A 115,343-nucleotide genomic window follows, 5' to 3' on the forward strand; every position below is an offset into this window, starting at 1 on the left:
AATTGGTTAGAAAATCAGACAATGCCGTTGTGGACATTTCCCAATTAACGGGTTCAGTCGCGTTCTTTATTAGCAGTATCATTAATTAGTCTTGATTATATTCATACCCCTTGGGTAATCTCTTGCTCACTTCTCTGTAATGAACTAAACGCTCACGAAAGTACTCGCGCAAGTATTCGGGTTGTTGATTTTCAATTTCGATATCAATAACCGGCTTGCCGAGTCTTTCTTTATATGCGACTCCACTTGCAGCTAAATCGACATTTACTTTGTCTTTATCTTCTTTTGAGAGTTCTGCGAGATTTTGCATGATGGTTTTCTATGGGGTGGAATGATCGGAGTATAGCATGGAGGGAAAATCACTGTGACGAACTGTGCCGAAATTGTGACACAAAAATGAGAGGGGTGATGGGACGTGGTTGGGACGTTCAAGTTTAAATGTGATTGAACGACTTTAAACAACTTTGAATTACTTTATCTTCTTTGTGGCTTGTGAACACTGAAAGAGACTGTAATTAACTGATTATAAAGTATTAATTCTACGCTCTTCTAAGCCGTAGGCCGCAGGTTCGAATCCTGCAGGGCGCACCATTCAAAATCAATCACTTATCTAATCTTCAAAAAAATCCATAAGTTAGTATTATTATTTCATTCCTAACCCACTCTTCATAAGCATTTTCTGTGCAACTTGAAAACATATCGTCTTTTGTTTTTCCTCTCTTAGAAAATTCATTTTTTATGATATAAGCCAATGATTAGAATAGCATTTAAGACTACTACTCATATTACTTTTGATAATACGGCTAACAACTTTATTATTTTTTTAGTTATTGATAACTTTAATAGTCTAGATAACTGCAATCACATCAATTTAGCTGATTTTTTCATTGGTTCCTTTAAGTTTGCGGTTAATTTTATTTTTATTTTTGGGTGGGTAATATCTATTTTATAAGGTCGGCACTTGAGTGCTAACGAACTGAAAATATTGTACTATTTCTTATGGTGTTAATTTTTGTTCTTATATTATGACTTATTGCCGTTTTAATTTAATTAACTATTCATGGATGTGAAATATCAAAAATATAGTTTTTTTATATTTTGTGAGCGTAAACTAAAAGGATAGTAAGCCTATAATTAAGATGGAGCTAAGACATGAATTTAATGATGAATGAACACGAGCATTTTGGATCATTACTTGGATATGCCCCAGGGGGCGTACCAATATACTCATCAGATTATGATTCGCTATCTAAACTTGATAATAAGGAAGATATTTCTTTTCGAAGTTATATAGGCAATGAATACATGGGGTATAAATGGCAATGTGTTGAGTTTGCGCGTCGTTTTTTATATCTCAATTATGGTGTTGTTTTTACTGATGTAGGAATGGCATATGAAATATTTTCTTTACGCTTTTTGCGACGTGTAGTTGATGATGAACTTTTACCACTGAAAGCGTTTGTTAACGGTAGCCAAGTTAAACCTGTTGTAGGCGGATTATTGATTTGGGCGGAGGGTGGGGAATTTCATAAAACAGGGCATATAGCCGTTATAACTCAAGTTTATGATGATAGAATTCGCATTGCAGAGCAAAATGTTATTCATCATAAATTACCTATTGGGCAACAATGGACCCGAGAGTTACCTTTAGAAAATGATAAGGGTAGGTATACAGTTGTAGATACTTTTTCAGATACGAATATTTTGGGTTGGATGATACAAACCGATAATGAAGAATATGCTTATACTGAGCCTTGCATTAATCCTGAACTGTTAAAACTTCATTTTGCTCAAATAGATAATAGAATAGATTTTGGTCAAAAATGGTTGGATGAGTCCGATCCTATAGAAAGTAAATATATTCAAGCAAGGCATGGAAGTATACTTAACGGTGCTCTTCATGAATATTTTACAATTTCGAATACCGCTGAAAGCAAATTGATACAAGCCACGAATGAAGTCCATCTTATGTATTTGCATGCAACAGAGAAAGTACTAAAGAGTGATGATTTACTTCAATTGTTTAATATTCCAAAGATACTTTGGCCGCGTATACGTCTATCTTGGAAGAATAGACGCCATGATATGATTACTGGCCGATTAGATTTTTGTATGGATGAGCGAGGATTGAAGGTTTATGAATATAATGCGGATTCAGCTTCCTGCCATACTGAAGCTGGCCTAATAATTGATAAATGGGCAAAAGTCGCTGAGCTCAATGAAGGTTGGGATCCAAGTGCTTATTTAACTGAATTACTTTCTAGTACATGGAAACATTCTTCTGCTAAGCCCTTTATTCACATTATGCAGGATGTTGATAGCGAAGAAGATTATCATTCTCAATATATGGCATATGCCATTACTGAAGCAGGTTTTGATTATAAAATTATTCATGGTTTGGATGAGTTAACTTGGAATGAGATAGGCCAAGTTGTTGATGGTGATGGTCGAGTATTGCAATGTGTATGGAAAACATGGGCATGGGAAACGGCTTTAGAGCAAATTCGACAAGAATATGAGGATGAGCACGAATATTCAATGTTGAAAATCCGTACTGGGCATTTAGAGCATAATGACGTTAGATTAGTTGATGTGCTATTAAAACCAGAAATTTGTGTTTTTGAGCCTTTATGGACAGTTATTCCAAGTAATAAAGCGATTTTACCTATTCTTTGGTCATTATTTCCTCATCACCCTTATCTTTTAGAAACAAGTGTTGAAATTAGTGATGAACTACGTTCGAGTGGTTATGCAATAAAACCAATAGCTGGTCGTTGTGGGGATAATATAGATTTGGTTGGTGAAAGTGACAAAGTTTTAGATAAGACATCTGGGAATTTTGATAATCAAGAAAATATTTACCAACAATTATGGTGCTTGCCTAATGTGGCTGGTCGTTATATTCAGGTTTGCACATTTACTGTTGGTGGTCATTATGGTGGAGCATGTTTACGGTCTGACCCATCATTAGTAATCAAAAAAGATAGTAATATGGAACCATTGTGGATATTGGATGATAATGATTTTTTAAAATAGCAATAATATTAGAAATAAAAACAGAACTATGAGTAATATTAATAAATATTAACTATTTCATTTTTTTTAGGCCATCAGAGTTTACTGGTGGCTTTTTCATCTTTAGGTTGTAGTCAATTGAGTTGGATTTGTAAGATTCACTATTAAATTTTTATTTGCATTTATTCTTGGTTATTAGTTTATTTATCTACATTTAACTAACCCAAAAGTTTCTCTAAAGCGACCATATCCTCATGTTTATTTCTTCATCATTCACCTTGTGTTACTCTTCACAATACAGAGTATGTTGTATTAACTTACATTCTGCTTATTAATAATTTTATAACAGGATAAAATAAGCAATGAACATTAGTCAGCTTAAAAGTTTTGTTGAGGTGGTCAGGAGTGATTTTAATATTACAAATGCCGCTGAAAAATTGTATACCTCTCAGCCAACAGTAAGTAAACAGCTTAAAATCCTAGAAGATGAACTAAACGTTTCTTTATTCAATAGAAAAAACAATAACTTATTATCACTTAGTCCGATTGGTGAACAAGTTCATCATGTTGCATGTGATATTCTAGCGCAGTTTGATAAAATCAAAAGTCTGGTTTCACATGATGACAGCACCATAAAACAAAATCTTCATATCGCGACTACACATACGCAAATCCGTTATAAATTACCTAAAGTCATTGAGCGCTTTAATGCTCGCTACCCAAATGTTTCATTACATTTTCACCAAGGGGCTCCTGCTCAGTTGGCTGAAATGATTAATAATGGTGATGTGGATTTTGCGATCGCAACGGAATCGTTGCATCTCTATGATGATTTACTGACAATGCCTTGTTATCAGTGGTCTCGTAGTGCACTTGTTCCTCATGATCATCCGCTGGCACAGCATGAGCAGTTAACTATTGAAGAATTGGCGAATTATCCCTTGATTACTTATGTATTTGGCTTTACGGGACGCTCGAAGCTGGATCAAGTATTTTATCAAAATAATCTGACCCCAAATGTGGTATTAACTGCAGTTGATACAGAAATCATTAAGTTTTATGTGAAACGGGGACTTGGTGTCGGTATTATTTCATCGGTTGCGTTTGATTCGCAAGAAGATAGTGATACGCTTCGCTGCATTAATATCAGTAATTTGGTCAAGCCAAGTTATACGCATATTTGCATCAATCGGCATATGCATCTGAAAGATTACATGCTTGATTTTATTTCTTGTTATGCCCCTCATCTTGATTTGAATTATATTCACCAGCCAGCTCAGTGGTTACCTGCAGATCAAAAATCGCGTGATCGGCTTTATTCTGCATTGCCTGAACTTTGATAGCGTCTTGTTGTAGTCACTAAATAATATTCAATAGAATATATTACATAAACAATATTGTAAAAAAACCCAGTAAGAATTGATTACTGGGCTTTGGTTTTGCTGTGTGTTTTATTTTTAACGTGTGGCGATGTTGATAAAAATTTGAGCGCCAATTAATAGGCAGTCATCATCGACAAAATAGGGATTAGCGTGCAAATAGTTATTAATTCCTTTTGCTTTATTACCACTACCTAAAAAGTACATTGCGCCTAATTTATCTTTAGTGGCATTAATCATATAGCTAAAGTCTTCACTTCCTGTCATTGGCTTACAGTTTGGCTCGATATTTTCAGTTGGTAAGAATGAAGCCGCTGCATTATAAATTACCTTTACTGCTTGTGGATGGTTAATAACTGCGGGATAGCCGGAGGCTTCAAGTGTCGTTTTGAATCCGCCAGCTTCGCTACGAGCGACTATTTCGTTAAAACTTTCTTTTAAAACTTTATTCGTTTCTTCATCCATTGAGCGAATGGTTCCACGAGCTTGAACGTGGTCGGCCAATGCATTTGGGATGGTTCCGCCATTGATCATACCGCAGCCGAATACCGCAGGGCTAAATGGGTCCGTTTTTTTAGCGACGATATAATCCATGTAATCAATAATGCGGGTCGTTTCACGGATAGCATCTAGCCCTTTATGTGGCGTGGAGCCATGGGCAGAAACACCGTGAACATCTAGCGTCCAGGCCGAGCCGTAAGAGGACATCACACCCGCATTAAAGCGAATGTATCCCGTATCAACGGCAGCATCATTGTGTAATCCATAGACTTCACTAACACCATCCATGCAGCCCATTTCGACCATTTTGTCCGCGCCCGGTATTCGCATATCTTCTTCTGCCATTTGGAAGATAAAGCGGACGTTATGAGTGAGTTCAGTGGCATTTTGGCTGAGGTAGTTTGCCGCCGTTAGCGCTATAGTCATGTGGGTATCGTGACCACAATTGTGAGCACAACCTTCGTGTATTGAGCTGTGCTCATTGCCGGTGAGATCTGGCATTTCAAGGCCGTCTATATCGGTACGGTAAGCAATTAGCGGTTTTGCAGGGTCAACAACTAAGTCTGCGGTAAAACCGGTGTATCCTTCAAACTGGCGAATGGTATAACCAAAACTATTCATCAGTTCACGGCAATATTCTGAGGTTTTATACTCTTGACCGGAGGGCTCAGGGATTTTATGTAAATCCTGACGTGTTTTTTTACTGAACGCTTCAAGCGCAAAAAGCTTGTCACTGATGTTATATTTATTTGTCATTACATTATACCTTGTGTACGGAAACCGGTTTGCATGTTGATAAAAATATCCCTGATATAAGCGTGAGTATTAGCAAAGATAATGAATAGTTTTTGCGTAAACTCAATTTGCGCGCATTTTATTCTTACTAAAATATTTTGGCTTCCGAAATCTAGAGGTTTCGGTAAGCGATAATTATATATTCTTATCTATAGGTAATAAATTATAGATAACATTGTAACTTTAAATTCAAAAAAGTGAGCGTGATGAAGATCTTGTTTGTATCATATCAGTATTGCATGGTGCATGAATAATTGTGATGTTCTGTTGAAAATAAATTAAGAAAACAGTTATGGGTTTAAATTTTAATTATTTCAAATGGTTGCGTTTGTTTTGTTTCTTTTTATATCCTAAATGAATAATTTCATTATAGCTCTCATTAATATAGCTAAATAATATTGACTTTATTAAATGCTATTTTGAAATAATTTTTAGATATATTTCCTATCACTTTTTTAGATTATCTAATGAATTTTTTACTTTAATTTTGATTAAAGTAAAATTAATTCTAGCTATGATCATCTATTTATTACAAATTAAAATAGTGACCGAAGCGATTGATTAATCAATACGCCACCATTTAAGGTGACGTATTCGGTGATATGCGTTGTACTCAATTCTTAAATGAGCTGATAAAAGAGAGATATTCCTCTTTGCTCATGAGTGGGTTGTAGTCAGCAAGAAGCTCTTCTGCACCCGAAGCATCATCAAACAGTAGATCAATAATAGACATTGCCATCATTTGAGCTGGGCGGATGTAGGCCATATCATCATCAAAGACCACATAATCTTTGCCGTGTAAACCGCCACGAATTGCGCCAATCCATGGGTGGCTAACAGGCATGATATGAGAAAGGTCTCCAGTATCTGTGCTGCCAGTCATGTGTTTTGCAATCCAGACGTTTTCGTTACCAATCAGATTATTTGCATTTTGCTGTAACAGGTCATTCAGAATGGCATTGTTATACAGTGGCAGATAGCCCGGTAAATCCTTGACTTCTACCTCAGCTCCGACAGACATTGCCCCAGCTACTAACGCACGCGTAATACGCTCGTTGGCATCTATCATTGCAGGGACATTTGAGGCGCGGACATAACTTTCCATACGCACATCACTGGGAACGACATTAACGAGGTCGCCGCCCTGAGTAATGATAGGATGAAAACGAATGTAATCTTTTTCCTGAAAGGTTTCACGGATAGCATTCACACCCATGATACCCATCATTGCGGCATTTAAAGCATTCACACCGATATGGGGCGCAGCGGCTGCGTGTGCTGGCTTACCTTTATAGTTGATTAGCTTGCCGATAAAGCCATTAGTCGTGGTAGACATTTCGATAAAGCCGTTATCACGTTCCGGTTTGACGCTGGTTAAGTGAATTTGCATTGCCATATCGATATCATCAAACTCCCCCAGAGAAATCAGCTCCGGCTTACCGCCGATATAAGTGATTTTTCCTTGTTCGATGAGCTTGCTACGATAAGCCAGTTCTACATATTCTTCAGCAGGCACGGCGAAAGGGACGACATCACCTGCCAGATATTCCATTGCACCAGAATTCACCAGCCCAATAGTCACCGCCATCATATTTGCAATTTGAGCATTATGACCACAGCAATGCGCAGCACCCGTTAGGTCATCTGCATCTGGGTGCTCAGCACAGAGAATGGCATCCAATTCACCGATCACGGCAATACTACGTTTACTGCCTTTGCCACCTTTAAGGCGCGCTTTGACACCTGTGAGTGCGAGTTGATTACGGTAACTAACACCTAAGGAATCAAATGCAGCTTCAACTTTTTTTGCTGTTTTCGTTTCTTTATAACCGAGTTCTGGCTCTGCCCAAATATCTTCTGCAAGTTTTTTAATGTCGACTTTATGGCTTGCAATTACTTCACAGACTTTGGCTTTCAGTTGGTCTTTAGTCATTTTCATGTTAAATGTTCCCCGTAATTAGATAACGCCACTCCATGAGAGCGTTATCTGACCAATAAGTGCGGCGAATATGAATGTCCCAGAGAACACAGCTAGTGATACCGGAATAATTCTCCAAGAGATGGCTTTGAACTTTTCAATATCTTTACCTAGAGAAAGACCCGCAAATGCCAGTACTGTCGTACTGATCACGGCAATAGAGACTTTACCCGTCATCGCAATCATTTCTTTATCATACGGAAATAGTGGTGAACATAGTCCAGCGGCAATCAGGGAAACCCAAAAAATAACCGGCAATTTACCTAACGGCGGAATTAGCGCAATGAGATAGGCCACAAAGGACATCGCACTTAACAACGCCATTGCGAGTAATGTATCGCTGAAAACTTGTCCGAATGTACCGCGACCATAGAGGGATCCACCGATAGCATCACCCAGAGCTGTGAATATAGCGACTAAAACTAGGATTACGGCAATTTCTGTCATCTTTTTCATTATTAACTTTCCTTATTGGTATTCGTAGCAGCCATTGCACTTTTTCTTTTAAATTTGTTGTATAGGAAAGAAGCAAATGGTAAGGAAAAGAATATGTAGACGTACAGACCTAATACCGAGGACATCAGGTTAGCTGAAGAGGAAAATGCCTGAATTTCTGAAGCTTGATTAGGATAAAGTTCGAGTAGTGGTGCTACTGCTGCGGCTAACATTGATCCACTTCCGACACCGGCACCCATTGCTAAAGCGAGCGGGCTGAGGATATCAAGACCGGCAATTACACTAGCCAAGATTCCCATCCAGACAGCACCAAATAATGTACCGCAGATATACATTGCCATCACACCTCGGCCTTCTGGCGAATCTAATCCATACTTAGCTTCAATAATGGCGATATTCGGTTCACGGCCAACAGAGTATGTGGCTCCGACAGCCTCGCGGCCCATGCCAAGCATAATTGCAAGTGGCAGACCCATAATAATGGTACCGATAAAGTGACCGACTTCTTGCAAAATTAATGCGCCGCCAGCTTGAATGATTTTTTCCCAAGAAGCCCCAACAGAAGTACTTAATTTAGCGATCAAGATAACCAATGCAACACTCATTATTGAGGTTGCATGTGCCATATTTTTTTCGTTGAGGATTTTAAATTTTGGAAAGCTAATAATACCACCCATCAGCATGGAATAAAGCATCGGGAAAAACATAACTAAACCGAGTTTAATTTGCCCTATAGCTTCTGCAAGGAGAATGATAAATAAGCCAACCAAAAGCAACTTACTATCTTTTAATATACCCATAGTGTTACCTTTTATTATAGAAATTGTTATTAGGAATTATTCGTATTTATTTATATAAAATGTATCCTGTCCGCATTCATACTATCTATGAAACCGTTTTCCTGACAATATTCCGAAAATTCCTCAAGCATGCCTAAAAGGAATGGCTAAAACCAATTAATGAGTGTTTATTGATTAATATTAATATAATTGCTTGGCTTTAATTAATTCATATAAAATATTTACCTTGTTTTTCATGTGGATACTGGTGTGGTAATATTATGGTGAATATTATTTGATAAGTTGAATTGCTTATTTATTAAAATAATAAGAAGAAGGCTTAAATAAACTTAAAATGTGAACTAGAGCCTGTTTTTTTATTAATTCGACATGGTGTATTTTTTTTCGATTAATTTAACTAATTATAACTATAGAGCCTTTATAAGGGGTAATTATATATCTTTGGATGTATTTACCTAACTTTAGCAATACTTTTAGAGTATTTAACTAGTGTCAGAAAATGCGTTATCCCTATAAAGAAATGTCTAAATTAGACATTGATCACACTATGTTGTAAATATAGATACAGATCACAATATGGAATATTTTTTTATTGGAGTATAAAAATAACGAATTTAATACTCTTATGAGTATCGTTTTTGTGAATATTGACTGGATTCTATCGTTTACTCTTATTTTGTGAAATTTTACATCAAAAGCGGCTGCCGGTTAGTATCTAAAGCTAATCCCGTTTTATGATGATTTTTGTTATAGAAATAGTGTATCTGCTTGTCTGATTTTTTTGGTGCTATTTCTATCATGAATAATTTAATTCAATTTTAGTCGGCATTAGTGTGATTTTATGGGCTATAATCTATTTAATCTTAGGCAATCAATGAGAGAATCCCCCCACTGTGGGGAGATTAAAAACAACTGAGAAAATTAGTTATTTCATTCTCATTGATTACTTAAGGTAGCACCCTAATCACATTTAGCGTTACAGTAAAATGAGTTAGGATCTCTACTTGTATATTGAGTTATTGATACAAAAAAACAAAATATCAATGAGCGAGTTGCAGGGTATAAATTGATTGATCTTTATCTATTTATGAGGTTCCAAACATTCATTTTAATAATTTTCCAATGCATTAAATGATAGATGAAATAAGTATTGCATAAAAAAAACTAATGTTTTTTAAAAATATTAAATATAGCAGTACTTATTAGACCAAAATAAATTTTGGGTCAGTGTATAAACAATCCTTTATATTTTTTTCATTATCTTTAATATCATTCTCTATTTCTTTTAATAAATAGATGAAAAAGCTCTCAACACTTAAGTCTAATTTATCTAAAAATAGTAAAACAAGGTCTAGTGATATTGTATTTACGCCATTTTCATAGCGAGAGACTTGTTGTTGGCTAACATGCAATAACTTACCTACTTCAGCTCCAGTCATCCCATATTCAATACGTTTACTTTTTAAATAGTTCCCAACTAAAGTGTTAACAATAGTATTCATAATAAAGAATTCCCATACTAACTATTTTTATAGATATTATTTGTTAGAACCAAAAATATACAATTAATTAATTTAAGTAAAGATGTTTAAATCATTCAATTAATACCATTGCAATAGATAAAACCTATCAATTCAAAGTTAATCAATTGTTTAAAGCGATCATTTTATTGGGTTTTTAATGAGATAAACTAGTTCAACGTATTGATTTTAAGTAATTTAATTGTTTATTTTTCTTGTGGCTCATTTTTTTGCCAATAATGCGATAAATATCCATTTTACTCATAATGAGAGTAATGATAAAGGGTTTGCCTTTATGAATATAAATGAAAGGATGGCATTGTCTTATAATGAAATAAATTGTTATTTTATATAATTAATGACGATTCGTTATCGCTATTCAATTAAATTGATTTTTTGTAAATTAATTTGCTATTAATTTAAAATTAATAATTTGTTAATGACGAGGATAATTAAAATAAAAATGAGACTTATTTGAAAATTGTCGGTATTTATATTGATTATTTGTTAATTTTGAAGGGAAGATGCATGGTGCCCCCTATCAAGAACATAGGATAATATTAATACTAGCATGTTTGATTTGTAAAATGATTTAGTATTTTTATATCAATTATGATTCTCTGCGTTAACTTTGCATAAATGGGAGGAAAGATAAACTTTAATAAATTGAAGATGTTTTGTATACCACATAAATTTGTTTCTGTGGTATACAAAATAAGCAAAGTAATGGCTAAGTAAGCGATAGACTGATAAAGCGAATTTCGTCAAGCCATTGTATGAATCATGACATCATTTACTGGATGGTTTGATATCCGGCCTTGTATGCAGCAATGATTGATTCAGACATTATTTTTTTCTCAATATTTGATTTGTTAGCACCACTTACCGTTTCAACATGTACTTTTTCTGAAATGTATTGCTCTTTCGCATTTATACTGTTTAGGAACTCTGGAGTTGAAAAATAGGCAATTTTTTTCACATAATCTTCATTGGATATGTTGTCGTGTTTATCTTTTATTCCCATATCATAGAATTGCTTAAAAAAGGGGATGTTGAGCTTAATTGAAGTATGAATGTTGGTTTGAAAATTGGGATCAGATTCATAGCTTGCTAACTGATAAACATAATGTTTACTTATTTCCTCGTAGGGTAAGGTGGGGGTACTACAGGCAAATAGCAATAATACAGAGGGTAATAATAACGTTACACTCAGTTTTGACATATTTTGTGTCCTTATTTTAGATAGTTTCTTTTCCACTATAGTAATTCATATATCTAGTAATGAAAATATTACATTAAAAAAATTTATAGATTAATGCGATAGTGTTTCAATACGATATGTGGAACTGAATAAATTATTTTTTATTCATCATGTTAGCTATCACTCTTCCAATTTGTCATCATTTTAACCAAGTTACTGCAACCCTGATGTATCTGCTCTATTGTTATAACCTAATTAATTTTAAGCCAAAGGAACATGGCGATTGTTTATGCTATTCTAGTTTTAGTAGTCTTGAATGTTTAACTATAAGATATTTCAATGTAATTAAGGAGATATTATGATTCAGTCATATGAACTACAGGATGGCTTTCAAATTCCTCAAATTGGATTTGGCACATACTCGCTTAATGGTTCGCAGGGTACTCGAATAATTGAAAGTGCGTTGTTAAACGGGTACCGTTTAATTGACACTGCATTTAATTATGAAAATGAAGGTATTGTTGGGAAAGCGATAAAAAATAGTTCAGTTCCTAGAGATAAAATAACCGTCACATCAAAATTACCAGGGCGTCATCAGCAATATAAAAATGCGCTGCAAACTGTCCAAGAATCTATATCCCGTATGGGCTTAGACTATATCGATATTTATTTAATTCATTGGCCAAATCCCAAGCAGGGTAAGTTTATTGAAGCATGGCAGGCTTTGATTGATGCACAAAAATCTGGACTAATTAGAAGTATCGGTGTCTGTAATTTCCTACCTGAGCATATAGATGCTCTTGAATTAGAAACGGGTATTCTGCCTGTGATTAATCAGATTGAATTGCATCCAAACTTTAATCAGTTAGATCAACGCAAGTATGATCAATCAAAAAATATTATTACTCAGTCATGGAGCCCGCTAGGACGCGCAGGTGATCTGTTAACGCATAATGCATTGCTTGAACTCGCTCATAAACATAAAAAGTCTGTGTCCCAAATTATTATTCGTTGGCATTTGCAGTTAGGGGCATTACCAATACCTAAATCATCAAATGCATCGCGGCAAATTGAAAATATCGATGTTTATGATTTCTCATTATCTATTGAGGATATGCAGGTCATCGATATGCTGTCTTCATTAAAGGGTAGACTAAAAAATCAAGACCCTTCTTTTTATGAAGAGTTTTAATATTGAATACAGAAATATTGTGATTTATCACTTATGTTTAAATTGTTTTTGATATTGACTTAAAATGGGCAGTGTTAGAGTTAGCCATATTGCCCATTATTTATTTAACATTATTTAAAGAATACCTACTGATTAAATGGATGATGAAGGATGTAAGGTATCAATTAAGCGTCCATAATCGTTGTGTCTACATTCCCTTAAATGAAATATTGTCATTAAGCTAAATTTTATTTTAGCTCATTATTCATTGATCCGTTAATATAATTATAATTAACTTAAATTTATTTTTTTGTTTTAATTATAAAAAAATAAATTTAACCAAATTATATAACAATTGAGTATATCTAATAACATTGCATAGTGGCGCTATCGTCAAAAACTGCGTTCAATTTGTAATTAAATTTTGTGTGAATGTAAGTAAATATCTACATAAACTCCTATGGTGAGTATATGTAGATTTTTAGTCTACATGCAGCGTCTAACTTTGCTGTTTTGTTTATTTTTGATTGATTTGTATTTTTATCTATTTATTTGTAAATTTACAGAATTAAATTCTGAGTTTGTTGTGCTTTTCGCTGTTAATAGGATAAAGATGAGTCTTTTAATTATGCATTTATTAGCAGTTCAACTGAATATATTTGGTTACACTCTACGAGTCAAATACACAACTTGGGTGTATTTATATTTAATATTAGCCAGTATCATTCATCTCGTTCCCAATAATAGAAAACACTTTCAAAAATCATTAATTAATAAGGTATATAAAATGAATAAAACTTTAATCGCAATTTGCTTAGCTTTAACGACAACTTCAATTTCTGCTATTGCTGCTGATGCGGGTTCTGGAAAAATAACATTCAAAGGTGTTGTAAATAGCGGTGCATGTACTATTTCTCCTTCTGATATTAATAAAGAAGTTGAATTAGGAAGTATTTCAGCAGCAAGCTTATCGGCAGATGGTAAAGTAGGTCCATTAAATACATTTGAATTAAAATTACAAGACTGCCAATTAGACCCAGCAGCAACAGGTTCAGATTATTCTAAAGTTAAAATTGCATTTAATGGTCTATCTGATTCAAGTAAAGCAACTTTATGGGCGAATGCGGGTAGCGCAGATAACGTCGCGGTAGCTTTCTTTGATAATACAGGTAAAGCAATTAAACCAGGTGATACTTTAGAACAAGGTATGAAAACACCAGAAACAACAATTATTTTATCTGCTCAAGCTCAAGCGACTGGTGTAGCAACTGCCGGTACTATCAGCTCTGTTGCAAACTATGTATTAAGCTACGAATAATAAATTTATAGTAAATCAATACTTTTTTAATTAATTGTCTTACGCCATTTCGGCGTAAGACGTTTAATTATATTTTCCACTATTATAATAAGAGTGAGCTTATGTATTTTAAGAAAAAAAGCATTTACTATGCTATTTCACTTCTTATTAGTGGTGGATATTCTAATGCTGAAACATTTAATATCAATGCACTTAACTTATCCGCAGATGATAACGTTGACTTAAGTTATTTTGAAAAAAACGATTTAAGTGAAGGTTTGTACGAAACAGATATTGTATTTAACGATAAACGAATTATTCGTAATGAAAAAATTAAATTTATTGATAATAATGGGGTAATTGAGCCCTGTATTACTCCTGAATTACTTAAACGCCTTCCGCTAACAAATGAAGCAAAAGATAAATTAATTGCTACTCAAGAAGATAACTGTATTAACTTAAATTCTCTTGATCCTAATGTAGTGGTGGCTTTTAATGACAGTGAACAAATTCTGACTATTTCAATGCCGCAAAAGTATACCAATTTGGTTTATTCTTCTTGGGTTAGCCCTGAGATGAGAGATAGCGGTATTGCAGGGTTAATTTTTGATTATACTGTAAATAATAGTCATTATTATAGAAAAAATAGCGGTAGAAGTAATAGCGTTAGTGCCTTTGGTAATATTGGTGCCAATGTTGCGCAGTGGCGTTTTCGTGCAAATTATCAGTATGAAAATAAACTTGTTGATCCTAATGGCGATAAGCAAAGTCGCTTCGATTGGGAGCAAGTATATGCATTTAGGGATGTAGCGAGTTTGTCTGCAAAGCTATTTGTGGGTGAAGTTTTTATTAGATCTGATTTATTTGATAGCGTGCGTTTTAAAGGTGTGAGTTTCTTTACTGATGAAAGCATGATGCCTCAGAATTTGCGAGGTTATGCGCCGCAAATTACCGGTGTTGCAGCTTCAAATGCAACGGTGACTTTGTCTCAAAATGGTAGAATTATCAATCAGGTGAAAGTACCTGCGGGTCCTTTTGTCATTAAAGATCTGAATCAGTCGGTAATAGGAACTGTGGATGTTACTGTCACTGAAGATAATGGGCAAGAAACTACTTTTCAATTTACGACAACAAATATTCCATTCTTAACTCGTAAAGGGCAAGTGCGTTATAAGTTAAACGCAGGTCAATTAGCACCTAAATACAGTCATCATACCGATGATAATTTTATTACGTTAGAAACTTCTCTTGGCGTTTTTAATAATACCTCACTATTTGGTGGGCTTGTTGCAACTCAAGGAAACAAATATCAAGCTATAAACGTTGGCATAGGGCAAAACCTCGGTTTTTTAGGGGCACTCTCTGTTGATATAACACAATCCTATGCAGATGTTTTAACCGGAAGAGAGCAAGGAAAAAGCTATCGTATTAACTACGCAAAAGATTTACCGAGTATCGATGGCCAATTGACTTTAACGGGATATCGTTTTGCTGATCAAACGTTTAATTCTTTGACTAACTTTGTTGATCGGAATTTTAGTGATAATAATTTTGAAGACATCAACAAAGATAAACATGTTTTCTCACTTTCGTATGCGCAGCAATTACGTTTTATTAATGCAAGTGCCAATATAACGGCATCTCGTAAAACATATTGGAATGGTAAGCAAAATAACTACTTTAGCGTTGGGCTGAATAAATATTTTGATGAAGGCATAATGAAAGGAGGTAACATTTCGTTATCTTTAAATCAGATACGTAATGGCTATGATAAAACAGATAATCAGGTTTATCTTTCAATCAGCAAGCCATTAAATTCAGATAATGGAAATGCATCAGTGTCATATTTTGCTTCTTATAGTGATAAAGATAAGCGCTATGCGAACAATGCAAACTATAGTCGTTATGTGGATAAAAATACCAATTACAGTGTGACTGCTTCAACGCAAGATAGTTTATCTGATGCCATGGTGAGCACTTATATTTCACATAGTGGCGATTTGGGCCAAGTACAAGTGAGCGGTTCGTTGTCTGATTCAATGAATTCCGCCAGTGTGGCAATGAGTGGTTCAGTAACCGCGACACAACATGGTATTTCTGCACATCGTCTAACATATCGTGATCAATCTCGTTTAATTGTTGAGGTACCTAAAACTAAGGGACTTGTGATTGAAAATGGGAATACAACGACAAATAGTTTTGGCATAGCGACAATCAGTAACGTACCAACCTACTATAATATGGAATATAAGGTTGATATGAATAAGTTACCAGACGATGTAAACATTGAAGAAAATATTCTTGAATCTACACTTACTGATGGTGCTATCGGTTATGTGAAAATGGATGCAAATATTGGGAAGTCATTAATAACGCGTATAAAGCTTATTGATGGAAAATATCCTCCATTAGGCGCGATTGTGACTAATGGAGCAAATGATAAAGTTTCAGGAATTATTGCTGAATCTGGCATTGTTTACTTAACTGGGCTGAATATGGGCGATCAGCTGAGTGTGAATTGGGGAGATGGTCAATCTTGTTCTTTCTCCGCAGATAGTATTCTTGCTGGAAGCCGCGATATTACTTTATGTAATCACTAAGGTGGTTAAAAAATGTTGGTGAAAAAAATGACTCTATTTAAAAAAGTAATTTTTGTTGTTTTGTTATCTGGCGTAATGAGTCAAGCATATGCTGTGCTGGGCTTAGATAGAACTCGTATTATTTTTAATGAAGAAGATGGAGGAGTCAGTGTTGTTATTGAAAATCAAGACAGCGCATCCTCATTTTTAGCGCAAACTTGGATTGAAAAACCAAATGGTGAGAAATTAAATAACTCTTTGGTTGCGCTGCCATTTTTACAAAAATTAAGTCCGAAACAGAAAAAACAAATAAAAATCACTTATATGGAAGGGCAGAACCTGTTGCCACAAGATAGAGAAAGTTTACTTTATTTCAATTTATTAGGTATTCCACCTCAAGGAAAAGAATCAAGTGTGGTTCAATTTACGATTCAATCACGATTAAAACTATTTTATCGTCCAAAAGGTATTGAATATAAAATGCCTGCGGGTAACGACTTTCGACGTGATCTTTTAGTCACCAAGCAGGGTGGGAATATCAAACTAACGAATCCAACGCCATTTAATATTATTATTACGAACCTGAATGTGGATCAGCGTAAAGATAGTGATTTTCCTGAAACCATTGTTGCGCCTTTTAGTGATTCAGTTGTAAAACTAAAAAATCCGGCTTGGAATAGTTTTCATATTGGTTATATCGATGATTTTGGTGGATTACAATTTAGTCAATATCAATGTGATGCGTCACAGTCTTGTCAATTGTCATCTCATGCGAAAAGCAAATGACACTATTTTATCGAAATAGCGCAAAAATAAAAAAGCGAATCAAACAAAGTACACTTTGTTTGTTGCTAATAGCTTCAGGTAATGTTGCTTATGCAGCTGGGGCAGAATGTACTCCGAATGGTGGGCATATGTGGAATCCTGTGCCTGAAATTAATATTGATATGAATACTACTTTAGGTGAAATCTCCGCGGGAACTGAATTAGGTAAAGGATATACTGGTTTTTTTCATGGCATTGTAATTTTTCAGGGTCTAATGCAGATAGAACTATTTATTTTTATAATCAAACACCCGCAACAACGAAAGCTCTTTTATTATCGAGTGGTGTTAGACTTTATCAAAATATTTATAGTCATGAAGTTGTCGAGATTACAGCAAATAATACACCAAAGTTAACGGTCGGTTATTGGAGTCAATCCGTTGCTGATATTGCTTTCATGTATATTTACACTCTTAAACGAGGAGTAGGACCATTAAAATCATTCGATACAGGTACTTTTGTTGTGGGGTATCATGCTGATGGTACTGGACGTCGTTTAGGTGACCTTTATCATGCTCGGATAACTGGAACATTAGTTAACTATTGCCCTACGCCTATTGTTACTATGAGTGATAAGATCGTTGATTTTAAAGAGTTAACGCCAGACCAATTTAATAGTGGTAAAACGGTTAAAGAAAATTTCAATATCACTTTAACACCTGTTTCAAGCTGTCAAGCTGCGCTGGAAGTGAGTGTTAAATTCCAAAGTAATAGTGGTGTCGTGAACAGTAAATATTTGGTTTTTGAGAACGGGTTGCAAGCGACTATTACAGATAAAAGTTTAGGGCAAGAAGTTATGTTTGACCGAGACTATTATAAAGGCGCTATTTCTCAACAAGCTCCGGGTAATTATCAATACAGCGCTGAACTATCAAATAGAAATAATGAGTCGATTAAACAAGGTCCGTTTAGTAATACAGTGAATGTGTTATTTTCATATCGTTAATCATTTTACCATCTAAATGCAGCGGAAATATGAGTTAATTATTTCCACTGTATTATTATCGTAATATTAATCTTCCACTAATCTTTCAATAAATTAAACTATGCGGGATCTGCGGGATATCCGGCTGTATTTAATGCCGTACGGAAAATACTCTCTTCGAGGTTACTGTGAATTTTAACAGTTCTTGTTTCCGGCTCAGTGATTATTTGTGCATGGGCATCAATATCTAATAATGCTTTTGTGACTGATTTAGCGCAACCGCCGCAAGTCATATTGGGTATCGTTAAATTAATCATTTTGCTCTCCTAATTATTGTGGTTTCCTGAGTAATGTAAGGCTTACCAGCGTAGCAAGGTCAATGCATTTTTAGTAAATAATGTGTATTTATTTCAATAGTATTAAATATTGATTTTATATTTAATACTTTAATGATTAAGACGAAATCCGCTTATTTGATGGCAGTGATGCGTAAGCTCCAAATCGAGAGGTTTTAGTCGCGTTTTTTTCTGTATTAATTGTCGGTTCAGTTAAACTGGCAATAATCGGGCAATCAGGTTGATTATTGCCATGACAATGTTGGGTTAGCTTTTCAAGTGTTTGAGCCATGTCTTGTAATTCAGTTATTTTTTGTTTTAATTCAGTTAAATGGGTTAGTGCCATGGCTTTAACATTGGCGCTAGCTCGGTCACTATCTCGCCATAACAGTAAAAGTGCTGAAATCTGTTCAGTTGAAAAGCCAAGATCTCGGGCACGACGAATAAGATGAAAGCTCTCTACATCCGATAAAGTATAATGACGGTAACCAGCATTAGAACGGTTTGCTTTTGGAATTAATCCCGTCTGTTCATAATAACGTATCATTTTTGCTGAAATGTTAGCGAGTTTAGCTGCTTGACCGATATTCATCATGTTCTCCCATTTTGTAGGCGGATACATTTTCTTTATTAATGTAATGTTTACCTAGGTTTTTAGACCTAGTGCGACCATGAGTTTTGGTTTCTGTGATGCGAATGTGCCGTAAAATATTTGTTCGCCAATAAGTGTAATTGGCGCAACACGTACACCGGTATTTTCTTTTGCTTCCATCATGATTTTAGGGTCAGTGAGGTCGCGTTCTTCAAAAGGGAACGCATTTTGAGTCAACCACTCTTTTAACATATGACAATCAGGGCACGTGGGTGTGGTGTAAACAATAATGTTGGAATGAGATTGATTCGCCATCATTTATCCCTTTGTGTTTTAAGACTTACTTTTAGAGATTAGCCAGATCTTTCAATCTGGCTAATCGTCATGTATTTATTGGTATATTAACCTTTCATTGGTGCTTGAAAGCGTTTCAAACGTAAGGCATTACCCAGTACAAATACACTCGATAGCGCCATTGCACCGGCAGCTAACATTGGTGACAATAACGTGCCATTGATCGGGTAAAGCAAACCAGCGGCAACTGGGATTAATAAGGCATTGTAAGCAAACGCCCAGAACAGATTTTGTTTGATGTTCCGGATGGTTGCTTGACTCAGCGCAATCGCATTAACAACACCGCGTAAATCCCCCGACATTAACACTACATCGGCAGCTTCAATGGCGACATCGGTTCCGGTTCCAATGGCGAGGCCGACATCGGCTTCTGCCAGTGCTGGTGCATCGTTGATGCCATCTCCGACGAAGGCCACTTTGCTACCATTGCTGCGAAATTTTTTCAACGCGGCAACTTTACCATCGGGTAATACTTCTGCTGCGATTTCATCGATACCCAGTTGTTTTGCTATCGCAGCGGCGGTAGCGGCGTTATCACCAGTAATCATAGCGACTCGAAGACCCAGTGCATGTAAGGCTTTAATGGCTTCAGGCGTTGTTTCTTTAATCGGGTCAGCGACGGCAATAATTGCGGCTAGGCGGCCATCAATTGCGGCATATAATGGGCTTTTACCTTGCTCACCAAGGCGTTGAGCTGTTTGTTGTAGACTTGAAACATCCAATCCTAGCTGTGCCATGAATCGGTCGGCACCCACTGAAACTGCGCGGCCACCGACTTGAGCTGAAACACCAAAGCCTGGTACTGCTTCAAAGTTTTCAATTGAGGCAAAGGTGATGTCTTTTTCTTTTGCTGCGGCAACAATGGCTTCAGCAATAGGGTGCTCAGAACGCGTCTCAATAGCAGCAACAAGACTGAGTACTTCATCATATTCAAATCCATCCGCAGGCACGAGGTCAGTTAATTCTGGACGGCCCTTGGTTAATGTTCCGGTTTTATCTAATGCAACAACACTCACATCTCGCAGGGCTTGCAACGCTTCGCCTTTGCGAAAGAGAATACCAAGCTCTGCTGCACGTCCAGTACCAACCATGATAGATGTTGGTGTTGCGAGTCCCATCGCACATGGACAAGCGATAATTAACACGGCAACCGCATTAATCAGTGCAAAAGTTAGCGCAGGATTTGGGCCAAAAATCATCCAAATAATAAAGGTGATTACTGCGCCCGTCATGACCGCTGGTACAAACCACATGGTGACTTTATCAACTAATGCTTGAATCGGTAATTTTGAACCTTGGGCTTCCTCAACTAATCGGATGATCTGCGCAAGTACGGTATTTGAGCCAATTTTAGTGACGCGAAAACTGAATGCGCCAGTTTTGTTAATTGTTCCACCAACAACATCAGAGCCAATTTCTTTTGATACTGGAACAGGTTCGCCGGTGATCATACTTTCATCAACGTAAGATGCGCCTTCAATAACCTCACCATCGACTGGAATTTTTTCACCTGGACGGACAAAAACAATATCGTTTGTTGTCACATCATCCAGTGGAATTTCAATTGTTTCTCCGTTACGTTCAACACGAGCGGTTTTAGCTTGAAGCCCCACAAGGCGTTTAATCGCCTGAGATGTTTTTCCTTTAGCGCGCGCTTCTAACGTACGACCTAGCAAGATTAACGTGACGATCACCACGGCAGCTTCAAAGTAGACATTTGCCGTTCCAACCGGTAATACTTGTGGAATAAAGGTAGCAACAACGGAATAACCGTAAGCGGCAATTGTACCAACAGCTACCAGTGAGTTCATATCAGGCGCACCGCGAAATAAGGCTGGAATACCTTTGCGGAAAAAACGCATCCCAGGGCCAAATAAAACAATCGTTGCTAAGATAAACTGTATATACCAGTTTGTTTGTTGGCTCATGACTTTCGACACGAGCTCGTGTACGCCGGGAATAAAGTGCGATCCCATTTCAATAATGAATACGGGTAGCGTAAAAATAGCGGCAGTCAATAAAGCGCGACGTAATGAACGTTCTTCATTATCACGACGCTCATCTGCTTGGTCATTGCTACTGGTTGTTCCCGCCGATATTCGACGAGATTTATAACCCGCTTGCATAACCGCAGCTTCTAAATCATCAATAGTGACAGCACCCGAAAGGTGGCGGATACGGGCGCGTTCAGTCGCTAGATTCACCGTAGCTTCCAATACACCGGGCACTTGAGCTAAAGCTTTTTCAACGCGACCGACACAAGAAGCACAGGTCATTTCTTCAATCGTGAGTTCGGTGATTTCTTCGCGAACCGTATAACCTGAATTTTCAATTGCTCTTACTGCTGCAAGGGGATCTGCCGCGCCAGTGAAGGTAATATCAGCACGTTCTGTCGCAAGGTTAACCACGGCAGTGCTTATTTCTGGAACTGCTTTTAAAGCACGTTCAACACGACCGACACAAGATGCACAGGTCATGCCTTCAACCGGTAAACTTATACGGTTGGATGTGGATGGAGAGATATTCGTATTCATTATTTTGCCTTCTTGAATAGGTTGTTGAGTGAAAGCATAAGGTTTCCCTTAAGGGTAAGGTCAAGGTTTTTTTATTTTTATTTAATGAATAAATTGATGTTTGAACAATTATGGTGTGTTTCTAAGATGGAAATATGACCGATTTTTATTTTATTATATTTATAATCAATAGGTTAATTTATGTCATGAAAACTAAGGCAACAAAGTGTATTAAAAAAATATTTTATTCACTAGGTAAAATCTACCCAGTGAATAAAGGTTTTCGTATTATATCAAATTATTTGTTATAGCGACTTTCTGAGTGTTAACTTACGGACAATAACGTAAAAAACGGGTGTCAGTATTAAGCCAAATAATGTCACGCCTAACATACCAAAGAAAACAGCAATACCCATGGCTTGTCTCATTTCAGAACCGGCTCCGCTCGCCAAAACTAATGGAATAACACCTGCGATAAATGCAAACGATGTCATTAATATTGGGCGTAATCGCAAATGTGCGGCTTCTAAAACAGCTGCGATAGGGTCGGCTCCTTGTTTTTCTTGTGCAATAGCAAATTCGACAATTAGTATGGCATTTTTGGCGGCGAGTCCCACAAGGACAATAAAGGCGATTTGCGTAAAGACGTTGTTATCACCATTGAACAGCCATACACCCGCAATCGCAGAAAGTAATGCCATTGGTGCTATCAATAAAACAGAGAAGGGCAGTGACCAACTATTATATTGGGCAGCAAGGATCAAAAAGGCAAATAAAACGGCTAATGGGAAAATATATAATGCCGAATTACCACTCAATTGCTCTTGGTAAGTTAAATCAGTCCATTCATAAGTCATACCTTCCGGTAAGGTTTCTTGCAAGATTTTTTCAATAGCGTCGGTTGCTTGTCCAGAAGTAAAGCCCGGTGCGGCGTTTCCTGTAATATCTACCGATGGAAAACCATTATAGTGAATGATGCGATCTGGCCCTGTAGTACGTGTAATGTTAACTAATGTGCCTAGCGGGATCATGTCACCGTGTTTATTGCGTACTTGCAATAATTCAATATCTTTAGCATCCATTCTAAATGGCGTGTCTGCCTGAACGACAACGCGATAAGTTCGGCCAAATCGATTGAAGTCATTAACATATAATGATCCAAGATTGATTTGTAGTGCATCAAAAATATCGGTTAATTCCACACCTTGTGATTTTGCTTTTACGCGGTCTATATCAACATCTATTTGTGGTGAATTGGTTTGAAAACTGGCCATCATCCCTGTGAGTTCAGGTGTTTGCATCGCCTTCATTAAAATTTGTTCTTGTACTTTAGCTAACGCTTCAAAACCAAGATCGGCTCTGTCCTCTATTTGGACTTTAAATCCGCCCATAGCACCTAATCCTGGTACAGGCGGTGGTGGGAAAATACCCACGAAACCGTCAGGAATTTGACTAAATTTCCCCATTAATTTACCCGCAATGGCATTCGCAGAAAGCGATGGGTCGGTGCGCTCGTCAAAAGGTTTAAGCATCGCAAACATCAAGGCGGAGTTAGGAATATTAACGGGCCCATTAACGGATAAACCGGGGAATGCGACCACGTGTTCAACACCGGGCTCGGCAAGTGCAATGCGTGACATTTCTTTTACCACGGCTTCGGTTCTATCGAGTGAAGAACCTGGCGGTAATTGTGCAACGCCAATTAAGTAGTATTTATCTTGTGCGGGAACAAAACCGTTAGGGACAACGTTAAAACCCAGTGCGGTTAATCCAATAAATCCGAGATACAGAGTCAGTATAATAAGGCTGCCTCGAATGCATCGACGGATTAATTGAACATATTTTTCTGACAACTTATTAAAGAAGAGATTAAATTTGGCAAAAAAAGCACCGAATATCAGATTAATAATACGTGTCAGCCAATCTGTTTTTACATTTTTACCGTGGGGCTTAAGTAACATTGCACAAAGTGCTGGTGCTAAGGTTAATGAGTTAATCGCGGATATAATGGTTGAAATAACAATGGTTAATGAGAATTGTCGATAAAACTCTCCTTGTAACCCCGATAAAAATGCGGTGGGAATAAATACTGCGGCTAGCACAGAGGTAATCGCTAAGATTGGGCCCGTTACTTCATCCATCGCTTTGAATGCAGCTTCTCTGGGCGCTAACCCTTCGGTTATATGCCTTTCCACATTCTCGACGACAACAATGGCATCATCGACCACGATCCCTATCGAAATGACTAATCCAAATAGGGATAGCGTATTTAAGGAGAAACCAAATAAATACATAAAGGCAAATGTGCCGATTAATGAGACGGGGACGGCGACCAGTGGAATAATCGAGGCGCGCCAGCTTTGTAAAAATAAAACCACCACTAAAACGACTAAAATAGTCGCTTCAAGTAAGGTTATCGCAACTGATTTTAATGAAGCACTGACAAAAACCGTCGGGTCGTAAGCGATTTTATAATCGATACCGTCAATAAAATTAGCCTGTAAGCGTGACATAGTCTCGCGTACAGAGCGGGATACATCTAAAGCGTTAGCGCCTGGGCTCATCACAATTTGTAAGCCAACGGCATTTTGACCATCAAGCAGGCTACGTAATGAATAATTATCTGCACCTAACTCCATTCTAGCCACATCTTTCAGGTACGTAATTTGGCCATTTTCGCCAGCTTTGATAATAATATTGCCAAACTGTTCTTCTGTTGTCAGCCTGCCCAGTGCATTGACACTGATTTGAAATGAGGATGTGCTATCCGGTTGCTGTCCAATAGAACCTGTTGCGACTTGAATATTTTGCTCACGAATGGCGGCGACAATATCATTTGCAGTCAGCCCCACTGATGCCACTTTTGTTGGGTCTATCCAAGCCCGCATTGCATATTCACCTTCCCCCCAAACCACGGCGCTTGCGACACCGGAGAGTTTAGCAATTTCATCTCGCACATTTAACATGGCATAGTTAGAGACAAACAGTGAATCGTAGACATCATTTGGGGAATACATATGGACAACCATCAGGACATCTGGAGATGTTTTCTCTGTTGTCACGCCAATTTGTTGCACTTCTTGAGGCAATCTTGGCAGTACTCTAGAAACTAAATTTTGTACTTGAATTTGGGCAATGTCAGGGTCAACACCTTGCCCAAATGAAATGGTTAAAACCATTTTTCCATCAGTTGACATCTGAGAGCTCATATAGAGCATCCCTTCTACGCCATTGACGGCTTGTTCTATCGGTGCGGCAACAGTGTCTGCGATAACTTTAGGTGTTGCGCCCGGATAACTTGCAACCACCTGAACTGTCGGTGGTGTAACGGATGGATATTCGCTTAATGGCAATTTAAAGAAGCTAAGAATACCGGCTATCAAGATAAATATGGATAAGACAATGGCAACAATGGGCCGTTGAATAAAAAAATGGGGAAATTTCATTATTTGTTTTCCTCCGTTTTATTTTTGTTGGTCATATTGTTTTCAGCCAGATTGCTATCAGCCAATGGTGATTGCATTGGAATTTCGTTAGGCGTAACTTCCATTCCCGGTCTGACAAGACCTTTGATAATGATTTTTTCACCTTGTGCTAAGCCCTTATTGATGACTCTTAAGCCATCTTTCATCGCACCGAGTTCGACTTGTCGATATTCTGCTTTGTTATTTTTATCAAGCACTAATACATAGTTTTGTCCTTGGTTGGAACCGATTGCTTGTTCATCAATGAGAATTGATGGCGCTTTGTTACCAATAGGAAGTTGAACGCGAATAAAGGAGCCGGGGGTGAGTTTGCCATCTTCATTTTTAAGTGAGGCTCGCACTTTGACTGTCCCTGTTGCTCGGTCAATTTGATTACTGATAAAATTGAGCGTGCCTGAATGAGGATAATTTTGTTCATTAGGTAAACGAATATTCACCGAAGGTAATGCGACATCTTGCTTTGATTTTGGAGTGAACTGTATAGCTGAAAGTTGATGAAAGGTGGTTTCATCAATATCAAAATAGGCATAGATAGGGTCAATTGAAACAATTGTCGTTAACAGTGTGGCAGTATTGATATCACCGCCTGTCACAAGGTTGCCTTCTGTTATTAACGCTCTATCAACTCGGCCAGTTATTGGCGCGGTAACTTGCGTATACGATAAATTTAATTTAGCGGCTTCAACTGTGGCTTTGGCAGATTTAACTTGAGCATTATTGACGGTACGATTAGCGTGTGCATCATCGTAATCTTTACGAGAAACGACGCCCTTATCAACCAGGCCTTTGATTCGATTGTAATTTTTATTTGCTTGAAAGGCTAACGCTTCAGCTTGACTAAGTTGTCCTATCGCTTCATTCAATGCAATTTGAAAAGGCAGAGGGTCTATTTGAAAGAGTAAATCCCCTTTTTGAATAATTTGCCCTTCAGGCAAGTTAATCGCATTAATTCGACCACCGACTCGGGCACGTAAATCAACTGTTTTAGGTGCAGCTAAGTAACCTGTAAATTCGGAAGAGGGAATAATATCCCGTTGAATAACCTCAGCGACAGGTACTTGGGGAAGCATGATGGCGCTAGTGCTTTCTGGCTGACTATCATTATTATTATTTTCTTGTGCAGCAGATTGCCCACCCAGAGTGATAGCTGTAAAGAGCGCTGCATATACGCCAATTTTCATTTTCATAAAAAACCTTGCCTGATTAAATAAAGGAATTGTTAATTCGGATGTTATTGAATAAATTCTTTGCAAGGGTAAAGGTTACAGTCGCTGTAAAGTCAATAGTTTTAATTAAATGAAAAAAAATAAAAGATGGTAAGTTTACATTTGATATGGATTTTTAATATGCTGATTTATTTTATTTTGATGAGGAATTAAATAAAGGCTACTGTATAAAAAATTAAAATAATCTTCTGAACTATTGACCTTGTATCTACTTTAAGGTTTTAAATGACTTTAAAGTAACTTAATTATATTTAAATTAAATAGAGTTTAAAATGAAATCAATCATGACGGTCATTGAGGTGTTTAATGATGAATAATAATGCACTAAGAGAAAATATCGTGAATGATATTATTATTTGGATTGATGAAAATGTTGATAAACCTCTCGATATTGAAATAATCTCTGAAAGAGCAGGTTATTCAAAATGGCATTTTCAGCGGATATTTAAACATGTGGTTGGCGTTAACTTAGGTGAATATATTTTAAATATCAGGCTATTAAAGGTCTCGTCTGATCTAAAGAAAACCAATGATAAAATTATTGATATTGCATTTCGATATGGCTTTGATAGTCAGCAAGAGCTAAATCGTGCATTTAAAAGAATCTTGAAAGTGACACCGGGCAAGTATCGAAAAGAAACTGTACTACGCTACGATGCTTAATTTGAATCATGATATTAAAAATTAATAAATGCTTATTTACTATTTTTCTTGACCTTACAATGACGGCAAGGTTTAAGATTGTTAGCATATTTTTAGATTGAAATTATTTGAGGTGAATAAATGAAAATAGGTGAGATGTCAGATTTATTTAAAATTCCAAGGGAAACTATTCGTTTCTATGAACGTGAAGGGCTAATGTTACCTCCCAATAGAAATAATAATAACTATCGGAGTTATAGTGAAAATCATGTTGAACGTTTAAGGTTTATAAAAAACTGTCGAAATTTTAATATGTCGCATCGTGAGATCAAAAAATTACTCAATCTTATTGATAATAATAATGCGGGTTGTGAATTAGTCGAAGAGGTCGTTTTGAGTCATTTATCCAGTATTAGAGAAAATATTGAGAAGTTGAAGCGGTTAGAGAAAGATTTGGTTATTTTACAAGTTCATAGCAAGAATATGGATATTAATGATAAATGTGGGATCATTAAAAATCTGTTATCTCGGGAGATTTAACTATTGATGAGATGATTAATTTTTTATTCCAAAACAGTAAAAATTCCCTATCTTGCATACTTTTTATTCCAATTTTAAACTTTAAATTATTTTCGTCAAAAATGTCGACGCTCAGTTTGAACATTAAGTTGTATTCCTATCATATTGATTAATATTCATTATTTTATTGGCATATTTTGTGCATTATTTGAGTTTCTTTTTCTTACTCTTTTACTCCCTAGTTAGGGGAAAGGACTTCAAATGAAAAAAGTTATATCTGTATGCCCATACTGCGGCGCTGGTTGTAAATTAAATCTCTGTGTTGAAAACGGCAAAATAATCAAAGCTGAAGGCGCTAATGGCGCTACAAATCAAGGACAACTCTGTTTAAAAGGTTTGTATGGCTGGGATTTTCTTTATGATAATAAATTACTAACTGCTCGCATTAATCAGCCAATGATCCGCAGGGAAAAAGGGGCGCCATTTGAAGTTGTCAGTTGGCGTGAAGCCATTAATTATACCGCCCATAAATTAAAAGAAATCAAAGAAAAGTATGGCGCTAAATCCATTATGTGCACGGGTTCTTCTCGTGGTACGGGTAATGAAACCAATTTTGTCATGCAAAAATTTACCCGTGCAGTGTTAGGCAATAATAATGTCGACTGCTGCGCGCGAGTTTGCCATGGCCCTTCTGTGGCAGGGTTACAGGTCACATTGGGGAATGGCGCCATGAGTAACTCAATCGCCGATATTGAGAACTCGGATTGTTTATTAGTTTTCGGATATAACTGCGCAGACTCTCACCCAATCGTTGCTAGGCGAGTGATAAAAGCTAAAGAAAAAGGGGCTGAAATTATTGTTTGCGACCCGAGAAAAATAGAAACAGCAAAAATAGCCACACAATATCTTCCGCTAAAGAATGGGACCAATATGGCATTAGTGAATGCCTTTATTTATACCCTGATAGAAGAAGAACTTTATGATAAAAATTATGTTAATCAGTTTACTGAAGGTTTTGAAGACGTTAAACAAATAGTACAGGATTATAGTCCGGAAGCGGTTCAGGATATTGTCGGTATTCCTGCATTACAAATTCGTCAGGCGATGCGAACTTACGCTAAAGCTAAAACAGCGACCATTATGTGGGGAATGGGCGTGACCCAATTTGGACAAGCCGTTGATGTAGTTAAAGGTCTTTCTAGCTTAGCGCTGATGACGGGAAACCTCGGAAAACCGAATGTGGGCGTTGCGCCTGTTCGCGGACAAAATAATGTTCAAGGTGCTTGTGATATGGGGGTGTTACCTAATCTATTCCCCGGTTATCAGGAGGTCACAGATGAAAGCGTACGTCAAAAATTTGCAAAAGAGTGGGGAATTTCGTCTGAGCAGCTTGACCCTAACGTAGGTTATCGAATTACTGAAGTACCTCATTTAGCTATTGAAGGAAAGGTCAAAGCTTATTACATCATGGGTGAAGACCCATTACAGACAGAAGCAGATTTGAATCTAGTTCGAAAAGGTTTTGAAGCACTCGAGTTTGTTGTCGTTCAAGATATTTTCATGACCAAAACGGCAGAACAAGCCGATGTTATTTTACCTTCAACCAGTTGGGGTGAACACGGTGGTATCTTCACTTGTGCTGACCGTGGATTTCAACGATTTGAGAAAGCGATTGAGCCAGTTGGTAATGTTAAACGAGATTGGGAAATTATTTGTTTGATAGCGACAGAAATGGGTTATCCAATGTCGTACACCGATAATAAACAAATTTGGGATGAAGTTAGAAAACTTTGTCCGCTATTTTTTGGTGTGACCTATGAAAAATTAGCCGGATTAGCGCATATTCAATGGCCTTGTCCAACTGAAGATCATATGGGAACGCCTTACCTCTATAAGGACAACGTATTTGATACGCCTTCAGGTAAAGGGCTACTTTTTGCAACCAATTGGCGCGCTCCTGCGGAATTACCGGATGAAACATACCCGTTGATCCTTTCAACGGTTCGTGAGGTTGGCCATTATTCTTGTCGCTCAATGACCGGAAATTGTAAAGCGCTCGCATCTTTAGCGGATGAGCCGGGTTATGTTCAAGTTAATCCCGAAACCGCGAAAAAAATAGGCATTAAAGATCAAGATATCGTTTGGGTTGAGTCTCGTCGGGGAAAAGTTATGTCTCGTTGTAGTATTAATGAAACTATCAATAAGCCCGCCATTTATATGACTTACCAATGGTGGGTTGGAGCTTGTAATGAATTGACGCAAGATAATCTTGATCCTATTTCAAAAACGCCAGAAACTAAATATTGCGCCGCAAGGATTGTCAAAATTAACGATCAAAAATCCGCAGAAAGCCTCGTGACTTCGAAATATGTCGATATGCGTTCGCGACTGATTAATTTGGTTGAGTCAGCCGAAAGCCAAATACAATAAAACCTAAATAGAGAACCTAAATAAAGAGTGGCTACGGTGTGATTAATTCACACTGTGGCCATTTTGCTATTCAGTTTGTCCATTTCATTTTCACAGATTTCGCTTCCTCACTTCACTGCTTGTCGTCATTAGTGTCGATTAAGCGGTATTTATCATTCCATTATTTCATAACAAATTGATTTTATTGCTAATAATTTATGGCATGAAAAATGCTTAGTTAATGGCATCAATCCTAATGACTTGACAGATTTTATTGGAGGGTAAGGCGAATGAATCGCTTTGTTATTGCCGACCCACAATTATGTATCGGATGTAATACCTGTATGGCGGCGTGCTCAGAGACGCATAAAGTTCAGGGATTACAAACATATCCGCGACTAAAAGTGGTGAAAATTGGAGAGCTGACTGCACCTATGCTCTGCCGCCAGTGTGATGATGCTCCATGTGCTCGTGTGTGTCCGGTGAATGCCATCACCCACGAGAACAACATGATTGTGCTGAATGAAAGTCTTTGTATAGGCTGCAAATTATGCGGTCTAGTTTGCCCATTTGGGGCAATCACCCCATCAGGCAGTAAACCTGTGGATATGCCTGATTTCTTTGAACAATATGTTCCCAAAGAAATGTTATTGGATGTTCCTGACAGCTTACCAACGATGAACCCGTTTTTGGCATGGAATGCTGGTATTCGTAATGTCGCTGTGAAATGTGATTTATGTGACTTTAGCGAAGAGGGCCCAGCTTGCGTGAAAGTGTGCCCAACTGACGCTCTCCATATTGTTGAAGAGAACCAATTAGAAAATGAAAATGCGAAACGACGCAATGCATCGGTCAATGTGATGCCGCCAGAGTTCGACATTTTTGTCTCAGGACAGGAGAACTCATAACATGACGTCGCTTCAGTTACTCTTGTGGTCAATCTCCCTTTATTTTGCTGGTGGCTTCATATCATTGCTATTTAAAAGACAAGAAAAAATAGCAATTTATGTCGCTGGTATTGCAGCAATAATTGGCGGGCTCCTCGGTTTAATGAGTTCAATTCCTGTGTTGATGAATGGCGAGGTATTGACCTATTTTGCGCAAGGACCATTCCCATTTGCGCATTTTGTGGTTCGTTTTGATAGCCTCGCCGCTTTTATGGTGATGGTGATTTCATTACTTGTAACCGTCAGTGCTTTATATTCATTGAATTATGTTCAGGAATATTGTGGACGAGGCGCATGGAGCATGGGGTTCTTTTTGAACCTATTTGTTGCATCAATGGTTGCACTGGTCGTTATGGATAACGCTTTCTATTTCATTATTTTATTTGAAATGATGTCATTAGCTTCTTGGTTTCTGGTTATTGCTGACCAAGATGAAAAATCTATCCGTGCTGGCTTACTGTACTTCTTTATTGCTCACGCCGGTTCTATCCTCATCATGATTGCTTTCTTCTTGATGTGGCGTCAAAGCGGTAGCTTAGATTTCGACTCCTTCCGTCAACTTTCACTTTCACCAGCGATGGCTTCTATCGTCTTTTTATTGGGTTTCTTCGGTTTTGGTGCCAAGGCGGGGATGTTGCCTTTGCACAGTTGGTTACCGCAAGCTCACCCAGCCGCACCTTCTCATGCTTCCGCGCTGATGTCTGGTGTGATGGTTAAGATTGGTATCTTTGGGATCATCAAAGTCGGCATCGATTTGTTAGGTGCAACGCAAGGTTGGTGGGGAATTGTAGTACTTGCTTTTGGGGCCGTATCTTCCGTTCTTGGGGTTATGTACGCCTTAGCAGAACATGATATCAAGCGTTTGCTTGCTTGGCATACAGTAGAAAACATCGGCATCATTTTGATGGGCGTTGGCGTTAGTATGGTCGGTATGGCAAATAACATGCCAGTGTTGGCGACTATTGGTCTACTTGGTGCGCTTTATCACTTACTCAACCATGCGGTATTTAAAGGCTTGCTATTTCTCGGTGCTGGTGCGGTGATTTACCGTATTCATACTCGTGATATGGATAAGATGGGGGGCTTAGCCAAGTTAATGCCGCTCACTGCGACGGCCTTTTTAATTGGTTGTATGGCCATTTCTGCATTACCGCCACTCAATGGTTTTGTGAGTGAGTGGTACACCTATCAATCCCTATTTTCTATGAGCCATGAAGGCACTTTCATTATGCGTATCAGTGGCCCAATTGCGATTGTGATGTTAGCCATCACAGGTGCTCTTGCGGCAATGTGCTTTGTGAAAGTCTATGGCGTGAGTTTTTGTGGTGGTGCGCGTAGCGAACAAGCAACCCATGCACGAGAAGTACCTTGGACCATGACTGTCGCGATGATTATTCTTGCGGCAATTTGCGTCATTTTAGGTGTGGGTGCGAGTGTGATTGCACCTGTGTTAGCCAATGTCGCGATGTCATTGACCAGTGCAACGGATATCACGGTTGTTCAAGGTACGATGCTAATACCTGATAGCGCGTCTCAAGCGATGATATCACCTGCTATGACTTTTGTGCTTCTACTCGCCTTACCTGTGATCCCATTTATTATTTATATGGTTTTCAAAGGCAAACAACTCGGTTTTCGTCGTAAAGGCGATGCATGGGCTTGTGGTTATGCATGGGAAAGCGATATGTCCGTATCTGCGGGTGGATTTACTCAGCCGCTTCGTTCTATGTTCGCACCCTTGTATCGGATGCGTAAACAGCTCGATCCGTCAGCGAAATTGGCTCAGGCTTTAGAAGTGACTAAAGCAGGGGCAGGGAAAGTCGAACCTTTCTGGGATGAAAGTATTATTTATCCTCTAGTGCGCGGTATCAATCGGTTTGCCAAACGAATGCAGTGTCTTCAAGGTGGGGATTTTAGACTTTATTGTCTCTATGTCGTTGCGGCGTTAGTCGTTTTACTTGTCGTCATTGCGGCGTAAGGAGAGAGAAACCATGTCTATTCAAGAAACACCGACATTGATGACAGGACTCTTTGCAGTGGTTCAAGCGGTATTTTTACTGCTATTAACACCATTGTTTACTGGTATATCTCGTCAAATTCGCGCCAAAATGCACTCTCGTCAAGGACCCGGCGTTTTACAAGATTATCGTGATATTTTTAAATTGTTGAAGCGTCAGTCCGTCGCACCGCGTGATTCAGGAATGGTCTTTTGTATCATGCCTTATGTATTACTCGGTAGTATGTTGTTATTAGCGATGGCACTGCCTGTCTTTACGATCACTTCACTGTTTAGTGGCGCATCTGACATCATTATTGTGTTGTATGTTTTTGCGCTATTTCGCTTTTTCTTTTCGCTCTCAGGTTTAGATACCGGAAGCCCATTTGCAGGTATCGGTGCCAGCCGTGAATTGACGCTTGGTGTTTTGGTCGAACCTACTTTATTTCTTGGTTTGTTAGTTGTCGCATTAATTGCAGGCTCAACCAACATCGGCGCTATTAGTGCGGTGATGAATGAGGGCTGGATATCACCAACAGCAACGCTCCTTGCACTATTAGCTTGTGGTTTTGCCACTTTTATTGAAATGGGCAAAATTCCCTTCGATGTGGCGGAAGCTGAGCAAGAATTGCAAGAAGGACCGCTTACTGAGTATTCAGGATCGGGTTTGGCGTTAGTGAAATGGGGTATAGGTCTGAAACAAGTGATCGTCGCAGTTTTGTTTCTGTCTATTTTCTTTCCCTATGGTAATGCGAGCGAATTGACAATAGTCAGTTTGCTATTTGCCATCGTCATCATGCTCATAAAATTGTTGGTTATTTTCGTTCTGGCATCGTTAGTCGAAAATAGTTTGGCTCGTGGTCGTTTCTTACTGACGCACCATGTGACTTGGTTAGGATTCGGTGTTGCGGCACTTGGATTCGTGTTCTATCTCACCGGTCTATAAGGAGCGACAAAGCATGTTAGAAAATATTGCACTGGCGACTCTAATGGTTCCGTTTATTGGGGCGTTGCTGGTCAGTTTCTTACCAACACGTGTCGCACCGTGGCTAAGTACGTTAGTTGCGTTGCTTGCATCGCTCGGTACGGCGGCATTGGGTTGGTTGTATCTCGACGGTGGCAAAGTCGCCACCACGTTGGAATTAGTACAAGCAGGGGATGTCGCGTTATTTGGTTTTACCATTGATGGCGTCAGTACATTAATTGCGTTTGCCGTAGTATTCCTAGGCTTTTTGATCTGTCTGTATTCTACAGGCTATTTGACCGAAGGTAATCGTGAGCACGCACACGGCCCAACTCGCCGCTATTATGCATTTTTGCTGATTTTTATCGGTGCAATGGCGGGTGTGGTGCTGTCTTCTACCATTTTAGGACAACTCGTCTTCTTCGAAATTACTGGGGGCTGTTCTTGGGCGCTGATTGGTTATTACCAAACTGAAAAATCACAGCGTTCTGCAATGAAAGCACTGCTTATCACCCATATCGGTTCGTTGGGACTGTACATGGCAGCGGCGACCTTATTCATCAGTACAGGAACATTCGCACTAAGTGCCATTAATCAGCTGAATGAAACACAAAGCCTGATTGTTTTTGGTGGCATTTTATTTGCGGCATGGGGTAAGTCTGCACAACTCCCATTACAGGCTTGGTTACCTGATGCGATGGAAGCGCCAACACCGGTCAGCGCGTATTTACACGCGGCCTCTATGGTGAAAGTTGGCGTGTATATTTTTGCGCGTAGCATTATGTCATCAACCCATGTACCGGAAATTATCGGTTGGATTGGTGTGACGATGGCAGTGATCACCTTGGTATATGGTTTCTTGATGTATCTACCACAAAAAGATATGAAACGATTGCTAGCGTGGTCAACCATTACCCAATTAGCGTATATCTTTCTTGCCTTGTCGTTATCGATTTTTGGTTCGAAAGAGGCGTTTGATGGCGGTATTGCTTACATCTTTAACCATGCTTTTGCGAAAAGTTTATTCTTCTTAGTTGCAGGTGCGCTGAGCTATAGCTGCGGTACACGTATGCTGCCGCGTTTACGTGGATTAGCAAAACAGTATCCACTCTTGGGCGTTGGATTTTGTGTGGCGGCATTGGCGATTGCCGGTGTTCCTCCGCTTAATGGTTTTTTCAGTAAATTTCCAATCTTTGCCGCAGGTTTCGCGTTGTCTGACAAATTCTGGATATTAACGCCAATTATGATTTTGGTGTTGATTGAATCCGTCGCGAGTTTTGCTTGGTTACTTTACTGGTTCGGTAAAGTGGTACCTGGCGAACCAAGTGAAGAAGTGGCAAATGGCAGTGCTGTTCCATGGGCGATGCAGTGGGTAATTGGTTTACTGATCATCATGTCCTTCTGTTCTAGTGTTATTGCCGTCATCTGGCTCAATTAAGGGGAGAAAGTATGACTGGTTCAATGATTGTAAATAATTTAGCGGGGCTGATGATGATCACTTCGCTACTGGTTATCGGCGCAAAACGTCCGGTGGCATCTTGTTGGTTTTATGCACTTCAATCTTTGGTTCTGGTGGCGATTTTTGCCACACTCTCTCAAACCTTGAATGCGCCAGAGCTAGCAATGTGGGCAGGCACTGCATTTGCAACAAAAGTAGTTTTAGTACCACTGATTATGGGATATGCATTTCGCAAACTCTCTGATCCGTCAGCGAATGGCGGTGTGATAAGTCCTGCATGGTTGATGTTAGCAGCAGCGGTCATCGTAGTGTTGTGTTGGTTTGTTGTCGAACCGATAAAACTGCCAATAGCCACAGATTTGAAGCCAGCTTTAGCGGTTTCACTGGGACATTTTATGTTGGGATTGCTATGTATTGTGACCCAGAAAAATATCCTTAAGCAGGCATTTGGTTATTGCTTGATGGAAAATGGTTCACATCTGACATTGGCATTGCTGGCATATAAAGCGCCAGAATTAGTTGAAATAGGCATCGCGACGGACGCCATTTTTGCTGTGATTATCATGGCGGTGCTGGCACGTAAAATCTATCGCACGCTCAACACACTGAACGTGGATCAACTGACCGCGCTGAAGGGGTGATGAGATGAATCAAACTATGTTATTGACGTTATTAATGGCGACACCATTGGTTATTTCTATGTTGGCTTTTATCTGCCGTTTACTTGGAAATAGCGCCAAAATGGCGGTTACTTTGGTGCATGCCATCGGGATTACTTTATTGTTGGTATTATCGCTGTGGATGGTAAATACCATTGGTGAAGTTGGCGACCTGCTAATGGCGCAGCGCTGGATACATCTTGATAGCCTTGCTGGATTATTTTTAGCGATATTGGGAATTGTTGGTTTTCTGACAGGTTTATATTCCATTGGCTATATGAACCATGAGGTTGAAGAGGGGGAAATTAGCGTTGGAACCCTTTGCAATTACTATGGTTTCTTCCATCTGTTCTTATTTACCATGCTATTGGTTATTACCAGTAATAACTTGATTCTAATGTGGGCGGCGGTTGAAGCTACCACATTAAGCTCTGCATTTTTGGTAGGTATTTATGGCCAACGCTCTTCTTTAGAAGCCGCGTGGAAATACATCATTATCTGTAGTGTCGGTGTGGCATTTGGTCTATTTGGTACCATTTTGGTTTATGCCAATGCGGTCAATGTCATGCCTGATCCAGAGTTAGCGATTTTCTGGACAGAAGTATTGAAATATACCTCATTACTTGACCCAACTTTGATGCATTTAGCCTTTGTATTCGTTTTAGTTGGCTTCGGAACCAAAACGGGTCTGTTTCCAATGCATGCATGGTTACCTGATGCACATAGTGAGGCTCCAAGCCCAACTTCGGCATTACTTTCTGCCGTATTGTTAAATTGCGCACTACTTATCATCATTCGTTATTACATCATCGTCACGTCTGCGATTGGTGGTGAATTTACTCAAACCTTGTTACTTGTCTTTGGCTTGCTTTCTGTTGCTGTCGCCGCATTCTTTATCTTAGTTCAACGAGATATGAAACGACTATTAGCTTATTCAAGCGTTGAAAATATGGGCTTGATTGCAGTCGCATTAGGTATTGGTGGCCCATTAGGGGTACTTGCTGCGTTATTACATACTTTGAATCACAGTTTAGCGAAAACGCTGCTGTTTTGTGGTTCAGGTAATGTATTACTTAAATATGGCACGCGGGATATTACCGTTGTTAAAGGGCTATTACGCACAATGCCATTTACCGCAGTCGTGTTCGCTGGTGGCGCATTAGCTTTAGGCGGTATGCCACCGTTTAACATATTTTTAAGTGAGTTCATGATTGTGGTTGCAGGTATTGCTACCAACCATTTCTGGCTGACACTGCTTGTTTTAATTCTCATTACTGTCGTTCTTGGCGGATTAGTCAGAATGATCTCTAAAACATTATTTGGTGAGAAACCTGACTGTGTTTCAAAAGGTGAACTTGGCATTTTGACGACCTTACCGATGGCAATTCTTATTGTTTTGATGTTGGTAATGGGTACGCACATTCCACAGTCTGTTAGTAATCTACTTGAGAATGCGGCCACTATTGTGTTGAAAGACAGTGCATTACCTAATTCAGAATTAACTACTTTAAACTTTCATTGGCCGTGGGGTGTAAACGCCTCTTCGACCTCATTGCAGGAGAAATAACGTGAGCTATCAGAATTATGCAGATACCCTTCAGGGCGTTCGTAAAGGCGCGGGTTATCTGGCAAAAGTCCGCGAGAAATTTCCTCATGCGGTGCTGGACGAAGAGTGGCAGACTGCGAATCAGGTCACTATCACCATTAAAACGGAAATGCTGCCAGAGGTGGTTGAATTTCTGTATTACGGTTGCGGCGGCTGGTTACCCGTGCTGTGGGGGAATGATGAGCGCCCATTGAATGGACAATTTGCGGTGTATTATGCACTTTCAATGGAAGAAGGTGAAAAATGCTGGGTAACAGTAAAGGCTTTTGTTAGCCCTATTACTCAAGAGTTTCCTTCTGTTACTCCGCGAGTTCCAGCCGCAGTTTGGGGGGAACGTGAAATACGGGATATGTATGGTCTGCGTGCGGTAGGCTTGCCTGATGAACGTCGTTTAGTGCTCCCCGATGATTGGCCTGAAGATCTTTATCCATTGCGTAAAGACACGATGGACTATCGTCAGCGTCCAGAGCCAACCACGGATACTGAAACTTATCAGTTTATCAATGATAGTAAAACTCAAAGCCGAGTTGTACCAATCGGTCCATTACATATCACCTCTGATGAACCTGGCCATTTTAGATTATTCGTTGATGGTGAACGCATTGTGGATGCGGACTACCGCATGTTCTATGTTCACCGTGGTATGGAAAAACTAGCAGAAACCCGTATGGGCTATAACGAAGTCACGTTTTTATCTGACCGAGTTTGTGGCATTTGCGGTTTCACTCATAGCGTGGCTTATACCTCTTCAGTCGAAAATGCCCTTGGTATTTATGTTCCACCTCGTGCACATACTATTCGTAGCGTACTGCTGGAAGTTGAGCGCTTACACAGCCATTTATTAAATATTGGTTTAGCGAGCCACTTTACCGGTTTTGATACTGGTTTTATGCAGTTTTTCCGCGTGCGTGAAAAATCCATGAAGATGGCTGAATTATTGACTGGTGCGCGTAAAACTTACGGTACTAATTTGATAGGTGGTGTTCGCCGTGATTTCTTAAAAGAACAGCGGGTGAAAACCATTCAGTTGGTACGCGAAATGCGCCGTGATGTGACCGAACTGGTGGATATGCTGCTGAGCACGCCGAATATGGAACAGCGTACTGTGGGGGTTGGTCTTTTAGATCCTAAAGTTGCGCGAGACTATAGCCCAGTAGGCCCAATGATCCGCGCTAGCGGATTCAAACGTGATGTGCGTTTTGATCACCCATTTGCCGATTATGCCAACTTACCGAAAACGCTTTTCACTTTAGATGGTTGTGACGTTTATTCACGCGTGATGGTGCGAATTAAAGAAACATTAGATTCTTTATCCATGATTGAATATGCATTGGACAATATGCCAGATGGCCCAATTTTGACCGAAGGCTTTACATATCAACCACATAAATTTGCGCTGGGTTATACCGAAGCACCACGTGGCGAAGATGTTCACTGGAGCATGTTAGGTGATAATCAGAAATTGTATCGCTGGCGCTGCCGTGCGGCGACTTATGCCAACTGGCCAGTACTGCGTTATATGTTGCAAGGGAATACGGTTTCTGATGCGCCATTAATTATTGGTAGCCTTGACCCTTGTTACTCTTGTACTGACCGTGTGACGCTGGTGGATGTGAAAAAACGTAAAGCAAAAACCATTGCATACAAAGAGTTAGAGCAACAAAGTATTCTGCGTAAAAAATCGTTAATGAAATAAGCCGGAGGAAATACTAATGCTTAAATTATTTAAAATCCTCCGTGAAACGGGGACAGCAACGGTTAAATATCCATTTAAGCCACTTGAAGTGGCTCATGGTTTCCGTGGTAAGCCAGAATATGACCCATTGCAATGTATCGCTTGTGGCGCTTGTATCTCGGCTTGTCCTGCGAATGCCTTAACGATGGAAACCGATTTAGAAAGCGGTGAACGTCGCTGGCAGCTATTTCTTGGGCGCTGTATTTATTGTGCCCGTTGTGAAGAGGTTTGCCCAACCCGAGCAATTCATCTGACAGAAGAATTTGAAACTGCCGTGATGAATAAAGCCGATCTGTATATGAAAGGGACTTTTCGTTTACAACATTGTCGTCAGTGTGGTGAAGCATTTGCCCCTAAAAAATCAGTCGATTATGCAATGGCGTTGATGGTGGCGTCGGGTATTGAAGAGAGTGGCATTGAAGCACTAAGACCAATGTATGAAACCTGTCCGACCTGCAAACAGAAAAATAACCTGTTAAATAATAATCGTCAAAACTTCCGTTTGCATATTGAGGGAGATAAATCATGAGTTTTCCAGAGATCCCTGTTAATCATCATGTGAGTCAGCCTGTCAGCATGGATGAGCAGGTCGCAAAATTAAAAAGTACCTTGTTAAAAGATATCAAACGTTCAGCTTATGTTTATCGTGTCGACTGTGGTGGTTGCAATGGGTGTGAGATAGAGATTTTCTCTGCAATCACGCCTGTATTTGATGCGGAACGTTTTGGGATCAAAGTCGTTGCATCACCACGACATGCTGATATTTTGCTATTTACGGGCGCTGTGACGCGGGCAATGCGTATGCCTGCATTGCGTGCTTATGAATCTGCTCCTGACCCAAAAATTTGTATTTCTTACGGGGCTTGTGGCTGTGGTGGTGGTATTTTCCATGACCTTTACTGCGTTTGGGGTGGCAGTGAACATATTGTGCCGATTGATGTATGGATACCGGGTTGTCCACCGACACCTGCGGCAACCATTTATGGATTTGCGGTGGCCTTGGGGTTATTAAATCAAAAATTAACCGCACAAGATCACCATGAAGGCGAAGGTGAACGCGTAGAATTATTGTTACCCTCTATCCCATTGGCTACGCGTGTGATGATTGAACGAGAAGCGCGTCGTCAGGCTGGGTATTTTCAAGGAAGAGAAATTAGCGATCACTTTTTATCATTGCTTGAAGGTGCAACACCAACACAGGTTCAAGCAACGATGCAAAAATGGATTAACGAAGAGCAAGATCCTCGCTTACGAGACATTGTTAACCGCTTAGTGACCGTGTTACAGCAAGGGGGCGTTGATGACTAACTCAAATATTGAGCTCTCTACATCAGAGCAACCCGCCTCGAAAGGCAACGTTTATTTTTGGTCACTGCGCCAAAAGTTTGTCGATAGCGACGACGATGTGCCCGAAGAAGCGCAGCAAGTCATGTATTACTCATTGGCTATTGGTCACCATGTTGGCATGATAGATTGTCTGAAAAATGAATTAGTGTGTCCATTAGACGGTTACCAGTCTTGGGTTAATGCAATACCTGAAGGAGAGGCGCGACGCAAATTGCAGGGGTTGATTACTTTCGGTGAAATTAATATCGATTCAACTCATACGAGTATGTTAGCACTTGCTGTCGATGGGTTTGCGAAAGATGAAAATTCACCTTATTGTGAATGGAGTTCAACCCTGATTCGATTATTAGGTGAAATTGAGCGAGAACCTGCAATTTACCTAATAGTAAAGAGGCGATCATGACAGATTTATCTAACAATAACATTATGTTAGCTGTTGGTAATAGTATGATGGGGGACGATGGCGCAGGCCCGATGCTATATGACTTGATGCAAGAAAATCCCATTGCAGATTGGCTAGCAATAAATGGCGGAAGCAGTCCTGAAAATGTGACTCACCAGATAAGAGCGCTTAAACCTAAACGTTTGTTAATTGTGGATGCTGCGGATATCGGTTTAAATCCAGGTGAAATCCGTGTTATTGATCCTGATGATATTGCTGAAATGTTTATTATGAGTACGCATAATTTACCGTTGAATTTTTTAATCGACCAATTAAAAGACGATATTGATGAAGTGATTTTTTTGGGTATCCAACCTGATTTAGTGGGTTTTTATATGCCAATGAATGAACAGGTGATTGATGCAGTACAACAAGTTTATGCTGCATTGCCTCTCTGGGAAGGGTTCGGCGGATTCAAATTATTCGATGGCGAGTAATTTCATTATAAATAGTTGATGTTTAGTTGTTGAACTTGTAAACCGCAGTGAGGTTATTTAAAACACTGCGGTTTTTATTGATTAAGGATGTTGTATATCAAGCATTTCCATGTAAAAAGTAAGAAACATCTTCTTCGACTTCGGCCATTGCCATTAGGGCTTCAAGCGTATCATGGGCCTCTTCTTCATCGATAATACTCATGGCAAAACCGACGTGAACGAGCACCCATTTATCAAGCATGTCGGTGGTTTCTCCATCACAAACCAGCGCAATGTTCACATCCCGTTTGACCCCACAAACTTCGACTTGTGCATTGTCCATTGGTGAATTACCTACTGACACAATTTTGCCGGGTATGGCTAAACACATAACTGACTCCTGATTTGATTTAAACGTCTTACAAGATTATTCCACTTCAATTTGCTTTACCTGCATGGTGTCGCTGCTGTTTATTTGCAGGTTACGACTGCCACAGTGAGGACATCCCGTATCAAATTGGGTAACGCTCACATTGCTTTGGCAATCTCGGCACCATGCTTGCGCGGCAACGGTGGTGACATGTAACTTTGCACCCTCAGCGAGCGTGTTACGACAAACAATATCGAAACAAAAATGCAGTGCAGACTCTTCAATACAAGAAACCGCACTGAGTTCTAACCAAACTGCACAGACACGCTGTGCGTGATTTTGTTTTGCATGCTGTTCGATAATTTCTAACGCACTTTGACATAAGGTAACTTCATGCATCGGGACTCTCTTATGACATCAAATCGTAAGGAATTTCAAAAGCCGCACGGCGACGACGCTCTTTAATAATTTCATCCATACGATTACGGTCTACGACAATAAGCGCATCGGTTGGGCAAACTTCCACACAAGCAGGGCCACCTTCGCGAGTATGGCAGAGATCGCATTTATGTGCTTCAGCACGGTATTGTGGAATGGTATTTAGCGCAGTATTTTGTTGAGCAACAAGGCGGCTAATGACTTCCATTGTGCCGTAAGGGCAAGCAATGACGCAGGTTTTACAACCGATACATTTAGATTGGTCAACATACACAAAATCATCTTTACGGCTAATCGCACCATTAGGACAAACATTGGCACAGGGGGCATCTTCGCATTGACGGCAAACTACAGCAGTACTGATGTTATAGCCTTTGATAACATGAATACGTGGGAAAAAATCATCTTTAACGACAGTTTCAATACCTGTTTCTTGTTCTTGATGAGAAACTACACATGCCACTTCACAAGTGTGACAGCCAATGCATTTTTTGGGGTCTGCAATGATGAAACGGTTCATCATACTCTCCTGAATGATATACGACGACATCACATCCGGCTTTCCGGTGTAACCGTCCTCTGGTTCGAATACCTTTTCATAAGCATGTATCGTGCCAGATCAGAAAAATAATTTAATTCAGTTAAATCAGTATATTAATAAATAATAAAAAGGTGCTGAAAGGGTAATTGAAATATTCGTCACAAGCTTCGACAAATATGACGATAATTACAAATATCGTTATATATATGGCTATACTAAGATATTGTTATATTAAAAATAGGGGACTGGATCAAACTTAAATCAGTCAGCGATATTCTTTTTTTATAGAGTCATTACAATAATAGGATTAAAAAATTGTATTAGCTAAAATGATATTAATCACGGCATTAAATTTTTTGAATTTGCATTTATTCATAGATGAGTATTTTAGAATATATAAGCGATAAATATTCAATTAATAGCAAGACGATAAACGAAGTTAGCTTGGGGTACATACTTTAGTATGTGATCTAAGTAGCCAAGTGAAGACAATACAGCGATAACCTGAACCATGACGAGTTAGTGGAGACTTTGTGGATATATCTGAAAAAGCTGAACGTATACGCCATGAACGCGACCAGTACAGAATATTAGTTGATATTACCAATTCGGTGCTTTCTCATTTAGAAATGGATGGTTTAGTTGCTGAAGTATCTCGAGAAATTTACCGTTTTTTCGGTATAAGTCAAATCAGCATCGCATTATGTGATAATTATAGTTCTGCCGTATACCTTTGTTATTCCAGCTATTATCAACGTTCACATCCCGTTGAGAAAATGCAGTATCATTTGAATGAGTTACATCCAGATTTAACACAGGCTCTTGATAGTAATCAGCCTGTGCGTTTGACTTTAGATTCTGCCACGCAAGACCCACTTTATAGGCATATGTGTGAGCAAGGAATGAGTGAAACGTTGTTATTACCATTGGCATTTAACCATAAACCTTTGGGGGTGTTGGTTTTATCTCATGAAAATAAAAGTATTTTTACAGAAGATAATTGTAATTTGCTTAAACAAATAGCGGCACGATTTGCGATTGCAGTTGATAACGCAGCTGCTTATGGTGAAATTACTCGTTTAAAAGACAGCCTGAAAACTGAAAATCTTTGGTTGACTGAACAGATACATCGTACTGATAGTTTCAGTGAAATTATTTTTCAAAGCGAAGCGATGCGTAATGTATTAGAGCAAGTTGATTTGGTGGCTCACAGTGATAGCACCGTGCTTATCTTAGGTGAAACGGGAACTGGTAAGGAGCTTATCGCGCGAGCTATTCATCGTTTAAGTGATAGACATCAACGCACTATGATTAAGATGAACTGTGCTGCTGTTCCATCAGGGTTGCTAGAAAGTGATTTATTTGGTCATGATAAAGGCGCGTTTACCGGAGCTACCACAACACATATTGGCCGTTTTGAAATGGCGGATAAAAGTACGTTATTTTTAGATGAAATCGGTGATATGCCGTTAGATCTTCAACCCAAGTTATTGAGAGTGCTGCAAGAACGTGAAATTGAACGTATTGGTGGTAATAAAGTGATACCCGTGGATGTTAGACTAATAGCAGCCACAAATCGTAATCTTAAATCGATGACCAATGACCGTGAATTTCGAGAAGATCTCTATTACCGTTTGAATGTATTCCCTATTGTGATCCCACCGTTACGAGAGAGACCAGAGGATATCGCACTGCTGGCAACCTATTTTACGCAAAAAATTGCTCAAAGAATGAACCGAAAAATAGACTGCATTCCACTCGATGCTCTGGAACAGCTTTCTCGCTATCCATGGCCCGGTAATGTGCGAGAACTAGAAAATGTGATTGAACGAGCAGTGATCCTTACCCGCGGTAATACACTTAATTTACAGTTACATGAGCTGAATATCCCAAAGCCATCACGCCTTAAAAATGCACTGCAAACTCCGACGTTGCTCGAAAAGCGAATGCAAACAGAGGCGCCTGAAAATGATGACGAGGAAAGGGATAGAATTATTGCTGCACTAAAAGCAACGAATGGGGTGGTTGCTGGTGCAAGAGGGGCCGCAACACGTCTAGGGTTGAAGCGGACGACGTTGTTGTCGAGGATGCAGAGGTTAGGGATTTGTGTCCAAGATCTTTTTTAGTTCGTATACCTGTCATACTTCGAGCTGTAGGGGGTTGGCTTCATTCGCCAACCTCGGTCACATACTTATGTATGCTCCTATCCCCGTCATACTTTGTGCTGTAGGGGTGTTGGCTTCATTCGCCAACCTCGGTCACATACTTGTGTATGCTTCTAGGGCTTAGCTTTACTTGCCGCCAACACCCCGTCATACTTTGCGCTGTAGGGGGGGTGGTTTCATTCGCCAACCTCGGTCACATACTTATGTATGCTTCTAGGGCTTAGCTTTACTTGCCGCCAACACCCCGTCATACTTTGCGCTGTAGGGGTGTTGGCTTCATTCGCCAACCTCGGTCACATACTTATGTATGCTCCCAAGGATTAGCTCAATTGCCGCCTACCTACAACACAAATTATTTTGAGGAGTATTTGGGGAGTGATTAAGAATCAAATTTATTAAACTTATTTTAATTTTTATAGTTACCATTCTTTGTGTTATGTGGAGAGTCTAACTACATATTTGCTTATTCCCTTCAAAATAATTTTCTGTTCTATCTATTTACAATTCAAACTAATTTAAATATAAATTGTAGTATTCTAATTAATAATAATTCTTATTAAGATTTAAGTTGGAAATGTATAATTATTAATATTTGAATAAATTGAATTGGATTATTAAGGACTGGCTAAGGTTAATTAGTTGAAGAGCCATTAATTGGTAATTACATGCTTAGCTATTAAATGAAATTATTATTTTTGTGATTTGAAAGTAATCGATATTGTTACTAGATTACGAATAAAAAAATCGGGTCACATACTTATATGCATGTGACCCGTGAAGTTTTTTATCGCACAAAAAATAAAGGGAAAACTAAACCCCCTCGGCAGCCTCGCGTAATCTACGCTTAATCGCCGTATACTCTTGTACAACATAGTGTTCAGCTTTGTGTTGATCCGCAATTGGTTCTACACGGACTGCACAATACTTGTACTCAGGTGTTTTGGTTATTGGGCTGAGGTTTTCTGCTACTAACTCATTACAAGCACCAATCCACCATTGATAAGTCATATAAATCGCACCTTTATTAGGACGTTCACTAATATTTGCACGAGTGATAACTTTACCTTGTTTAGAGGCTATCCATACCAGCTCTTGATCTTTAATACCCAATTTCTTCGCATCAGCGGTATTTATCTGAACAAAACCGGGTTCATCTGCTAATGCCGCAAGCGCTTTACAGTTACCAGTCATGGAACGGCAAGAGTAATGGCCAACCTCACGGACTGTGGCAAGTACCATCGGATAATCAGCGCTAACTTGGTCAATCGGTGGATGCCAATCACAAGTAAAGAACTGACCTCTACCATTTGGCGTATCGAAATTGCCTCCCTCGTATAAGTATTCAGTACCTTCACTTTCCAATGTACGACATGGCCATTGGATATAGGCGAGACCTGCCAATTTTTCATAAGTAGCACCATAGTAGATAGGGCAAAGCTCACGTAGCTCATCCCAAATTTCTTTGGTGTTGTTATAGTGCATCGGATAGCCCATTGCGGTGGACATCAAACTGATAATTTCCCAGTCTTTTTTCACATCACCCACAGGTTCAACCGCTTTATAAAAACGTTGGAATCCACGGTCTGCTGCGGTATAGACACCTTCGTGTTCTCCCCAAGAGGTTGCTGGGAAAATAACATCCGCAATAGCGGCTGTTTTAGTCATAAAGATATCTTGAACAATCAATAGCTCTAATTTATCGAAAGTACGACGAATGGTTGCTAAATCAGGTTCAGTTTGCAGTGGATCTTCACCCATGACATAGTGTGCTTTTAAAATACCTTCATCGATGAAATGTGGAACTTCACTTAATGGGATCCCATTTTCATCTGGCATTTTTTCAATGCCCCAAAACTTAGCAAATTTATCAAGTGCCGCTTTATCATCGACATATTGATAGCCTGGCAAAGTATTTGGCAGAGCACCCATATCACAGGCGCCTTGAACATTATTTTGACCACGAACGGGGCCGACCCCAACATGCGGCTTACCTAAGTTACCCGTTAATAATGCTAAACTTGTGAGGGATTGAACGGTTTCGACACCTTGATAGAATTGTGTGACACCCATGCCCCATAAAATCATGGCACTTTCGGCATTTGCATACATGCGAGCCGTTCTACGGATATCTTCGGCTTTGATACCGGTTGTTTCTTCAACAGATTCAGGTGTATAAGGTGCGACTAAAGCACGGTATTCATCGAATTTATCTGTGTGAGCCTCAATAAAGGCTTGGTCATACAGGTTTTCTTCAATGATCACGTGAGCGAATGCATTTAGTAATGCAATATTAGAGCCGTTTTTCAATGGTAAATGAATATCTGCGATACGCGCGGTTTCAATATAACGCGGATCACAAACAATAATTTGAGCCCCTTTTTCTTTCGCTTTTAAAATACGACGCGCGACAATAGGGTGTGAGTCTGCGGCATTATAACCGAAGACAAAAATACATTTGGCATCCTCAATTTCGACAATTGAGTTACTCATTGCGCCATTACCGACCGAACGCTGCAGACCTGCAACCGAAGGGCCGTGTCAGACACGCGCACAGCAGTCGATATTATTACTACCGACAGCTGCACGAACAAATTTTTGCATCACAAAGTTAGCTTCATTACCCGGACCGCGAGAAGACCCTGTGGTCATAATCGCTTTTGGACCATATTTTGCTTTAATTGCCAGTAACCGCGAGCTGGCAAATTCAATCGCTTCATCCCAAGAAACCACTTCTAACTTGCCACCACGTTCACGGCGGATCATTGGGTTTTTGAGGCGAGGTGTTAAAATTTTAGTGTCATGAATGAAGTCCCAGCCATAATAGCCTTTCAGGCAGAGCTCTCCTTCATTGGTGTGACCATTTGCGCCTTCTGCGCCAATGATCTTCCCGTTCTCCACCTTCAGGTTTATTTACAGCCTGAGGCGCAATACGGGCAGACGGTGATGACTTTTTCCATCAACATTGCTCCTATATTTTTCATTTAACGGTTAAATACCGCCTTATCTCCCTTATATATGCAGGGTTTATGCCAGTTTTAATATTTAAACTAAACTTATCTAATCTATTGAATTTAAAAATGATATTTTTTATGCCTATTTTCTCATAGACGAAAAAAACATGAAGTAGAGCCGATCGTCAAAAATGACGAGAGTGGTTTGTCGATGCTAGATGCAAATGGCGGTGCGATAGCTTAATAGTTTAAAAGTGCAGACTGAGGTGTATGTAACGTGCTTTTTAATCCGAATGAAAATTGACTATCAAAGATCAATAGTCCCTAATCTTGCATAAAGCGATTAACAAATGATTGAAAGAGACTATAAAGCTCGTTATAAATATTCAGATTATTATGAATAAAAAGGATTTTAGGATCGTTAAAATGAAAATATTATTAATTGAAGATCATGATAAAACAGGAAATTGGATAAAAAAAGGCTTAGAAGAGGCGGGTTTTACTGTTGATATTGCGACCGATGGTAGGGATGGCCTCTACTTTGCGTTAGAAAATGATTACCAATTAATCATTTTAGATATTATGTTACCCGGTATGGATGGGTGGAATATCTTGAAAATTTTACGAACATCTAAAGCTGTTCCGGTTATTTGTTTAACTGCGCGAGATGCGGTTGATGACCGTGTTAAAGGTTTAGAGTTAGGTGCAAATGACTATTTAGTTAAGCCTTTTTCATTTTCTGAATTATTAGCACGTATTAAAAATCAATTACGCACTCATCAAATCGCGCCGACAGTAATTGAAATTGCTGATCTTAAAGTTGATCTTACTCGGCATGATGTTGAACGCGGTGGTTTGAAAATCCCTATGACACGCCAAGAATATTCACTATTACTATTTTTTGCGTTGCATGTGGATGAAATTTTACCTCGAACGTTAATCGCCAGTGAAGTTTGGGGGATTGATTTTGAAAGTGATACTAATATTGTCGATGTTGCTATTCGTCGATTGAGAAAAAAAGTAGATGATACTTTTGATGTGAAATTAATCGAAACAATTCGAGGTATGGGATATCGCCTCAATAGGCCAACAACATGAAAGTAAAATCATTACGCTTTAAAATTATCACTTTATTTGTCTTGCTGATGGTGGTTAACACTAGCTTTGTGACATTAACATTATATTACTCTCTAAAAAATGAGTTGGTTTCACGTGATGATAATTTACTGGTAAATCGTGCAGATCAACTGGCGAAACTGATTGTTAGCGGCATTGATATTAAAACATTACCTATTTATTTCCAGCGTATGATGGATATGAAACAGGATATTATTCAAATTAAAGATTTAAACAATCATGTGATAGTGGAAACCAATTCAGATATTTTATTAACTTCCCATCTTAAAGTGGTCAATTTGGATGAATTGGGATTAAATGCTATCACTCATTGGGAGACTACATCGGGAACGCCAGTATCTGCAATTAGTTTTGATATTCAATCACCTATTGGAAAACTTCAAGTTGTTATTGCTAAAGTCTCTATTGATCGTAACAGTGTGCTAGCTGAATATTTGAAAAAAAGTATCTTTATACCGATTATCTCGATTTTATTTATGGGTATTCTAAGTTTTTGGTTAATTAAACGTGGATTACATGATATTACCTTGTTGAGTCAGATCACTGCTAATAGTGATATCCATTCACTTGCCGAGAGCATTGATATTGAACAGTTACCGGATGAACTCAAGAATTTAGGTGATTCATTAAATATTATGCGGTCAAGACTGAAAAATGATTTTATTAAATTAACCCAATTATCAGATGATTTAGCACATGAGTTAAGAACACCCATTAATGCGATCCGTGTGCAAAATGAAATTATATTACAGCGACCACGTACTGTGGCTGAATATGAAGCCATTATTGTGAGTAATATTGAAGAGCTAGATAAACTCGCTAAAATTATTCAAAGTGTGTTATTTATCGCTAGGGCGGAAAATAAAAATATCGCGCTAAAAAGAGAAAATCTTCTTTTATCCGGGGTGATTGATGAGGTTTATGACTTATTTTCTCACTATGCAGAAGAAAAGCAAATTCAGTTAATCCATGACGAGTCTTCCCTTCATATTGATGCAGATCGTTTGTTATTAGTTCGTGTTTTAATGAACCTAATTTCAAATGCGATTAAATATTCTTACCCTAATACCCAAGTTACTACGCATATTGAAAGCAATGATGAAAGGTTAATAATTGCGGTTACCAATGAAGGTGACATGATTGCTGTCAAAAATGAGGTTTTTACCCGTTTTTGGCGCGGGGATAACGCTCGTAGTTCTGATGGCAGCGGATTAGGTTTATCAATTGTCCAAGCGATTATGACTTTACATGGCGGTGAAGTTATTTTTGAACGTATTGATAAATATAATGTTGTCACCTTATCCTTCCCTAATTGATAAGGCGAAATGATTAACATGACAATTTTGTCATTAACCCGTCAGCTTGTTTCATTCATTTTTCGGTATAACAATATCAAATTATAAGAATGCGCATTTTATTTCTTCATCAATGTGTTTTCTTTCATGTTTTCAGTTTTTATATAAAACGCTTGTGACTGACTTATGTATTTGAGTTGAGGAAAATAATAATGAAAAAATCGAAAATAACGAAAGATACTGATATTACACCTGAATCTGTTTTCATGATGAAGCGTAGAAATTTACTCAAATTACTGGGGGTTGGCGCGGCAGGATTAGCTGCTAGCTCGGCGGTTAAAGCTGACTTTTTTTCATGGTTTTCGGGTGATGAAAAAATCGTTACGCCTAAAATAGCGACAAGAGAACTCACCTTTATAAAGCCTGAAGCATACCAAAGTGAACTAGTGTTAACGCCTGAGGATAAGGTCACAGGCTATAATAATTTTTATGAATTCGGTTTAAATAAATCTGATCCTGCCGAATATGCACATACCATGAAAACTGACGAGTGGATGGTTTCAATTGAAGGGGAAGTTAACCGTCCAATAACGTTAAGTTTAGATGATATTCGTCATAAATTTACACTAGAAGAACGTATATATCGTATGCGCTGCGTTGAAGCGTGGTCAATGGTCATTCCTTGGATTGGCTTTCCATTAGCGAGTTTGCTTGCATTAGTTGAGCCAACAAGTCGCGCAAAATATGTTGCGTTCGAAACGCGATATGCACCGGAAGAAATGCCGGGTCAAAATAGTCGTTTTGTGGGAGGGGGGCTGCAATATCCTTACGTTGAAGGACTTCGCTTAGACGAAGCCATGAATCCGCTAGCATTTATGGCAACTGGGGTGTATGGCAAAGAATTACCTAATCAAAATGGTGCACCTATTCGTTTAGTTGTTCCGTGGAAATATGGTTTTAAAGGCATTAAATCGATTGTCAAAATTAGATTGACGGAATCCATCCCGCCTACAACATGGAACTTATCTGCGCCAGATGAATATGGTTTTTATGCCAATGTGAACCCAGATGTCAATCATCCTCGTTGGTCTCAAGCCTCAGAGCGTTTTATTGGCTCAGGGGGATTAGGACAAGTCACAAGACAGCCAACATTGCCTTTTAATGGTTATGGCGAAGAGGTTGCGAGTTTATATACAGGTATGGATTTAAGGAGAAACTTTTAATTTATGGATCCACGTCAGATGCCAATTGGTTTGGTAAAAGGTATTTTCCAGTTAATTGCATTACTGCCATTGGCATGGCTTATTTATGCAATTAATCTTCAACAGCTAAGTGCTGATCCCGCAAAGGATATTCAGCATTTTACTGGGCTGACAGCACTGCGTTTATTAGTGTTGATTGCTGTTATTCCTATGCTGGCTCACTACTTAAAATGGAATAATATATTTCAAGTAAGAAAGCTGGTAGGGATATGGTGTTTTGTCTGGGCGACACTGCATTTAACGAGCTATTTATTACTTGAAATAGGTTGGAGCAATGTGGCTTTATTTTTCTCAGAGATTTATTCCAGAGTCTATCTAGCAATAGGCTTAATTTGTTGGTTATTTTTATTTGTAATGGCGATAAGTTCTTTTAATTGGTTACGAGTTAAGCTTGGTAAATGGTGGAAAAGAATACACAATTTACTTTACCCTGTGCTGCTATTAGTGGTTTTACACTTTGCTTTATCGATGAAAACAATAACGCCAGAACCGTTTTTTTATCTGGCAATTATCTTATTCGCCTATTCCCACCGATTCTTACAACGGAAGATAAATAGTTAGTTATTGTTTATCTTATTTATCATGTATATAAATTTATTTTTTTAGTTTTAATAATCTTATTGTTTGATATATAAGGTTATTGTTTAATGCATTCTTGTCTACGATACATTTATATCACATTCGTGATGATAGTCACTAATTGACATTTATTTGTTTGCAATTTATCTTCAAATTAATGAAGATAAATTTAATATAATTTTTGAATAATATTATGACCCAAGCATTTATTAAAAAAGAAGGAATTGCGCAGTCTTATCTCTCGCGTTATTTACTGGTCTTAGAGAATGGTAGTCGTCTTAAAACTATTGATGAATTAGCGAAAGATAGTTATCTATCAGTAGGATTGATGCAATCAGCATTGAAATCATTAGAGGCTCTTGGCGCAATTACTATTGAGCGACGGGGTCGTAATGGTAGTTTCGTTACTAAGATTGACCATAAGCTACTTTTTAAATTTGCTAATATCGGCAACGTTGTTTGTGCTATGCCGCTGCCTTATGCAAGAGTTTATGAAGGGCTGGCGAGTGGCTTGAAAGCACAGTTTTTAGAGGTTCCATTCTATTTCGCACATATGCGAGGGTCTGATATTCGCATTGAGTGTTTAGAAAATGGTATTTATGATTTAGCGGTAACTTCACGTTTGGCAGCTGAGCAGCATTTATCTGAGCATAATGTGCATATTGCCCTAGCTCTTGGAAAATATAGCTATGCGCAAGAACATAAATTAATTTATCGCCAAGGTGAGTTGAATAGTATTTTAAAAGTGGGCGTCGACAGAACCTCAACAGACCAGAAAATGATGACGGAACAATGGAGTGCCGGTGGTGACTATATTTTTGTCGATGTTTCATATCATGAATGCGTTAATAAAATAATGAGTCATGAAATTGATGCCGCTATTTGGAACGTCGGCCAGGGTAAAGAGCTAGATCAATTTGGCTTAACAACGCAATCTTTAATTGAGAATAAAAATCTTAGTCATGATTGTTTTTATAAGGCATCAGAAGCGGTTATTTTGACTCGTAAAGATGATTCTCAATTGCAGCAACTCATTAGTACAATGATTGACCCTGATGCTTTGTTAATCCACCAAAAAAATGTAATTGATGGCGTAATTGAACCAGTTTATTGAATTTAAGTTATGGGAGCAGTGAAATATGGAGCAAAGGCTGGCTATTTTATTACAAGGTGGTGTCATTGACCAAGATATTCATGACGGCATGTTGTGTGTAATATCAAATTTGGAGAATGATTGGAAAATAACGATTCGGCACTCTCAAGGCAACATGGCACTAACACACATGGCAAGTGCATTGATGCGTTCTCGAAGAGGGGAAAAAATTGAACCTGTTGATAGTGATATTTTAGATGAAGTTAAACAATTTGAGGATTACCAATTGGTTACGCAGATTCATCAGTCACTCCTTAGTCATTTTCAATTAACGCTAGACCCTGCGGAAGAAGGTTATTTACTCGCAAATATTTATAGTTTGATATTGGCAAATGAGCATAGTTAAATTTTCAGTTTAAATATTCATTATTTTGAATATTTAAATCAGCGCCTATTCTTGCCAACACTAAGGGAAATGTATGTTCATTGAGGCATTAAAAAAACAGAATCCAAAACTCATTGAGGCCGCGACACATTTCTGGCAAAGGGGAGAAATTCTTCCTGATAGCTACATTATTGATGTCGATCAGGTTATAAGCAATGGGCAAAAATTACTGGCGACTGCGCAAGTTAATGGTATTGAGCTCTATGCAATGACTAAGCAAATCGGTCGTAATCCATTTTTGGCGAAAAAATTGATTGAGTTAGGTTATCGCGGTGTTGTTGCTGTTGATTTTAAAGAAGCGGATACCCTAAGTGAGCATCATATACCCTTGAGTCATCTCGGTCATCTAGTCCAGATCCCAGACGCACTTATTAAGCCATTACTACAAGCAGAACCTGAGGTTATCACGTTATTTTCATTAGAAAAAGCGGCTAAAGTTAGTGCGGTGGCGCTGACTTTAAATAGGGTTCAGCCTGTGTTACTAAAGTTCACCCGTGATGGCGACAACCTTTATCCGGGGCAAGAAGCCGGTTTCGATTTTAATAAAATTGAACAAACGGTTACTGAAATAAAAAAATTATCGGGTATTCAAATTGTGGGATTAACTCACTTCCCCTGTCTTTTGTGGAATGAAGAACAACAAACGACACAGATAACCCCGAACCTTCAAACTTTAATGGAATCGGCAAGGGCTTTAAGTTCACTGGGTATTGATGTGAAGCAAATTAATGGCCCATCAGCATCGAGTATTTCTACGCTTCCTTTATTGGCACAGAACGGTATTACTCATACTGAGCCTGGGCATGCTTTTACAGGCACCATTCCTGCTAACCAGTTTGGTACACAACCTGAAAAGATAGCGATGGTTTATTTGACTGAGGTTTCCCATCAATTTGCAGGTAAAACATATTGTTTTGGTGGCGGGTATTATCGAAGAGGAAACGCGAAGAATGCACTGGTTAGAATGTCTGATAACCAGTATCAAAGTGCCGATATTTTGCCACTAGATAGTTCAAGTATTGATTATCACATTCCATTAGCGGGGCAATTTCCTATTGGCTCAGCTGTCGTGATGTGCTTTCGCACACAAATTTTTGCCACTCGTAGCGACGTTGTTTTAATTTCAGGTATTTCTCAAGGAAAACCGAGATTAGAGGGGATTTACAACAGTCAGGGCGAGTGGAAAAAGGAGCGTTATCATGGCTAAGTTTTTAGTTCTCGTCATTGATAGTTTTGGTGTTGGTAGTATGGATGACGTGCCTTCAGTACGGCCGCAAGATATTGGCGCTAATACCTGTGGGCACATCTTTCAATGTAAACCTGATTTACAGCTCCCGATGTTGGAAAAGCTCGGCATTGTTAATGCGCTAGGTTTTCAGGCAAATAATATTAATTTTTCTGATGAAGCAAATGTGGGAACTGCTGACCTTCAACATGATGGCGGCGACACGTTTATGGGGCATCAGGAAATCATGGGCACAAAACCCAAAATTCCTTTACGTATCCCTTTTTCAGTTGTGCTTGCCGATGTTGAAACTGCTTTGATAGCTGCTGGCTTCAAGGTGAGCCGAAAAGGAAATAAACCGTTGCAATATCTCTGTGTTAATCAACATGTTGCGATTGGCGATAATCTTGAAGCTGATTTAGGACAAGTATTTAATATTACAGCTAATTTGACTGAAATAGGCTTTGATGAGGTACGTAAAATTGGTGAGATTGTACGCCAGCAAGTGAAAGTTGATAGGGTGATTGCATTTGGTGGTTTGATGGTATCTAGCCAACAAATTCATGATGCAGTCGAGCAAAAAGAAGGCCGATATATTGGAATTAATGCCCCTAAATCAGGGGCATATGATAAGGGTTTTCAGGTTGTTCATATGGGATATGGGGTTGATAGCCAACAACAGGTTCCAGAAAAATTAGCGAAAAAAGGGGTTCAAACGGTCTTAATTGGCAAAGTCGCGGATATTGTTGAAAACCCTCACGGCACCAGCTACAAAAATTTAGTCGATTCACAAACTATTATGGATCTGACTTTTGAGGAAATGTGTGTGCCAGGTGACCGTTTTATTTGTACTAACATTCAAGAGACCGATCTTTCTGGTCATGCTCAAAGTGTTGATCGTTATGCGGATTGTTTAGCTATTGTTGATAAAAATTTAGCTCGCATTATCGAAGTTATGACAAGTGAAGATTGTTTGGTAGTTATGGCTGATCACGGCAATGACCCGACTATTGGTCATAGTAAGCATACGCGAGAAAAAGTTCCGCTGTTAGTTTATCAACCCGGCATTCGCGGTGTCGATATTGGTCACCGTGCAACACTTTCAGATGTTGGGGCGACAGTTTGTGACTTTTTTCATGCAAAATTGCCACAAAATGGTACCTCATTTTTATCATTAATGAATTCACAGGAGAAAGGATAAAAAATGAATAATTACCTTGATCCTACGGGTTATACCTATGCCCATGAGCATTTACATATCGATTTATCCGGTGAGAAAAATAATATTGATTGCCGTTTAGACCAATACACTTTGTTGGTCGCAGAAATGACCCGGTTATATGATCTCGGTGTGCGCAATATTATTGAGGTAACTAATCGCTATATGGGGCGTAATCCTCAGTTTTTACTCAATATTATGCATGAAAGTAAAATGAATATTGTCGCCTCTACAGGCTATTACCAACAAAAGTTTTATCCTGATAGCGTTAAATCATTGAGTGTGAAACAGATAGCGCAAGAGATGATTGATGAGATTGTAATTGGCATTGATGGTACAACGCTAAAAGCGGGTGTTATTGCGGAAATCGGCTCAAGTTTTGAGAAAATAACCGATGATGAACGCAAAGTTTTTGAAGCGGCGGCAATGGCTAGTCTTGAAACTGGACGTCCTATTTCAACACATACGACATTAAGCACTATGGGGTATGAGCAGCTAGTTATGTTAAAGGGATTTGGTATCTCACCTAAAAGTATTGTGATTGGGCATTGTGATTTGAAAGACAATCTTGATGTGATTTTACCGATACTTGAAGAGGGTGGATGGGTGCAATTCGACACTATTGGTAAAAACGATTATTACCCTGATGAAAAACGAATTGAAATGTTAAATGTAGTGAAATCAAAAGGATTTTTAGGGCAAGTAATGCTTTCTATGGATATTACTCGACGTTCTCATTTAAAAGGGAATGGAGGAATAGGTTTTGATTATTTAATCACGACTTTTGTACCTATGTTGATAAACGCAGGTTTCACTCAAAAAGATGTCAATTTAATGTTACGTGATAATCCGATTCAATTTTTTAATTACAATCATAAATAAAAACAGAAGGATGGAGCTATGAAATTCGTTGTTGGCGGACAAATTGAAAAAGAAAAAATTGCAGACAGTATTCGTGCACTTGCTGGTGATAAAGCAGAATCTGTTGTTGTTATGAATGATATAGAAGCTGCAATGGCGCTCAAAAGTGGTGCTGTAGACTATTACCTTGGAGCCTGTAATACCGGGGGTGGTGGTGCACTGGCAATGGCTATTGCTATTGTTGGCATGGGATCTTGTGCAACTGTGGGTATGCCAGGAAAAATTTTATCTGATGATGAAATTATTGAACATGTCAAAAATGGCAAAAAAGCATTTGGTTTTACAGGACAAGATATTGATGTTGTGTTGCCTGTGATTATTAAGGCCATTTTCTCTGAGTAAGGGGTAGGTTATGGCTCAAGATTTTTTGTTGCGGCTTATTGAAGTCGACCCTCTCAAAGCGATGTTACTTGCTTTGATTGGCGCAATATCTGCCATGATGGCAAACCGAGGAATTGCAGTGTTTCATGATGGCTTGCGGCCACTGATCCCTGAATATTTGGAAGGGCGTATGAGCCGTAAAGCTCTCGCTGCAACCAGTTTTGCGCTAAGTTTTGGTTTAATTATCGGTTTTGGTATTCCATTTTCATTAGCTGCACCAATTATTCTTGTTCACAGTTTGCTCCTCGGTACTGATGTTATTGGTATCTGGTGTGCGGATAGTAAAAAAGGGTTTATTTTATCGGGTATTATTGGTGCGCTTTATGCTGTTGGGTTACTGACAGGTCTGCGTTCTATCGTTGAAATTTTCTCAATGCTACCTGTTAACTTTATGAATAACTTGAGTAAAGTGGGAGACCCTATTGTTGTGTGTTTCTCATTATTCCCAGCGGTTGTTGTAGGTTATCAGTATGGCTATCGCAAAGGGATTTGGGTGCTAGTTGCGACTATCATTGGTTATTTAGGTACACAATCAGTCGGTAGCTTGACATTTGGTGGCCTAATTGAAAAACCAGTCAAACTCGATCCAAACGGTACCGCATTATTACTGGCGATGGTCGCAATGTTCTATTTTGCGATGAAAGAACGCCCTCCTCAACGTACTGATGACGGTCAAAAAGGGGCAAATGAAATGTTGGTGGGGTTATTTTCCAGCCGCATCGAACGTATTCAGAAAAATAAATGGTTGTTGATCCTCAGTGGTGGTTTAACCGCGGTGGCGGCGACGATGTCATTTAGTTTATTAGCAGAAGGACCTGTATCACTGCAATTAATGGCTCAAGGAGAGCAAAGTAGCGCAATGTTGGTCGCATTAGCGCGAGCCATTAGCTTTGTCCCATTAGTAGGTACGACTGCTATAGCAACAGGGGTGTACAGCCCTGATGGCATGAAATTTGTTTTTGTTGCCGGATTAGCAACGAGTAATCCTTGGATAGCATTTATTGCTGGTTGTGTGATTATGTTCTTAGAAATCATTATGCTAGCAAAGATTGCGATTTGGCTTGATAAATACCCTGGCGTTAAAGCATGCGGTGATCATATCCGTACTGCGATTACGCGTATGTTAGAAATTTCCTTATTAGTTGGCGGGATGATTGCATCAAATGCGATTTTACCGGGAATGGGCTTTATGGTTGTTGCAGGGATTTACCTACTAAATCGAACTTCTAAGCGACCATTTGTTGAGATGGCGATAGGCCCAATAGCAACGATTATTGTGGGTATTCTTGCCAATATTATTCATCTCGTTGGTTTGAGCTAATTTAGATACGTTAGATAAAAGAGAGTGAAAATGAAAACATATCCGTTACAAAGCATGACGATGGATCAGGCACAACAAAAACAGTTTCGTTTGGTTGATATTATTTGTCAGCATTTTCCGGGTAGTGATTTTCTCACTCAAGGTGATTTGGGGTTGGTTCCGGGTCTTAATCAGCCTCAAATCACGCAACGAGTCGAACAGGTTTTGGCTGACTTTTTTAGCGCCGAGTCAGCCGCTTTAGTGGGAGGGGCAGGGACTGGAGCATTAAGAGTTGGCCTTGCCGCGATGCTAAAATCAGGTGAAACTTTACTGGTTCATGATGCGCCTATTTATCCGACAACACGTGTCTCGATTGAACAAATGGGGATCAAAGTAATCACAGCGAATTTTAATCAGTTAGCAGAGGTTAAAAAGGTAATAAAAGCACACTCACCAAAAGCATGTTTGATACAGCATACTCGTCAAATAATGGATGATAGCTATTATCTACCAGATGTTATTGAGTTGATGAATTCCTTTCAGATCCCAACAATTATTGATGACAATTATGCAGTAATGAAAACATCTCAAATTGGTTGTGAAGCCAACGCATCATTATCTACCTTTTCCAGTTTTAAATTACTGGGACCCGCAGGTGTTGGGGTGATCGTTGGGGAACGACAATGGATAAGTAAGATACGTGCAACAATGTATTCAGGGGGGAGCCAGATCCAAGGGTATCAGGCGATGGAAGTGCTACGTGGTTTAGTGTTTGCACCTGTGACTCATGCTGTCCAAGCAAGCGTGAATGATGAGTTAGTTGTACGATTAAATCATGGTGAAATCAGAGCGGTTAAACATGCTTTTTTAGCAAATGCACAATCAAAAGTATTGTTAATTGAATTTAATCAACCGATTGCCAAGCAGGTACTCGCTAAAGCGACGGAGATGGGGGCTTTACCTTATCCTGTGGGAGCTGAATCACGATTTGAAATTCCACCTTTGTTTTATCGAATTTCAGGCACGTTTAGGGAAGCCGCACCAGACTTGGAAGAACGGATGATCCGTATTAATCCTAACCGTAGCGGTGCTGAGACGATAATGCGTATTTTACGTAATAGTTGCAGTGAATTGTGATGATAAGCTAAAAATATAATAGAATATATTGTGATTTTATTTTGAGTGGAATTTATTTTTTACTCTAACTTTTAAAAGTAAAGGCTTGAACTTAATTATTAACGCCAAGCCTTATTTACTTTATGTGTGATAAATTAAATTGCTTTTAATTTTCTTATTGTGATTTACTCCTGATTAAATGTTGCTCAATAGAATGACGAGTTGAGGGAGCGCTACTATTTTCAGTAAAACTAAGTGCTATTGCTGCGCGCTCATTGCTATTCATTAGAGAAAAAGGTTTTGCTATACCGTTAATTTTACTGTGAGATATTTCTCCAGCCTTAATATGTGAGGCTATTGCAGCTTGATTTGCATGAGACATATTATTTTCAGTAAAGCTTAACGAGACGATAGCCTTTTCATTCGCATTCATTTGTGAAAGCGGTTTTGAAATACCATTAATTCTAGTGACGGGTAAATTGGCAGCTTTAATATGTGCGGCAATTGCGGCTTGATTGGCATAAGACGTATTATTTTCAGTAAAGCCTAATGAGATAACTGCATTTTCATGAGATGTATTATCCGCATAAACAGTCGCACTCATCATCAAAGAAAATATAGTGGGGAATATGTACTTCTTCATCTTAAAACCTTATTAAATAAAATTTTTCATACTCAGGTTGAGAATGAGTTAAATAACTTCATTGCAAGATGATGTTTGAAATTCAGCATCTTTCGATGAAGTTGTATTTTCAATTTCATGAATTTAAATAAAACAATTAAATCAATAGCTAAATTAATAACTATCATTTTTAATTGATTTAAAATAAATGTGATTTATTATTCATATATACAGGTGATTATGATTAATTTATATTAAATAAAAATAACAAAAAAATTATTCTTAACACGCTCTTAATATAGGTCATGGGTATTGATGCTAAAATTGACATTTATGCAAATAATGAATGCATAAGATGCATTCGACTATTTTGAGGTGGAAAGATTAAGTATGAGATAGTGCAGATTTTACCGATATTAAAGACGAAAAAGTGGCAAAGTTGAGGTACTATCAGAGGTATTAAAATGCAAAATAATGAATATTGCTGTATTGATTGATCAGAGGAAAAAAGATGATTGCTGTTATTTTTGAATTACAGGCGAATGAAGGGCAACAAGAGAATTATTTAGCGCTAGCTCAACAATTGAAAGAGTCATTGATTGAAATTAACGGTTTTATCTCTATCGAACGATTTCAAAGTTTAAGTGACAATAACAAATTGTTGTCTCTTTCTTTTTGGGAAAGTGAGGATGCAGTCATGGTATGGAGAAATACTGAATTACATCGGCTAGCACAAGCAAAGGGGCGAGAGTCTATTTTGAAATATTATCGTTTGCGAGTCGCTTCCGTGATCCGTGATTATGGGTTAAATGAGCGCGAAATGGTGCCGCCTGACAGTCTTAATTACCATAACTAAAATTATTATGATTCAATGTTTTAAAATCCCCTCGCGACTTTAGTGAGATTACCTTAGTCGCAAGGGCGGTAATATACTGAGCCTTTAATGGATTAAACTTAGTTTGTGGTTTGTTTTACAATAATGGTCTGTTTTTCTTTATTGGCAAACCAGCGTTCACGTAATAAATCGTATGCCAGATTAAATGCATAAGTATAGAAAAGGAAGAAGGCAAAGAAGCCGACTTCTAATAAAAATGCATTCCATAGCGACATTTTTAATAATAGTGCCAATATTGGTACGCCCATGACAACAAAACTGAGTTCAAAGCCAATGGCGTGAGCAACGCGTACCTTTGCAGGTCTAGGTCCTTTTGATAAAGGCCAGTAGCGATCGAACAGCATGTTATAAAATAAGTTTAATAACATCGCGAGAGTTGATAACACAATGGCGACGGTTCCCATTTCAAAAATTGAGCGTCCTAAAAGCCATGCACTGACCGGCGCAGTTATCGCAATCGCGATGACTTCAAATGACACTGCGTGAAAAATACGTTCAGTTAATGTTTTTTTGTTTTTGCTCATACCTACCTCAAGTTCATTATTCAGATGTTTATTACTCAATAGAAAACGAGTGCAATTATTTTCTATTTTGTATATAAATACAAAATGGCAGCCATCGATAAAACCGATACCTTATGAACTATTCTATAGACACATTGCGTACCTTTGTTGAAGCCGCATCACTTAAATCTTTTTCTGCGGCGGCAAGAAAGCTCAATAAAAGTCAGTCAACAATTAGTAGCGCTATCAGTGGATTTGAAGATGATATGGGTTTTTCTTTATTTGATAGGCAGGGCAGAGAGTCAACGCTGACTTTTGCAGGCCGAAAAGTATTGAGTTTGGTGGAAGATATATTATCGGCTGATGAACGTTTACAGGCATTAAGAGTTGAGTTATCGCCTGAAATTGAACCCCGATTAAGCTGTGCTTTTTCTGATGTTTATCAGCCTCCTCATGCAGAGGATTTGTTGATAACGTTAGATAAGCAGTTTCCGCATATTGAATTTGAATTTTTGATTGCTGAAAATGATGACGTTATTAATATGCTGCAAAATCAACAGGCGCATATTGGTATGATGGAATCACGAATTGAGTATCCTGCTGATATCGCATTTGCTCGTCTGCCTATTCAAGGTGAGCTCGGATTATATGTACTTAAAACACATCCACTTGCTCATGAAAAAAATATTACTCATCAAGATTTAACGAAAACACGTCAGCTCAGGCTCAGCAGTGGCACAGGAACAATTATTAATAGTGAGAGAAATTGGTTTGCTCCTAATTATTTATTATTACTTGAAATGGCTGAACAAGGTATGGGATGGGTCATATTACCGACTTGGTTAGTGAGGCAATTTGGCCATGATTTACTGGCTAGTCTTAATTATACTCAATGGCCTAAAAAAATAGATGTTGATTTAGTTTGGTCTAAAAATAGCCCTCCAGGCAAAGCCGGTTATTGGTTAATTGACAAATTACTAAAAGATAATGGGTTTAATAAATAATAACTGTTTGTAACAATATATTACCATGTAAATATAGGTAATAATGTTTTGATAAATGGAATTATAAAGCTAGTCTGATTAATCACAACATCGTTATTTTGAATAATTGAGAGAGCAAAATGAAAAAACTATTAGTACCTACACTGTTAGCCGTTGTATCTACTATGTCTTTTAATCTTTACGCTGCCTCTGCTCCAGTGGAAAACCAAAAAGAAGTCGTCAAAAATAATTTAAATGCTTATGAACAAATTATGGTTGGAAAAATATGGGAAACAACTGGTGCTTTAGATCAAGATAAAAAAGCTGTAAATTCAGATGATAAGCAAGTTGCCAATTTTTTTGGTTTAGCTGAATATTACCCTGATGGATCGTTTAATATGACAACCTTTGATGGTAAACCAAAAATGAAAGGTGATTGGTCATTTAGTGAAGAGGGTAAAACACGTTCATTAACAGCAAAAGACGATAAAGGTGATGTTTTATTTACACGTGTTGTCGAAAATGTCACGGTAACACCTGAAGAGTACACTTATAGAATTTATCCAGAACAGGATAATAAGACTAAATATTTTGATATCGTCCATAAAGTGAAAAAATAAAATTTAAATAGATTAATGCCGTGTTGTATATAGCGGCATTAAATTTTTATATTAATTCAATTCCACTATTTTTATAATAGCCATTCTTTGTATTTCCCTCGGTAAATTAATCGTTCATAAATAATGAAACTTTATTGATTTCAGTATTTTTATTAAACGACCTAGTTGCGTTTTATCGTATTAATCATTGTTGCTAATTTTGCAAAAGTCTTTTGTTATATCACCACTTGGTGACAAAATATAGTGGTATACAATAGAGCTCAGTCGGATGGTCTAACGTATTTATGGCTATCTAAATTATTTTTTAACAAAAATACATCAATGATCTTCTATACTTAATCGGTATCTGTTCTGTCATAAAGGATAGTGATGGGGCAAATTAAGATATGAATTTTAGTGAAGTTTATTAAAGAGAGGATAATATGGGCGTTCCATTGTTAGGTCTTGGTACTTTCCGTTTAAAAGACGATGTCGTGATTGATTCAGTAAAAACGGCATTAGAATTAGGTTATCGGGAAATTGATACTGCACAGATTTATGAAAATGAAGCTGCGGTTGGAAAAGCGATAGCCGAAAGCGGGGTACCGCGTCATGAGCTCTATATTACGACTAAAATTTGGATTGAGAATTTTAGTAAAGAAAAATTGATCCCGAGTTTGAAAAAAAGTTTAAGTGACTTACAAACTGACTATGTGGATTTAACATTAATTCACTGGCCATCACCTAATGATGCAGTGTCAGTTGATGAATTTATGACGGCGTTATTAGAAGCAAAAACGCAAGGGTTGACACGCGAAATTGGTATTTCTAACTTTACTATTCCATTAATGGAAAAAGCGATTGAAGCGGTTGGGGCTGAAAATATTGCGACTAATCAAATAGAACTATCACCTTACCTTCAAAATAGAAAAGTGGTTGAATGGGCGAATAAGCATGGCATTCATATCACGTCATATATGACGTTAGCTTATGGTAAAGCGTTAGAAGATGATGTGATTAAGAGCATTGCTAAAAAACATAGCGCCACGCCAGCACAAATTATTTTGGCTTGGGCGATGGGCGAAGGGTATTCAGTTATTCCTTCATCCACCAAGCGCGAAAATTTGGCAAGTAACTTATTGAGTGTTGATATTAAATTAGATGCTGATGATAAAAAAGCGATTGCTGCACTCGATTGTGATGGCCGTTTAGTAAATCCTGAAGGGCTAGCACCACAGTGGGATTGATCAGTAATCTCAAATTACGTTAAACATAAAGGGCAATGGCGATAGATATCGTCATTGCCCTTTATTTAAAAATAAGGTCTAAAAAAGCGAATATTATTTAAAACAAGTTTGTGCCCAGCGAGCTAAACCTGCGGTAACCGAACCAAAATCATCGCCTCGAACAATAGGAATATTAGGTAATTGTTGGCTAATGGCTTGGTGTAGAATAGGTGAACGAGCACTACCACCGGTAATAAAAATAGCGTCCGGTTGTATACCACCTTGAGTGACCGCCTCTTTAACTAATTCAATCATTTTACTTTTAGGCGATTCAATTGATTCAACCATTTGTTCTCGCTGAATATTAACTTCTAAATTTTCATTTATTAATGAAATTTTTGCTAAATAACTTTCATTATCTGATAATGCGATTTTGGCTTCTTCCGCTTTACGTACAATACTGTAGCCGAGCGTTTCATTATAGATTTCAAGCAAACGAGCTAATTTTTCAGGTTCTTGTGCTTCTTGCTTTAAGCGAGTTAAGGCCATCAGATTTTGTCGTGAATAAAAGTCTTTTTGTGCCTCGACATTATTTATTGCAATAGGATTCCAAAATTGCAGTAATGGCATTTTAATTCCTGACGATGATTGGCTTTCCATTCCAAAAAGATTCATTAACTGTTTTAGCGCGATAAATATATCAAGATCATTACCACCAACACGCTGGCCTGTATGCGCTAAAAGTGATGCGGTACGATCTTGAGATGCTCGGTAGCTTGGCCCCATCTGAATTAAAGAACAGTCGGTTGTACCACCACCAATATCAACTACTAACACTATTTGATCTTTATTTAATGTCGCTTCATATTCAAGGCCTGCGGCAACGGGCTCAAATTGGAACGCGATATTTTTAAATCCAGCACGTTTTGCTGCTCGAATTAGAATGGCTTCAGCTTGTTGATTTGCTAATTCACCACCACGACCATGAAAATTGATTGGGCGTCCAATAACGGTATCTGAAATAGTCTCGAGGGTATTTTTTTCAGCTTTTTGCTTTATATTTGCCATCATGGCGCAAACGAGATCTTCAAAAAAGCTAACTTGTACTTCATGGAGGCCAGATGCCCCAAGAAAGGATTTAGGCGATTTAACATAGTAAACATCCCGCGGATCGCTTAAATATAATTCGAGAGCTGCTTGGCCAAAAACAATATCTTCGGGTACTAAATCGATTCCTTCATCTCGATTGAAAGCAATCGATCTTCTTAGTATTTGTTTTCCTACTTCATCAGATGGCGAGATATTGCAGTGACGAAATAAGTGCTCAGAGACTGATTCTCTTGTTGGTGCGCAAAGGGTAGAGGGAATATAAACATTATTACCTTCTAGCGGTAATAGCATTGGGTTTCCATCTTTCATTATTGCGACAGAACAGTTGGATGTCCCGTAGTCAAAACCAATAAACATCTCGCCTCCAAATTTTGGACTTGCCTGAAAAAAAGGGGGGAAACTTTATATCAAGCGCCGGTGAATTGCTATCGGATTTATGGTTTTATTTAGAAAAAACCTCTATTGCTTTTTTCATGGGTCATCTGCTGGGATTAGGAATTAAATAATTTGCTATAAAACCTATTTTGCTCAAAGTTATCATGATAATAATGGGCTAAAGTCTTACCTGCGATTTTGCTAAATTTGATTGGAGAATAAGATGAGTAAAACAAATATTGAGCTGAAATCAACCATTACATGTCCTGAATGTGGGGCTTCTCTGGTAGAAGAAATGCCAACGAATGCATGTCAGTGGTTTTATGAATGTAAACATTGTGGTGTATTATTGAAACCGCTAGAAGGTGACTGTTGTGTTTTTTGTTCTTACGGATCAGTTAAATGTCCGCCAATTCAAGAAGCTAATCTTTCTGGGGTGGCATCATGTTGCACTGCGAATTTAAATAATTAATAATCTGATTTTACTGTAGATTACTTTGCTAATTAAAATAGTTATGACAGGTAATTATTTATATTAAGGTAAATTATTATTCTTTATATCTGACTTATCGTCAATATAATGAGTTACAATACATGTCCCTATCTTAAATTAATTCGTAATTAAATGTCTTTATTACACTATACTTGATAATTATAATTTACAATATTTTTTCCAAATAATATTAAAGTCATCATTTGGAAACTCTTTATCATCTCTATCTATGAGTGGAATTGAAACGACATTTCGGCCATCACTATGTAGGTATGTTTTGACGATAAAACGTTTATAACTATAGTTATTTTGACTGGTGAATATTAAAACATCTCCACATACATAGCCAAGCATACCATGATCTAATGTTTCCCTTACTTCATGATATTTTACATTTTTATATTCTGCTGTTTTGGGGAAAGCTAAAAAATCTTCAACGGCTTTTTGTGATTTTTTTACAATATCTAAATCGGGTGTATAGTTAGTGGCTACACCGCCAATAAAGGATGTGCCAGCGACAAGACCCACTATTAAAAATAAAAATACTTTATTTTTCATAATTTAAGTTTCTTAATATATTTATCTTATCAGTTATCACCTTAAAGTTAGCATAAATTAATTTATAACAATATATGAGGGACACAATAGTAGTTAATAAGCAACGGAAAATTACATCTTTAAATGAATTGTCATATCAAAGATCTTTTTGATGACTAAAGTGATAATTTCACTCGTATTAATACTTACCAGACATTAATGAATCATTATTTTCTTGTCAAATAAAAGCATTATTTTTTGAGATTTGAATTTATTAATTTAGCCATTTGAATTGCCTCAATAAGCTGTGCCCGATTTACCCGAGGGCTATTACTATCGAGTAATTCTTGCCAAATGTTAATTGCTTTTTCATAGTTAGCGTTCATAAAGGCATCAGAGGCAATTAACATGAGGGCGGTGACTTCATTTTTATCTAAACTTAAAGCTTTATCGATCACAGCTCGAGCGTCATTCGTAAGATTTTGGCCTGCTTGATAATATAATACAGTGGCAATAGCTGAATACAGTTGCGCATTTTCTCCACTATATTTAATTGCTTTTTGATATGCTAAAAGCGCATTTTCATAACTGTTTTGATATAAATAATATTCACCGAGAGTTGCCCATAACTCACCATTTTGGGGGGATTGTCTTATATTCTGTTGTAGACGAAGCAGGTCATTTTGTTCTTGTTGTAATGGTGAGAAAGATAATAAGGGATCAGAAATTCTTTGGTATTCATGATAAGCCTGCTGAAAGCGTGGCAGGGTGAGATAACCTGCAATAGCACACAAAAGTAGGGTAAATAATAATAGATTAATTTTTTTATTCCAACCTTTAAGGCTGCTATTCTTTTCGGTGACTGTACCGATAATTTGTTCTGTATCATTTGCCTGTATTTGTGTTAACGGGGAACCTGTATGTTCTAGGCGCTTTGTTTTGATTGTCCGCCACAAGATAAAAAAAATAAAAATAAATGCGGTCGGAGGAAGTGCCCATAATAAAAGTGTTTCGTTATTTAATGGTGGGTTATAGCGGACAAAATCGCCGTAGCGATCCGTCATATAGGTCATAATCTGTGGTTCTGATTTTCCTTCTTCAACCATTTTGAATACTTGATGGCGCATACTAACTGCTGTGGGGGCATTGGATTCTAATAGATTTTGATTTTGACATTGTGGGCAACGCAGCTGTGAGGCAATCTGTAAAGAATAATCTTGTTGTTCAGGTGAGCTAAATTGCCAAGTATCCACAATTTGTGCTTGGGCAATAAACGTAATTGAAAGGAAGAATAGAAGATAAATAAATTTAAACATTATTTGTTCTTCCTTTTATCCAGCCTATTAATGCCCCTAGGCACATAATAAATGCGCCTCCCCAAATCCATTGAATTCCATCTTGTACGTAGAAGCGAATGGCGTAGCGATTTGTACCTGTTTTTTCACCTAATACGGCATACCAATTACGTATTAATCCCCAATAGATCCCTGGCTCAATCATTAATTGCTGGCGGGCAGTATAAAAACGGCGCTCAGTTATGATGCTATGTAGATGATGGTTGTTTTGGCTAATTTGGATAATAGCTTTTTCGGTAGTGTAATTTGATTTTGCATCGAGCTGTAATTGCTGAAGATTAAATTGATATCCTGCCAGTGTAACTGTTTGGCCTAGAGATATATTGACACTAATTTCTTGTCTACTGCCAATGGATAAGGCAATACCAGCCGCAAAGATAATCACGCCCGTGTGCGCAACTAAGACTGATATTTTTGCATTGATGGCTTTTAATGGACGTAGCCAAAGTATCAGTAAAACTGCAATAAGTAATGAACAAGAGAGTGTAATAACTAAGCCATGAGACCATAATATGAGTGCAGTAGTTGTACTTGATAAACAAATGACAACTGCTTGCCATTTAAAAGTATGATTACTTTTTTTCTGATAGGCGAACGCACTTAACGTTATCACCAGTAGCATGATAATACCGAATGGTAATAAGGTTTGGTTAAAATAAGGTGCTCCTACTGAAATCTTTCCCCATCCTAGTAGGCTGTATAACATAGGGTAGAGGGTTCCGGTCAGTACAATGAATAGCACTGTAGAGAATAAGATTAAAGTCAGTAATAAATAGATTTCCCTATTGCCCTTAGGAGGACTCAACGAATTATTGAATTTTGCTCGCCAACCGTAAATAAATAGTGCGGCAATACTGAGAACGCTAAATAGCAAAAATAAAGGTACAGCTCTAACGTTATCGAGTGCAAAGGCGTGCACGGAGACTAAAATTCCGGAACGAACAATGAGTGTACCGAGTAATGATAAAATAAAGGTAATAATCGCCAATAATATGGACCAATGACGATATATACCGGTTTTGCGTGAAGCCGTTAAACTATGGAGTAAGGCAGTAGATGATAGCCAAGGCAATAAAGAGGCGTTTTCTACGGGATCCCAAAACCACCAACCGCCCCAGCCCAGTTCGCTATATGCCCACCATGAGCCTAAAACTATGCCTAATGTCAGTATGCACCAGCTAGGCACTGCAAAGCGCCAGCACACCCAAGCGATAGATTGGCCAAAATTACCGAATAACAGTGCCGCAAGGACTAATGCAGCAACGATAATGAGCCCACTATAGCCTAGATACAATAATGGTGGGTGTAAGATAAGCCCCCAGTGTTGCAACATGGGGTTGAGGTCGCGTCCTTCGATGGCGGGTGGAAAAATGCGGGCAAAGGGGTCTGAATAGATAACAATAAAGAGTAATAATGCGGCGATAATAACGGCAAGCACGATAAGTGTTAGCGAAAAAATAGGATGATTTTGTCGGCGATAGCGCCAAGCAAATAACGCACTCCAACTCGAAAGGAAAATGACCCATAGCAATAAAGAACCTTCATGTCCGCCCCAAACTGCGGCTATTTTCATCGCTAATGGCGATAATCGATGGCTATGTTGTGCCACATAAACCACAGAAAAGTCACTTTGAATAAAGCTGATAGTGAGACAGATAAAGGCGCTAACTAGGCATAAAAATTGTAGCAGGCTCCAAAGCACGTTCAGAGACATTTGCCTCGGAACGTGCTTGAAGATCCCCACAAATCCTAATATCGCTTGAAAACTGGTGATACACAACGCCAATAATAGGCAGATGAAACCAATTTCCGGGATGATTAGTTCCAAATATCACCCTTATTATTTAATGAATCACGCAACGGTTAATTGACCCGCATAGAGGACAAAGAAACGCAGTAGAAATACGCCAAGTAAACTTGCCCCACTAACAAGTAAAACGCGAAATGCACCATTACCACGGTTCTGCCATTTTTTAAGCGCCAACGGAATAATGAAGCCAATACCGATTACGCCAATCCAAAACCACCACGTCCAAAAGCCCCCGCCCAATGCGGCTACTAATGAACGCACTTTGCCATCATCTCCTAAGGCGAGTCCGACAAAAAATGCCGCAAGTAAGAAGAGTTCTAACCAAACGACAAAACTTTCCACTCGATGAAGAAAGGCAGATTCTTGGTTATGAATATTTTTACGATAGCGTAATGCAATAGCAATTAATGAGACAGCTATCCCCGATGATATTCCTGAAAATAAGAATAAAGCTGGTAATAAAGGATTGTTTAAGAATGGATATGATTTTAATGCGGATAATAAAAAGCCCGTATATGCGCCGAGTAAAACCGCTAGAACTAACATGGTAATATCGAGCGTGCGCATGACTTTATTTAACAGCGTTAATAACCGAGGAATAATTGTTAATTTAGGTAGCCACCGATGCTGTAATGCAATAACTTCTTTTTCAAAGATTTTAGCCAACCATATGACTAATACAGCCATGTAGACTTGAAATAACATGACACCCATCGACATCACTGAGGTTGGGCTGTAATGAAACATCAATTTCCAAAATGTCCATGGACGAGTTAAATGGAGAATGAGGATTAATAAGCCAATCACGATGGTACTCGGTGCTAACAATAAAGTGGTACGCATTAATGTGCTTTCGCTACTTGCTGCGTTTGGATAATACTGACGGAGTAAAACGGCGATGACAACTAAGCCCGCAGAGATACCGATAAGAAATAAATAAACCGCAATTGGCCAATCCCATACTAGAGATTCAAAATGGAAAGCGGACGCAGTTTTCATTGGCTAACCTCCCCATATTTGAAGGGAACTCGATAAACTTTGGGGCGTGTACCGAGTGCAATTTTGAATCGATAAGTTGGTTTTTGTCCAAGCATTTTGGAAACATCGCTTTGTGGATCATCTAAATTGCCAAAAATCAGCGCTTTGGTTGGACATGATTCTACACAGGCGGGCTGTTTACCTTTTTTCAGGTTGGTCTTACGGCAAAAATCACATTTATCTGCGGTCTTATTGACGGGGTGAATGAATCTAACGCGATATGGGCAAGCGGCAATGCAGTATTGGCAGCCGACACATAAGTCAGGATTAACATCAACAATACCGGTTGTTTTATCGATAAAAGAAGCGCCCGTTGGACAGACATCGACGCAAGGGGCATTTTCACAATGTTGGCAGGAATGACGAAAAAAACGATATTTAACGTCAGGAAATTCACCAATCGGTTCGCTACGGATAATGGTCAGCCGTGATACCCCTTCGGGGACTTGGTTGACTTCGCGACATGCATCCATGCAAGCCGTACAGCCGATACACAAATTTTCATCGTGGATCATGCCATAGCGAACACCATCTATTTTCATGGTGTTCGCTAGCGTGTGGCTAGTTATCCCCCCAATCGCCGCCAGTGCTCCGGAATAAATAATGAATTGACGACGAGAGCAACTCATGGCTGCTCCTTAAGCAATTTAACCGCTGCTGGGTTGAAATTAGGATTATCACGTTGATCTGAATGACAATCTACGCAAATTTTGACTTTTCCTTTATCGGTTAGTACTTTCATTGCATCTTGTTGCGGATGCAGGTCATGACAACTAGCACAAGCGACTTTGGTAACGTGGACATCATGAGGCCAAAATGCTTTTTGCAGCTGTTCGGGTAAGTGGCACGACAAACAGACCGTATTTTGTTGCTCTACGCTATACATCGGGTTATTAAAGCGCATCACATCTTTTACGCCTTCCCGATGGTCTGGGCCTGGATTACCATGGCAGTTGGTGCAGGTAACGGGCAACTTATTGTTTGGATTGACCACTGATGCGTGAGTGCCATGCATACCTTCTTTATCGGGCTTATGGCAATCAAGGCAAGCACTATCTGCGCTGCGCTGCTGTGTGACAACCCAACGATCGCCGGCGGCTTTTTCCTCAGCTATTTGAGGTGTCGCGAATGCTGATACTGCCCATAAAAAGCCTGATGCCAGCACCCCGGCAGTTAATAACGAACGTAATACGCTCATATTCACTCCATTGGTTATGTCGCCTCTTTGTCTTTAATAGCACAGAGGCGAGTAGAGGTTATTTGGCTAACAGGTCATTTTTACGCGCTTGAGCATCCCACTCTGGCACGACAGTTTTCATGAACTCTTGTTTTTCAGCATTGATTTTCTGCATATCTAAGCCAATCGCTTGCTGAGCTTTCTCTTTGGTTGAGATATCCGGAATGGCAATTTCATGAGTAATGCCTTTTGAACCGAGTAAACGTGCCAGTTTAGTACGTGCGTCAGCGGCTTTATCTAATGAACCCCCTAACATACGTAGCCCTTCATCAGGTGCATGCATGTGAATGCCGTGTGATGCGATAGCTAAATCCCAACGCCATTGAGCGTGGCGAATATCAGCAAGGATTGGCTGCATTTCTTCTTGGGTTGCACCCGCGTCCCAAGCTGCTTTTGCTTCAAAGTGAGCGCGAACTAACTGATCTTCTGCTTTAACTTTCATCTCTTGGATGGCTTTTTTACGTTCCGCAACAACGTCTTGTAGTTGTTGTTTGCTTTGAGTATGACAATTGCTACAGGTTTGCTCAAAATTATCGAATGGATTACCAATTTTATGGCTGGTATATAATTCGCCTTTATCGTTTTGCAGTTTTGGCATATGGCAATCAATGCAAGTGACGTTATTTTTACCGTGAATACCTGCACTCCAAGTTTCATATTCAGGGTGTTGGGCTTTTAACATTGGTGCTTTTGATAACGTGTTGGTCCAGTCGGAGAATCCTATTTTGTCGTAGTACACTTCCATTTCTTCGACTTTGGTACCGTTATCCCAAGGGAATTTGACTGATTTATTTTCACCAGAGAAATAGTATTCAACGTGGCATTGACCGCATACCATGGATTGTTGGTCGAAACGACTCGCTTTATCAAAGGGCTTGCCAATGGTTTCCATTGCCCGTTCTGCATAAGGGCGTGTGAGGGTTAACTCGGGTTTTCCTTTTGCAAACTCAGGGGAATCGGTCTTATGGCAATCGCCACAGCCCAAAACATTGACTACTTCTGGTCCACCTTTTGCCCATTTACCTTGAAAGTAGCCATCTTCGCCATGTTCTTGAATTAATCTGGCGACATCCGGGCTTTTGCAGCTCCAGCAAGCCATCGGTAAAGGACCGTCTTGGGCATCTTTGGGCGCGCCAGTACGTAAGGTTTCACGAACATCAATGATTGCGTATGCGTGACCACGCGGTTTGTTATAGTCACGGGAGAAAGGATATCCAGCCCAAAGGATCACTAATCGTGGATCTTCAGCAAGGGCATCTTCACGATTTGATTGTTCTGATGTAGCTCGCCAAGAATGGTATTGATCTGGATAAGCCGCTTCAAAGGTTTCGTTTCGGGTATTAATTGTCGATACATTATCTGTATTCGGCGTTTGTGCATGAACGGAAGTAAAGAGAAATATTCCTGCAATCAAACTCAGTAAGTACAGAGTGTTATTTCTTATCTTTGCCATAAGAGCCTCGAGTAGGGTAAATCAGCCATCCCATAAGCTGACACCTTTTATTATTCGAGCTGTAGTTGTGTTGGTTTTGTGTCTTACTACAATTCGAATTATTTAGGGTATATTTTTAGTTATATAAATTTGATAGCAAGCGCACATTTGCCATCAATGACATTGCCAACTTATATGTTTAACAAAAAACCACACAAAAAATATTGTTTTTGATCAAAGGTAAATTTGAATTAAGTGATTTAATATCAAAAATTAAATAAAAGTACGTTAATAGTGGAATTGATATAGTAATTAGAGATGAATTAAAAAACTGTATTTTGTATTTTTCAGTTAAGAATGATTCTTATTATTTATTTAAAATAATCATTTAATAACCAATTGAATTTAAACACTTAATATTATTTAACTCACGAATGGTGATTATTCTGTTTTTGACGCATAAATTAAAATGTGCGTAGTATCAAAAAAATAAAATATAAATTTTACTAAAATGACCTTTCATATACCACTTTAGTAGTATATGTCGATGTTAATTAAAAAATATGTCATTACAACTTAAGCTTAAATGGGGATTCTATATTTACAGATTGTTAATGAATAATTATGAAAACCGTATAATACCTCTTTTTATAGCGAGTTAATGCTTAGTCTAATATTTGAATAGTTTCTGGCTGATTTATATTCATAGTGAATAAATTACTCCTGTTACCTATTAGGTAGTATGTATTTTTGCCCTCTCACTCGTTAATATTCATGCTAAATACACGCATAAAAAATGCGGTTTATCAGTTCTTTTTAGTACTTTTTTGTTGGGCAATGTAAAGGAAAAAACATGGTTGATATCACCCGTAGGGGCGTATTAACTGGTGCGTGGCGTAATGCAGCTCCGGTAGTTAGACCGCCATGGAGTGGTACTGAACAGCATTTTATTGAGCTGTGTACGCGTTGCAACGCTTGTCTAGCGAGTTGCGAGACCTCTATTTTGCAGCCCGGACCTGGCGGATATCCTGTCGTTGATTTTAAGCGCGGGGAATGCACTTTTTGCTATGCCTGTGCAGCATCTTGCCCTGAACCTATTTTCCTCCCTCAGCAAACCCAACCTTGGAATATCTCGATATCTATCGATCAAAGCTGTCTTGCCTATAAATCAATCGAATGTCGGCGTTGTGAAGACAGTTGTGAGCCTCAAGTGATTTCTTTTCGTCCATCACTGGTCGGTATTTATCAACCAAAAATAGAACAACAGGGCTGTACAGGTTGTGGCGCCTGTGTTGCAGGATGCCCCGTATCGGCCATAACCGTGGAGCGTGAACATGCACGATAACTGGCAAGTGTGCAGTTTAATTGTACAAGTAAAAAGTGAACGAATATCTGCTGTGACAGAAAAACTGAATCAATTTCCTCATTGTGAGGTAGCTATTAGTTCACCTGAAAATGGGAAATTGATTGTCGTCGTCGAAGGGCAGCATAGTAAAACTTTGTTAGATACTATTGATTTAGCACGCAATATCGAAGGCGTGCTAGATGTTTCACTGGTTTATCACCAGCAGGATGAGCAATGTGAGGAAAATGATGAAACTCAGTCGTCGTAGCTTTATGAAAGCCAATGCGATAGCGGCCGCTGCTGCGGCGGCAGGCATTGGTGTACCAAGTATCGCGAAAGCGGTCGTTGGACAACAAGAAAGTATCAAGTGGGATAAAGCCCCGTGTCGTTTCTGCGGTACTGGCTGTGGCGTGCTTGTCGGCACACAAAATGGCCGTATTGTCGCGAGCCAAGGTGACCCAGAAGCACCAGTCAACCGTGGTCTTAATTGTATCAAGGGCTATTTCCTACCAAAGATTATGTACGGGAAAGACCGTTTAACCCAGCCATTGCTGCGTATGAAAGATGGCGAATATGATAAAAATGGTGAGTTTACCCCAATTACATGGGAACAAGCCTTTGATGTCATGGAAGAAAAAACGAAAGCAACACTGAAAGAAAAAGGTCCTGAAGGTATTGGGATGTTTGGTTCAGGTCAATGGACAGTTTGGGAAGGTTATGCGGCCTCTAAATTGTTTAAAGGTGGTTTTCGTTCAAATAACCTCGATCCAAATGCACGCCACTGTATGGCCTCTGCGGTCGTTGGTTTTATGCGTACTTTCGGTATGGATGAGCCGATGGGCTGTTACGATGATATTGAACATGCGGATGCCTTTGTGCTTTGGGGCTCTAATATGGCAGAAATGCACCCAATATTATGGTCGCGTATTACAAATCGTCGTTTATCAAATCCTGATGTCCATGTTGCAGTTTTATCAACTTATAAACATCGTAGTTTTGAATTAGCGGATAATGGTATTGTTTTCGCGCCGCAATCCGATTTGGTTATCTTAAATTACATTGCTAACTATATTATTCAAAACAATGCAGTTAACCAAGATTTCCTAGATAAACACGTTAATTTACGTCGTGGTGCAACGGATATCGGTTATGGCCTTCGTCCAACGCATCCATTAGAAAAAAATGCCAAAAATCCAGGGTCTGATGCTTCTGAACCGATGACTTGGGATGAATATAAAGCTTTCGTTGCGGAATATACGTTAGATAAAACCGCTGAAATGACGGGAGTACCGAAAGATCAGCTAGAAGAATTGGCGAAACTCTACGCCGATCCAAAAATTAAAGTCGTTTCATATTGGACGATGGGTTTTAACCAACATACTCGCGGTGTTTGGGCGAATAACCTTGCTTATAACCTTCATTTATTAACCGGTAAAATTTCTCAACCAGGTTGTGGTCCTTTCTCTTTGACAGGGCAACCATCTGCCTGCGGTACAGCACGTGAAGTGGGAACATTCTCACACCGTTTACCTGCGGATATGGTAGTGACTAATGAAAAACACCGTGAAAAAGTGGAAGGTGTTTGGCAACTACCTGCGGGCACTATCCCTGAAAAAGTTGGATTACATGCAGTCGCGCAAGACCGTGCATTGAAAGACGGTAAACTCAATTTTTATTGGGTGATGTGTAACAACAATATGCAAGCAGGGCCGAATATCAATGAAGATCGCCTACCGGGCTGGCGCGATCCGCGCAACTTTATTGTTGTTTCAGACCCTTATCCTACCGTGAGTGCACTAGCCGCTGACTTGATTTTACCCACGGCAATGTGGGTCGAAAAAGAAGGTGCTTATGGTAATGCAGAGCGCCGTACTCAGTTTTGGCGTCAGCAAATTCAAGGTCCAGGCGAATCAAAGTCAGATTTAATGCAGATGGTGCTGTTTTCTCGTCGCTTTAAAGTCGAAGAAGTATGGCCTGAAGAATTGTTAGCTAAAAAACCTGAATATCGTGGAAAAACACTGTATGACGTGTTGTTTGCTAATGAAGCGGTGACTAAATTCCCAGTGACTGAATTAGCTGAAGACCAATTAAACGACGAATCTCGTGAGCTTGGTTTCTATTTACAAAAAGGCTTGTTTGAAGAGTATGCCGGTTTTGGTCGTGGACATGGTCATGACCTTGCTGATTTTGATGCTTATCACCAAGCTCGTGGTATCCGCTGGCCAGTTGTAGAAGGTAAAGAAACACAGTGGCGTTATAGCGAAGGGAATGACCCTTATGTTAAAGCTGGGCAAGGTTATCAGTTTTACGGTAAACCAGACGGTAAAGCCGTTATTTTTGCATTGCCATTTGAGCCTGCGGCTGAATCACCTGATAAAGAATACGATTTATGGCTTTCAACTGGGCGAGTGCTGGAGCATTGGCATACGGGAAGCATGACGCGCCGTGTCCCTGAGCTGCACCGTGCATTCCCAGAGTCGGTTGTCTTTATGCATCCATTAGACGCAAAAGATAGAGGCTTGCGTCGTGGCGATAAAGTCAAAGTGGTTTCTCGTCGTGGTGATGTGACCACAATAGTGGAAACTCGTGGTCGTAATAAACCACCGAAAGGCTTGGTGTATATGGCATTCTTTGATGCTTCCCAGTTGGTCAATAACTTGACGTTGGATGCGACAGATCCACTTTCTAAAGAAACGGATTACAAAAAATGTGCCGTTAAACTGGAAAAGGTGTAATTGGCAATGCCCCAGAACGCTAAGTCTCAAAAGACTAAGTCCCAGAACAGCCGCCGTCGTTTTCTGCGCGACATTGCTCGCACAGCAGGCGGACTGGCGGCGGTTGGTGTGGTACTGGGGCTACAGCAACAAACTTCCCGTGCGAGTGGTGTACGACTCCGCCCGCCGGGAGCGCTTGCTGAAAATGCATTTTCGAGTGCTTGTGTTCGTTGCGGTCAATGTGTTCAAGCCTGTCCTTATGACATGTTGAAATTAGCTACGTTGGCATCCGGTCTTGAGTCAGGTACGCCGTATTTCATAGCCCGCGAAATTCCTTGCGAGATGTGTGAAGACATTCCTTGTGCCAAGGTGTGCCCAAGTGGTGCATTGGATAAAAACATGGAATCGATTAATGATGCTCGGATGGGATTGGCTGTTTTACTCGATCACGAAAACTGCCTTAATTTTCAAGGGCTACGATGTGATGTGTGTTACCGCGTTTGTCCGTTAATTGATGAAGCAATCACACTTGAACTTGAACAAAATCATCGCACTGGTAAGCATGCACGCTTCTTACCCACGGTAAATAGCAATTTCTGCACGGGATGCGGAAAGTGTGAGCAGGCTTGTGTACTGGAAGAGTCCGCGATTAAAGTTTTACCAAGAGAATTAGCCAAGGGCGAGTTAGGACATCATTACCGTTTCGGTTGGTTGGAGGGAAGCAATGGCAAATCGTAAGCACGATGCCGGACGTGAGGCTCTGGCTAAAAAAGGGTGGTGGCAAAGCCATAAATGGCTGGTTTTAAGGCGAACAAGTCAACTTTTGGTCTTGGCTATGTTTCTAAGTGGTCCATGGTTTGGTGTGTGGATCTTACATGGAAACTATAGCAGTAGCATATTGTTGGATGTTGTTCCATTAACTGATCCGCTTATTACGCTGGAAAGCTTAGCAAGTGGTTACTTACCTGGTATTTCAGCATTAATTGGTGCGGCTCTCGTTTTTGCTGTTTATGCATTGCTGGGAAAACGGTTTTTTTGTAGCTGGGTGTGTCCTGTTAATCCAATCACCGACGCCGCCGCATGGTTACGTCGTAAATTCGAGTTGAATCAATCTGCAACAATTCCTCGCAATATTCGGTATGTATTGTTGGGTGTGATTTTAATTGGTTCAGCTATAACAGGCACCTTGTTATGGGAATGGTTAAATCCAGTTTCGTTAATGGGGCGTAGCCTTATTTTTGGTTTTGGCAGTGGTGCTTTGGTTTTAGTTGCACTGTTTTTATTTGATTTATTAGTCGTGGAACATGGATGGTGCGGTCACCTTTGCCCCCTTGGTGCCTTGTATGGCGTTACGGGTTGTAAAGGTGCACTGGCTGTTACAGCGGAAAGAAAAGAAAATTGTAACCGCTGTATGGATTGTTTTCACGTTTGCCCGGAGCCGCATGTTTTGCGGTTGCCGGTTCTCGATAAACAAGCCCCTGCGCTGATTTCAGATATGGATTGCATCACTTGCGGTCGTTGTATCGATGTTTGTGCTGAGGATGTTTTTAAAATAACACTACGATGGAGTTCGGGAGCTAAATCATGAAAAATCATGCCCTGAAAAAAACAATAAGCCGTTGGATGGCTGGTATGGCCTTGGTTGTAAGTAGTTTTGTTTTAGCTGCTAACGGTGTGGATTTTAATCAGTCACCTGAAGTTTCAGGCACGCCAGAAGGGGGCATCCATGTTCCTAAAGAGCAAGAAAAAATGGCGTTGAACTACGTTAATCAGCCGCCGATGATCCCTCATAGTGTTGATGGGTATCAAATCACAACAAATACCAACCGTTGTTTACAGTGCCATGGTGTTGAAAACTATCGTACTACGGGTGCACCAAGAGTGAGCCCGACTCACTTTATGGATGCTAGCGGTAAAGTTCTGGGTGAAGTTTCACCTAATCGTTATTTTTGTTTGCAGTGCCATGTACCGCAATCAGATACACCACCGATTGTTGATAATACTTTTGCCCCATCCAAAGGCTTTGGTAAATAAGGGGGAGATATGGCCAATAAAAATGAGAATCAAGCAGGTAGTGATAAACCCAAAAAGTCAGGCTTGATAGGGCTTATCCGCCGGCTTTGGCAGTGGTGGCGTCGTCCTAGCCGTTTAGCACTTGGAACACTTTTACTGATTGGTTTTGTCAGTGGCGTGATTTTCTGGGGTGGATTTAATACGGGAATGGAAAAAGCCAATACAGAAGAGTTTTGTATTAGCTGTCATGAGATGCGTGAAAATGTCTATGAAGAATATATGGATACTATTCACTATACTAACCGTAGTGGTGTAAGAGCAACCTGTCCTGACTGCCACGTACCACATGAATTTGGACCTAAAATGGTCAGAAAAATTCAGGCGAGTAAAGAGTTGTACGGTAAAATCTTTGGCATTATCGATACGCCTCAAAAATTTGAAGATCATCGTTTAGCGATGGCTCAAAGTGAGTGGCGGCGCATGAAAGATAATAATTCTCAGGAGTGTCGTAATTGCCACAACTTTGAATACATGGATTTCACCGCACAAAAAAGTGTCGCATCAAAAATGCATGACCAAGCTGTACAAGATGGCAAAACCTGTATTGATTGCCATAAAGGTATTGCACATAAATTGCCGGATATGCGTGATGTTGAACCGGGCTTTTAGGAAGAATGACTTGTTCTGATTGGTTGTGATGGACTGATTTAGATCAGCGAATCGAATAACAGCGTGTAGTTAACGTACAATCAGTTCGAATAATGATGATAAATAGGCTAGTCGGCAGTTAAATGCTTGACTAGCCTAAATTATATTTGTGTTAAATCAATAAATTTGTTGTAGTTATGTGTATCGTAGATTGAACTAGTACAAAGCTAACTAACGACATAAATTGGGGCTATTAAACTATGTGGAAAAAGCTTCACCAACTTGCCATTCCTGTGAACCTATATCGCTTGTGCGGATATCTCGCACCTTGGTTTATTGTCTTGAGCGTAATTTTTCTCGCGGCTGGCTGGATTTGGGGATTTGGCTTTGCGCCAACAGATAAAACACAAAGTGATAGCTACCGTATTATGTATATTCACGTGCCAGCTGCAATGTGGTCGATGGGTATTTATGCGACTATGGCAATCACTGCGTTTATTGGTCTTATTTGGCAGATGAAAGTATCTGAGCTTGCAATCGCTGCTATGGCACCTATTGGCGCTGTATTTACCTTTATTGCCTTAGTTACCGGTGCCACATGGGGGAAACCTATGTGGGGCGCATGGTGGGTTTGGGATGCACGTCTAACCTCAGAACTGATTTTATTTTTTCTTTATGTTGGAATTATTGCCTTATGGCATGCATTCGATGATCGTCGCATTGCGGGTAAAGCAGCAGCAATATTAGTCTTAATTGGTGTTATTAATTTACCTATCATCCATTATTCTGTCGAATGGTGGCAAACATTGCATCAGCCTTCGACTCGAATGCAGCAAAGTATTAATCCAGCAATGCGGACACCATTGCGTTTAGCTATCCTTGGTTATCTATTTCTGTTTATTTCGTTGACATTAATTCGCTTACGCAGCCAATTATTACTGTTAGAGCGTAATCGTCCATGGGTTCTAGATATCGTCAATAAGCGAGGACAAAAATAATGAATAGCGCTTTTGCATCTTGGACGGATTTTTTTGCCATGGGTGGCTATGGATTCTATGTATGGTTAGCTGTAGCTTTAGCATTGGTGCCGATATTATTGTTGTGCTTGCATACCTATATTCAAAGAGAAATGATTTTTACGGCAATTATTCAGCAACAAGCACGTGAAGTTAGACAAAAAGCCGCAAGAGCTCGCCGGGAGGGGATGTGAATATACGCCGAAAAAATAGATTATGGTTAATTTGCGCTATATTGGTGGGTGCTGGTTTAACAATAGCATTAATATTATATGCATTACGTTCAAGCATTGATTTGTTCTATACACCCGGTGAAATCATTTATGGTAAGCGGGAAACACAGCAAATTCCTGAGGTAGGACAGCGTTTACGTGTTGGTGGTATGGTGATGCCAGGCACGGTGGTTCGCGATCCTGAATCATTAAAAGTTACTTTTACTGTGTATGATGCGGAAGCAGAAATTGAAGTCAGTTATGATGGTATTTTGCCTGACTTGTTTCGGGAAGGACAAGGTGTGGTCGTGCAAGGTGAGCTTGAAGAAAATAATCATGTTTTAGCTAAAGAAGTATTAGCAAAGCACGATGAAAATTATACACCACCAGAGATAGAACAAGCGATGCAAGAAAATCATCGAAGACCTGCTGCGGTCTATAAGGATAACGCATCATGATCCCTGAGATTGGTAGCATCTTGCTATGTTTGGCATTGGGTATTGCGGTATTGCTATCTTTTTATCCACTCTGGGGCGTCGCGCGTAATGACTCTCGGCTGATGGCGTCATCTCGTCCTCTTGCATGGCTGCTTTTTTTGTGTGTGACGGGCGCATTTTTAGTATTAGTGAATGCCTTTGTTGTTAATGATTTCTCTGTCACTTATGTGGCGAATAACTCGAACACGTTATTACCTGTCTGGTATCGAGTTGCTGCTACATGGGGTGCTCATGAAGGTTCTTTGCTTTTGTGGGTTTTATTAATGAGCGGTTGGACATTTGCTGTCGCTCTTTGTAGTTATCGTATGCCATTGGATATTGTAGCGCGTGTATTGGCTGTGATGGGCATGGTCAGTGTCGGTTTCTTGTTATTTATTATCTTTACCTCAAACCCATTCTCACGCACGTTGCCTGCATTTCCTATTGAAGGGCGAGATTTAAACCCGCTGTTACAAGACCCCGGCTTAATTTTCCATCCTCCATTATTATATATGGGCTATGTTGGATTCTCGGTTGCTTTTGCTTTTGCTATTGCCGCATTATTGAGTGGTCGACTCGATAGCGCTTTCACCCGTTTTGCACGTCCTTGGACAATGGCTGCTTGGTTCTTCCTCACACTCGGTATTATGTTAGGTTCTGCATGGGCGTATTATGAACTGGGCTGGGGAGGCTGGTGGTTCTGGGACCCAGTTGAAAATGCATCGTTTATGCCATGGTTGGTCGGCACCGCACTAATCCACTCATTGTCGGTGACGGAACAAAGAGCGACATTCAAAGCGTGGTCACTGTTACTTTCTATTTCCGCGTTCTCATTGTGTTTGCTTGGCACCTTCTTAGTTCGCTCTGGGGTGTTGGTCTCTGTCCATGCCTTTGCGTCTGATCCATCCCGTGGCCTGTTTATATTAGCCTTTATGATCTTAGTGATTGGCGGATCGTTACTGGTATTTGCTGTTCGGGGTCATAAAATTCGCTCGAAAGTGAATAACTCGCTGTGGTCTCGTGAGTCCTTGTTGCTTGGTAACAATGTCATCCTAACCGCAGCAATGTTAGTCGTGTTACTTGGTACGTTACTACCTTTAGTGCATAAGCAACTTGGCTTAGGGACTATCTCAATCGGCGAACCTTTCTTTAATACGATGTTTATTGTGTTAATGGTACCTTTTGCTCTGTTGTTAGGTATCGGGCCATTAGTTCGTTGGGGACGCGATCGCCCAGCCGCTATTCGAAAAATACTGATTTTTGCCCTAGTCATGGCACTGATATTGTCTTTCTTATTGCCTTGGTTGATGGAAGATAGAGTTGAAGCGCTGACTTATCTTGGCTTGATGATGGCGAGTTGGATAGTCATTCTTGCATTCGTCGAAATGAAAATACGGATTAGCAAGAAAATTAAATTAACATCAAGTTATTGGGGAATGGTGTTGGCTCATTTAGGTTTGGCCGTCACGATTGTCGGGATCGCATTTAGTCAAAATTATAGTATTGAACGAGATGTCAAAATGAAGCCCGGTGATAGTATTTCTATTCGCGCTTATACCTTTGTTTTTAACGGTGTACATGAAGCTAATGGTCCAAATTATCAAGGGGTTATTGGTAGCATCTCGGTTAAAGAAAATGATAAAGTATTAACGACTTTACTGCCTGAAAAACGCTTTTATAAGACCAGTCGTGCAGTGATGACGGAAGCAGCTATTGATGGTGGTTTTACCCGTGATTTATACGCTGCTTTAGGTGAGGAAATTACTAAAGACGTCTGGACACTGCGTTTATATTATAAGCCTTTTGTGCGTTGGATCTGGTCAGGTGGTATTTTGATGTCTATTGGCGCGCTATTTTGCTTGTTTGACCCACGCTATCGCCGTCGTAAAGCTGAAGGGGAGGCTGCATGAGTCGTAAAGTATTTTTAATCCCTTTTATTATATTTACGGCGATTGCCGCTGTGCTTTTATGGCAGTTGATGCGTAATGCAGAAGGGGATGATCCTCGCTTATTAGAATCTGCATTGATTGGTAAGCCCGTGCCTATTTTTCGTTTGGAATCGTTAGAGAATCCCGGGCAACATTATGAATCGGATGTGCTCAATCAAGGTAAACCAATTCTATTAAATGTTTGGGCGACATGGTGTCCTACTTGTCGTGCCGAACATCAATATCTGAATACACTTTCGGCGCAAGGCGTGCGTGTTGTTGGTCTTAATTATAAAGACAATCGGCAAAAAGCGATTGGTTGGCTACGTGAGCTGGGCAACCCTTATGCGCTGAGTTTATTTGATGGTGAAGGTATGTTGGGCTTAGATCTCGGCGTTTATGGTGCACCTGAAACTTTTCTTATTGATGGCAATGGCATTATTCGTTATCGCCATGCAGGGGCTATGGATGAGCAAGTGTGGGAAAAAGAGTTGAAGCCACTGTGGGACCGTTATAGCAAGGAGGCCAGCCAATGAAATATTTATTAGGCTTGCTGATGTTTGCGCTCAGTGCAACCGTTACTTTTGCGGCGACAGAAGTGTTTACTTTTGATAATGAACAACAAGAGCAGCAGTTTCGTAAATTAACGGAAGAGTTACGCTGCCCTAAATGTCAAAATAACAGTATTGCTGACTCTAACTCAATGATTGCGCTAGATTTACGTCAAAAAGTGTATGAATTGATGAAAGAGGGTAAAAATCGCGATGAAATCATTGATTATATGGTGGCGCGATATGGTTACTTTGTCACTTATAATCCACCATTAACTCCTTTAACGGTGATACTTTGGGGGCTCCCATTTGCCGCTATAGCCGTGGGTGGATGGATTATTTTTGCACGTTCTAAAAAACGGGTACGCATTAAAAATTCATCCCTAAATGATGAAGATGATTTACCTGAATCATCACGAGCGAGTATTTGGGTCTATGTGCCGGGTATTATTATTGCCGTTGGCATTGGAGCAGTGGCGTATTATCAAGTCGGAAGCTATAGCAAAGTTGCAGATTGGAATATTGCTTACCAGCAAGCCCCCGCTTTGCTTGATAGAGCCCTTGACCCAAAAGAACCGCCACTTAATAATGAAGAGATGGAACGTTTGGCATTAGGCTTACGCACTCGTTTACAAGAAGATCCACAAAACGTAGAAGCATGGGTAATGCTAGGGCGTATCGGCATGGTATTGAGTAATGCGACGATGGCAACAGATGCTTATGGTCGAGCTTACCGCTTATCGCCGAATGATGAAGGTGTGGCGATGGGATATGCAGAAGTGTTAACCCGTTCATCTGATCCGGAAGATAATCGTGAAGGTACTGAGCTACTGAAAAAATTGATTGCTGAAAATCGAACCAATGTTAAAGCATTAAGTTTGTTTGCATTCAATGCCTTTGAGCAAGAGCAATATGCAGAAGCCATTTCAGCTTGGCAAATGATGTTAAAATTATTGCCTGAAAACGATCAGCGCCGAACCATTATCGAGCGAAGTGTAGAACAAGCTTTAGTGTTGCTACACGAGAAAAAAGGTACGGCAGGCAGCCAATAATCTTTAAAAGTAGTTAGTCATTATATAAGCGGGCGCAATTGCGCCCGTTTTTATCAGTGTTGTAATGATAATCCTCACTAATACGCATTTCTCCATTTGTGATCTTCCTCCCAATATACAAAGAATAAATTCTATTGAAAATAATTCGATAATATTCAGATATTTTATCTTTATAGTAAAATAAAGATAAATATAATTGATGTTATTTAAGATTTATTTGACTTTAAATTGGATTTAAATTAATTCATTTAATGAAATATTAAAAATATTTTTATAGTTAATTTTAATTAACTGAATTTGTATATTTTTTTATTTTAATTAGCCTAATTTATAGGTTGCTATATTATCTTGATATAAATGATGTATTTAGCTTTAAGACTGCATTTTTGTTTTTTTTTGTTTTTAGTTTTATGCTTTTTGCTTTTTTTTGCTTTTGAATGGGAACATATGATTATAGTCACATTAACTTAACAAGGTATAAATTAGAGTTAATGCCATGAGGTAAAATGGCATGAAAGCAGAACGACATAAGAAAATAATTAATTTTTTAAAAAAAACAGGCTCAGCGAAAGTTTCTGTTTTATCGAAAGAACTTAATGTCACTAAAGAAACGATTAGGGCAGATTTAAATTCTTTAGCAAAAAAAGGCATTATTAGTCGCTGTCATGGCGGTGCCTATATTGAATTTGAAACTTTAGATAAAGTTGCCAAAAAGGAAATAATTCAATTTCTTGAATGTAATGAAAGCTTTAATGATAAAACAAATAAGGATGATGCCGTGTTAGGTAAAGTTTGCGTATTAGGTTCATTTAATGTTGATATGATTAGTTATTTACCTCGATTACCTGAAGCGGGTGAATCATTATTAGCAAACAAATTTATATTCTCCCCAGGTGGTAAAGGCTGTAATCAAGCTTTAGCTGCAAGCTATTCAGATTCTCAGGTGCATTTTATTACTAAAATAGGAACTGACCAATTTAGTGAATATGCTATAAACTTTATTTCATCATCTAAAATTAAAACATCAACAATATACCAAACAGAAAAATATCAAACAGGTACAGCTTCAATATTTGTATCCGAAAATAGTGGTGAAAATATTATTTCTATTTATCCTGGATCTAATATGGATATTACCGCTGATGAGGTTAAAATTCAAAAGGATAGGGTGATTAATTCAAATGTTATCCTACTACAATTAGAAACAAATATTGATGCATTAAAAGAAATTATTTCCATCGGTAATGAATATAATATTCCAATTATATTAAATCCTGCACCTTACAACGATATAGTGAATGAGTTGATTGATAAAATAGATATTTTAACACCGAATGAAACCGAAGCGAGTTTGCTTTCTGATATTAATGTGATTGATATAGAAACAGCGAAAAAAGCAGCGAAAGTTATCTATGAAAAAGGTGTTAAAAAGGTTGTCATTACGCTTGGTAGTAAAGGCTCTATCGCTTATGACGGTAATAAATTTATTTATTCACCGGCTTATACCGCAGTAGTGAAGAATACCGCGGGGGCGGGTGATGCATTTAATGGTGCATTGGCGGCATCATTAGCGAAAGGTAAGCAATTTTCTTATGCATTACGTTACGCCTCAGCATTCTCATCTCTTGCAGTTGAAACCGGTAATGCTTCTGAAATGCCCGATGACATTAATGTCATGCATCGAATTAATCAAACAACTTACTCTCAGGTTGTTACTCAATCTCCTGAATAAATTAATAGTCTGAAAGAGGAATAAAAATGAAAATTTTATTTATTGGTGAATCATGGCACATTCACATGATCCATACCAAAGGTTATGACAGCTTTACTTCAAGTAAATATGAAGAAGGTGCAACTTTTTTATTAGGCTGTTTGAAAAGCAAAGGAATTGAAATTGACTATATGCCAGCACACACAGTGCAAATGGCATTTCCTAAAACAGTTGAAGAGTTGGCTAAATACGATGTAGTTGTGATTAGCGATATTGGTGCTAATACATTTTTATTACAAAATGATACTTTCTACAATATGAAAGTATTACCAAATGCTTTAGAGCTCATTAAACAATATGTTATTAATGGTGGCGGCTTGTTAATGATAGGGGGTTATTTATCCTTTATGGGTATTGAGGCTAAAGCAAATTATAAAAATACATTACTCGCAGATGTATTACCTGTAGAAATGCTTAATGGTGATGATCGAGTTGAAAAACCAGAAGGTATTTTTGCATCACCCGTTAATTCTGAACATGATTCAGTAAAAGGCTTTAGCAATTGGCCAATGTTCTTGGGTTATAACAAAGTTACAGCTAAAGAAAATACAGAAGTTGTATTAAATATTGGTGAAGATCCTTTATTGGTATTTGGCCAATATGAAAAAGGCAAAACTGGTTGTTTCATGAGTGACTGTTCGCCGCACTGGGGAAGTCGTGAGTTTTTAGCTTGGGAATATTATACCGATATGTGGGTAAATATTTTAAAACAAGTTTCTCGCTAATTTATAAAATTAAAATTCTAAAAATAAAGAAAATAAGTGCAGAGTTTTCTCTGCGCTTAACCTACCGATTACAATAATAATGACTCATAGTCAAAATCCATAAGGAATATTTTATGAGTACAAAAAGTTATTCTACCCCTTTTCTTATGATAGCGACGGTTTTGGCCGGTATGCTGTCACCAATGCAATCCGCCGTAAATGGGCAGCTTGGAGATGTATTAAAAGACGGAAATGCGAGTGCCGTTATTTCTTTTGCTAGTGGTTTAGTTGTTATGTTTTTTGTCATTCTAGCGAAAAAACAAACTCGCCAACAATTTGCAGCAATTCCGAGTTTAATTAAAAATAAGAAAATACCTTTATGGAATTGGTTTGCTGGCCTTTGTGGTGCGATGGTCGTTTTTTCTGAAGGAGCATCTGCAAGTGCACTTGGTATTGCTACATTCCAAACAGCGCTTATTTCAGCACTCTTGTTATCAGGTTTACTGTGTGACCGATTTGGTATTGGTATCGATGAGAAAAAACCATTTACAACTTTCCGTGTTCTTGGTGCTGTGTTTGCCGTTATTGCGACCTTATTTGTGGTATCACCACAATGGCATTCAAGCTCAGCCATTTATTTAGCTATCCTTCCATTCTTGGCGGGTTTGTTAGCGGGTTGGCAACCAGCAGGTAACTCAAAAGTCGCCGATGCAACAGGTTCAATGTTAGTTTCAATTACATGGAACTTTATCGTTGGTTTTACTGTGTTAACCATTGCTTTGGTTATTCGTATGGCATTGGGTCACATTACGTTAGAGCTTCCTGGTGTTTGGTGGATGTATCTCGGTGGCCCATTAGGTCTGATGTCAATTGCATTAATGGCTATCTTAGTTCGTGGATTAGGTCTCTTAATGTTGGGTGTTGCATCAACCGCAGGTCAACTATTGGGGTCAGTCTTAATTGATACTTTGCTACCATCACTAGGTAATACTGTTTACTTTGTCACCATAATTGGAACGCTATTCGCATTAGTGGGTGCAATTATCACAACCATTCCTGAATTCAGAGAAGCTAAAGCCGCGAAAGCAACAGGAGTATAATTATGAAAGGGTATATTCAAACTGTAACAGGTCCAGTTAGAAAAGAAGATATGGGGCTAACGTTACCACATGAACATTTATTTAATGATCTCTCAACCGTTGTCGATCAGCCTTTTTATGATTTCTCCCATGTGTTAGTTGATAAAAAAGTGACGGCTGATATTCAATGGGGGCTCAAACATGATCCTTATTGCTGTTGTGACAATATGGATAAAAAGCCGATTGAAGATGTTATTTATGAAGTGAATAATTTTAAAGATCTCGGTGGTAGAACATTGGTAGATGCGACGGGTTCTAGTGCTATTGGTCGTGATGTTCTTCAGTTACGTGACGTTGCAGTGAAAACAGGTATTAATGTTGTGGCTTCATCAGGCCTATATATTGAAAAATTTGAAGGCGACCGCTTAGTCAATGATATAGATGCTATGGCAAAAATGATTGATGACGAGCTAAATATTGGTATTGATGGCACGAATATTTGTGCGGGCATGATTGGTGAAATTGGTGTGTCTCCATCATTTACAGATGGTGAAAAAAATAGTTTACGTGCGGCGTCACTAGCTCAACTTGCGAATGATCATGTATCAATGAATATTCATATGCCTGGTTGGCAGCGCCGTGGCGATGAAGTGCTCGACATTTTAATTACAGAAATGGGTGTTAATCCAGCAAAAATTTCGTTAGCGCATTCAGACCCATCAGGTAAAGATTTTGAGTATCAACGTCGTATGCTAGACCGAGGTGTATGGCTTGAATTTGATATGATAGGCCTTGATATTTCATTTCCAAAAGAAGGTGTTGCGCCGACAGTCACAGAAACTGTAGATGCAGTTTATCAATTGATTGAAATGGGATATGGGCATCAGATAGTGCTAAGCCACGATGTGTTTTTAAAACAAATGTGGGCAAAAAATGGTGGGAATGGTTGGGGTTTCGTACCAAATGTATTTTTATCATTGCTAGCAAAAAAAGGTGTCGATAAAGCAATTATCGCGCGCCTTTGTATTGATAACCCTGCTAATTTATTGGCTTAAATCAAGATGCTTAATTTAAGTATATTCATCTTTCTATAATATTGAATATTTAGCTTAAATAAAATTGCTATTTTAATTATGCGACAACTCATTATATGTGGTGTCGCATTTTTATTCTAAATGTTATTAGTTATTATATTTTTGTTATTGGATTAATATATTATTAATATTATATTAACTGCCTAAAAGGAAGAATGAAAAGGTCAATTACAACATGGGGTTATGATTCAGATAAATGAAAATGTTCTACTTGTTATGACTAAAGTAATATTTGATGAATAACTGCTTAGTATTTAATCTATATAGGAGTGCAAAAATAAAAGCATATAGTTAACATTAATGGTAGAAAGTAATAACAATAAACATCTAAATAAGATACACTTTTGCCCCATAAATTCGTACTAAAATGACGGAAAAACGTTGCACCTGCGCCGCTTTATCAGAGAACTCGCAACTTACCTAGGATTACTGGCCGTCGCTATGTTGTTTATTGCACCATTGATTTCAAAATCAATGGCACAAATGAATAGTTGCACAGATAGCCATAGTCAAATGGTGGGGCACTCGATGCATCAGCATCAGGGGCTCCCATCGCCTGAAAATTGCGAATCAACCGGTATGATGAACCATATGCTAATGACAGGTATGGGACAGTCGCCGATGGAAGATATTGCCTGCGGCTACTGTCAGCTATTAGTACATTTTCCATTTTTAATCTTATTTATTGCCATTGCTATTCGACAATTGGCTACTCTCACACGCTTTATTCCTTTTGAGCGCTGTATTCAGTTATGGGTATTTCGCCCATGGTCATTACGTCTGGCTCGAGCCCCCCCTTACACCTGATTTCTTTAATTAACGTATTTAACTAATTTTTATCTTACTTTTGCCACATTGTGTACAAAGTGGTTTCGTGCATCCTGAATTTGGCTTTCATTTTAAGGCGCTGCCCTAATGCACGAAATAAATACCGTGAGTCAAAGGCAAAAAATATTTAATAAAGAAACAGGCAATATATATGAACACACAAACGTTTAAGCTTACTCCAGTGACTCTGTTGGTTGTTGGTGCGATTTTTTCTGCTGCATCTATCGCCGCTGCTAATAGTGCTAATCAAAGTTTGTTATCAGAAAGCTCAGTAATGATAGTTACGGCTCCGGTTGATTCACCTTTAACTATTTCTACATCAACAAAAACACCAAGGCAGCCTGTGCCTGCAAGTGATGGCTCCGATTACTTAAAAACGATCCCAGGATTTTCACAAATCAGAAATGGAGGGACAAACGGTGACCCTGTTTTTCGTGGAATGTTTGGTTCTCGTTTACGAATTTTAACCAATGACGGTGAAATGTTAGGTGCTTGCCCATCACGTATGGATGCGCCAACGTCTTATATTTCACCTGAAAATTTTGATGTATTAAATATGATTAAAGGCCCGCAAACTGTGTTGTGGGGGCCGGGTAACTCAGCAGGTACTATTCGTTTTGATAGAGAAAAACCTGATTTTACTGAAGCTGGGATTAAAGGGAATGCGAGTGCTTTAACTGCATCTAATCACCGTTTGGATACTAATGCAGATATTAGTATAGGTAATGAAAAAGGTTATGTCCGTTTGATAGGTAATAAGTCTCGTTCTAATGACTACAAAGATGGCAATGGCGATAAAGTGCCATCAAAATGGGATAAATGGAATGCAGATATTGCCGTGGGTTGGACCCCCGATGAATATACGTTATTGGAGTTAACCGCAGGCAAAGGGGATGGTGAAGCACGCTATGCGGGAAGAGGAATGGATGGTTCACAATTTAAGCGCGATAGTTTAGGTTTACGTTTTGAAAAAAGTAACATTGGTACTGTCTTGGATAAAGTTGAAGCGAGTATGTACTACAATTATGCCGACCATGTTATGGATAATTACTCTTTACGCTCAACTTCAAACGGTATGGGTTCCGGTCATATGTCTAGTAGCCACGGCATGATGAATATGCCAATGAAAATGCGTGTTGACCGCGAAACCATTGGCGGTCGAGTCATGAGTACTTGGATTTGGTCTGACTATGAGTTACGAACAGGTGCTGATATGCAAACGAATCAGCATCGAAGTAATAGCAATAATAGTTGGATTAAAGATGCTAAGTTTCAGGATTATGGTGTTTTTGGTGAGCTATCTTGGAACGCAACACAGCAAGGAAAAATGGTGAGTGGGGCGCGTTTAGATAGAGTTATTGTCGATAATTATAAAGACGTAGGTGCTTCAGGGCGTAATACGGTGATGCCAGCTGGTTTTGCTCGTTATGAATATTCGCTTTCTGATGTGCCAGTGATGTTGTACGCTGGGGTCGGTTATACTGAACGTTTTCCTGATTATTGGGAGCTTTTTTCACCTAAGCTAGGTCCTGATGGTACGAGTCGTGTTTTTGATACGTTGAAGACAGAAAAAACCGCGCAGTTAGATATTGGTGCTAAATACAGCAATGAGCAAACTAATGCTTGGGTTTCGGCTTACATGGGGCGTGTTGATGATTTCATTCTTTTCCGTTATAGCGCAACGGATTCAAGAATGAGCCAAGTTGAAAATGTGAATGCAATGATTATGGGCGGGGAGCTAGGTATTGCTCAAAAGCTCAGCGACGAATGGAAAGCGGATGCGAGCTTAGCTTATTCTTGGGGGGAAAATAGAACGGATGGCTCAGCATTACCACAAATGCCACCACTCGAAAGCCGTTTTGGTCTCTCTTGGGAAAAAGGAGATTGGACAACAACGGGGTTAATTCGTGTTGTTAGCCGCCAAGATCGTGTTGCGATCAATGATGGAAACGTTGTGGGCAAAGACTTCAGTAAAAGTGCAGGTTTTACTATTTTCTCACTCAATACCGCCTATAAAGTAAACGAGAATGTGAAATTGAGCGCAGGGGTTGATAATTTGTTTGATAAAACCTACAGCGAACATTTGAATTTGGCTGGAAATAGTGGTTTTGGTTATTCATCAAACAGCCCTGTTAATGAGCCAGGTAGAACATTTTGGGCGAAAATGAACCTGACATTTTAATTGTGTGTTATTAATTAAAATAATAGGTGTTGTGACGCTGATCGTTATACCTGTAATATCGGTATAAGCTGACTATAGTTAGCGAGTCGAAGGATCGACTGGCTAACTAGTTTGATTATTCAGCGATGACAGGTATGTAATAATTTAATTCTTTAATATAACTATGTGAATTATCAATGAATTCATTATAGGTTGGTTTAGAATTCAACACATAATGTTCAATGTCTGCTCCTTCGCCACGAGCAATATCCATTTCAGCTAATACTTTTCCGTAAACCGTATAAATAATATCATTGTAATTAATACCTTTAAGGCTCCCTATAAATTTGATTTTGAGGTAGTTCCCTTGTGGTAATTTTAAACTTTTTGTTTGAGGCGTAACGATATCAACTTCATTCTCATCAAAAGCTGTTGAATATAAAAAGCGACCTTCTTCAGTAGCAGAAGCATCAATTCCATGTATAGCGTAGAGATTTTTTGTAACGTACTTATTTTTATCAAGAAAATTTCGCCAATAGCTTTTTCTTAATTCTTGCGTATTAAGATTCCACTCATTAATGTTTTGTACATAACGATGAGTAGTACCTAGAAGGTTGATAGCAGGCAAATGAACAAGTTTAACTTCTGCTTGTAGCTCTTTACTTTCTCTTAATGGCAAACAAAAACCTTCTACCTTCCATCCTGTACGCTTTCTATATTCTGATGGTGTGATATTAAACTGTTTTTTGAATGCGCGGCAGAATGTTTGCTGAGAGTCAAAGCGGTATCTCAACGAGATGTCCATGATGCTGTCATTTGTGAGACGCAGTGCGACAGCTGAGCATGATAGACGTCTAGCTCGAATATAAGAGCCTAAGGCTAGGCCTGTTTGATTTTTAAACAGGCGCTGGAAGTGCCATTTAGTATATCCAGATTTATCAGCGACTGTATCTAAAGATAGCCGAGATTCTAAATTTTGCTCTATCCAGAGAATGATTTCCCTGATAACACTTTCTTGTAGCATGGTTGCCCTTTCTAGTCATTTTTACTTAAACTTGAAATATAGAGAGCCGAGTTATCGGTTGTTGGGATTGAATCTGATAAAAAATAATAGTTACCAGTAACAGAATAGCATAGCTACTGAGAATTTTTTTAAACAGATGTGAAGTTAAGTAAGTTTTACTCTTATTATTAAAGATAACGCTTCTCATGGGTAACATGGGATTGACTTTAGTTAGTACTTTCTGGTAGAAAAATCCTTCTAGGATTATTTTATGTGGGCTATTGTAGTGGTAAATAAGTTGATACGATGAAATTCTCCTTTTTTGTGTGCTATGTTTTTGGTTGCCGTTATGAAATTAAGTATTTAAATAACATATTGAAATAACAAATATTTTTCTTACGGTGATAATTGAAGTGTATTATTGCAACTATTAATTATAAAAATATGACCAATAGTGATAGATGATTTAATTTTGTTGAGTAATATGTTTTTTAAATAGTAATTAAGAATTATCTAAGAATTCAAAAAAATATGCTATTAAGCAGAAACCATTAGAAACTTGTAAATACAAATTGTGACGAATTATTGTAAAAACTAATACTTAATATTAGATAATTGTTTTGTTACATCAATAGAATAAGCTAGACTTTATATTCTAGCAATTAATACGCCTTTAAGTTTTAATCAATAGTTGACCGTCTTAATTAGACTTAGGATATCGCCTAATTAATGTTTTTAAGTGACTTGCATCACCGTTTTTAATTATTATTACATTGTATTTCATTTGATGTTAATCAATAGGTTATGAATTATTTTGATTGTTTCATTTTTAAAGTAGTCAAAATTGGACGTGATTTTCATCACATTTATTAATGTAGGTCAATTATTTGATTTAAATGTGGTGATAATTTACTCGCCGACAGTTCATGTTCAGTTATATTAATAATAGGAGTATCTATGCATAAAGATGAAATTGCAAAAATGCTAGGCATTAAAATCCGTAAGCAACGAGAAAGTCATAAGATGACACTAAAACAGACTGCACTGCTAATTGGGGTTTCAGAGGATGAAATGAATCGGTTTGAAAGTGGCGAAAGTTGTATTGATATAGATTCTTTATTCCAATTTGCATATTTATTTAATTTAGAGCCGACAGTATTTTTAACGAGTGTCGTCAATATCAATAGTGGTACGCGTAACACTATTCATTAAAGTATTATTTATTAAAGTACACTTTTTAAGTGCTATCGTTTTAAGCACCATTGATTAAAACACAGTTTATAAGTATTAAATGTAATATTGAATTACATAGGTATTGGGTTGTTTACATTAAAATTTTTAACAATAAAGAATGTGATGACGATAGATAACATTAAAAGGGGTAATTCAATGAGCCTAGGCTCTTACCCCTTTTGATGGTGATTATGCAATTCATTAGATAAACGCTTTGAGTTTTAGTTGCTCTAAAATATTTTCAGTTATCAGGTTGGTATTCATAAAATGCGTGGCTTTTCTTTGTTTAGTTTCACTTCGTAACTTTAAAACAAATTGGTCAAGCTGCTTGATCACTGCATCATCATCAGTAACTAGATGGTTTTTTTGTTCAGTGATTAAATTATTCTCAAACTGAAAGTTATGATTGCGTTGTTTTAATGATAGTCGGTCTGAAATATTTCCCGTATTGAAAAATAACTCAAATGAAATGAGTAACCCATTTTCAGTACGTAAATTAATGATTAGTACGTCACCATCTTCCATTTTTGAAAAAGGATGAGAGTATTGGATAGACGCAGTGCTTAATGTAAAACTAGGCAATAGTGTTAAAAGAAGTGATACTTTATCTGAAATTACTGCACGTAATGTATTGAACGGTATTCGGTCATCGGGCTCAATTTTTCTATGAGCCGATAATCTCAGTAAACCCGCCTCTGAATTTTTCTCTGATAACAATTCTAAATTTAAATCACAAAATTGCGTTTCAAAACTTATGGGATGGCTATGACTTATGTTGACACCGTTGAGTTTAGCTAATTTTAATAAGGTCGATAGCTCATCTTCGCTGTAGTTAGGAATATTATTAAGTAGTATATCTTTACCTGCATCTACTGCTGTGTGGATCGTAAATTTTAATAATTCATCACTGTAAACAGATGTGATAATAACTGAACCAATTTCTTCATTATTAATGAGATTCTCAATCTTTCTTTTTTGGCACATAAAGTAAGATGCAGAGGGCATTGCTGAATCAATCTCACAAACAGCTTTGAGTTCGCAATGGTGAGAACTGTGGTTGATAGCTTGCATGTAACGGTGGTTATAAGCCGTCGAGCCGATTAAGCCAATTCCCACTCTATTTAATGAAACAAGAGAATGCTGTTCTTCAAGTAAACGAAGATGACCAAGTAAATAGAGGAAGTGAGTATTCATCATCGTCGTTCCCTATAATAAGCGTTATACTCAGAATTCACATAATCTCAACATAGCAGCATGAAACAATAATTTCATTTTATTGTTACGTTGAAATTTGTATTTTCTGACAGAACTCACAAATTAGATATATTAATAGAGAAAAACGATATTGTGGTTGTCACCATAAATTGTTATCACGATGTATGGTTAGGAGATACTAAAAATTTAAATAATATTTGATATGAATGATTAAAATTAACATGAAAAAATTTAAAAAAATTACTCTGTCACAATGGAGGCGTTTGTAACAGAGTCTTTGGCGTTGATGGTTAAATTAATTTTTTACTGCCTTGGCGGTATGCTAAGGCCACCGTCAGTGATTGCGCTAAACAAAGTGTTGCTGACTGGGAACGAAATGCATCAACTTGCGCTTCTTTAATGACAAAACACACATCGCTGAAACTGGCTAATGGACTAATTTGGCTATCGGTTATAACGATTTGCCGAGCTCCAGTTTGTGCTGCTTTTTCACTGACCATAATAGTTTCAGATGCGTAAGGTGTGAAACTAATAGAAATAACGACATCATTTTCACTAATACGATTTATTTGCTCTTTAAACATTCCACCGAGGCCATCAATTAATACTGGACGGCATTCAAGATGACTAAGTGCATAGCTTAAATAAGTGGCAACACTAAAGGAGCGGCGTAGGCCTATAATGTAAATATTTTGAGCCTCTGCCAGTAAAGATACTGCTTTTTCCATATCTTCAGGCGGTGTTCTCGCTGCCATTTGCTGTAATGCTTGAGCGTTTGAGTGAGCAAATTCTTTTAAAATTTGAGCAGGGTCATCACTCAATTCTTGGTCACTATCCATCTCACGAAATAGTCTTGCTCTATCTGTATAGCTTGCAGTTTCTTCAACAAGATTCATTCGAAATAATTGTTTCATTTCATTAAAGCCACTGAAATCAAATGCATTGGCAAAACGAATTAGAGTTGAAGGAGGGACATTCGCCTCTTTAGCAATAACTGCAACGGTATCAAATGCGACACTGTTGGTATTATCTAACACGTATCTCGCCACTTGTTGTAGCCGTTTACTTAACTCATCATATCGAGAGCGAACTTGCTCCTGAAACTCATTTAAATTTGATGCTGTGGACATATAACCTCCGTGATTGGCCATTAATTGTAGTTGTTTTCTGCTGTTAGTCGAATCTTTTTGAAACAGTTAGTTCAAACAGATAAAATGACCTTTTCCGATGCCCTAAATAATTTAACTTTTGGGTAGTATAAATAATGCCGCAATTTTTATAAATAATGACTTATAACGTGAATTAAGATGAGTATCTATGTGAATAAATGATTAAATGCAATTTTGAAACAAGAATCGTAATCTTGAATTGATAATTTCATAAAAGCTTTGTCTGGATCACATAAATTGAATGTTGTTTCAATTTTAGTTGAAAATGAAATGAATATTTCATATACCTTTACTAACAAGGTAACTCTATCAGCTAAAGAGAGGCAACATGGAACAGATTCAAAATTTCATTGGTGGCGAAATAGTATCCAGTAAAAGTGGACGTTTTGCGCCAGTGTATAACCCGGCGACGGGTGAGCAAATTGCACAAGTTGTACTAAGTAGCGCCGATGAAACTAAACAGGCAATAGAGATTGCACATAAAGCATTTTCTCAGTGGTCTAAGCTATCTCCGCTAAGACGCTCTCGTATTCTGTTTAAATTCAAAGCATTACTTGAACTTAATATGGATAGCTTAGCGCGCCTTATTTCACAAGAGCATGGTAAAGTATTTTCTGATGCAGTGGGTGAAGTCACGCGTGGTCTTGAAGTTGTTGAATTTGCTTGCGGTATTCCTCATCTGCAAAAAGGTGAACATTCAGCCAACGTTGCAACAGGTGTTGATAGTCATTCACTGATGCAACCATTAGGTGTTTGCGTTGGTATTACTCCGTTTAACTTTCCTGCAATGGTACCAATGTGGATGTTCCCAGTTGCCTTAGCAACAGGTAATACTTTTATTTTGAAGCCTTCAGAAAAAGACCCTTCTTTGGCATTGGAACTCGCTAAATTATTGAAAGAAGCGGGTTTACCTGATGGCGTGTTTAATGTTGTTCAAGGGGATAAAGAGTCCGTTGATACATTACTCACAGCGCCAGAAGTTCAAGCTGTCAGTTTTGTTGGCTCGACTCCGATTGCTGAATATATATATTCTACTGCGTCTAAGCATGGTAAGCGTTGTCAAGCACTCGGTGGTGCAAAAAATCATTGCATATTGATGCCTGACGCAGATATGGACCAAGCAACAAATGCCATCATGGGCGCTGCGTTCGGCGCGGCAGGTGAGCGCTGTATGGCATTGTCAGTTGTTCTTGCTGTTGGTGATGAAACCGCAGATTCTTTAATTGCTAAACTCAAAAGTCAAATTGCTAAAATGACGGTAGGCCCAGGTCTTACCGAAGGCAAAGAAAATGATATGGGTCCGGTGATTTCAGCGCAACATAAAGCGAAGATTTGTGATTATATTACCAGTGGTGAGAAACAAGGTGCGAGCTTATTAGTTGATGGTCGTAGCTTCAAAGTTTCTGGTTTTGAAAATGGTTATTTTGTTGGCCCAACATTATTTGATAATGTCACCCCTGAAATGGATATTTATAAAGAAGAAATATTTGGTCCAGTACTCGCGATTGTCCGTGTACCTGATTTTGAAACAGGGCTGAAACTTATCAATCAACATGAGTATGGTAATGGAACTGCAATTTTTACTCGTGATGGTGAAACCGCGCGTGAGTTCCAAGAAAATGTTCTTGCAGGGATGGTTGGGATAAATATTCCGATCCCAGTACCAATGGCATTCCATAGCTTTGGTGGTTGGAAACGTTCTATTTTTGGCCCATTGAATGTCCATGGTAATGACGGTGTTCGTTTCTATACAAGAATGAAAACAGTAACAAGTCGTTGGCCTGCTAGTGTTCGTTTAGAGCATCATGAAAGTAGTTTTACAATGCCAACTATGGAATAAATGGAGACCCTTATGAATAAGCAGAAAATGACCACAGCTCAAGCGTTGGTTAAATTTCTTAATCAGCAGTATGTTGAAGTCGATGGTGAACAGTATCCGTTTATTCAGGGGGTATTTACCATTTTTGGTCATGGTAACGTTGTTGGGTTAGGGCAGGCGCTTGAAGAAGCGCCGGGTCATTTACGTGTTTATCAAGGATGCAATGAGCAAGGTATGGCTCATATTGCTACCGGTTTTGCGAAGCAAAAAAAACGTAAACAGATTTTTGCTGTGACCTCTTCGGTGGGACCTGGCGCAGCAAATATGATAACGGCTGCGGCGACAGCAACAGCTAATCGTATTCCATTATTGCTATTACCGGGCGACACATTTGCCACCCGCCAACCTGATCCTGTTTTGCAGCAGGTCGAGCAATATGGTGATGGGACTATTAGTACTAATGATTGCTTTAGGCCTATCTCTCGTTATTGGGATAGAGTCTCTCGACCTGAACAGCTTATGGCAGCAATGATTAATGCTATGAGAGTACTGACTGATCCTGCGGATACGGGCGCGGTGACAATTTGTCTACCCCAAGATGTTCAAGGTGAGGCGTGGGATTACCCAGATTATTTTTTTGAAAAGCGAGTTCATCGTATTGAGCGACGTCCTGCTACCACGATCAGCCTGAATGAAGCTGTTAGTCTTATTCAAAGTCACAAAAGACCACTATTAGTTTGTGGTGGCGGTGTTCGTTATTCAGAAGCACATGATGTTTTTCTAGATTTTGCTCAGCGTTATTCGATACCTTTTGGGGAAACCCAAGCGGGTAAAAGTGCGATTGTGGCAAGTCATCCTCTGAACGTTGGGGGGATTGGGACTACCGGAGGACTCGCGGCAAACTTATTAGCTAAAGATGCCGATCTGGTGATTGGCGTAGGGACTCGTTTTACTGACTTTACGACGGCGTCTAAATCATTATTTAGTCATCCCAATGTCAAGTTTTTGAATATTAACGTAGCAGAGTTCGATGCAGGCAAACTTGATGGATTAAAAGTTATCGCTGATGCTAAAGAGGCACTTTCGGCTATCGATAAGCTAATGCAAGGAAGTGGCTATCAAGCACAGTGGGGCGAAGCTATTTCTAAAGCAAAACAGCAGTGGCAAACAGAATTAACACGTTTATTTTCAATTCAATATAAACCATTGGATTTTGTACCTGAAGTTGCCGGACATCTTGATGACAAGTTGGAAGAATACAAGAATGTGTTAGGCACTGAGCTTACACAAACTCGCGTTTTAGGGCTTATTCAGCAAAATATGGAAGATAATGCCATTATTGTGGGTGCTGCGGGTTCGCTACCGGGCGATCTTCAGCGTATTTGGTTACCGAAACATCGTGATACTTATCATCTTGAGTACGGCTACTCTTGTATGGGTTATGAAATTGCGGCCGCAGTGGGTGCTAAAATTGCAGCGCCAACACAACCTGTTTATGCAATGGTCGGCGATGGTTCATATCTGATGCTACACAGCGAGTTACAAACTGCTATCCAAGAAAACCTTAAGATCACTATCTTATTATTTGATAATGCAGGGTTTGGTTGTATTAATAACCTGCAAATGAGCCAAGGTATGGGGAGTTTTGGTACCGAAAATCGTCATCGTAACCCACAAACGGGTTTAATGGATGGTCCATTAGTTAAAGTGGACTTTGCTAAGAATGCAGAAAGTTATGGATGTAAGAGCTATCGCGTGCATGATGAAACTCAATTAATCTCTGCTATTGAAGATGCAAAGCTGCAATTAGGCTGTGTGTTAATTGATATTAAAGTCTTACCTAAAACCATGACAAATGGCTATGAGGCATGGTGGCGAACGGGTACAGCTCAGGTTGCTAATAAACCTGAAATAGTCGCAGCTGCGGATAAAATTAAGCACATGGTGGATAATAACGTTCGCCTGTATTAGTACACGTTATTTTAGAAAATGAGTTTTAAGGGGAACTCGAAGGCAATTTGCCTTTGAGTATATTCCCTTATCCTAAAGGTCGTGAGGTAGGGTAATGTCGGATTATTTGCATGGATTGCTTTCGGATATTATTTAATTTTAATTGGGTTAATTAATGCCGTTGTTTTATTTTTATTGCTCAGCTTTTGCTGAGCTTTTTTGTGCTTAATGATTTGATTAGCCGTTAATGTGAGATTTTTTTCTTACATTATTGCATTTCAATGACTAATTTATTGTAAATCAACTGGGTAAATGTAAACTGTTTCGAACTTTTTTATTTTTCTTTTTATCTAAAACAGTCTTAAAGCTATGCAATAGTTGATTAAAATCGAAGGATAAATTGAAACGTTCATTTCAATTTGTTTCGTTTGTGATTGAAATCGTTTGTTTTTCGATAGAAAAAGGAGCCATTGCGCTTTTATACGTCTAATTGATTGAGTTTACATTATTGTTTTGTGATCTTAATAACACTAAAAATCCACTTTTAGATAACATTTGTTACCTAGCGCTCAAAAATATAATTTTCAAATAATTATAAATTGAAATGAATGTTTTATTTGGTATATTCCATACTATCCTAATAGTGGATTTAAAGTATCAAGGAGCATTTAAATGTTCAACATAGCACTATTTGGCGCAGGACGTATTGGACAGGTGCATGCTGTTAATATTGCCGGCCATAAAGAAACCACACTTTATTCTGTTATTGATCCATACCAACCAAATGCAGATGCGCTAGCTGAAAAGTATCAGGCAAAAATTCAATCAGTAGAAGAAGCAATGCAAGACCCGAATGTACACGGTGTTTTGATTGCATCTGCGACAGACACTCATGCGAATTTAATTGAATTGGCAGCAAAACATAAAAAAGTTATTTTTTGTGAGAAGCCTGTCCACTTAGATCTTGAACGTGTTAAGCAGTGTTTAAAAAGCGTTAAGGAACACAATGTTCCTCTCTTTATTGGTTTTAATCGCCGCTACGACCCTCAATTCCATCACCTTAAAAATTTATTCGAACAAGGCGCAATTGGTAAAGCTGAATCTTTAATTATCACTTCACGTGACCCATCACCACCACCCGCTGAATATGTGAAAGTTTCAGGGGGTATGTTTAGAGATATGACCATCCATGATTTTGATATGGCGCGCTTTATGATTGGTGAAGAGCCATGTTCTGTCTTTGCACAAGGTAGTAATGTCGTTGATCCTGCAATTGGTCAAGCTGGAGATATTGATACCGCATTTATAATTTTGAAATTCCCATCCGGTGCTATGGCAACGATTTCGAATAGTCGTCGCTCAGGTTATGGCTATGATCAACGTGTTGAGTTACATGGTGAAAAAGGATTATTAACGGCGGGAAATATCAAAGAAAATAGTGTGGAATTACTTAGCGAAGTTGGCTGTTTATCTGCAAAGCCTGAATTCTTTTTCTTACAGCGTTATAACGAAGCTTACAAAGCAGAGTGGAATCACTTTGTTGATATTTTAGCTGGACGTGCTGAATCTGAAACAACCGGTACAGATGGTGAACTTGCTTTATATCTTGCAGATAAAGCTCTTGAGTCATTAAAGACAGGTAAAGAAGTCAAATTATAGTTTATATTTTTAATTGGATTAGACTTTTTAATCTAATTAGAGTCATGTTATGAACGAGGGATATTCTCTCGTTCATAACACAAGCCTGAATATATTAACTCTGTAATTTTAAGGAATAAAATCAACAGAGGCAATGCAGACCTTACACTTAATCTAAAATGATATAAATGATTTATACCTTGCTATAAGTCTAGGTTTTATATTATTTATTTTATTTCAATTTACCTTATTTAAGTGTATGTATTTGTTTTTATAAAGAATGAGTGAGTGCGCCATATTTTAATTATTCTTTATATCAGGCTTGCAATTATCTTGATAATAATTCAATTAAAGTGCCAAAAACTTTTCATTATTTAATATTAAATACGTTCAATTAAATTTTAAATACTGAGAAAGATTTTTTTTGGCAGACATAGTGATTCAGATAATAAGGTAATAATAATATGTCATTAATAATGAATCTCAATGAGCAACAAAGAAAAAGATTGCATCAAATAACATTGGTTGCAACTTTTGGTGGATTACTTTTTGGTTATGATACCGGTGTTATCAATGGTGCATTTTCTTCATTGAAAGAAAACATGGGGCTAACGCCGACGACAGAAGGCTTAGTCATGAGTGTTCTGCTCGTTGGCGCAGCCTTGGGTAGTGTTTGTGGTGGGCGTATTGCTGACTTTGTTGGACGCCGAACCTATCTATTGTATCTCTCTTTTCTATTTTTAGTTGGTGCGTTTTTATCTGCTGCCGCGCCTAATATTGAAGTATTATTAATTGCTCGATTTTTACTCGGTTTTGCCGTAGGTGGCGCTTCGGTGACCGCACCTACATTTATTTCAGAAGTTGCTCCAACCGAGATGCGGGGAAAATTAACGGGATTAAATGAAGTTGCCATTGTTATTGGTCAGCTTGCCGCTTTCGCTATTAATGCTGTTATTGGCTTGATTTGGGGGCATTTACCTGAAGTTTGGCGCTATATGTTATTGGTTCAAGCGATCCCTGCGCTGTGTTTACTATTTGGTATGTGGCGAGCACCAGAAAGTCCACGTTGGTTAATGAGCAAAAACCGTCGTGAAGAAGCATTAAAAATTCTGAAACAAATACGCCCTGAAAAAAGAGCGATTCAAGAGTATCAAGATATTGTTACGTTGCTAGATGTTGAAGCGGCAGAGTTGAAACGAAATCCCCATGCCCATAAGAAAAATTTAGCACTTATTTTTAATACGCCGTGGATCTTAAAGCTCGTCTTAATTGGTATTGTGTGGGCGGCATTACAGCAAACCACGGGCGTTAACGTCATCATGTATTACGGAACTGAAATCCTAAAAACAGCGGGTTTTTCTGAACAAACTTCGTTGATTTTTAACGTATTGAACGGGGTGTTCTCAGTTGGTGGTATGGTGATTGGCGTACTTTTCTTAGTTGATCGTTTTAAACGTAAAACATTAATTGTAGGCGGTTTTGCTTTAATGGCATCACTGCATTTATTAATTGCCGCCACCGACTATTTCTTAACAGGTGATGTAAAAGCAACGTTGATTTGGCTATTGGGAGCCGTCTTTGTAGGTGTAATGCAAGGTACTATGGGCTTCTTAACTTGGGTTGTCTTAGCTGAACTGTTCCCGCTGAAAATTCGAGGGTTATCCATGGGGATATCAGTATTCTTCATGTGGATAATGAATGCTATCGTGAGCTATTTATTCCCGGTGATGCAAGCAGAGCTTGGCTTAGGCCCTGTCTTTTTAATTTTCGCAATAATAAACTATTTAGCGATAATATTTGTTGTGAAGTTGCTGCCTGAGACCTCAAACAAGTCACTAGAACAGTTAGAAAAAGAATTATCATCAATGTAGCATTGTCATAAAGGTAATATAGGGCAATTGCATTTGCGATATGAATACACCTAATTATCTATAAAGAGGGTTGTATATGATAGAACAACTAACGGCAAGTAACTTACATTTGGGTTGCCAAGCCAAAAACAAAGCCGAAGTATTGAAAATGGTCGGCCATGAGTTTAAGAATAAAGGTTATGTGGATCAAGATTGCGTTCATTTTCTCAATGAAAGAGAGTTGCAAATATCGACGTTTTTAGGCAATGGCATTACGCTGCCTCATCTACCGAAGTCTGCGAATGATATTATTCTTAAAACAGGCATTGAGATCTTTCAATTTCCCGATGGCGTTATTTGGGATAGAACGAATGTGATGTTTATTGCTATCGGTGTGATTGCAAAATCAAGAGAACATATTGATGTTCTTAGAGAAATAGCGTTGATTTTTAGTGATGAGTTTATTGCTAATGCGCTATCTATCACTTCAAGTGAGAAAGAGTTCCTCAGTATTTTACATCGCTAGATAGGTTATGACCATGAGCACCGATGTGGGGTGCTCATGGTTTTTTCATATGAGTTCATAGGATAATCTTAGGGTTTTTAACACCACAAGCAGCAGCATAGCGAGCTAATGTTTCTATTGTTGCTTTTTCAGCATTACGTTCAGTTCGAGATATTGCTGCGGGTGATATTCCGAGACGTGCCGCAACTTGAGAGCTGCTTAGACCTGCAGAACAGCGCCATGCTACTAATTGTTCACGAACACGTTCTGATCTTAATTGTTTTTCATAAAGAGCATTAATATCAGGATCAGATAAAATTTCTTCACGTGCACTTTCCCATGAAACTGATTTTTTACTCATCGTGTAGCATCTCCTCTAGTCGTTTAGCTGCATCAGATAACATTGATGAAGGCAACTTTACGGTACTTTTTGCGAAGATTTTTAGGATGAAAATTCGCTTACCTTTTCGATAAACATAAATAGCACGCCCTATATCCCCAGCTTTTGCTCTTAATTCAAAAAATCCGTCTTTAATTGGTTTTGTATCTGGCTCTCGAAGTGATATCGCATATATAGCGAGTTTATCAATTTGCCTAGTCATTTTAGCTTGTAATATTTTAGGTAATTCTTTTAACTCTTGTAATGCATCCTTGTGAATTTCAATCTCAAACATCAGCATCCCTCCGAATAAGTCACAATAGAGTAAAGCATAGTAACATTCAAGAGTTTAATTAACTTATAGGTTGAATTAATGTTTAAGTTAATAGTGTTTGTTTTAGATAAATACTATTAAAAATTATGTAAATATTGATAATTAACGTGCTAGTACCCTTGTTTAATATTCATGTGTGATATTTGTTGACGCGAACATTCCATTTCTAGCTTAATTCATTTCATTTATATCGGTTTTATTCCATTTTTCATTTCATTCTGTATTTCATTGCTACAACTCCAATAATTAATTTCCTTATATATTAATCAATTAAACAAAAAATTAACGCCAGATCACAAAACGAAACTAATATTCCTTATTTTATTGAAAGTGAAATGAATATTCCGTATAACATTAGTATCAAATTAAAAATATCAAGCACAGACATCGGGTTGATAAACGCACCGCAGATGATGAGCGATAGAGGGAGTGTTCAAAATGAAAGAAATTCGTATTGGCATGATAGGTACCGGTTACATAGGGCGTGCTCACGCAATTGCTTATGCTCAGGCGCCAACGGTTTTTCCTCTGCAAGGAAAGCTCGTTCGTGAAATGATTGCTGAAATTACACCTGAATTGGCGCAAGAACGTGCAAAAGAAATGGGCTTTAATCGTTCAACAGATGATTGGCGCAAGCTGGTTGCTGACCCAAATATAGATGTGGTTGATATTTGTTCACCAAATTTTTTACATAAAGAAATGGCAATGGAAGCGATTAAACATGGCAAACATGTTTATTGTGAAAAGCCATTAGCGTTGAATTCACAAGATGCTAAAGAAATGGTTGAAGCGGCTGAAAAAGCAGGCGTCAAAACCTTAGTAGGCTTCAATTATATGAAAAACCCAACGGCACAATTAGCGAAACAGATTATTGCTAATGGTGAAATTGGTGACGTTATCCATTTTTATGGTACTCATAATGAAGACTATATGGCTGACCCTAAAGCGCCTATCCATTGGCACTGTTTTAAAGAAAAAGCGGGTTTGGGTGCATTAGGTGATTTATCTGCACATATTATCAATATGGCACAATTTTTGGTCGGCGATATTGAAACTGTCTGTGGCGATATGGAAATTGTGATTAAACAGCGTCCGGAAAAAATGGGCTCCTCAGTCATGGTAACAGTTGAAAATGAAGACCAAGCTCACGCAATGGTACGTTTTGCGGGTGGGGCAATGGGGGTTATTGAAACGTCTCGTATTGCATCGGGTCGTAAAATGGGACTGACTTATGTGGTGACGGGCACGAAAGGAACATTATCCTTTACACAAGAAAGAATGGCTGAGCTGAAATTGTATCGCCATGATGAGCCTTCAAATCGCCAAGGATTTAAAACAATTTTAGTTGGCCCAGAGCATCCTGATTACGCTCCTTTTTGTAATGGCGCGGGTCATGGTATTGGATTTAACGATCAAAAGACCGTTGAGGTTCGCGATTTAATTGATGGCGTTGCGACGAATAAAAAAATGTGGCCTGACTTTGAAGAAGGCTGGAAGGTGTCGCGTATTTTAGATGCTATCGCTCTTTCTTATGATGAGCAGCGATGGGTTAAAGTTAATGAAATCAATTGATTCTGTTGTAGTTAAGGGGTGATTAATGGATAAGCAGAAGAAGTTAGATGTTATCTGTATGGGCCGTATTGCCGTTGACCTTTACGGACAACAGATAGGTTCTCGATTAGAAGATATGAGTAGTTTTGCTAAGTATTTAGGCGGTTCTTCTGGAAACGTTGCATTTGGTACTGCAATACAAGGCTTAAAATCATCAATGCTTGCTCGTGTTGGTGATGAACATATGGGTCGTTTTTTACGTGAAGAATTGCAACGTGTTGGCTGTGATACCAGTAATCTGATTACCGATAAAGATCGCTTAACTGCACTGGTTGTTTTGGGCATCAAAGATCAAGATACTTTTCCGTTGATTTTTTATCGTGAAAATTGTGCTGATATGGCTATCACACCTGATGACTTTACTGAAGAGTACATTGCATCAGCTCGTTGCTTAGCGATTACAGGCACTCACTTATCAAACCCTAAAACGCGTGCCGCGGTGTTAAAAGCACTGGAATATGCCAAACGTAATAATGTTAAGACGGCTATTGATATCGATTATCGCCCTGTCTTGTGGGGACTCACTTCTCTGGGGGATGGCGAAACACGGTTTATTGCATCAGATAAAGTGACTGAAGAACTGCAAGAAGTATTGTCAATGTTTGATTTGATTGTGGGAACGGAAGAAGAGTTCCACATTGCAGGTGGTACAACGGACACTATTCAAGCATTGAAAAATATTCGTAAAATCAGTCATGCTGAATTAGTTTGTAAACGAGGTTCACTAGGCTGCTCAGTATATAGTGGTGCAATTCCTGAAACTTTAGACGAAGGTATTACTGTTCATGGCGTTCGAGTTGATGTTCTAAACGTGTTAGGCGCAGGTGATGCTTTTATGTCTGGCTTACTACGTGGCTATTTGAATGGTGAAAGTTGGGAGAAAGCTTGCGCTTATGCTAATGCTTGTGGCGCTTTGGTGGTTTCTCGTCATGGCTGCGCCCCTGCAATGCCATCTAAAATTGAGTTAGATAATTACCTTGAACGTGCGGCATCAGTGCCTCGTCCTGATTTAGATCCTATCTTGAATCATTTGCATCGCGTGACTACGCGGGGGACACAGTGGGAAGAACTTTGTGTCATGGCATTTGATCATCGTATTCAATTTGTCGATATGGCGCGTACTGCTGGTGTTGACATTGACTGTATTCCCTATCTGAAAAAACTCATTTTCCGAGCCAGCCGTGAAGTGGCTCAAGAAGCTAACCTGAAAGGGAAAGCGGGATTACTTTGTGACAGTACTTTTGGACAAGATGTTTTAAATGATGCGACCGGACAAGGCTGGTGGATAGGGCGTCCAATTGAGTTGCCTGCTTCAAGACCACTTTGTTTAGAGCATGGAAATATTGGCTCTCAACTGGTTAGCTGGCCGAAAGAACACATTGTAAAATGTTTAGTATTTTTCCATCCAGAAGATAATCATCCTCTGCGTCTTGAACAAGAAAAAACGGTTCAAGAAGTGTATAGCGCCTGTTGCCAATCAGGGCATGAATTATTGCTAGAGATTATTCTACCTGCTGATATGGAGCGTAATGATGAGCTCTATCTACGGGCAATAAAACGTTTTTATAATTTAGGCATTAAACCGGACTGGTGGAAATTACCGCCTTTACAAGCCGAAAATTGGGACGCAGTTGATAGTTTAATTCAAGAGCGTGACCCTTATTGTCGTGGTGTGGTTCTTTTGGGCCTTGATGCGCCACAAGCTGAGCTTCAGGCAGGTTTCAATGCGGCAGCGGGTAAATCTATTGTAAAAGGATTTGCTGTCGGACGGACATTGTTTGGTAAACCTTCTTTAGAGTGGATGAAAGGGGAAATCAACGATGACGAGCTGGTACAGATGATTAAAACTAATTACCTCAACCTGATAGCCTTATGGCGTCAGCGTAAATAATATTACTTTTACCTACACAGGAGCTTCATCATGGCAATCCAACTTGGTATTAACCCTTTGACGTGGACCAATGATGATTTACCAACACTAGGGGCGGAAACGACTCTGGAAACTTGTCTAACAGAAGGCCGTCAGGCAGGATTTGCTGGTTTTGAATTGGGTAACAAATTTCCGCGTAAAGCTGAAATTTTGGGTCCTATTTTAGAGCAGCACGATTTAAAATTGGTTTCAGGCTGGTATTCAGGTGAATTACTGACTCGCAGCGTGGAAGAAGAAATTGCAGCGGCGCAAGACCATCTTGCATTACTGCGTGATCTTGGCGCTAAAGTAATGGTTTTTGCTGAGGTTACTCATTGTATTCACGGTGACCAAGATAAACCTGTTCATATGCGCCCATTATTCCCAGCAGATCAGTGGGAAGAATACGGTAAAAAATTGACTGAGTTTGCGAAATATACATTATCTCAAGGTGTACAAATTGCTTATCACCATCACATGGGGACGGTAATTGAGTCTGCGGAAGATGTTGATAACTTGATGAAATATACCGGTGATGAAGTCGGTTTATTGTTAGATACAGGGCATTTAACCTTTGCAGGTGCCGATCCGGTGGAAGTGGCAAAACGTTGGGCGAAACGAATTAATCACGTGCATTGCAAAGATGTACGCCCAGACGTATTAAAAGATGTCAAAAATCGGAAAACCAGTTTTCTGAATGCAGTATTAGCGGGTGTTTTCACCGTACCGGGTGACGGTTGTGTTAATTATCCGGAAGTCTTTAAGGTATTGAAAAACAGTCAGTATGAGAATGGTTGGTTAGTGGTTGAAGCAGAACAAGACCCTTCTATTGCGCATCCATTGACTTATGCGACTTTAGGGTACAATAACCTACATAAATTTGCTAAAGATGCAGGTCTGATTTAAGTCTAAGTGCTCGACGGGTATAAAGAGGTAAGCGATATGTCTAAATTATTATCAAAGTACCATGCTCCGGATACAGATAAGCGTACTCAGCATATTACGCCTGAGTCCGCACATTGGGGATACGTACATTTTGATGTTTATGAATTAAAGCAGGGTGAGTCAATTTCCTTACCGGCATCGGATAATGAAATGTGTTTGGTATTAGTTGCTGGTAAAGCTTCGGTGAAAACACCTGCACAAACATTTGAAAATATCGGCGATCGCATGGACCCATTTGAGCGTAAGAAACCTTATGCGGTATATGTGACAGCTAATGAGTTTGCTGAAGTTAAAGCAGAAACGGCACTTGAGCTTGCAGTTTGTCGTGCTAAAGGAAAAGGAACTTACCCAACGCGTTTAATTGAGCCTAAAGATATTAATGCAGAACAACGCGGCCATGGTTTTAATAAACGCTATGTTCATAACATTTTACCTGATGATAAGGCGGCGGATAGCTTATTAGTTGTTGAAGTTTTCACTGATGAAGGTTGCACAAGTTCTTATCCAAGTCATAAACATGATGTGGATAACGAACCAAATGAAACTTATTTAGAAGAAACTTATTACCATCGTTTGAATCCGTCACAAGGGTTTTGTATGCAACGGGTATACACAGAGGATCGTGAATTAGATGAGTGTATGGCGGTGTATAATAAAGATGTGGTCATGGTGCCAAAGGGATATCACCCAATGGCAACCGTTGCGGGTTATGATAACTATTATTTGAATGTGATGGCAGGTCCAACACGTAAATGGTTATTTACGTGGGAAAAAGATCACAATTGGGTCAATAGTGAAGTATATGCAGCCAAGCATCGTGAAAAATAAGTTATAGAATATGTCGTTAAGTTGAAACCAAATCTGTTATTTATTCTTTGCCGGTAATAATTACCGGCATTTTTTTGCTTAAATGATTCAAAAGCTAGTAAGCTGCGGTAAATTGCTGGCGAATAAACTGTGCATTTTCGGCTTCATCCAGTATTGCAACTGCAAGATCTTCGACTGAGATTTTAGCGGGTACATTGCCATTCATCAGTAATTGATTGCCACCAAGACGGAATGTTTCGGTTCGTTCTCCCGGTTCAAGTACTGCGGCAGGTGAAACAAAGGTCCAATCAATATCGTCGATAGTTTGTAATTGTTTTTTTAATTCCCTGACTGCTTCTGCACCTGGTTTTATTTCCGCAGGAAAATTAGGTGAATCAATTAAATCGACACCGGGCGCGATTTCAAGACTGCCAGCGCCACCAACCACAATAAAGCGTTTAACGAGTGAGTTTTTTACGGCTTGTAAAATTGCTTGATTACCGGCCACCGTATCTTGATATAAATTTGGATTTTGCCAGCCGCCATTGAAGGCACTAATGACAACATCTTGTCCTTTCAATCTTGCCGTGAGCCAAGAAACATCCGTGATGTCACCTGTTGCGGTGATGAGCCTTGCATGTTGTGGTAGTTGATTGCTATGGCGAGAGATGGCAGTCACCTGATGATGACGTAGTAAGGCTTCATTAACTAATGCTTTACCCACAAACCCTGTTGCGCCAATGATGGATATTTTCATTTTTTGCCTCTCATGATATCGATACTTTAGATTCATTTTTAAAGTATAGAGCACGGTTGCCGTTAGCGTTATGTCCTGACTCTCAATCAATTAAAAAACTTTGCGTATTTTATGCTATCTGCAACGCAAATCTGCATAAACAGATGATGTGTTGGATTCGTTGTTCTAATTCAGGTGTCATACCAGGGGGAATGATCCCTAGCGATATTTGTCTCAAAGGTTCCGCAATTGCCATGGATAAAATCAAATCACTCATAACCGTAAAGTCATGGTTATTAATGAGTTGCTTATCGGCATGAATAGCAAGCCATTGTTTGAGTAAATATCGACTACGTTCTATACCGCTTCTTTGGTACTTATCGAGCAGAATATTTTTTTGATTAAAATCTGTTTGCAGTAATCGATATAGACCCACGGCGCTGGGAGATAACACTTTTTGGGCGATTGCATTTAGATTACAGGCTAACAAATCAAAGAATTCATCAATGGAACTTGCTTCACGTTCAAACAGAGGGACGAAACTATCAGTCCAACTCAAAATAACTAGCTCTATCAGTGCTTCACGATTATCTACGAAACGATAAATTGTTTTTTTAGCGACACCTGCACGTTTTGCAATATTATCGATAGTAGTGAATTGGTATCCATTTTCAATCAGAGATTCGGCCGTTGCTTGAATAATTTTTTCTTTCAATTCACTCTCTGGAACGCTAGGTCTACCTCGGGTTTGCTTAGGTAATTCAGGTGTTGACATAAAGGGATATCCTTAAATTTTTTTCTTGACTTTGTTTTATTTTACATCAATTATAATTAAGAAACAAATTTAGTTTCCTAAATGAGGTGAGTGATGACAACGAATAAAACATGGGCAGTAGATAACATCAATGAATTATTATTATCGAAGCCATTACGTCTTGAAATGGGTATTGAGCGTGACAGTGAGGGCTTGTTAACTATTGCGGTACGTACAGACTTACATGGTTGTAAAGGTCGAATGCTTGAATGGTGGTTTACTTTTTTTGAAACAACGCAACATATTCGCTGGTGGCATCCCCATGATCATGTAGAGCACAGAGGCTGGGATGAAAAATGGCAGAAAGGGCAAAGCTTTATTGGCGCATCAATTCATGCTGTGGAGTCTTTAGGCAATATTCCACCTGTTGCGGCAAAACTTAAATTTAGAGAAGCAAAAGATTTTTTTGATGAGCAAAAATTACATGAAGCAATTGAAAACAAATCAATTTCGGGTGCTGTTTGTGCATCAATTGGATTTGGTGACAATGTGCTAATGGATAAGAATGGCTATCCACTTGATGGTAAAATGATGCATTTAACGCGTGATACTGAGTTTGGTTGTGTGCTACGAAGTCGTTTTTTATTAGGGGCATCGTTATCTTCACCAGAACATGAGTTACCTGATGAAATCGGATTAGAACTTATGCGCCATTGTTACAATGAATTTACGTATTTGTCGCGTTTTTTACCTTCACTGTATTATGGTGAGCATGCAAATGAAGAGAAAGCGCCTTTACCTTGGTAATTATTCTAATAGCCCTATTATTAGGGCTATTTTGCTTCTCTAAATAGTTTTAAAATAATACTGGTAACAATAGCAATCGCGCCACCAAGGGCTGTTTCTAATACTCTATCAAACAGTAGAACATAGGCGGGATGACGCCAATAAATAACTTGTTCAAGAATAGACAGTATTAGGCTAGTTACCACAAATGTCATAAATGTATAGCCATGATGAAAACTCATTGGCATGAGAAACGCAAAAATCACAATAGCGCTCAAACCAATATAAGGCATGAGCGGAGTATTAAACAGGAAATAAAGCAGTACAACGGAAATTAAACTTCCGGCAACTCTTTGTAAGGTGATGT

103 protein-coding genes and 2 pseudogenes (1 of these 105 running past the window's edge) are annotated in these 115,343 nt (G+C 38.8%); 70 read left to right on the forward strand and 35 right to left on the reverse strand.

Features of this window, described 5'->3' with window-relative positions; genetic code table 11:
* Positions 1-85 precede the first annotated feature (85 nt).
* The gene (locus DD649_RS01700; RefSeq protein ID WP_294103192.1) at positions 86-313 is read right to left on the reverse strand and encodes a DNA polymerase III subunit theta; all 228 of its coding nucleotides are present in this window, start codon (positions 311-313) and stop codon (positions 86-88) included.
* 839 nt (positions 314-1,152) lie between these two features.
* Here DD649_RS01700 and gss point away from each other — a divergent pair.
* Both gss and DD649_RS01710 read left to right on the forward strand, forming a co-directional pair.
* The gene (gene gss, locus DD649_RS01705) at positions 1,153-3,036 is read left to right on the forward strand and encodes a bifunctional glutathionylspermidine amidase/synthase (RefSeq protein WP_294102870.1); all 1,884 of its coding nucleotides are present in this window, start codon (positions 1,153-1,155) and stop codon (positions 3,034-3,036) included.
* 341 nt (positions 3,037-3,377) lie between these two features.
* The gene (locus DD649_RS01710) at positions 3,378-4,355 is read left to right on the forward strand and encodes a LysR substrate-binding domain-containing protein (RefSeq protein ID WP_336428767.1); all 978 of its coding nucleotides are present in this window, start codon (positions 3,378-3,380) and stop codon (positions 4,353-4,355) included.
* Between the two features lie 117 nt (positions 4,356-4,472).
* On the opposite strand, the gene DD649_RS01715 is transcribed toward DD649_RS01710, so the two are convergent.
* From DD649_RS01715 to DD649_RS01740, 6 genes are all read right to left on the reverse strand, one after another.
* Entirely contained in the window at positions 4,473-5,651 is a 1,179-nt protein-coding gene (locus tag DD649_RS01715) for a M20 family metallopeptidase (protein ID WP_294102876.1), read from the reverse strand.
* A 652-nt stretch (positions 5,652-6,303) separates the two neighbouring features.
* Entirely contained in the window at positions 6,304-7,629 is a 1,326-nt protein-coding gene (locus DD649_RS01720) for an amidohydrolase (RefSeq protein ID WP_336428769.1), read from the reverse strand.
* An 18-nt stretch (positions 7,630-7,647) separates the two neighbouring features.
* A complete protein-coding gene (locus DD649_RS01725) occupies positions 7,648-8,124 on the reverse strand; it encodes a hypothetical protein (protein ID WP_294102882.1) in 477 nt (158 codons plus the stop codon).
* A 2-nt stretch (positions 8,125-8,126) separates the two neighbouring features.
* Entirely contained in the window at positions 8,127-8,924 is a 798-nt protein-coding gene (locus DD649_RS01730) for a DUF3100 domain-containing protein (RefSeq protein ID WP_294102885.1), read from the reverse strand.
* A gap of 1,202 nt (positions 8,925-10,126) precedes the next feature.
* Complete coding sequence (locus DD649_RS01735; protein ID WP_294102888.1) at positions 10,127-10,426, reverse strand: helix-turn-helix transcriptional regulator; 300 nt, start codon at positions 10,424-10,426, stop codon at positions 10,127-10,129.
* 811 nt (positions 10,427-11,237) lie between these two features.
* Complete coding sequence (locus tag DD649_RS01740; protein WP_294102890.1) at positions 11,238-11,666, reverse strand: Exc2 family lipoprotein; 429 nt, start codon at positions 11,664-11,666, stop codon at positions 11,238-11,240.
* Positions 11,667-12,003: 337 nt separating this feature from the next.
* Between DD649_RS01740 and DD649_RS01745 the strand changes: the two genes are divergently transcribed.
* The 6 genes from DD649_RS01745 to DD649_RS01770 all read left to right on the forward strand — a co-directional run bounded on the left by DD649_RS01745 (position 12,004) and on the right by DD649_RS01770 (position 18,463).
* A complete protein-coding gene (locus tag DD649_RS01745) occupies positions 12,004-12,837 on the forward strand; it encodes an aldo/keto reductase (RefSeq protein WP_294102893.1) in 834 nt (277 codons plus the stop codon).
* A 766-nt stretch (positions 12,838-13,603) separates the two neighbouring features.
* Positions 13,604-14,134, forward strand: a complete 531-nt coding sequence (locus tag DD649_RS01750; protein ID WP_294102896.1) for a fimbrial protein — start codon at positions 13,604-13,606, stop codon at positions 14,132-14,134.
* A 101-nt stretch (positions 14,135-14,235) separates the two neighbouring features.
* Positions 14,236-16,713: a fimbria/pilus outer membrane usher protein gene (locus DD649_RS01755; protein ID WP_294102899.1), complete on the forward strand. Its 2,478-nt coding sequence runs from the start codon at positions 14,236-14,238 to the stop codon at positions 16,711-16,713.
* A 12-nt stretch (positions 16,714-16,725) separates the two neighbouring features.
* A complete protein-coding gene (locus DD649_RS01760; protein WP_336428774.1) occupies positions 16,726-17,478 on the forward strand; it encodes a molecular chaperone in 753 nt (250 codons plus the stop codon).
* Positions 17,475-17,873, forward strand: a complete 399-nt coding sequence (locus DD649_RS01765) for a hypothetical protein (RefSeq protein ID WP_294102904.1) — start codon at positions 17,475-17,477, stop codon at positions 17,871-17,873. Before DD649_RS01760 ends, DD649_RS01765 begins: the two co-directional genes overlap by 4 nt.
* Positions 17,874-17,914: 41 nt before the next feature.
* Positions 17,915-18,463: a hypothetical protein gene (locus tag DD649_RS01770; RefSeq protein WP_294102906.1), complete on the forward strand. Its 549-nt coding sequence runs from the start codon at positions 17,915-17,917 to the stop codon at positions 18,461-18,463.
* Positions 18,464-18,561: 98 nt separating this feature from the next.
* Here DD649_RS01770 and DD649_RS01775 read toward each other — a convergent pair whose 3' ends face one another.
* From DD649_RS01775 to DD649_RS01800, 6 genes are all read right to left on the reverse strand, one after another.
* Positions 18,562-18,759 carry a heavy-metal-associated domain-containing protein gene (locus tag DD649_RS01775; RefSeq protein WP_294102909.1) on the reverse strand — a complete coding sequence of 66 codons (198 nt, stop codon included), beginning with the start codon at positions 18,757-18,759 and terminating at the stop codon, positions 18,562-18,564.
* Between the two features lie 136 nt (positions 18,760-18,895).
* Complete coding sequence (cueR, locus tag DD649_RS01780; RefSeq protein ID WP_294102911.1) at positions 18,896-19,369, reverse strand: Cu(I)-responsive transcriptional regulator; 474 nt, start codon at positions 19,367-19,369, stop codon at positions 18,896-18,898.
* Between the two features lie 54 nt (positions 19,370-19,423).
* A complete protein-coding gene (locus DD649_RS01785) occupies positions 19,424-19,684 on the reverse strand; it encodes a glutaredoxin family protein (RefSeq protein WP_294102915.1) in 261 nt (86 codons plus the stop codon).
* Between the two features lie 86 nt (positions 19,685-19,770).
* Positions 19,771-22,257, reverse strand: a complete 2,487-nt coding sequence (locus DD649_RS01790) for a heavy metal translocating P-type ATPase (RefSeq protein WP_294102918.1) — start codon at positions 22,255-22,257, stop codon at positions 19,771-19,773.
* A 284-nt stretch (positions 22,258-22,541) separates the two neighbouring features.
* A complete protein-coding gene (locus DD649_RS01795) occupies positions 22,542-25,682 on the reverse strand; it encodes an efflux RND transporter permease subunit (RefSeq protein ID WP_294102924.1) in 3,141 nt (1,046 codons plus the stop codon).
* Positions 25,682-26,908 carry an efflux RND transporter periplasmic adaptor subunit gene (locus tag DD649_RS01800; RefSeq protein ID WP_294102927.1) on the reverse strand — a complete coding sequence of 409 codons (1,227 nt, stop codon included), beginning with the start codon at positions 26,906-26,908 and terminating at the stop codon, positions 25,682-25,684. The genes DD649_RS01795 and DD649_RS01800 overlap by 1 nt, the downstream gene beginning before the upstream one ends.
* Positions 26,909-27,253: 345 nt before the next feature.
* Here DD649_RS01800 and DD649_RS01805 point away from each other — a divergent pair, with 345 nt between their 5' ends.
* The 14 genes from DD649_RS01805 to hycI all read left to right on the forward strand — a co-directional run bounded on the left by DD649_RS01805 (position 27,254) and on the right by hycI (position 42,109).
* Entirely contained in the window at positions 27,254-27,610 is a 357-nt protein-coding gene (locus DD649_RS01805; RefSeq protein ID WP_294102930.1) for a helix-turn-helix domain-containing protein, read from the forward strand.
* Positions 27,611-27,730: 120 nt separating this feature from the next.
* Positions 27,731-28,129: a MerR family transcriptional regulator gene (locus DD649_RS01810; RefSeq protein ID WP_294102932.1), complete on the forward strand. Its 399-nt coding sequence runs from the start codon at positions 27,731-27,733 to the stop codon at positions 28,127-28,129.
* Positions 28,130-28,369: 240 nt separating this feature from the next.
* Positions 28,370-30,538: a formate dehydrogenase subunit alpha gene (gene fdhF / locus DD649_RS01815; protein ID WP_294102934.1), complete on the forward strand. Its 2,169-nt coding sequence runs from the start codon at positions 28,370-28,372 to the stop codon at positions 30,536-30,538.
* Positions 30,539-30,807: 269 nt separating this feature from the next.
* Positions 30,808-31,425 (forward strand): 4Fe-4S dicluster domain-containing protein, encoded by a 618-nt coding sequence (locus DD649_RS01820; RefSeq protein ID WP_294102935.1) that lies wholly within the window; start codon positions 30,808-30,810, stop codon positions 31,423-31,425.
* 1 nt (position 31,426) lies between these two features.
* Positions 31,427-33,442: a hydrogenase 4 subunit B gene (gene hyfB, locus DD649_RS01825; RefSeq protein ID WP_294102938.1), complete on the forward strand. Its 2,016-nt coding sequence runs from the start codon at positions 31,427-31,429 to the stop codon at positions 33,440-33,442.
* 13 nt (positions 33,443-33,455) lie between these two features.
* Positions 33,456-34,406, forward strand: a complete 951-nt coding sequence (locus tag DD649_RS01830; protein ID WP_294102940.1) for a respiratory chain complex I subunit 1 family protein — start codon at positions 33,456-33,458, stop codon at positions 34,404-34,406.
* Positions 34,407-34,419: 13 nt separating this feature from the next.
* Positions 34,420-35,862 carry a hydrogenase 4 subunit D gene (locus DD649_RS01835; RefSeq protein ID WP_294102943.1) on the forward strand — a complete coding sequence of 481 codons (1,443 nt, stop codon included), beginning with the start codon at positions 34,420-34,422 and terminating at the stop codon, positions 35,860-35,862.
* A gap of 11 nt (positions 35,863-35,873) precedes the next feature.
* The gene (hyfE, locus tag DD649_RS01840) at positions 35,874-36,524 is read left to right on the forward strand and encodes a hydrogenase 4 membrane subunit (protein WP_336428787.1); all 651 of its coding nucleotides are present in this window, start codon (positions 35,874-35,876) and stop codon (positions 36,522-36,524) included.
* A gap of 4 nt (positions 36,525-36,528) precedes the next feature.
* Positions 36,529-38,109, forward strand: coding sequence for a hydrogenase 4 subunit F (locus DD649_RS01845; protein ID WP_294102945.1), 1,581 nt, complete (start codon positions 36,529-36,531; stop codon positions 38,107-38,109).
* 1 nt (position 38,110) lies between these two features.
* A complete protein-coding gene (locus DD649_RS01850; protein WP_294102947.1) occupies positions 38,111-39,844 on the forward strand; it encodes a hydrogenase large subunit in 1,734 nt (577 codons plus the stop codon).
* 16 nt (positions 39,845-39,860) lie between these two features.
* Complete coding sequence (gene hyfH / locus DD649_RS01855; RefSeq protein ID WP_336428790.1) at positions 39,861-40,412, forward strand: hydrogenase 4 subunit H; 552 nt, start codon at positions 39,861-39,863, stop codon at positions 40,410-40,412.
* On the forward strand, positions 40,409-41,191 hold the full coding sequence (locus tag DD649_RS01860) for an NADH-quinone oxidoreductase subunit B family protein (protein ID WP_294102951.1): 783 nt from the start codon (positions 40,409-40,411) through the stop codon (positions 41,189-41,191). Before hyfH ends, DD649_RS01860 begins: the two co-directional genes overlap by 4 nt.
* Positions 41,184-41,633, forward strand: a complete 450-nt coding sequence (locus tag DD649_RS01865; protein WP_336428793.1) for a formate hydrogenlyase maturation HycH family protein — start codon at positions 41,184-41,186, stop codon at positions 41,631-41,633. Before DD649_RS01860 ends, DD649_RS01865 begins: the two co-directional genes overlap by 8 nt.
* Positions 41,630-42,109, forward strand: coding sequence for a hydrogenase maturation peptidase HycI (hycI, locus tag DD649_RS01870; RefSeq protein WP_294102956.1), 480 nt, complete (start codon positions 41,630-41,632; stop codon positions 42,107-42,109). Before DD649_RS01865 ends, hycI begins: the two co-directional genes overlap by 4 nt.
* 97 nt (positions 42,110-42,206) lie before the next feature.
* Here the strand turns inward: hycI and hybG are convergent, their stop codons facing one another.
* From hybG to hydN, 3 genes are read right to left on the reverse strand one after another with little or no spacing between them, the layout of a single operon-like run.
* Entirely contained in the window at positions 42,207-42,479 is a 273-nt protein-coding gene (gene hybG, locus DD649_RS01875) for a hydrogenase maturation factor HybG (protein ID WP_336428795.1), read from the reverse strand.
* Positions 42,480-42,515: 36 nt separating this feature from the next.
* Entirely contained in the window at positions 42,516-42,857 is a 342-nt protein-coding gene (gene hypA / locus DD649_RS01880; protein WP_294102963.1) for a hydrogenase maturation nickel metallochaperone HypA, read from the reverse strand.
* A 10-nt stretch (positions 42,858-42,867) separates the two neighbouring features.
* Positions 42,868-43,416, reverse strand: a complete 549-nt coding sequence (gene hydN, locus DD649_RS01885; RefSeq protein WP_294102966.1) for an electron transport protein HydN — start codon at positions 43,414-43,416, stop codon at positions 42,868-42,870.
* A 554-nt stretch (positions 43,417-43,970) separates the two neighbouring features.
* Here hydN and DD649_RS01890 point away from each other — a divergent pair.
* Positions 43,971-45,563: a sigma 54-interacting transcriptional regulator gene (locus DD649_RS01890; protein WP_294102971.1), complete on the forward strand. Its 1,593-nt coding sequence runs from the start codon at positions 43,971-43,973 to the stop codon at positions 45,561-45,563.
* A gap of 849 nt (positions 45,564-46,412) precedes the next feature.
* Here DD649_RS01890 and fdhF (DD649_RS01895) read toward each other — a convergent pair.
* A pseudogene (fdhF, locus tag DD649_RS01895) lies at positions 46,413-48,559 on the reverse strand (formate dehydrogenase subunit alpha).
* Positions 48,560-48,979: 420 nt separating this feature from the next.
* Between fdhF (DD649_RS01895) and hprR the strand changes: the two are divergent.
* From hprR to DD649_RS01955, 12 genes are all read left to right on the forward strand, one after another.
* Positions 48,980-49,651, forward strand: coding sequence for a response regulator transcription factor HprR (gene hprR / locus DD649_RS01900; RefSeq protein WP_336428799.1), 672 nt, complete (start codon positions 48,980-48,982; stop codon positions 49,649-49,651).
* Positions 49,648-51,006 carry a heavy metal sensor histidine kinase gene (locus DD649_RS01905; RefSeq protein WP_336428801.1) on the forward strand — a complete coding sequence of 453 codons (1,359 nt, stop codon included), beginning with the start codon at positions 49,648-49,650 and terminating at the stop codon, positions 51,004-51,006. Before hprR ends, DD649_RS01905 begins: the two co-directional genes overlap by 4 nt.
* Positions 51,007-51,197: 191 nt before the next feature.
* Positions 51,198-52,208 (forward strand): protein-methionine-sulfoxide reductase catalytic subunit MsrP, encoded by a 1,011-nt coding sequence (gene msrP / locus DD649_RS01910; RefSeq protein ID WP_294102980.1) that lies wholly within the window; start codon positions 51,198-51,200, stop codon positions 52,206-52,208.
* A 3-nt stretch (positions 52,209-52,211) separates the two neighbouring features.
* Positions 52,212-52,808, forward strand: a complete 597-nt coding sequence (locus tag DD649_RS01915) for a protein-methionine-sulfoxide reductase heme-binding subunit MsrQ (RefSeq protein WP_294102983.1) — start codon at positions 52,212-52,214, stop codon at positions 52,806-52,808.
* A 211-nt stretch (positions 52,809-53,019) separates the two neighbouring features.
* Entirely contained in the window at positions 53,020-53,940 is a 921-nt protein-coding gene (gene yhfZ, locus DD649_RS01920) for a GntR family transcriptional regulator YhfZ (protein WP_336428805.1), read from the forward strand.
* 25 nt (positions 53,941-53,965) lie between these two features.
* Positions 53,966-54,325, forward strand: a complete 360-nt coding sequence (locus tag DD649_RS01925; RefSeq protein WP_294102989.1) for a PRD domain-containing protein — start codon at positions 53,966-53,968, stop codon at positions 54,323-54,325.
* 73 nt (positions 54,326-54,398) lie between these two features.
* Positions 54,399-55,571, forward strand: coding sequence for a YhfX family PLP-dependent enzyme (locus DD649_RS01930; protein WP_294102992.1), 1,173 nt, complete (start codon positions 54,399-54,401; stop codon positions 55,569-55,571).
* Positions 55,564-56,790 (forward strand): phosphopentomutase, encoded by a 1,227-nt coding sequence (locus tag DD649_RS01935; RefSeq protein ID WP_294102995.1) that lies wholly within the window; start codon positions 55,564-55,566, stop codon positions 56,788-56,790. The genes DD649_RS01930 and DD649_RS01935 overlap by 8 nt, the downstream gene beginning before the upstream one ends.
* A 3-nt stretch (positions 56,791-56,793) precedes the next feature.
* Positions 56,794-57,690: a phosphotriesterase-related protein gene (locus DD649_RS01940; RefSeq protein ID WP_294102998.1), complete on the forward strand. Its 897-nt coding sequence runs from the start codon at positions 56,794-56,796 to the stop codon at positions 57,688-57,690.
* A gap of 18 nt (positions 57,691-57,708) precedes the next feature.
* Positions 57,709-58,071, forward strand: a complete 363-nt coding sequence (locus tag DD649_RS01945) for a DUF2620 domain-containing protein (RefSeq protein ID WP_294103000.1) — start codon at positions 57,709-57,711, stop codon at positions 58,069-58,071.
* A 10-nt stretch (positions 58,072-58,081) separates the two neighbouring features.
* The gene (locus DD649_RS01950; RefSeq protein WP_294103003.1) at positions 58,082-59,431 is read left to right on the forward strand and encodes a YhfT family protein; all 1,350 of its coding nucleotides are present in this window, start codon (positions 58,082-58,084) and stop codon (positions 59,429-59,431) included.
* Between the two features lie 30 nt (positions 59,432-59,461).
* A complete protein-coding gene (locus DD649_RS01955; RefSeq protein ID WP_336428811.1) occupies positions 59,462-60,547 on the forward strand; it encodes an aminotransferase class V-fold PLP-dependent enzyme in 1,086 nt (361 codons plus the stop codon).
* A gap of 154 nt (positions 60,548-60,701) precedes the next feature.
* Here DD649_RS01955 and DD649_RS01960 read toward each other — a convergent pair whose 3' ends face one another.
* Positions 60,702-61,169, reverse strand: coding sequence for a hypothetical protein (locus tag DD649_RS01960; protein ID WP_294103009.1), 468 nt, complete (start codon positions 61,167-61,169; stop codon positions 60,702-60,704).
* A gap of 490 nt (positions 61,170-61,659) precedes the next feature.
* On the opposite strand from DD649_RS01960, the gene DD649_RS01965 reads away from it, so the two are divergent.
* The gene (locus DD649_RS01965; RefSeq protein ID WP_294103012.1) at positions 61,660-62,004 is read left to right on the forward strand and encodes an antibiotic biosynthesis monooxygenase; all 345 of its coding nucleotides are present in this window, start codon (positions 61,660-61,662) and stop codon (positions 62,002-62,004) included.
* Between the two features lie 98 nt (positions 62,005-62,102).
* Here the strand turns inward: DD649_RS01965 and DD649_RS01970 are convergent, their stop codons facing one another.
* Positions 62,103-62,567, reverse strand: a complete 465-nt coding sequence (locus DD649_RS01970; RefSeq protein ID WP_294103016.1) for a multidrug/biocide efflux PACE transporter — start codon at positions 62,565-62,567, stop codon at positions 62,103-62,105.
* A gap of 113 nt (positions 62,568-62,680) precedes the next feature.
* On the opposite strand from DD649_RS01970, the gene DD649_RS01975 reads away from it, so the two are divergent.
* The 3 genes from DD649_RS01975 (at position 62,681) to dkgB (ending at position 65,375) form a co-directional block, all read left to right on the forward strand.
* Positions 62,681-63,550 (forward strand): LysR family transcriptional regulator, encoded by an 870-nt coding sequence (locus tag DD649_RS01975; RefSeq protein WP_294103019.1) that lies wholly within the window; start codon positions 62,681-62,683, stop codon positions 63,548-63,550.
* A gap of 119 nt (positions 63,551-63,669) precedes the next feature.
* A complete protein-coding gene (locus DD649_RS01980) occupies positions 63,670-64,149 on the forward strand; it encodes a DUF4822 domain-containing protein (RefSeq protein WP_294103022.1) in 480 nt (159 codons plus the stop codon).
* A 422-nt stretch (positions 64,150-64,571) separates the two neighbouring features.
* Entirely contained in the window at positions 64,572-65,375 is an 804-nt protein-coding gene (gene dkgB / locus DD649_RS01985) for a 2,5-didehydrogluconate reductase DkgB (RefSeq protein ID WP_336428821.1), read from the forward strand.
* Between the two features lie 93 nt (positions 65,376-65,468).
* Here dkgB and yegD read toward each other — a convergent pair whose 3' ends face one another.
* Entirely contained in the window at positions 65,469-66,821 is a 1,353-nt protein-coding gene (yegD, locus tag DD649_RS01990) for a molecular chaperone (protein ID WP_294103026.1), read from the reverse strand.
* A gap of 241 nt (positions 66,822-67,062) precedes the next feature.
* Here yegD and DD649_RS01995 point away from each other — a divergent pair, with 241 nt between their 5' ends.
* Entirely contained in the window at positions 67,063-67,311 is a 249-nt protein-coding gene (locus tag DD649_RS01995; RefSeq protein ID WP_294103028.1) for a GDCCVxC domain-containing (seleno)protein, read from the forward strand.
* 180 nt (positions 67,312-67,491) lie between these two features.
* Here DD649_RS01995 and DD649_RS02000 read toward each other — a convergent pair whose 3' ends face one another.
* From DD649_RS02000 to nrfA, 7 genes are all read right to left on the reverse strand, one after another.
* The gene (locus DD649_RS02000; RefSeq protein WP_294103030.1) at positions 67,492-67,890 is read right to left on the reverse strand and encodes a hypothetical protein; all 399 of its coding nucleotides are present in this window, start codon (positions 67,888-67,890) and stop codon (positions 67,492-67,494) included.
* A 230-nt stretch (positions 67,891-68,120) separates the two neighbouring features.
* The gene (nrfF, locus tag DD649_RS02005; RefSeq protein WP_294103034.1) at positions 68,121-69,185 is read right to left on the reverse strand and encodes a heme lyase NrfEFG subunit NrfF; all 1,065 of its coding nucleotides are present in this window, start codon (positions 69,183-69,185) and stop codon (positions 68,121-68,123) included.
* Positions 69,178-71,052 carry a heme lyase CcmF/NrfE family subunit gene (locus DD649_RS02010; protein WP_294103037.1) on the reverse strand — a complete coding sequence of 625 codons (1,875 nt, stop codon included), beginning with the start codon at positions 71,050-71,052 and terminating at the stop codon, positions 69,178-69,180. Before DD649_RS02010 ends, nrfF begins: the two co-directional genes overlap by 8 nt.
* A gap of 24 nt (positions 71,053-71,076) precedes the next feature.
* The gene (gene nrfD, locus DD649_RS02015) at positions 71,077-72,033 is read right to left on the reverse strand and encodes a cytochrome c nitrite reductase subunit NrfD (RefSeq protein ID WP_336428826.1); all 957 of its coding nucleotides are present in this window, start codon (positions 72,031-72,033) and stop codon (positions 71,077-71,079) included.
* Positions 72,030-72,701, reverse strand: a complete 672-nt coding sequence (nrfC, locus tag DD649_RS02020; protein WP_336428828.1) for a cytochrome c nitrite reductase Fe-S protein — start codon at positions 72,699-72,701, stop codon at positions 72,030-72,032. Before nrfC ends, nrfD begins: the two co-directional genes overlap by 4 nt.
* Positions 72,698-73,270 (reverse strand): cytochrome c nitrite reductase pentaheme subunit, encoded by a 573-nt coding sequence (gene nrfB, locus DD649_RS02025; protein WP_336428830.1) that lies wholly within the window; start codon positions 73,268-73,270, stop codon positions 72,698-72,700. Before nrfB ends, nrfC begins: the two co-directional genes overlap by 4 nt.
* 58 nt (positions 73,271-73,328) lie before the next feature.
* Complete coding sequence (gene nrfA, locus DD649_RS02030; RefSeq protein ID WP_294103044.1) at positions 73,329-74,762, reverse strand: ammonia-forming nitrite reductase cytochrome c552 subunit; 1,434 nt, start codon at positions 74,760-74,762, stop codon at positions 73,329-73,331.
* Positions 74,763-75,594: 832 nt separating this feature from the next.
* On the opposite strand from nrfA, the gene napF reads away from it, so the two are divergent.
* The 19 genes from napF (at position 75,595) to DD649_RS02125 (ending at position 94,354) form a co-directional block, all read left to right on the forward strand.
* Positions 75,595-76,086 (forward strand): ferredoxin-type protein NapF, encoded by a 492-nt coding sequence (gene napF, locus DD649_RS02035; RefSeq protein WP_294103047.1) that lies wholly within the window; start codon positions 75,595-75,597, stop codon positions 76,084-76,086.
* The gene (gene napD, locus DD649_RS02040) at positions 76,076-76,354 is read left to right on the forward strand and encodes a chaperone NapD (protein ID WP_294103050.1); all 279 of its coding nucleotides are present in this window, start codon (positions 76,076-76,078) and stop codon (positions 76,352-76,354) included. Before napF ends, napD begins: the two co-directional genes overlap by 11 nt.
* Entirely contained in the window at positions 76,335-78,821 is a 2,487-nt protein-coding gene (gene napA / locus DD649_RS02045; protein ID WP_294103194.1) for a nitrate reductase catalytic subunit NapA, read from the forward strand. The genes napD and napA overlap by 20 nt, the downstream gene beginning before the upstream one ends.
* A 6-nt stretch (positions 78,822-78,827) precedes the next feature.
* Complete coding sequence (gene napG / locus DD649_RS02050) at positions 78,828-79,538, forward strand: ferredoxin-type protein NapG (protein ID WP_294103053.1); 711 nt, start codon at positions 78,828-78,830, stop codon at positions 79,536-79,538.
* Entirely contained in the window at positions 79,525-80,388 is an 864-nt protein-coding gene (napH, locus tag DD649_RS02055) for a quinol dehydrogenase ferredoxin subunit NapH (RefSeq protein WP_336428836.1), read from the forward strand. Before napG ends, napH begins: the two co-directional genes overlap by 14 nt.
* A complete protein-coding gene (gene napB / locus DD649_RS02060; protein ID WP_294103063.1) occupies positions 80,385-80,834 on the forward strand; it encodes a nitrate reductase cytochrome c-type subunit in 450 nt (149 codons plus the stop codon). Before napH ends, napB begins: the two co-directional genes overlap by 4 nt.
* 9 nt (positions 80,835-80,843) lie before the next feature.
* The gene (gene napC / locus DD649_RS02065) at positions 80,844-81,482 is read left to right on the forward strand and encodes a cytochrome c-type protein NapC (RefSeq protein WP_294103066.1); all 639 of its coding nucleotides are present in this window, start codon (positions 80,844-80,846) and stop codon (positions 81,480-81,482) included.
* A 239-nt stretch (positions 81,483-81,721) separates the two neighbouring features.
* Positions 81,722-82,459, forward strand: coding sequence for a heme ABC transporter permease (locus tag DD649_RS02070; protein ID WP_294103069.1), 738 nt, complete (start codon positions 81,722-81,724; stop codon positions 82,457-82,459).
* Positions 82,459-82,671: a heme exporter protein CcmD gene (gene ccmD / locus DD649_RS02075; protein WP_336428839.1), complete on the forward strand. Its 213-nt coding sequence runs from the start codon at positions 82,459-82,461 to the stop codon at positions 82,669-82,671. Before DD649_RS02070 ends, ccmD begins: the two co-directional genes overlap by 1 nt.
* Positions 82,668-83,147 carry a cytochrome c maturation protein CcmE gene (ccmE, locus tag DD649_RS02080; protein ID WP_336428841.1) on the forward strand — a complete coding sequence of 160 codons (480 nt, stop codon included), beginning with the start codon at positions 82,668-82,670 and terminating at the stop codon, positions 83,145-83,147. The genes ccmD and ccmE overlap by 4 nt, the downstream gene beginning before the upstream one ends.
* Positions 83,144-85,075, forward strand: a complete 1,932-nt coding sequence (locus DD649_RS02085) for a heme lyase CcmF/NrfE family subunit (protein WP_336428843.1) — start codon at positions 83,144-83,146, stop codon at positions 85,073-85,075. Before ccmE ends, DD649_RS02085 begins: the two co-directional genes overlap by 4 nt.
* Positions 85,072-85,629 carry a thiol:disulfide interchange protein DsbE gene (gene dsbE, locus DD649_RS02090; protein ID WP_336428845.1) on the forward strand — a complete coding sequence of 186 codons (558 nt, stop codon included), beginning with the start codon at positions 85,072-85,074 and terminating at the stop codon, positions 85,627-85,629. The genes DD649_RS02085 and dsbE overlap by 4 nt, the downstream gene beginning before the upstream one ends.
* Entirely contained in the window at positions 85,626-86,696 is a 1,071-nt protein-coding gene (locus tag DD649_RS02095) for a cytochrome c-type biogenesis protein CcmH (RefSeq protein ID WP_294103080.1), read from the forward strand. Before dsbE ends, DD649_RS02095 begins: the two co-directional genes overlap by 4 nt.
* A 511-nt stretch (positions 86,697-87,207) precedes the next feature.
* Positions 87,208-88,428: a PfkB family carbohydrate kinase gene (locus DD649_RS02100; RefSeq protein WP_294103082.1), complete on the forward strand. Its 1,221-nt coding sequence runs from the start codon at positions 87,208-87,210 to the stop codon at positions 88,426-88,428.
* Between the two features lie 26 nt (positions 88,429-88,454).
* A complete protein-coding gene (locus tag DD649_RS02105; RefSeq protein ID WP_294103087.1) occupies positions 88,455-89,192 on the forward strand; it encodes a glutamine amidotransferase in 738 nt (245 codons plus the stop codon).
* Positions 89,193-89,305: 113 nt separating this feature from the next.
* The gene (locus DD649_RS02110) at positions 89,306-90,271 is read left to right on the forward strand and encodes a DMT family transporter (protein WP_294103090.1); all 966 of its coding nucleotides are present in this window, start codon (positions 89,306-89,308) and stop codon (positions 90,269-90,271) included.
* A gap of 2 nt (positions 90,272-90,273) precedes the next feature.
* On the forward strand, positions 90,274-91,305 hold the full coding sequence (locus DD649_RS02115; protein WP_294103092.1) for a phosphotriesterase-related protein: 1,032 nt from the start codon (positions 90,274-90,276) through the stop codon (positions 91,303-91,305).
* A gap of 420 nt (positions 91,306-91,725) precedes the next feature.
* On the forward strand, positions 91,726-92,151 hold the full coding sequence (locus tag DD649_RS02120; RefSeq protein ID WP_336428854.1) for a DUF2946 domain-containing protein: 426 nt from the start codon (positions 91,726-91,728) through the stop codon (positions 92,149-92,151).
* A 172-nt stretch (positions 92,152-92,323) separates the two neighbouring features.
* Entirely contained in the window at positions 92,324-94,354 is a 2,031-nt protein-coding gene (locus DD649_RS02125) for a TonB-dependent copper receptor (RefSeq protein WP_294103097.1), read from the forward strand.
* Positions 94,355-94,469: 115 nt separating this feature from the next.
* Here DD649_RS02125 and DD649_RS02130 read toward each other — a convergent pair whose 3' ends face one another.
* The gene (locus tag DD649_RS02130; RefSeq protein ID WP_294103101.1) at positions 94,470-95,357 is read right to left on the reverse strand and encodes an AraC family transcriptional regulator; all 888 of its coding nucleotides are present in this window, start codon (positions 95,355-95,357) and stop codon (positions 94,470-94,472) included.
* 936 nt (positions 95,358-96,293) lie between these two features.
* Between DD649_RS02130 and DD649_RS02135 the strand changes: the two genes are divergently transcribed.
* Positions 96,294-96,548, forward strand: a complete 255-nt coding sequence (locus tag DD649_RS02135) for a helix-turn-helix transcriptional regulator (protein WP_294103103.1) — start codon at positions 96,294-96,296, stop codon at positions 96,546-96,548.
* Between the two features lie 222 nt (positions 96,549-96,770).
* On the opposite strand, the gene DD649_RS02140 is transcribed toward DD649_RS02135, so the two are convergent.
* Together DD649_RS02140 and DD649_RS02145 are read right to left on the reverse strand one after the other, a co-directional pair.
* Positions 96,771-97,766: a hypothetical protein gene (locus tag DD649_RS02140; RefSeq protein ID WP_294103105.1), complete on the reverse strand. Its 996-nt coding sequence runs from the start codon at positions 97,764-97,766 to the stop codon at positions 96,771-96,773.
* 308 nt (positions 97,767-98,074) lie between these two features.
* A complete protein-coding gene (locus DD649_RS02145; protein WP_294103108.1) occupies positions 98,075-98,914 on the reverse strand; it encodes a MurR/RpiR family transcriptional regulator in 840 nt (279 codons plus the stop codon).
* Between the two features lie 367 nt (positions 98,915-99,281).
* Here DD649_RS02145 and DD649_RS02150 point away from each other — a divergent pair, with 367 nt between their 5' ends.
* The 5 genes and pseudogenes from DD649_RS02150 (at position 99,282) to DD649_RS02170 (ending at position 106,736) form a co-directional block, all read left to right on the forward strand.
* A complete protein-coding gene (locus tag DD649_RS02150; RefSeq protein ID WP_294103111.1) occupies positions 99,282-100,793 on the forward strand; it encodes a CoA-acylating methylmalonate-semialdehyde dehydrogenase in 1,512 nt (503 codons plus the stop codon).
* A 12-nt stretch (positions 100,794-100,805) separates the two neighbouring features.
* Entirely contained in the window at positions 100,806-102,743 is a 1,938-nt protein-coding gene (gene iolD, locus DD649_RS02155) for a 3D-(3,5/4)-trihydroxycyclohexane-1,2-dione acylhydrolase (decyclizing) (RefSeq protein ID WP_294103114.1), read from the forward strand.
* A gap of 651 nt (positions 102,744-103,394) precedes the next feature.
* Entirely contained in the window at positions 103,395-104,381 is a 987-nt protein-coding gene (iolG, locus tag DD649_RS02160) for an inositol 2-dehydrogenase (RefSeq protein ID WP_294103117.1), read from the forward strand.
* 443 nt (positions 104,382-104,824) lie between these two features.
* A pseudogene (locus DD649_RS02165) lies at positions 104,825-106,285 on the forward strand (sugar porter family MFS transporter).
* A gap of 22 nt (positions 106,286-106,307) precedes the next feature.
* Positions 106,308-106,736 (forward strand): PTS sugar transporter subunit IIA, encoded by a 429-nt coding sequence (locus DD649_RS02170; protein WP_294103120.1) that lies wholly within the window; start codon positions 106,308-106,310, stop codon positions 106,734-106,736.
* Between the two features lie 55 nt (positions 106,737-106,791).
* Here DD649_RS02170 and DD649_RS02175 read toward each other — a convergent pair whose 3' ends face one another.
* Entirely contained in the window at positions 106,792-107,076 is a 285-nt protein-coding gene (locus tag DD649_RS02175) for a helix-turn-helix transcriptional regulator (RefSeq protein WP_336428864.1), read from the reverse strand.
* Positions 107,069-107,389 carry a type II toxin-antitoxin system RelE/ParE family toxin gene (locus tag DD649_RS02180; RefSeq protein ID WP_294103124.1) on the reverse strand — a complete coding sequence of 107 codons (321 nt, stop codon included), beginning with the start codon at positions 107,387-107,389 and terminating at the stop codon, positions 107,069-107,071. Before DD649_RS02180 ends, DD649_RS02175 begins: the two co-directional genes overlap by 8 nt.
* 477 nt (positions 107,390-107,866) lie before the next feature.
* On the opposite strand from DD649_RS02180, the gene DD649_RS02185 reads away from it, so the two are divergent.
* The 4 genes from DD649_RS02185 to iolB are packed head-to-tail and all read left to right on the forward strand — an operon-like array spanning position 107,867 to position 112,721.
* Positions 107,867-109,000 carry a Gfo/Idh/MocA family oxidoreductase gene (locus tag DD649_RS02185; RefSeq protein WP_336428867.1) on the forward strand — a complete coding sequence of 378 codons (1,134 nt, stop codon included), beginning with the start codon at positions 107,867-107,869 and terminating at the stop codon, positions 108,998-109,000.
* A gap of 25 nt (positions 109,001-109,025) precedes the next feature.
* Positions 109,026-110,930, forward strand: a complete 1,905-nt coding sequence (gene iolC / locus DD649_RS02190) for a 5-dehydro-2-deoxygluconokinase (protein WP_294103129.1) — start codon at positions 109,026-109,028, stop codon at positions 110,928-110,930.
* Between the two features lie 30 nt (positions 110,931-110,960).
* Positions 110,961-111,854: a myo-inosose-2 dehydratase gene (iolE, locus tag DD649_RS02195; protein WP_294103131.1), complete on the forward strand. Its 894-nt coding sequence runs from the start codon at positions 110,961-110,963 to the stop codon at positions 111,852-111,854.
* A 36-nt stretch (positions 111,855-111,890) separates the two neighbouring features.
* Complete coding sequence (iolB, locus tag DD649_RS02200; protein WP_294103135.1) at positions 111,891-112,721, forward strand: 5-deoxy-glucuronate isomerase; 831 nt, start codon at positions 111,891-111,893, stop codon at positions 112,719-112,721.
* Positions 112,722-112,815: 94 nt separating this feature from the next.
* Here iolB and DD649_RS02205 read toward each other — a convergent pair whose 3' ends face one another.
* Together DD649_RS02205 and DD649_RS02210 are read right to left on the reverse strand one after the other, a co-directional pair.
* Entirely contained in the window at positions 112,816-113,457 is a 642-nt protein-coding gene (locus DD649_RS02205) for an NAD(P)-dependent oxidoreductase (protein ID WP_294103140.1), read from the reverse strand.
* A gap of 109 nt (positions 113,458-113,566) precedes the next feature.
* Positions 113,567-114,211, reverse strand: a complete 645-nt coding sequence (locus tag DD649_RS02210; RefSeq protein ID WP_294103143.1) for a TetR/AcrR family transcriptional regulator — start codon at positions 114,209-114,211, stop codon at positions 113,567-113,569.
* A gap of 93 nt (positions 114,212-114,304) precedes the next feature.
* Here DD649_RS02210 and DD649_RS02215 point away from each other — a divergent pair, with 93 nt between their 5' ends.
* On the forward strand, positions 114,305-114,997 hold the full coding sequence (locus DD649_RS02215; RefSeq protein WP_294103146.1) for a hydrolase: 693 nt from the start codon (positions 114,305-114,307) through the stop codon (positions 114,995-114,997).
* A 26-nt stretch (positions 114,998-115,023) separates the two neighbouring features.
* Here the strand turns inward: DD649_RS02215 and DD649_RS02220 are convergent, their stop codons facing one another.
* A protein-coding gene (locus DD649_RS02220) for an FUSC family protein (protein ID WP_294103148.1) crosses the window boundary here: on the reverse strand, positions 115,024-115,343 show its 3' portion. It continues 649 nt past the right edge of the window; only the last 320 of its 969 coding nucleotides appear in the window; the start codon falls outside the window, past its right edge; the stop codon is at positions 115,024-115,026.

Source organism: Providencia sp. (genome assembly GCF_003533305.1).
GTDB lineage: Bacteria > Pseudomonadota > Gammaproteobacteria > Enterobacterales > Enterobacteriaceae > Providencia.

What these genes read in the sequence shown, in the direction of transcription:
- gss (WP_294102870.1), top strand. Translation starts at nt 1,153, where the DNA reads ATGAATTTAATGATGAATGAACACGAGCATTTTGGATCATTACTTGGA.
- DD649_RS01710 (WP_336428767.1), top strand. Translation starts at nt 3,378, where the DNA reads ATGAACATTAGTCAGCTTAAAAGTTTTGTTGAGGTGGTCAGGAGTGAT.
- DD649_RS01715 (WP_294102876.1), bottom strand. Translation starts at nt 5,651, where the DNA reads ATGACAAATAAATATAACATCAGTGACAAGCTTTTTGCGCTTGAAGCG.
- DD649_RS01720 (WP_336428769.1), bottom strand. Translation starts at nt 7,629, where the DNA reads ATGAAAATGACTAAAGACCAACTGAAAGCCAAAGTCTGTGAAGTAATT.
- DD649_RS01725 (WP_294102882.1), bottom strand. Translation starts at nt 8,124, where the DNA reads ATGAAAAAGATGACAGAAATTGCCGTAATCCTAGTTTTAGTCGCTATA.
- DD649_RS01730 (WP_294102885.1), bottom strand. Translation starts at nt 8,924, where the DNA reads ATGGGTATATTAAAAGATAGTAAGTTGCTTTTGGTTGGCTTATTTATC.
- DD649_RS01735 (WP_294102888.1), bottom strand. Translation starts at nt 10,426, where the DNA reads ATGAATACTATTGTTAACACTTTAGTTGGGAACTATTTAAAAAGTAAA.
- DD649_RS01740 (WP_294102890.1), bottom strand. Translation starts at nt 11,666, where the DNA reads ATGTCAAAACTGAGTGTAACGTTATTATTACCCTCTGTATTATTGCTA.
- DD649_RS01745 (WP_294102893.1), top strand. Translation starts at nt 12,004, where the DNA reads ATGATTCAGTCATATGAACTACAGGATGGCTTTCAAATTCCTCAAATT.
- DD649_RS01750 (WP_294102896.1), top strand. Translation starts at nt 13,604, where the DNA reads ATGAATAAAACTTTAATCGCAATTTGCTTAGCTTTAACGACAACTTCA.
- DD649_RS01755 (WP_294102899.1), top strand. Translation starts at nt 14,236, where the DNA reads ATGTATTTTAAGAAAAAAAGCATTTACTATGCTATTTCACTTCTTATT.
- DD649_RS01760 (WP_336428774.1), top strand. Translation starts at nt 16,726, where the DNA reads ATGTTGGTGAAAAAAATGACTCTATTTAAAAAAGTAATTTTTGTTGTT.
- DD649_RS01765 (WP_294102904.1), top strand. Translation starts at nt 17,475, where the DNA reads ATGACACTATTTTATCGAAATAGCGCAAAAATAAAAAAGCGAATCAAA.
- DD649_RS01770 (WP_294102906.1), top strand. Translation starts at nt 17,915, where the DNA reads ATGTATATTTACACTCTTAAACGAGGAGTAGGACCATTAAAATCATTC.
- DD649_RS01775 (WP_294102909.1), bottom strand. Translation starts at nt 18,759, where the DNA reads ATGATTAATTTAACGATACCCAATATGACTTGCGGCGGTTGCGCTAAA.
- cueR (WP_294102911.1), bottom strand. Translation starts at nt 19,369, where the DNA reads ATGAATATCGGTCAAGCAGCTAAACTCGCTAACATTTCAGCAAAAATG.
- DD649_RS01785 (WP_294102915.1), bottom strand. Translation starts at nt 19,684, where the DNA reads ATGGCGAATCAATCTCATTCCAACATTATTGTTTACACCACACCCACG.
- DD649_RS01790 (WP_294102918.1), bottom strand. Translation starts at nt 22,257, where the DNA reads ATGAATACGAATATCTCTCCATCCACATCCAACCGTATAAGTTTACCG.
- DD649_RS01795 (WP_294102924.1), bottom strand. Translation starts at nt 25,682, where the DNA reads ATGAAATTTCCCCATTTTTTTATTCAACGGCCCATTGTTGCCATTGTC.
- DD649_RS01800 (WP_294102927.1), bottom strand. Translation starts at nt 26,908, where the DNA reads ATGAAAATGAAAATTGGCGTATATGCAGCGCTCTTTACAGCTATCACT.
- DD649_RS01805 (WP_294102930.1), top strand. Translation starts at nt 27,254, where the DNA reads ATGATGAATAATAATGCACTAAGAGAAAATATCGTGAATGATATTATT.
- DD649_RS01810 (WP_294102932.1), top strand. Translation starts at nt 27,731, where the DNA reads ATGAAAATAGGTGAGATGTCAGATTTATTTAAAATTCCAAGGGAAACT.
- fdhF (WP_294102934.1), top strand. Translation starts at nt 28,370, where the DNA reads ATGAAAAAAGTTATATCTGTATGCCCATACTGCGGCGCTGGTTGTAAA.
- DD649_RS01820 (WP_294102935.1), top strand. Translation starts at nt 30,808, where the DNA reads ATGAATCGCTTTGTTATTGCCGACCCACAATTATGTATCGGATGTAAT.
- hyfB (WP_294102938.1), top strand. Translation starts at nt 31,427, where the DNA reads ATGACGTCGCTTCAGTTACTCTTGTGGTCAATCTCCCTTTATTTTGCT.
- DD649_RS01830 (WP_294102940.1), top strand. Translation starts at nt 33,456, where the DNA reads ATGTCTATTCAAGAAACACCGACATTGATGACAGGACTCTTTGCAGTG.
- DD649_RS01835 (WP_294102943.1), top strand. Translation starts at nt 34,420, where the DNA reads ATGTTAGAAAATATTGCACTGGCGACTCTAATGGTTCCGTTTATTGGG.
- hyfE (WP_336428787.1), top strand. Translation starts at nt 35,874, where the DNA reads ATGACTGGTTCAATGATTGTAAATAATTTAGCGGGGCTGATGATGATC.
- DD649_RS01845 (WP_294102945.1), top strand. Translation starts at nt 36,529, where the DNA reads ATGAATCAAACTATGTTATTGACGTTATTAATGGCGACACCATTGGTT.
- hyfH (WP_336428790.1), top strand. Translation starts at nt 39,861, where the DNA reads ATGCTTAAATTATTTAAAATCCTCCGTGAAACGGGGACAGCAACGGTT.
- DD649_RS01860 (WP_294102951.1), top strand. Translation starts at nt 40,409, where the DNA reads ATGAGTTTTCCAGAGATCCCTGTTAATCATCATGTGAGTCAGCCTGTC.
- DD649_RS01865 (WP_336428793.1), top strand. Translation starts at nt 41,184, where the DNA reads ATGACTAACTCAAATATTGAGCTCTCTACATCAGAGCAACCCGCCTCG.
- hycI (WP_294102956.1), top strand. Translation starts at nt 41,630, where the DNA reads ATGACAGATTTATCTAACAATAACATTATGTTAGCTGTTGGTAATAGT.
- hybG (WP_336428795.1), bottom strand. Translation starts at nt 42,479, where the DNA reads ATGTGTTTAGCCATACCCGGCAAAATTGTGTCAGTAGGTAATTCACCA.
- hypA (WP_294102963.1), bottom strand. Translation starts at nt 42,857, where the DNA reads ATGCATGAAGTTACCTTATGTCAAAGTGCGTTAGAAATTATCGAACAG.
- hydN (WP_294102966.1), bottom strand. Translation starts at nt 43,416, where the DNA reads ATGAACCGTTTCATCATTGCAGACCCCAAAAAATGCATTGGCTGTCAC.
- hprR (WP_336428799.1), top strand. Translation starts at nt 48,980, where the DNA reads ATGAAAATATTATTAATTGAAGATCATGATAAAACAGGAAATTGGATA.
- DD649_RS01905 (WP_336428801.1), top strand. Translation starts at nt 49,648, where the DNA reads ATGAAAGTAAAATCATTACGCTTTAAAATTATCACTTTATTTGTCTTG.
- msrP (WP_294102980.1), top strand. Translation starts at nt 51,198, where the DNA reads ATGAAAAAATCGAAAATAACGAAAGATACTGATATTACACCTGAATCT.
- DD649_RS01915 (WP_294102983.1), top strand. Translation starts at nt 52,212, where the DNA reads ATGGATCCACGTCAGATGCCAATTGGTTTGGTAAAAGGTATTTTCCAG.
- yhfZ (WP_336428805.1), top strand. Translation starts at nt 53,020, where the DNA reads ATGACCCAAGCATTTATTAAAAAAGAAGGAATTGCGCAGTCTTATCTC.
- DD649_RS01925 (WP_294102989.1), top strand. Translation starts at nt 53,966, where the DNA reads ATGGAGCAAAGGCTGGCTATTTTATTACAAGGTGGTGTCATTGACCAA.
- DD649_RS01930 (WP_294102992.1), top strand. Translation starts at nt 54,399, where the DNA reads ATGTTCATTGAGGCATTAAAAAAACAGAATCCAAAACTCATTGAGGCC.
- DD649_RS01935 (WP_294102995.1), top strand. Translation starts at nt 55,564, where the DNA reads ATGGCTAAGTTTTTAGTTCTCGTCATTGATAGTTTTGGTGTTGGTAGT.
- DD649_RS01940 (WP_294102998.1), top strand. Translation starts at nt 56,794, where the DNA reads ATGAATAATTACCTTGATCCTACGGGTTATACCTATGCCCATGAGCAT.
- DD649_RS01945 (WP_294103000.1), top strand. Translation starts at nt 57,709, where the DNA reads ATGAAATTCGTTGTTGGCGGACAAATTGAAAAAGAAAAAATTGCAGAC.
- DD649_RS01950 (WP_294103003.1), top strand. Translation starts at nt 58,082, where the DNA reads ATGGCTCAAGATTTTTTGTTGCGGCTTATTGAAGTCGACCCTCTCAAA.
- DD649_RS01955 (WP_336428811.1), top strand. Translation starts at nt 59,462, where the DNA reads ATGAAAACATATCCGTTACAAAGCATGACGATGGATCAGGCACAACAA.
- DD649_RS01960 (WP_294103009.1), bottom strand. Translation starts at nt 61,169, where the DNA reads ATGAAGAAGTACATATTCCCCACTATATTTTCTTTGATGATGAGTGCG.
- DD649_RS01965 (WP_294103012.1), top strand. Translation starts at nt 61,660, where the DNA reads ATGATTGCTGTTATTTTTGAATTACAGGCGAATGAAGGGCAACAAGAG.
- DD649_RS01970 (WP_294103016.1), bottom strand. Translation starts at nt 62,567, where the DNA reads ATGAGCAAAAACAAAAAAACATTAACTGAACGTATTTTTCACGCAGTG.
- DD649_RS01975 (WP_294103019.1), top strand. Translation starts at nt 62,681, where the DNA reads ATGAACTATTCTATAGACACATTGCGTACCTTTGTTGAAGCCGCATCA.
- DD649_RS01980 (WP_294103022.1), top strand. Translation starts at nt 63,670, where the DNA reads ATGAAAAAACTATTAGTACCTACACTGTTAGCCGTTGTATCTACTATG.
- dkgB (WP_336428821.1), top strand. Translation starts at nt 64,572, where the DNA reads ATGGGCGTTCCATTGTTAGGTCTTGGTACTTTCCGTTTAAAAGACGAT.
- yegD (WP_294103026.1), bottom strand. Translation starts at nt 66,821, where the DNA reads ATGTTTATTGGTTTTGACTACGGGACATCCAACTGTTCTGTCGCAATA.
- DD649_RS01995 (WP_294103028.1), top strand. Translation starts at nt 67,063, where the DNA reads ATGAGTAAAACAAATATTGAGCTGAAATCAACCATTACATGTCCTGAA.
- DD649_RS02000 (WP_294103030.1), bottom strand. Translation starts at nt 67,890, where the DNA reads ATGAAAAATAAAGTATTTTTATTTTTAATAGTGGGTCTTGTCGCTGGC.
- nrfF (WP_294103034.1), bottom strand. Translation starts at nt 69,185, where the DNA reads ATGTTTAAATTTATTTATCTTCTATTCTTCCTTTCAATTACGTTTATT.
- nrfD (WP_336428826.1), bottom strand. Translation starts at nt 72,033, where the DNA reads ATGAAAACTGCGTCCGCTTTCCATTTTGAATCTCTAGTATGGGATTGG.
- nrfC (WP_336428828.1), bottom strand. Translation starts at nt 72,701, where the DNA reads ATGAGTTGCTCTCGTCGTCAATTCATTATTTATTCCGGAGCACTGGCG.
- nrfB (WP_336428830.1), bottom strand. Translation starts at nt 73,270, where the DNA reads ATGAGCGTATTACGTTCGTTATTAACTGCCGGGGTGCTGGCATCAGGC.
- nrfA (WP_294103044.1), bottom strand. Translation starts at nt 74,762, where the DNA reads ATGGCAAAGATAAGAAATAACACTCTGTACTTACTGAGTTTGATTGCA.
- napF (WP_294103047.1), top strand. Translation starts at nt 75,595, where the DNA reads ATGGTTGATATCACCCGTAGGGGCGTATTAACTGGTGCGTGGCGTAAT.
- napD (WP_294103050.1), top strand. Translation starts at nt 76,076, where the DNA reads ATGCACGATAACTGGCAAGTGTGCAGTTTAATTGTACAAGTAAAAAGT.
- napA (WP_294103194.1), top strand. Translation starts at nt 76,335, where the DNA reads ATGAAACTCAGTCGTCGTAGCTTTATGAAAGCCAATGCGATAGCGGCC.
- napG (WP_294103053.1), top strand. Translation starts at nt 78,828, where the DNA reads ATGCCCCAGAACGCTAAGTCTCAAAAGACTAAGTCCCAGAACAGCCGC.
- napH (WP_336428836.1), top strand. Translation starts at nt 79,525, where the DNA reads ATGGCAAATCGTAAGCACGATGCCGGACGTGAGGCTCTGGCTAAAAAA.
- napB (WP_294103063.1), top strand. Translation starts at nt 80,385, where the DNA reads ATGAAAAATCATGCCCTGAAAAAAACAATAAGCCGTTGGATGGCTGGT.
- napC (WP_294103066.1), top strand. Translation starts at nt 80,844, where the DNA reads ATGGCCAATAAAAATGAGAATCAAGCAGGTAGTGATAAACCCAAAAAG.
- DD649_RS02070 (WP_294103069.1), top strand. Translation starts at nt 81,722, where the DNA reads ATGTGGAAAAAGCTTCACCAACTTGCCATTCCTGTGAACCTATATCGC.
- ccmD (WP_336428839.1), top strand. Translation starts at nt 82,459, where the DNA reads ATGAATAGCGCTTTTGCATCTTGGACGGATTTTTTTGCCATGGGTGGC.
- DD649_RS02085 (WP_336428843.1), top strand. Translation starts at nt 83,144, where the DNA reads ATGATCCCTGAGATTGGTAGCATCTTGCTATGTTTGGCATTGGGTATT.
- dsbE (WP_336428845.1), top strand. Translation starts at nt 85,072, where the DNA reads ATGAGTCGTAAAGTATTTTTAATCCCTTTTATTATATTTACGGCGATT.
- DD649_RS02095 (WP_294103080.1), top strand. Translation starts at nt 85,626, where the DNA reads ATGAAATATTTATTAGGCTTGCTGATGTTTGCGCTCAGTGCAACCGTT.
- DD649_RS02100 (WP_294103082.1), top strand. Translation starts at nt 87,208, where the DNA reads ATGAAAGCAGAACGACATAAGAAAATAATTAATTTTTTAAAAAAAACA.
- DD649_RS02105 (WP_294103087.1), top strand. Translation starts at nt 88,455, where the DNA reads ATGAAAATTTTATTTATTGGTGAATCATGGCACATTCACATGATCCAT.
- DD649_RS02110 (WP_294103090.1), top strand. Translation starts at nt 89,306, where the DNA reads ATGAGTACAAAAAGTTATTCTACCCCTTTTCTTATGATAGCGACGGTT.
- DD649_RS02115 (WP_294103092.1), top strand. Translation starts at nt 90,274, where the DNA reads ATGAAAGGGTATATTCAAACTGTAACAGGTCCAGTTAGAAAAGAAGAT.
- DD649_RS02125 (WP_294103097.1), top strand. Translation starts at nt 92,324, where the DNA reads ATGAACACACAAACGTTTAAGCTTACTCCAGTGACTCTGTTGGTTGTT.
- DD649_RS02130 (WP_294103101.1), bottom strand. Translation starts at nt 95,357, where the DNA reads ATGCTACAAGAAAGTGTTATCAGGGAAATCATTCTCTGGATAGAGCAA.
- DD649_RS02135 (WP_294103103.1), top strand. Translation starts at nt 96,294, where the DNA reads ATGCATAAAGATGAAATTGCAAAAATGCTAGGCATTAAAATCCGTAAG.
- DD649_RS02140 (WP_294103105.1), bottom strand. Translation starts at nt 97,766, where the DNA reads ATGATGAATACTCACTTCCTCTATTTACTTGGTCATCTTCGTTTACTT.
- DD649_RS02145 (WP_294103108.1), bottom strand. Translation starts at nt 98,914, where the DNA reads ATGTCCACAGCATCAAATTTAAATGAGTTTCAGGAGCAAGTTCGCTCT.
- DD649_RS02150 (WP_294103111.1), top strand. Translation starts at nt 99,282, where the DNA reads ATGGAACAGATTCAAAATTTCATTGGTGGCGAAATAGTATCCAGTAAA.
- iolD (WP_294103114.1), top strand. Translation starts at nt 100,806, where the DNA reads ATGAATAAGCAGAAAATGACCACAGCTCAAGCGTTGGTTAAATTTCTT.
- iolG (WP_294103117.1), top strand. Translation starts at nt 103,395, where the DNA reads ATGTTCAACATAGCACTATTTGGCGCAGGACGTATTGGACAGGTGCAT.
- DD649_RS02170 (WP_294103120.1), top strand. Translation starts at nt 106,308, where the DNA reads ATGATAGAACAACTAACGGCAAGTAACTTACATTTGGGTTGCCAAGCC.
- DD649_RS02175 (WP_336428864.1), bottom strand. Translation starts at nt 107,076, where the DNA reads ATGAGTAAAAAATCAGTTTCATGGGAAAGTGCACGTGAAGAAATTTTA.
- DD649_RS02180 (WP_294103124.1), bottom strand. Translation starts at nt 107,389, where the DNA reads ATGTTTGAGATTGAAATTCACAAGGATGCATTACAAGAGTTAAAAGAA.
- DD649_RS02185 (WP_336428867.1), top strand. Translation starts at nt 107,867, where the DNA reads ATGAAAGAAATTCGTATTGGCATGATAGGTACCGGTTACATAGGGCGT.
- iolC (WP_294103129.1), top strand. Translation starts at nt 109,026, where the DNA reads ATGGATAAGCAGAAGAAGTTAGATGTTATCTGTATGGGCCGTATTGCC.
- iolE (WP_294103131.1), top strand. Translation starts at nt 110,961, where the DNA reads ATGGCAATCCAACTTGGTATTAACCCTTTGACGTGGACCAATGATGAT.
- iolB (WP_294103135.1), top strand. Translation starts at nt 111,891, where the DNA reads ATGTCTAAATTATTATCAAAGTACCATGCTCCGGATACAGATAAGCGT.
- DD649_RS02205 (WP_294103140.1), bottom strand. Translation starts at nt 113,457, where the DNA reads ATGAAAATATCCATCATTGGCGCAACAGGGTTTGTGGGTAAAGCATTA.
- DD649_RS02210 (WP_294103143.1), bottom strand. Translation starts at nt 114,211, where the DNA reads ATGTCAACACCTGAATTACCTAAGCAAACCCGAGGTAGACCTAGCGTT.
- DD649_RS02215 (WP_294103146.1), top strand. Translation starts at nt 114,305, where the DNA reads ATGACAACGAATAAAACATGGGCAGTAGATAACATCAATGAATTATTA.